Source organism: Erythrobacter sp. R86502 (genome assembly GCF_042466465.1).
In the GTDB taxonomy this organism is placed as follows: domain Bacteria; phylum Pseudomonadota; class Alphaproteobacteria; order Sphingomonadales; family Sphingomonadaceae; genus Erythrobacter.
This window is the reverse complement of the sequence record NZ_JAXHCJ010000001.1, coordinates 230,686-344,778: the sequence shown is the minus strand read 5'-3', so window position 1 is coordinate 344,778 and position 114,093 is coordinate 230,686. Positions and strand designations below refer to the sequence as shown.

The window sequence follows — 114,093 nt, the reverse complement described above, 5'->3', positions numbered from 1 at the left end:
CTGATTTCCACCATCCTCGATTTTGCCGGACGCGAACCGACGCCCGGCAACGAGATGGCGTATATCGTCACCCTGCCCAACATGGCGACGGCCGCCTATTTCCACGGCAAGGCACAGGCATCTTCGGTCGAAGCCATCGCAGAAGAAGCGCGCCGCTTTGCCATCGGGCCTTACGCCGCGGCGCTGCTCAAGGGTCAGGATTTGCCTGCGGATGAACGCGCCAGCGTCCGCCGCGAACTTGCGCGCCTCACCGGTCTTTCCGAAACTTATCTGGAACAGGCCGATCTGCGTGTCACCGATCAGCGGTTCTACAAGGAACTGCTGCGCGATCGCGGCCGGACCATCGGCCGGCTGGATGCGCGCTATACCGGCACCGATTATGACAATGCAGGCGAAACGCCGGACAATGACCCCAGCTTTTACGGGATCGATGCCGGCTACACCGCCGCCATCAACAGCTGGGCGCGCGAGACGCTGGGTTACAGGACTGATCGCGAATATCAGTCAATCGGGCGCGAACCCGGGCGCAACTGGGATTGGAAGCTCGACGGTGGCAGCCGGGGCGCTTACCTGAATGTCGCACCGCTGATTGGTCAGGCGCTGCGTCAGAACAGCCAGCTCAGGGTCTTTGCCGGGCAAGGTTGGTACGATTTTGCCACGCCGTTCTTTGGCGCGGAATATTCGCTCAATCGCACCGGGATCCCGCAGGATCGCATCACATGGAAATATTACGACGCCGGTCACATGATGTATATTCGCGATCAGGACCGAGCGCGCTTGGCTTCAGACCTGCGCGAATTCATTCGCGCCCGATGATGAGGCGGCTGACCTTATGCGCCCTTTTGGCGGCAGTCGGCGCGGTGTCGGGATGCAAGCCGCCGCCAACCGATGCCGCCGTTGCGCGCGTGTCGTTGCTGGCGCCCACCACCGGGCCATCTGCGCCGATGGAATCGCCCGATACGAAAGATGCGATCTGGTCGCAGACGAAGGATCCTTTGCGGCTGGTCTACGGCGTCCCCGGTCAGCCAGTTCTGCTTGCGCTGGCGTGCGCCAACCCCGGCCTGCCTGATGCCAGCCTGCGAATTACCCGCCACGCTCCTGCAGACGATGGCGCCGCAGCGCTCCTGGCGTTGATCGGCAATGGCTGGATCGGCCGCTTCCCGGTCGAAGCAACAGAGATCGACGGGCGCGTATGGTGGGATGGCACCATCCCGGCCGCGACACGCGAATGGAACGCGCTGAAGCCCGAACGCGAAGCCACCGTCACCGTGCCGGGTGCGGGTCTGATCAAACTTAACGCAAGCCCGCTTCCGTTTGCCCTGGTGACGTTGTGCCGGTCTTCTGGCGCGCCAGCTGCACCAGCAAATCAGGCGTAAGAATTTGCGGCAATTGTTTCGGGGCGCTGCTGCCGCCGGGATACCAGAGATATAACGGCACGCCAGCGGCGCCCTGTTCGGTCAGAAACTGGGTGATCGCCGCATCGCGCCGGGTCCAGTCGCCCACCATCGTGATAACGCCCGCATCGGCAAAGGCATCGCGCACCGCCTCACGCTCGATCGCGGTGGCTTCGTTGACCTTGCAGGTGACGCACCAATCAGCGGTGAACCACAGGAACACCGGCTTGCCGCTTGCCCGTGCGGTCTGGAGCGCGGCGGGACTGAAAGCCTGCGGGTTGTGGATGCTCGCCTTGGCGGCGCTGCTCGGTGCCTCGTAAAGCGAAGGCAGCGCAATTGCCGCAAACGCGGCAAACGGCGCAGCGACAAGCCCGAACGCGGGCCACGCCATTTTCCCGCCGCGCTGGAGCCGGCCGACGACGAACAGGCCCAGCAAGACACCCGCGACCAGCAGCAGCGCAACAAGGCCAAAGATCCGGCCGCCAAGTTGCACGGTCAGCCACAACAGCGCCAGCGCAGTCAGCGCCATCGGGATTGCCATGATCCGCCGGAATCGTTCCATCCACGCGCCGGGCCGCGGCAACATCCGCCGAAATGCGGGAACAAAGCCAAGCAGCAGGAACGGCAGCGCCAGCCCCAGTCCCAGCAGCGCAAACAAAAGGAGCGCTTGCGGCACGGGGAGCAATAACGCGGCGCCCAAGGCCGCTGCCATGAAAGGACCGGTGCAAGGCGTCGCGACAAATGCCGCCAGCAACCCGGTGCCAAAGGCTCCCATCCGTTCGCCCCCCATTCTGACCGAAACCGAAGGCAGTTCGAACAATCCAGCAAAGTTTGCGGTAATTGACGCAGCCAACACCAGCAGCGCGACCACCACGCCCGGTTCCTGCAACTGGAACGCCCAGCCCACCTGCTCGCCTGCCGCCCGAAGCGTAAGCAGCAGCGCGCCCAGCGCGACACAGGCCAGCACGACGCCAGCGGTGTAGGCCAGCCCCTCGGCCCGCGCCCTTGCCTCGCTTTCACCAGCGTGGGCGAGGCTGAGCGCCTTCAGGCTCAGGATCGGAAAGACGCAAGGCATGATGTTGAGCAGCAGGCCGCCCGCAAGCGCGCCGAGGATCAGCGTCCACAACGGCGGGATCGGCGCTGACTGCGGCCCTGCGATCAATTCGCCTCCAGTTGGCACCGTGCCGGGTACAGAAACAAAGCGCACGCCCAGCCCGTCGCCGAATGACAGGATGCCAGTCAGCTTCTGCGCGCTGATCGCATCTGCGCCCAGCCCGAACGGGTCGAGCGCAATTTCCGCGACCAGGACGTCATCTACCCGCCGGAAGACCTGCGGCGCAGCATACTTCACCAACCGCGGGGCGCCGACAAAGATGTGGGGATCGGCCAGTCCAACATCGGCAGGCAAAGGTATCGCCACCCGCAAAGTCTGACCTGCAATGGCAAAGCGTGCCCGCGCATCAATCAGCGGCGCGACCTCGGCCCGCCATCTCGCAAAATCGCCGCCTGCCTGCGCGGTCAGCAGCGCATCTTGCGGGACACAGATCTTGTCGGTGCAGGCGAGATATTCGACGGAGCCTGTGATGCGCGGAAGGGTGCTGACATCCGCACCCGCAGGAACCCTGACAGGCACCAGCACCGTGTAAGTGCCCTCGTAGATATGGTTCATCAGGCCGCTGATCAGAAACTGCTGCGGCACCGGGTACAACGCCTCTCCCATCTGCCAACCAGCCGGCAGATCCAGCGACAGCCGCATCCCTTGCCCCGCATCGCCGGGGTTCGACCAGTATCCGTGCCATTCTTCGCTTTTCGGCGTGAAGCGCAGCGCCAGCATCCATTCACCGCCTGCCTGCGGTGCGCTGTCGGCAAACAGCGACACCGCAATATTTTCATCACCATACAGCGCCCTGCGTTCAGGCTGCTGCGCGTGGCCCGGCGCAGCCAGCAGTACACTTGCTATCAGTGCAAGCAGCCATGCAGCGAATTGTCGGATCGGGTGATGGAAGGTTCTTGCACGGGACACAGATTGGCATCTAGGCTTGGCAAGCATTCTTCGCAATCGGAGCGAACCCGTGACCAAGCCTGAAAATGAAACCCGCGACCTTGTGATCCTTGGCGGGGGGCTGGTGGGCATGACGCTGGCGCTGGCGGCGGCAAAGAAAGGCATGTCCAGCCATGTGATCGACCGCGCCGATCCGGCTGAGCTGACCGCCGAAGGTTTCGATGATCGCGCCACCGCGATTTCGACCGCAAGCTGGCACCTGTTCGAAAACATCGGAATCGCAGCGGGCCTCGAAGAATTTGCCTGCGATATCGCGAGCATCGCCGTGACCGATCAGAACAAGCCCGGACGGCTCGATTTCCAGCCCGGCCCCGAAGGCGGTACGCTGGGGCGGATGTTCCCCAACCGTCGTCTGCGTCTGGCGTTGTTCGAAGCGGCCGCCAAGGAACCGCTGATCCACTGGGTCGCCAAGGCACAAGTGACCGAACGCCAACGCAGCCAGCTTGGCGTCGCTGCCGTTCTGGCAGACGGGCGGAAGCTGAAAGGCCGGTTGATGATCGCCGCCGAAGGACGCCAGTCGCCCACGCGTGATGCGGCAGGCATCCCGATTGCGAAATGGGATTACAAGCACCGCGCCATCATCGCCGGCCTCACCCATGAAAAGCCGCACGGCAACGTCGCGTGGGAGATTTTCTATCCCGCCGGACCATTTGCTCTGTTGCCGCTGAACGATGATGCGGACGGAACGCACAGATCCTCGCTGGTGTGGACCGTGTCCGAAGCCGATGGCGCAGGGGTGATGAAGCTGGGCGACCGGGCGTTTCTGGCCGAGGTTGAAAAGCGCATGGGCGGCGTGCTGGGAAAGGTAAAAAGCGTAGGCCACCGGTCAAGCTGGCCGCTGGGCTTCCACCACACCGCGAAGATCACCGGCGAACGCCTCGCGCTGATCGGGGATTCGGCTCACGGCATCCACCCGATTGCAGGTCAGGGTCTGAACCTCGGTCTGCGCGATGTAGGCGCGCTGGTCGAAGTGCTGACCGATGGCGCACGGCTTGGTCTTGATCCGGGCGATCCCGAATTGCTCAAGCGGTATGAGGCGTGGCGCGGGCTGGACAGTTTCATGGTGGCGCTGGCCACGGACGGCCTCACGCGCCTGTTCGGCGTCCCCGGCAAAACGGCCAGTGCTGTGCGCCGCCTGGGCATGGCGGCGGTGCAGCGCACACCGATGCTCAAGGACTTTTTCATGGACGAGGCCCGCGGCGTATCGGGCGATCTGCCCGCGATCCTGCGCGGATAACCCGGGCTCTGCCGCCCGCGCCTTTGGTGCAAGCGGTATTACGGCCTGATCAGCGGGCTTAGCTGTCGCACCGGATTGCCCGCCCCGTCGCGCAATCCGCGCTGGTCGAGCACCGCGGCGGTTTCGATCACTTCCATCGCTTCCATCGCCTTGCGATAGCGTTCGGCATCGGCGATCCAGACATCCGCGTTGGCCGCTCCGGGCATGCCTTTTACCTCGTCGATCGCCGCACGGTAGCGGCCCTGCTCCAGCGCCCAGCGCGCCCGTTCGAGCCGGCGTTGCGGCTGCGGCGATGGGGTGCTTTCACGCCGGAACACGAACAGTTGGCCCAGTTCGCGCTGGAATGCGGCCCATGATGGCCCTTCGCCACTGTTGCGCAGTTGCGGACCCAGCCCTTCAAGCCGCGCCACCAGACTATCCAGCCGGATCGGATTGCGCGAAAATTCGATGATGGTGCTGACGGCGTTGGGCCATTGATCGCCAAATCGCAGGCGCAGCTGGTCCGAAAGGTATCCCAGTTCCGCCCCGCGTTCGACAGCGCGGCGCGTGGCAAACGCAATCAGCAGGCTTTCTGCGCGTGCCGCATTGCCCGCAGCAGCCTGGGCTTGCAGATCAAGCTGGGTCAGCCGCTGTTCGGCAGCCGCGAGCCGTGTATCAAGACCGCCCTGCTGTTCGGCCACACGCTGCACCTCCTGTTTCGCCCTTATGGCTGCCGCAAGCGGAGCCGGACTGGCCGCAGCCAACGTGGGCGCGGCGGCCGGGTCAGCGCCCGCTTCGGCCACCACCTGGGCGCGGGTGCCATTGCTGCGCCCGGGTTGCAGATTGTACCACATCACCCATCCCACCAGCGCACCGCCCGCCAGGAAGGCAGCCAGCGCAGCCAGCATCGTGGCCCGGCCAGAGCTTGGTCTGGGGGCGGCTTCATAAGGCGATGGTCCGGGTTGTGCTGCCATCGAAATCCGTTCTTTGCGACTTTGAAACGTGCCTCGTCCGCGCCCTTATCAGGGCTTTTCGGACGGGGTGGGACGAATGGAGCGCGGGGCGTTGCACAAGTCAAACACCAATTGCAACAGCGTGGCTTCATCGGGCTGCGTGGCAGTATGCACCGCGCCCCAGCCGGTCCCGGCTGCAGCGGCAATCCGCGGGCCGAGCGCGGCCAGCACGATGTTGCGGCGGACCAGACCAAGCCGGTCGCACTCCATGGCGAAATGGCGCGCGGTCGCCGCCGAATGGAGAAGCACAAGCGCCCCGCCCTGCGACAGCGCCGAACGCACAGGATCAAGCGGCAGGAACGCACTGCGATAGGCGATGACTTCGGCAAAGGTCACACCTGCTGGCGGGACAAGCGGGACGTGCTCCTCCCCCGCGATACGCAGCAAATGGCAGGGCGCGGCGATCGTATCGAGCACACCTTGCAAACCGCCGCTTCCGGTCATGGCAATCGTAAAGCCGGCGGAACGCGCCGCAGCCGCGGTTGCTTCGCCCACGGCGTAAACGGGCTTGCCTGCGACACGGGCAATGTTTGGCCCGCCGTGCAGAATGGCATTGGCGCTGCCGATCAACAACCCGTCAATCCCATCAGGTTCGGGACAGTCCCATTCCAGCGCACGGATTTCAGATAGCGGCAGCCCGGTAATCGCCAGACCCATCTCGCCGGCTTTGGCCACAGTGGCCGAAAGCCCGGGTTCCGGACGCAGCGCAATCAGATGCGCTGTCATTTCTCGCCGCGAAAATGCGGTGCGATACCCGGTGTCGCCCGCCCCAGCAGATCGGCGGCCAGCGCCCGCACCGGTGCATGATCGCCCGGTGCAAAGCGTGCAGTGCCTTCAATCCGCTCAGCACCATCAGGGCTGAAAAGCGCGGCACGCATGGCAAGTTCGCCATCCGCAGGCTTGCAGAGCACCGCCACCGGCGAATGGCAGGTGCCGCCCAGTTCGGCGAGCAGCGCCCGTTCCGCTTCCAGTTCGGCGCGTGTGGGCGCATGGTCGATCGCGGCGAGAAGCGCGGTGGTTTGTGCATCATCGGCGCGGCATTCGATGGCGATCACGCCTTGTGCGGCGGCGGGTATCCATGCGCTTTCATCCAGCGGCGCACCCACGGCGCTTTGGTCAAGCCGTTCAAGCCCGGCAGCGGCAAGGAAGGTCACATCGGCTTCGCCCGCCTGCAATTTGCCCAGCCGCGTGGCAACATTGCCGCGGAAGGTCACGACCTTGCAATCGGGCCGCAGGTTCAAAAGCTGCGCGGCGCGCCGCGGCGCACTGGTGCCAACCACCGCGCCTTCGGGGATTTCTGCGATGCTTGCCGCGCCCACAAGACAATCCCGCCGGTCGGCGCGCGGCAGGAAAGCAGGAAAATGGAACGCATCGGGGCGGATCGTCTCGACATCCTTGGCCGAATGCACCGACAGGTCGATCCGGCCTTCGCCCAGCCACTGGTCGAGTTCCTTGGTCCACAAGGCCTTGCCACCAATTTCGGACAAGGGGCGATCCAGAACCTTGTCACCGCTTGCCAGAACAGGGACCAGTTCGACCGCGTCTTCATCCCAACCGTGCGCAGCGCACAGACGGGCGCGGGTTTCAACCGCCTGCGCCATCGCCAGCGGCGAATTGCGGGTGCCGAGGCGCAGCTTGGGCGAGGGGCGCGGAGCCGTTCGTTCAGGTTCAATCATAGCCGTGCTTGCTCTAGCCTTCACAAACACTAGATGGAAGCCGGATGGGATCGGTAACGCACACCTCTGACACAGCACTTGTGCTTGGCATCGAATCGAGCTGCGATGAAACCGCTGTCGCGCTTGTGCGCGGCGATGGCACGATTGTCGCGCAGTCGATCGCCAGCCAGGAAGCCGAACACGCGCCTTATGGCGGCGTTGTGCCCGAAATCGCCGCCCGCGCCCATGCCGAACGGCTCGCTCCGATGATCGCCAAGGTGATGGGCGATGCAAATGTCACGCTGGACGACTGCGATGCGATTGCCGCCACTGCCGGGCCGGGTCTGATTGGCGGCGTGATGGTGGGGCTTGTCAGTGCCAAAGCGCTGGCAATGGCATCGGGCAAACCGCTTTTGGCGATCAATCACCTTGAAGGTCATGCGCTGTCACCCCGGCTGGCCGATGGGTCGCTGGCGTTTCCCTACCTGCTGCTGCTGGTTTCGGGCGGACATTGCCAGATTCTGGCTGTGGAAGGGGTCGGCCACTATCGCCGGCTTGCGACCACGATCGATGATGCGCTGGGCGAAGCCTTCGACAAGACCGCCAAGATCCTCGGTCTTGGCTACCCAGGCGGCTCGGCGGTCGAACGGTTGGCCTTGCAGGGCGACCCCAAAGCGGTGCCCCTGCCCCGCCCGCTGAAAGGATCGCCTGAACCGCATTTCTCCTTCGCGGGTCTGAAAAGCGCAGTGTTGCGGGCGGTGGAGAGCGGGTTGCACGCGCCGCAGGATATCGCCGCCAGTTTTCAGCAGGCCGCAGTCGATTGCCTGATCGACCGGCTCAGCCTCGCGCTGACACGCGCCGGGCCGTTCCCCGCGCTGGTGGTGGCCGGCGGAGTCGCGGCGAACGCGACTGTGCGCGGCGCGCTTGAGGCGTTCGCGGCCCGCCATGCGATGCGCTTTACCGCGCCGCCCATTGCGCTGTGCACCGATAATGCCGCGATGATCGCTTGGGCGGGATGCGAAAGGCTGGCGGCCGAGGGTTGGCGTCGCGGAACCGAATTTGCCGGAGACCCGCTCGATTTTCTGGCACGGCCGCGCTGGCCGCTTGACCCGGATGCTGAAATCGCACGCGGAGCGGGAGTGAAAGCATGACCCAGCTTGAAACAATCGGTGTGGTGGGTGCAGGCGCCTGGGGAACCGCGCTGGCGCAGATGCTCGGTTCGGATGGGCGCGATGTGTTATTGTGGGCGTACGAACCCGAAGTGGTGGCTGCGATCAACGCCGAACACCGCAATCCCCTGTATCTGCCGTCAGCGGTGCTCACCCCGCAGATCCGCGCAACCGGCAATCTTGCCGATCTGGCTGCCGTCAAGACCGTGCTGGTGGTGACACCGGCGCAGGTCCTGGGCCGTGTTCTTTCAGGCCTTGCTTCAGCACCGCGTGATCTGGTGCTGTGTTCCAAGGGGATTGAAGCCGGCACCGGGCGGATGATGTTCGATGTCGCCAGCGAAGCCGCACCGCAAAGCGCCATTGCCGTGCTGTCCGGCCCCACGTTCGCGCATGAAGTCGCCGCCGGCCTGCCTACCGCGGTGACGCTGGCCTGCGGCGGCGGGGCAGCGCAGTGGGACAGGCTTGCGCCCGCGATCGCCCGCCCCACCTTCCGGCCCTATTATTCGGATGACGTGATCGGCGCGGAAATCGGCGGCGCGGTCAAGAACGTGCTCGCGATAGCCTGCGGCGTGGTTGATGGGCTGGGACTGGGTCAGAACGCCCGCGCTGCTCTGATCGCGCGCGGTTTTTCCGAAATGCTGCGCTTTGGGGAAAATCTGGGGGCGCGGGGCGAAACGCTTAGCGGCCTGTGCGGGCTTGGCGATCTGGTGCTGACTTGCTCCAGCACATCCAGCCGCAATTTTTCGCTGGGCAAGGCCTTGGGCGAAGGCGCGTCTGCGGCCAGCCTTATGGCGGATCGCCGCACCGTGGCCGAAGGCGCACATACAGCGCCTGTCCTGGCCGAACTTGCCGCCAAACGCGGCGTGGCCATGCCGATCGTGTCCGGCGTGGATGCCATCTTGCGGGGCGAGGATGCACGCAAGGTGGTTGCTGCGCTGCTCGCCCGGCCGCTGAAGGCTGAACGGGACGTGCCTGCGTGACCGGCGCTGCAACCGGCACCACCAACGGCGCCGCAGACGATGATCTGGCCGCTCTTGCCAAGGGCGGGCGCACCAACACGCTGGGCTTTGTGGTCCGGTTGATTGCGCGCATTCCGTTCCTGATTATCGCAACCCGCCTTTACGGCGCGGAGGCGTTGGGCCGCTTTGCATCGGCACTGGTGCTGATCGAAATTGTCGCGTTGATCTGTTCGCTGGGCGAAAAGCGCGGGCTGGCGCAGCGCCTGTCCGAAGGCGCGGGCGAAAACCGCGGCGCGGAAACCAACCTTGTCTATGACGGCATCCTGCTGGCGCTTGGTTATTCGGGTGTGGCCGCGCTGCTGCTGCTGGCTTTCCCCGACCCGATGTTTCCGAACGGGATGAACAGCCCGTGGGACATCTGGCTGGTAGCCACCATTCCTGCCTTTGCCGTCACCGAGATCTTGCTGGCAGCGCAGGCCTATCGCTTTGACATCGCAACCACGGTGCGCGCACGGGCGGTGGTGGAGCCGTGGACGATCTCGATTGGCGCAGGGGTGTTCTTCTTCATCCCCGCCACCCGCGATGCAGGCCTGGCGCTTGCCTTCATCGCGTCGATCTATGCCGGATTGCTGACCGCGCTGTGGCCTTTCCTGCGCACCTTTGGCCTGCCGCGCGGTTGGAACCCGGCGCCCCGTGCGTTGATTGCCATATCCAGCCGCGCGTTCCCACTGGTGGGGGCCGATGCGATCGAACGCGGCACGCGTTTGCTTGATATTTTCATCCTTGGCCTGTTTGCCCCGCCGCAGACGGTAGGTATCTATTACGCCGCCCAGCAGATCGCATCGCTTCCGCAGAAACTGAAAACCAGTTTCGAGCCGATCCTGTCCCCCGTAATCACCAAGAACCTGCGGATCGGCAATATGGGCGCGATCGCCGCGCAGGTGCGCCAGGTGGGGTTCTGGATCATCGCGGTGCAACTGGGGATTGCGCTGGTGCTGGGCGTGCCGGGAGAAGCGGTGATGGGCCTGTGGGGGCCCGATTATGTCGCCGGAACTGCAGCGCTCGCCTTCTTGCTTGCGGCAGAGGTTGCCGCATCGATGGCGGTCGTTTCCGAAAGCGTGCTGGTGTATATTGCCCGCAAGCGCAATCTGGCGGTATCGGTTGGCGTGATCGTGCTGCAGGCGGCTTTGACCATCGCCTTCATCGAAGCAGCCGACATGTATGGGCTGGGCAAAGGCTTCGAAGCGGCAAGCGCGGCAGGCGCCTTGTTAATCGCGCTTGCCGTTTCCAGCCTTATCAAAGCGATGCTGCTCAAGCACTTGCTCAGGGCGCCCGTATCCAACTGGCGCTGGGCCTTGGTCTATGCAGCCGCGCCCGCTGTGGTTGTGGGCTATGCCTTTACCTGGGTTCCGGAATGGATGGAATTGCTGTTCGGCATACCCGCAATTCTGGCGACCTATGCGCTTGTGATATGGCGGCGCGGGTTTGATGAAGGCGACAAGGTGCTGTTCCGCAAGCAGGTCGCGGCGGAACCTGAAACAGACGCATCACAGGCGTAACTGGCCGGCGCGCATCCGCACCGCACGCAGGCGCCGTTCGTGACATCGCGGAACATTCGATCCTGTCACAGGTTTGAGCAAGACGTTCCGTGGCTGCTAAGGCCCGGGACACGTTGCCATGATTCGTCCCGGAGACCATGACCGCCATGTCGCCTGAAATGACTGCCTATCTGCCGTTCATCCTGCTTGGTCTGGTTGCTCTGGTGTTAGCCGTGTGGCTGATCTCGCGGCTTGGCCGCAAGGCCCGTTTGATCGAGGATGAAAGCACCGCACCTCTTGCACGCGATGTGCTGGAAGATGGCGCGGCCCGTGCGGCGCGCAATCAGGCGCTGATCGATGCGCCGCGTGCCGTCGAAATCATTCAGGGCGATACCTCGGCAGCGGCCAACACGCAGGCTGTGGCTGCATCGCCGCTTGGTACCGATGCCGAAGCCGGGCCCGATCCGATGTCCGCGCCGCCGCCGCCCGCCACCAGCGCACCGGATGATCTTACCCGCATCAAGGGTCTGGGGCCGAAACTTTCATCTCTGCTTGGTGAATTTGGCGTGACCACCTTTGCCCAGATCGCTGCATGGCAGCCGTCGGAAATTGAGCGGATCGACGCCAAGCTCGGCCGGTTTTCGGGTCGCATCGTGCGCGATCAGTGGGTCGAACAGGCAAAATTGCTCGCCGCGGGTGACGAAAACGCATTTGCTGCACAATTCGGCCGAAATGGATAATATCCCGCAAGGATGATGTCTGAACCATGTTACATCTCGCGGTCGGGGGAGTCGACGTGGCGGGAGATGGATGATGGTTTTGCGCATTCTGGTGGCCGAAGACGAATTCATCACCGCCTTTGATCTGTGTGATACGTTCGAGGAAGCCGGATACGAAGTCGAAGGGCCGCACGCTGGCATCTGTTCGGTCATGCTCGCCTGCCAGAAAGAAAAGCCTGATCTGGCGGTGCTCAATATAGAACTTGCCGATGGGCGCGCCTACGAACTTGCGCAAAAGCTGATCGATGAAAACGTGCCGGTGATCCTGCATTCCGAACGGCATCCCGCAAGCGAGATCGCCGCCCGTTTTCCCCGTGCCACTACACTGCCCAAGCCATGCCCACCGGCGCAGATGCTGGATACAGTCAGCCGGGTCATCACCCCGCTCTGAAACCTGCTGGCCCCGCCCCTCTTGCTCTGAATTGCCAAGCCTGCGAAGGCTGTGGGCGGGAAGATACAGAGGAGCACGCCCCCTTGCACGGCACAACCAATGCGCAACCGGAACCGGCGATCACCCGATTTGATTGGGAAGATCCCTTCCACCTTGAAAGCCAGCTGACCGAAGAAGAACGGATGATCCGCGATGCAGCGCACGGCTTTGCCCAGGGCGAGCTGCAGCCGCGTGTGATTGCCGCCTTCCGCGAAGAAATCGATGCGCCCGAACTGTTCCCCTTGATGGGACAGGCGGGGTTGCTCGGCGCGACCATCCCCGAAGAATTCGGCGGCGCAGGCGCGGGCTATGTGGCCTACGGATTGATCGCGCGCGAAATCGAACGGGTGGATTCTGGCTACCGTTCGATGGCCAGCGTGCAGTCCAGCCTGGTGATGCATCCGATCTATGCCTACGGTTCGGATGAACAGCGGCGCAAATATCTGCCCGGTCTGGCCAGCGGCGCACTGATCGGCTGTTTCGGCCTGACAGAGCCTGATGCAGGCAGCGATCCGGCAGGGATGACAACCTGGGCGAAACAGGACGGGGATGATTACGTCCTTTCGGGCAGCAAAACGTGGATTTCCAACGCCCCGTTTGCCGATGTCTTCGTGGTGTGGGCGAAAAGCGAAGCCCACGGCGGCGCGATCCGCGGTTTTGTGCTGGAAAAAGGAATGGCGGGCCTCAGCGCGCCCAAGATCAAGGGCAAGATCAGCTTGCGCGCATCGACCACCGGGATGATCGTGATGGAAGATGTGCGCGTACCGGCATCGGCGCTGCTACCGAATGTCGAAGGGCTGAAGGGCCCGTTCGGTTGCCTCAACCGGGCGCGCTACGGCATCAGCTGGGGCGCGATGGGCGCGGCAGAATTCTGCATGGCTGCCGCGCGGCAATACGGGCTGGACCGGCACCAGTTCGGGCGGCCTCTGGCAGCCACGCAGCTGTTCCAGAAAAAGCTGGCGGACATGATGACCGACATTGCGATGGGCCTTCAGGCATCGCTGCGCGTCGGCCGCCTGATCGACGAAGACCGGTTTGCGCCTGACATGATCTCGATCATCAAACGCAACAATGTCGGCAAGGCGCTCGACATTGCTCGCGCCGCCCGCGATATGCATGGCGGCAACGGCATTTCCGAAGAATATCAGGTGATCCGTCACATGGTGAACCTTGAAACGGTGAACACCTACGAAGGCACGCATGATGTGCACGCGCTGATTTTGGGGCGTGCCATCACCGGAATTGCAGCCTTCTGATGCGGCTTGGAGAAACGCGACTGTCCTACAGTCACGATCGCGGTCATCGTCGCGCCATGGCAGGGCCGGAAACGCAGATGAACGCGGCGGGATATACGGGCATCAAAGGGGGCCCGGTTTTTTGGTCCCTGAACAGTGTCTCATGTGTCTCCTACACGCCTGAGGGGGCAGCGGCATGAAGCTTCACGGCTACTTCCGTTCGTCGACATCATACCGGCTCAGAATCGCGCTGCAGCTGAAGGGATTGGCGTTCGAAAACGTGCCGGTGAACCTTGTCAGCGCGGAACAGAAAGGCGCGGCTTTCACCACGCGCAACCCCTTCGGTTCGGTGCCGATGCTGGAAGCGGACGGCCGCGACCGGGCGCAGTCGATGGCGCTGCTGGAATGGCTGGACGAAGCCTATCGCGCCCAGCCGCTGCTACCCGCCGATCTGGAAGCCCGCTACACGGTGCGCGAACTGGCCTACGCCATCGCGACCGAGATCCACGCGGTCAACAATCTGCCGGTGCTCAAATACCTGAAGGACCCGCTGGGCCATTCGCAGGACGATATCAACGTGTGGTATCGCCACTGGCTGAAACGCACGCTCGATCCGGTTGAGGCGCGGCTGGCGCAGCTGCAAACCGGCGACTTCCTGCACGGCGATGCCCCCGGCCTGTTCGAAGTCGTCCTGATCCCGCAGCTCTACAACGCGCGGCGCTTTGATTACGATCTGAGCGCCAGCCCGCACATGACCCGTATCGAGGCCGCGTGCCTTGCCCTGCCCGCCTTCGCGGCGGCGCATCCCGACAACCAAACCGATTCCCCCGAGAGGAAACCCGCATGAAACTCGCAACACTCGACAATGGCACTCGCGACGGGATGCTGGTGGTGGTCAGCAAGGATCTGACCCGCTGTTCCACCGCCGGATACATCGCGCCGACGCTTCAGGCTGCGCTGGACAACTGGGAACGCGTCGCGCCTGAACTTGAACTGCTTGCCCGCGACGTCGAACATGAAACCGTGCCGTGCGAACGGTTCCATGAACGTCAGGCGCATTCACCCCTGCCGCGTGCGTATCAATGGGCCGATGGCAGCGCCTATATCAATCATGTGGAACTGGTGCGTCAGGCTCGCGGAGCCAAGGTGCCCGACAGCTTCTATCACGATCCGCTGATGTACCAGGGCGGTTCGGACAGCTTCCTGCGCCCGCGTCAGGATATCCCGCTGGGCGATCCAGCATGGGGCTGCGACATGGAAGGCGAAATCGCCTGCATCACCGATGATGTGCCCATGGGCGTTTCGGCCGAGGATGCGGCGGGCCACATCAAGTTGCTGATGCTGGTCAATGACGTCAGCTTGCGCGGGTTGATTCCGGGCGAACTGGAAAAGGGCTTCGGCTTCTTCCAGTCCAAGCCGGCCAGCGCGTTTTCACCGGTCGCGGTCACCCCTGACGAACTGGGCGATGCCTGGGCCAATTGCCTGATCCACCTGCCGCTGATGGTCGATTACAATGGCGCACCGTTCGGCCGCGCCAATGCCGGGCAGGACGCAACCTTCACTCTGGCGCAGCTGGTTGCCCACGCGGCCAAGACCCGCAATCTGGGCGCCGGCACGGTGATCGGCACCGGCACTGTATCGAACAAGGACGCTGATGGCGGCGCGGGCAAGCCTGTGGCCGATGGCGGCGCGGGCTATTCCTGCATTGCCGAAATCCGCATGATCGAAACCATCGCGGATGGCGCGGCCAGGACACCGTTCATGCAGGCGGGTGACTCAGTGCGCATTGAAATGCGCGATGCGGGCAACCATTCGATCTTCGGCGCGATCGAGCAGAAGGTGGTGGCAATCTAGGGGTTGGCAGGCTGCCGTCAGGCCCCACCTAGGCCCTTACCAAAACCGCCCGGACCATACCGCCGCGCGTCTGCTCGAAGGCAGCGTGCGCCGCGCCAGATCAAGGAATTGCCCATGTCCACTTACCCGACGCTCAAATTCTTCATTAATGGCGCCTGGATCGAAGCCGGAGAAGCAGGGGCGATGGATGTGGTTAGTCCTGCCACCGGTGCGGTACTGGGTCAGTGCCCCAAAGCCTCGCCCGCGCAGCTTGATACGGCGCTGAAGGCGGCGGGCGATGCCTTTGCCGGGTGGAGCCAGACTTCGGGGGCGGAACGCTATGCGATCCTGCGCCGTGCGGCCGATCTGCTGCGCGAACGGGCGCCGGCCATCGCCAGCGTCGTCACCGCCGAAATGGGCAAACCGCGGGCGCAGGCGTTGGGAGAAATCACATCTTCCTGCGATGTCGTCGACTTCCTCGGCGAAGAGGCCAAGCGTCGCGGCGGACGGTTGATCCCCACGCGCGGCGCGCAACTGATCGCGCAGATGGTGACGCATGAACCCATCGGCCCTGCGGTGCTGCTTACGCCGTGGAACTTTCCTATCAATCTGCCGGTCAAAAAGATCGCGGGCGCGCTGGCAGCAGGGTGCACCGCGATCCTGAAGCCTGCCGAAAACACGCCGGCCTCGGCGCAATTGCTGGTCGAATGCTTCGTCGATGCAGGCGTGCCCAAAGGCGTGCTGAACCTTGTCTATGGTGATCCCGGCCCGGTGTCCGAACACCTGATCGCCTCCCCCATCACGCGCAAGGTCAGCTTCACCGGATCGACCGTAGTCGGCAAGCACTTGGGCGCGCTGGCAGCCACGCATATGAAACGCTTCACCCCCGAACTGGGGGGGCATGCGCCGGTCATCGTCAGCAAACACGCCGATCTGGACCGTGCGGTGGCGATGTGCGCGGCGACCAAGTTCCGCAATGCCGGGCAGGTCTGCGTATCGCCCACGCGCTTTCTGGTCGATCGCAGCATCTATGACCGCTTCGTTGCCGAATTCGCGGCGCAGGCAGGCGGGCTGAAGGTGGGCGATCCAGGCGTGGACGACAGCGTCGACATGGGGCCGCTGGCGCATGGTCGCCGAATTGCCGCGATGGAGCAGGTCGTCGCCGATGCGGGCGGCAATCGCGGGGAGGTTGTGACCGGCGGTTCAGCCATCGTAGGAAACGGTTTCTTCTTCGAACCCACGGTAATCGCCAATCCCGCGCCTGACAGCCGTTTCATGACCGAAGAACCCTTCGGCCCGATTGCGGGAATCGTGCCTTTCGATGCGATCGAGGATGCGGTCGGGATTGCCAATTCGCTGCGTTATGGCTTGGCCGCTTATGCCTTTTCGGGCGATCTTGATGAAGCGCACTACCTTGGCCGGGCGCTGCGCGCAGGAATGGTGGGCATCAATCAGTTGATCGTGGCCTCTCCCGAAACGCCGTTCGGCGGCATCGGCGACAGCGGATTTGGCTCGGAAGGCGGAGAGGAAGGATACCTTGCCTTCACCGACACGAAACTTGTGATGCTCGCCAAGTCAGGCGGGTGAGGCGGAGTTCACGAAAGCGGGATAATCCCGGCGATTTTTGACAACAGCGACTCGCGCGGCTGCATCGGCTGGATGCGACCGTAACGTGCGCGGCGCGAATGTTCGTCCCGAAGGCAGACCGTGCGGCGCATGGGATCTGGCCCGCTGGACCAGATAGTCGGTTTGGTCATGGATCACGTCCCCGAATCGATCTTCTGTCGTTGCCCTATTCATACCAGCGAATCTGTGGAAAACGTAAAGCAAACTTGGTTAACGCGCTTGACCCAGTAACTCTCCCTAACCGGTTCGTTGTACACCCGCAGCACGAACAGCGGCGAGTGTCGGATAACCGTTAACAGCCATCAGAAGGTCGGCCTCGGCAAGGATCGATCTTAATACCCACGCCGCGCCCTCAGCGCCGCCCAGTGCCAGCCCATAGGTGTATGGCCGTCCCACGCCGACTGCGCGTGCGCCCATCGCCAGCGCCTTGACCGCGTCCGTACCTGATCGCACGCCGCTGTCGAACAGCACGGGCGTGTCGCCCGATGCAGCCACCACGTCGGCGAGCAGATCGATGGTCGCAATGCCGCCATTGGCCTGCCGTCCGCCGTGGTTTGAACAGTATATCGCATCGGCCCCAGTATCGACCGCGCGCCGCGCGTCATCCGGATGGCAAATGCCCTTCAGCACGATCGGCAGTTTGGTCACCGACTTGAACCACGCCATGTCATCCCAGGTCAGCACCTGCCCGAATGTCGCAGCCCAGGTGAAGATCGCCGCCGCAGGGTCCTCCTCGGGCGGTCTTGCGAGCAGCGAACGGAACACAGGGTCGGTGAAGTAGTTCTGAAGAACCTTCCCGCGCAGCTGCGGAAAGTTGGACGCATTAAGATCGCGCGGGCGCCATCCGGTCACCCACGTGTCCAGCGTCACTACCAGTGCTGTGTAGCCTGCGTGCTCGGCCCGGCGGATCAGGCTTGTCGCCAGTTCGCGGTTCTTGGGGGTGTAAAGCTGAAACCATGCCGGCGTCTCGCCGCAGGCCGCTGCCACATCCTCCAGCGGATCATTCGCCAAGGTCGAGGCGCAGAACGGCACCCCCGTCAGAGCCGAGGCGCGCGCGGCGGCCATATCGCCGTGGCGGTCCTGCGACGCTTCGCCGTTCAACCCGATGGGCGCCATGAACAGCGGCGTAGGATAGGTATGGCCGAAAAGTTCAATCGAGAGGTCACGCGCAGAGCAATCGACCATCATCCGCGGAACCATGCCCCAGTGGCGGAACGCAGCGGCGTTCTGGTCCTGCGTGTGTTCATCGCCGCAGCCGCCTGCGACATAATTGGTCAGGCTTGTGCCAAGCGCCTCATGGGCGAGCTTTTCCAGAGTGGCAAAATCAACCGGAAACGTCGGCAAAGTTCCGCTCAGACCCGCGTTGTAAATTTCGTTCTGCATCGCGCCGTAATAGGTCATGGCGGTTCTCTCCCGTGTTTTATCGGGCCAGATCAGACGATCAGCAACACAAGGGCAAGCGCTTTCTAGGCGAAGAAGCGTTGCAAGCGGGGCCTGACCTTGAGAAAGCGCACATAGGCAGCCTCCAGCACCTGCAGAACGATGGGATTGCGCGCAGCAAGGCCGAGCGGTCGAAGCAGCGGTACTGCGCGCCACATCGCGGCAAATGCCGCCGCGCCATCGTGGATGACGCCATCTTCCTCAGCATGAAACCGGGCGAGAAGCTGAGCGCGGTCGACCGGGCAAGAAGGATCTGCGTTCTCGGCTACATCTACAAAATCAATCGCGCCGTTCCGGTCGAGCCGCCGCATCGCTGCAATCTCGCGCTGGCACAGCGGGCAGGCGCCGTCGAACCACACCTTGACTGGTGTGCTCAAGGTGCGATCCACAACCGGATCACATAGGCGACCACGCCAAGCACGGCGACACTGGCGGCCCAGATGGCCACCATCCATGCAAGACGCTGCCACAGGGGCGGTTCGGGTGGCTGTTCGGGCGGAGCCAGCATTAGCTGCGTCCTATCGCTGCGCTACGTACGGACATCAATGATACCCTTCATCCGCCACCTTGCCGCGGAACACCCAGTAAGCCCACACCGTGTAGGCGATAATCAGTGGCATCGTAATCGCTACCCCCACCAGCATGAAGATCTGGCTGCGTTCCGGCGCTGCGGCATCCCAGATACTAATGGCCGGAGGCACCACATTGGGCCAGATCGTCACGCCCAATCCCGACATCCCCAGGAAGAACAGCGCGATCGAAAGCCAGAACGGCTTGGAGGTGCGATCCTTGGCAATCGCACGCAGCATCGAAAGCGCGATGATCGCCGTGATGATCGGCACGGGCGCCACATAGTAGATTTCCGGCGCGGTGAGCCAGTGCGAGGCGTATTCGGCATTTAGCGTGATATTGTACAGGCTCACCGCGCCCATCAGCGCAATCGTGGCCAGCGCGGCGCGCTTGGCAACGTATCGTGCGTGTCGTTGAACGCCGCCGTCAAGCTTCCAGATCAGCCAGGTGCTGCCCAGCAATGCATAGCCCGCGACCGTGCCGACGCCCGTCAGCAGCGTATAGGGCGTCAGCCAGTCCCACCAACTGCCCGCATAGGCGCGACCTTCGACATCGATCCCTTGCAGCAGCGCACCCAGGATCATGCCCTGCGACATTGCGGCCACCAGCGAACCGCCAAAAAAGGCGTTGTCCCAGAAATTCTGATGTGCCGCATCGCGCCAGCGATATTCAAAAGCGACCCCGCGAAAGACAAGCCCCAGCAACATCGCAATGACCAGCGGATAGGTTGCTGGCAGAATCACCGCATAGGCGAGCGGAAACGCCGCAAACAGCCCTCCCCCGCCAAGGACGAGCCAAGTCTCGTTCCCGTCCCAGACCGGCGCAATCGAATTCATTGCCCGGTTGCGACCCTGTCCCACGCGGAAGGTCGGGAACAGGATGCCGATACCAAGGTCGAACCCATCCATCACGACATAGGCGAAGACCGCGAAAGCGATGATGAAGGCCCAGACGACGGTCAGATCCATCAGGCGTCCTCCTCTTCATTCTGGCGCTCGGTCGGGAGCGACTCCTGCTTGCCGGGGTTCTGTGTCGGCCCCGGCGTGATACCAGCGGTACGGATCGGCCCGACATCGCCGCGCTTGACGCCGTACTCGCCAGCATGGGGCGCCTTGCTCATCAACTTGGTGATATACCAAACGCCAACACCGAAGACGGCGAAGTACACCAGCACGAAGGCGAGCAGCGAAACGGCAACCGCAGGTGCATCAAGCGGGCTGGCCGCATCGGCAGTGCGCAGCACACCGTAAATGACATAGGGCTGGCGGCCCACTTCAGTAGTGATCCATCCGGCGAGCACCGCGGCAAAGCCCGATGGTCCCATGAGAACAGCGGCGCGGTGCAGCCAAGGCATATCATACAGCCGCCCGCGTACCCGGCCCCACAGGCTCCACAAGCCGATACCGAGCATAGCAAAGCCGATGCCGACCATCACCCGGAAGCTCCAGAATACCGTGCCAACGGGCGGTTCTTCATCATCCGGAATCGTGTCCAGACCCGCCATGGGCGCGTTCAAATCGTGCTTGAGGATCAGTGACGAAGCCTTTGGAATCTCGATTGCATAACGCACGGTCTTCGCATCGCTGTCAGGGATACCGAACAAGATCAACGGCGCGCCTTCGGGGTGGCTGTCAAAATGCCCTTCCATCGCCATGACCTTGGCAGGTTGATGTTCGAGCGTGTTAAGCCCGTGCATGTCGCCTGCGAAGATTTGCAGCGGCGTAACGATCGCAGCCATCCACATTGCCATGGAAAACATCTTACGCGCGTGGGGGTTGGCGCGGTCCTTCAGCAGATGCCACGCCCCCACCGCGCCCACCACGAAAGCGGTCGTCAGATAGGCTGCCATCACCGTGTGGACCAGACGATAAGGAAAGCTGGGATTGAAAACGATGTCCCACCAACTCGGCCCAGGCAGGAACTGGCCGTTTGCACCCATTTCAAAGCCTGTCGGGGTCTGCATCCAGCTGTTGACGCTCAAGATCCAGAAAGCCGAAACGAAGGTGCCCAGCGCCACCATCAGCGTTGCGGCAAAGTGCAGCTTCTCGCCGACCTTGTTCATTCCGAACAGCATCACGCCAAGGAAGCCGGCCTCAAGGAAGAAGGCTGTCAGCACCTCATACGCCATAAGCGGACCGATAACGGGCCCCGCCTTGTCCGAGAATACCGCCCAATTCGTGCCAAACTGGTAGGACATGACAATGCCAGATACCACACCCATCGCAAAGGCGATGGCGAAGATCTTGAGCCAGTATTTGAAAAGGTCGAGATAGACGCTCTTACCGGTTTTCAGCCACAAGCCTTCCAGCACCGCGAGAAAGCTGGCCAGCCCGATTGAAAATGCCGGGAAGAAAAAATGGAAGCTGACAGTGAACGCGAACTGAATCCGCGCAAGCAGCAAGGCGTCGAGGTTCTCAAGCATGATCAGCAGCTAGTCCCTTGCGCGCAGCCTTCAATTGCAATGGCTGCATGGAATATACGGTTTGCGTCCAAAAGGGTTGCATGAAGGCGCCGCCGGAGGTTTCGGGGCGGCATATGCCAAGGACGAGCGCCCCCGCCATGCGCTGGCACAAAGTCGATAGCCTGCATGTCATTTACACAATGTCCCAAATCATTGGGGGATAGGTAGCGGGAAAGTCGCAAGCGCAAACACCGATCCCTAGGAGCTATGGCCATGATTCGTAGAAGAGTTGTTTCGATAGACGGACCCTCGATCAGCCGTTTATTCCTGAACTGAGCATTCGCCATCACGTACACTTTATATGAATAATCGTAAAGTGTGTATATGATTAGCGGTGCGTCAGTCAAGGTTCGTCACGGCCCCCCGTCCGGCAACGGGTAAAGGACGCCGAAAATCAGAGCTTCGCATTGTAATGAATCAACTGCGCCGAGGACACGAAGCTCGCACGCTTGTCATGCATTTGCGGATGGATGGAAGTTGCGCAAAAAATTGCATGGCGCATGAAACATTGGCTGCTTTCGCCACTTTTCCCTGATGCATCAGCGACTGACCCGCGGTGCCCCCCGAACCTAGCCTCCGCGTGTCGCAAGACCGCGGAGGCATTTTCGACAACGGTTGACTGGCAGCCCCTTTGCCACCCGAAGCCCCCGAAATTTTCCAAACCAGCGCAGGACCCGCAAACAATTCATGGCTTATGTCATAAGCCTTTCAAATCGATCCAAACAAAATGGACATGGCGCTGGAACATTCAATTTCGGATCTAATTACCCATCTCATTCAAGGAGAACTTACATGAACTTCATTATTCTTATCGTCGTGGGCGGAATTCTTGGCTGGCTCGCCAGCATCGTCATGCGCACCAATGCGCAGCAGGGCATTCTGCTCAATGTGGTAGTCGGCATCGTAGGCGCTATTCTCGCAGGCTTCATCATCACCCCGCTGATTGGCGGCGCACCGATCACCGAGGGCGCATTTGACATCCGTTCGCTGTTCGCTTCGTTCATCGGTGCCGTTGTTCTTCTGGCCATCGTGAACCTGTTCCGTCGTGGCAAGGTTCGTTAATCCGATCAAAGATACGATGTGACCGCGGTCTAGAGGCACAGACCGCGATCAGTATCCAAAGGCAGGCCCGTTCGATGAACGGGCCTGTTTTTTGTGTCCGTTTGAGGGATGCCTCCCAAGTCGGTTTCCCACAAAGCGATTGGTAGCCCAGCGGAAACTCCCCCATCCCCGCGCGGATCACCGCGCAGGGGGAATGCGCTTAGTCTTTATTTGCCAGGCATCGCAGCCAGAACGCGGTCGGGGGTCATCGGATAATCGTTCACCCGTGCCCCGCAAGCATTGTAGATGGCATTTGCAATAGCAGCCGCGCCGCCACACATGCCCAGCTCGCCAATGCCCTTGGCTTCGATCAGGCTCGCGATCGGATCGCGTTCTTCAAGAAGGACAACGTCTAGCTTGGGCACATCGCGATGCACAGGCACGTGATATTCGGCGAGGTCGCAATTGATCAAATGTCCGTCACGCGGATCAAACTCCAACGCTTCGGTCAAAGCCGTACCAATGCTCCACGTGATGCCGCCAAGACACTGCGAGCGAGCCGTTCTTTCATTGAGCACGCGGCCGAACCCGAATGCACCGAGCATCCGGTCAACGCGTGTTTCACCCGTATAATGATTAACGCGGACCTCTGCGAAGAACGCGCCGAAACCGGCAGCCGTATGATCGTCCTGCCCTTCGTCGGGCTTGTAATGACCTTCATGCGCGATGTCGGAGCCATCCAGAATATCACTGAGCGTCTGCCCGTCGGCGGTCTTCCCATCGACAATCTGCAAGGCATTTTCGGCCACACCCAAGCGGGATGCGAGATCCTTGCGGATGCTCTGACACGCCAGGTACACGGCAGATCCGATTGATGCAGCGCCCCAGCTTCCGCCCGAGCCCGGACCACGCGGATGGCGTGTGTCGCCCAGATCAACCAAGACGTGCTTGGTATCGACGCCCAGCATTTGCGCCGCAATCTGTGCGAGGATCGTATAAGTACCAGTGCCGATATCGGTCATGTCGGTTTCCACGCGAACAGTTCCGTCGCTGGAAAGTGTCACCTTCGCACGGCTTTCCTGAACGTTGTGGATCCGTGCAGCGCTTGCCACGCCGGTTCCGATCCACCATTCGCCTTCCCGCTTTTGGCGCGGCCGCCGTGTGCCCGCATCCCAACCGAATGCCTTCGCACCTTCCTCAAGGCAGTGTGCCAGCGAATGGCTTGAAAACGGTGCACCGCTTTCGGGATCTTTTTCCGGGATATTTCGGATCCGCAAAGCCACCGGGTCGACGTCCGCCTTTTCCGCGAGCATATCCATCGCCTGTTCCAGCGCGGGCATGCCGACAGCTTCTCCCGGCGCGCGTACCGATCCGGCCGTCATTCGATGAATCCGTGCCAAGTTCAGCAACAGTTTGCGATTTTCACCAGCGTACATGAAATGCGATGATTGCAGAACGGGCTCTGCGAACTCTTCCGCGGGCAAGTTCGAAACCAACGCTTCATGACCGAAGCCGGTCAACTTCCCGGCAGCATCGGCGGCCAGGCGCAGCCGCTGAGTGGTTTCCGACCGACGCATGACTGTCTGGAAAACCTGCTGACGCGACATGACCACGCGGACGGGTCGCCCCAATTCCATCGCCGCCAGCGACGCTGCCACCACATCCTGACTCACGCCCAGCTTCGACCCGAAGCCTCCGCCAACATAGCGCGAGATAAGGCGGATCTTATCTTCCTTCATGGCCAAAGCGTCAGCCAGTTCGGCAATATTGTAGTTGAGCATCTGAAGGGACGCGTAGACGGTCAATTGTTCGCCGTCCCATTGAGCGATCGATGCATGGGGTTCCATCGCAGCCGACGCATGGCCTTTGGTGGTAATGGTAACATCGACCGTGTGGGCCGCGTCGGACATCGCCTTGTCGAGATCGCCCTGGCTTACAGTATCTTCGTCTTGCTCTTCGGTTTTTGCTGTCGCCGGATCAAGCGAAGGGGTGTCGAAGGTTTCATACTCGACCACCAGATTCTTCGCCGCATCGCGCGCTTGTTCAAAGGTTTCGGCAACCACCAGAGCGATGGGTTGGCCCCAGTAACACACGGTCTTGGGGTCCTGAACCGGCGCCTCGTTCGCGGTACCTTGCGCAGCGCGGGTGGTCAGCCGTTTATCATCGATAACCGCGATGACGCCCGGCATGTCCATAACCGAAGACGTATCGATCTTGACGACCTTTCCGCAGGTGATCGTTGCAGTAACGAACACCGCTTCGGCACAGTCGTCAATCTGGTATTCGGCAGCATAGGCAGCGGTGCCTGTCACCTTCGCCAAGCCATCGATCCGGGGTACGGGTGCGCCCAAAACGCCTTGCTTCATATCATCAAGCGCCATCGAATTGGCCGCGTTTGATTTGGTTTCGCCGTTGGTCATGCCGCGTCCTCCACCGCTTGCGCAAGGACCGCATGCAACGTGCGCCGCGCGAGCAGAATCTTGAAATCGTTTTCGCCGTAACCCTGCGCGTCTTTGAGCAGCACATCAGCAGCGCGATCAAACAAGGCCTCGTCAGGCGCTTGGCCCAACAGCACCGCGCTGATATCGGGATCGTACCATGGCTTGTGCGCAAGACCCCCGAAAGCAAGATCGGCGCGGGAAAAAACACCGTCTTCAAATTCGATTATCGCCGCAACGGATACGAGCGCGAACGCATATGAGGAACGTTCACGAACCTTACGGTAATAATGAGAACCGCCCGTGGGAGGCGGAAGAGTCACCGCCGTAATGATGTCACCCGGCTCCAGCACGTTATCACGCCACGGCGTATCACCGGGAAGGCGGTGGAATTCGCGGGCGGGAACAACCCGATCTGTCCCTCTGCTGCTCGTAATCTCGACACTGGCATCAAGCGCGCTCATCGCGACAGCCATATCGCCTGGATAGGTGGCAATGCAGGCATCGCTTGTGCCGAGAATGGCGTGAAGCTTTGCAATGCCGTCAATCGCGCCGCAGCCCGATCCGGGTTCACGCTTGTTGCAGGGCTGATCAATGTTGGTGAAATAGAAACAGCGAGTACGCTGACACAGATTGCCGCCCGTTGTTGCCTTGTTCCGCAGTTGCTGGGTTGCACCTGCAAGAATGGCATGGGCAAGGACGGGGTAGTCCCTGCACACCCTTTCATCCACTGCGGTCGCGGTGTTGGTAACATTGGCGCCTATCCGCAGACCTCCCTCATCGGTTTCCGCGATACCTTCCATGCCAAGCGGGCCGATGTCAGCAAGACGCGCCGGGGTTTCCACCTGCAACTTCATCAGATCAAGCAGATTGGTGCCGCCAGCGATGACCATGGTTGCATCATCAGAAGAAAGTTCGGCCGCGGCCTGGACGGATGATGTCCGGGTATAATCAAACGGCTTCATGGCCACGCTCCTCTGCAACGGCTCGGATCGCAGCCACGATGTTGGCGTAAGCGCCGCAGCGGCACAGATTGCCGCTCATACGTTCACGAATTTCCTCGTCACTGATTTTTATCGTTCCGGTAAGGTCCGGGCTGGCATCACTGGGCCAACCTTGCGCGATCTCATCAAGCATTGCTTGCGCCGAGCAGATCTGACCCGGCGTGCAATATCCGCACTGAAAACCATCATGCGCCATAAAAGCGCGCTGCAGATCGGACGGCTGATCTGGCGTACCGATGCCTTCGATTGTGGTAACGCTATCCCCTGTGTGCATGACGGCAAGGGTAAGGCAGCTGTTGATACGCTGGCCATTCACGATGACGGTGCAAGCGCCGCACTGACCGTGGTCACAGCCTTTTTTTGTGCCAGTAAGACCCAGATCGTGCCGCAAATAATCGAGCAACGAAACTCGGGGATCATCAGGGACGGGATGCGCGGTGCCGTTTACATCTATCGAACCATCCATGATCAATTCCTCAAACCAATGTTATTTTCATCGACCTGCACTATGCCGGAAAGAACCGCCGTAGTCGACCAAATATCTTGTCAATGTCGAGATTGAAGGATCGGACCATATTGCATAGAACTGTAACAATATTGTGGATCCACAGGTCGTGAGCTGCCCTGCCCCCCCCTATCGTTACATTCTTTATTTCAAAGACAGAAGGCCGCGCCCCGATACAACGGAAGCGCGGCCTTCATTACTTGAAAACCGATAATACAATTAAACCAACTCCGCGGGAGACGTCTAACGTGTTTTAATCGATCAAATGTTTTTGCTTACAGTAGCCGAACTCGGCGTCGCGCTCGTCGACGCAATGACCGGGTTTGCAGCCGCCTGCTTGTCGCGATGGCGCTTCAGAAAATATCCGCCCGCACCTACTGCGACCATCGCAGGAAGACTTAGGCGTGAGATGATGAAGGGGATGGCTGTTGCGGCGATAGCACCGGTTGCAGCACCCGCTGCGTTATCGACTTTCGGCGAATTGCCTGCGACCTTTGCGCCAATGACCGCGCCCAGAATATTCTTGATCACGTTTATTCTCCTTTGAATTGAGAATAAGCGGATGAACGTCAGTTTGTTCCAGCTTCCGGTTTCACCGATCTTCAGGTCGTCGCGATATTTCCATCATTCGGCGCAAACGCCTGGCTGCCGTGCGCAACCCTATCGTGGAAGCCAAAAAGATCTACGCCTTCTGACATTTTGATAATGCGCGCAAATGTATCATACGTTCGACGCGAGGCCTTTATCCTAGCCCGGCCCCACCAAGCCGGACAGAACGGATCGTTTTGCCCGAGACGTCGGACAATATTGCCTTATTCGACCTCGCCCATGGCTGACGTCTCACGGCTCACAAGAAGCGCCTGCCACACTGTTGCGACGACGTTGTCCGGATTGAACGGCTTGCTGATGACATAAGCAGGCTCTTCGGTTTCGCCGGTCAGCAGTTTTTCGGGGAAAGCGGTGATGAAAATTACCGGCACATCCTGCGTCTGCAGAATGCGACGAACGGCGTCGAACCCGTTTGATCCATCTGCAAGGTTCACGTCGGCAAGGATCAGTTCGGGGCGAACCTGCTCGGCCGTGGCAACCGCCTCGGTTTCAGTCCGCACGATGGCCGCGACATCATTGCCCATCGAGACCATGAGCGATTTCAAATGAAGCGCAATGATGGCTTCATCTTCGATGATCATCACACGGGCCGACAGCATCGATTCGATAGCACTGCGCGCCTGCGTGACAAAGTCCTGAACCTCTGCCTCGTCCATTTCCAGGATGTAGGCAGCATCATCGATGCTGAATCCTTCGATCGTAGTAAGAAGCAAGGCCTTGCGCAAACGACGCGGCAACGAGCCGACGATGGCGCCCGGAGTGTCGATGGGGCGAAGCGACGAATCGCTCCAGATCTTGTGGAAGACCCGATAGAGTTCGACGCGCACATCAACCTCGTCACGAAATTCTTCCGGCGCCGCAATCAACGCATGCAGTGTTTCACGTACGGCGGAGTCGCCGATGGACTGCGATCCGGTAAGCGTGCGAGCGTAGCGGCGCAGAAACGGCAGCTCATGGGCTACGTCCGATTGAAAGGTCATAAGCGATTCCTTGGAAACACGAGATTGAGGGCTCCCTAGCGAAAGATTCATCATATCGGGAACATTTTTCTTTCGACTCTCTTTGACAGACACATCGCGCATGGACATGGACGTGTCCCATCTTGCCCCACTTTCCCCCGCGCTTGGGGCGCAGCCGCGGAAAAAACGGATAGTTTGATGACAGACGACAAAAGTCGCAAAAGCGAAAAGACCAAGCCACCGGTCGCATTCGACCCTGTTGAGGCCGCGTTACGCCAAATCTTCGATGAGGTCGCCTCGGAAAACGTCCCTCCCGATTTCGCTGATCTTGTGGCACAACTGACCGGCAAGAACGCTGACAAGAAGGCTGATTGATGCAGAAGCATCACGCTAATACGCTATCGGACGACGATATCGAACAGTTCAAAGCACAAATGGTCGCTTTGATTCCATCACTGCGTGCCTTTGCGCGCGGACTTTGTCGTGATGCCGCCCTGGCAGATGACCTTGCCCAAGAAGCCATGATGCGCGCGTGGGCGTCGCAGCACACCTTCATTCCGGGAAGCAATTTTCGTGCGTGGATGTTCATGATCCTGCGCAATCACTATTATTCCGGTTCAAAAAGCAGAGCACGTCAGGCTGTGTGGGATCCGGAAGCTGCCGAACGTATTCTTGTTCAGGATCCCGTGCAGGAAGATGGGATTCATGTGACAGACGTCGAAAAGGCTCTTCAGTTGCTCCCGGAACAGCAGCGCGAGGCGCTGTTGCTCGTGGCTGGCGCCGGGATGAGCTACGAAGAGGCTGCAACGGTTGCCGAATGCAACATCGGTACTTTGAAAAGTCGTCTCAATCGGGGGCGCGCCGCAATCAAGGTCATTGTGGATGGTGTCGATGGCAGCAACGACAGCGCCTCTTCCATGACGGCAAGCCGTTACTGACAGACAGGTGCAGGAGGGTGTCGATCCAAAGGCACTCTCTTTTGCCTCGTTTGACGTGTAGCTGACGGGTCAGGAGGCATGCTGCCGTCGGCCGAGGCACGCATCAGCCGTCCCAGGTATCATGTCTGATTGCAGCGACAATCTACTGCAAATATTGGAAAAAGACTGTGGCGGAGAGGGTGGGATTCGAACCCACGTTACCGTTGCCGGTAAACCGCATTTCGAGTGCGGCGCATTCGACCACTCTGCCACCTCTCCGCGAGGCCCATTGCGCCAATTCGAAGGCCACTGGTCAAGCGGCTGGCGACAAGGAGCGCGCCCGTTAGCCCAAGGTTCGGAGCTTGCCAAGACCTTGGGACCAACAAAATGTGGGCATAGGTCGATCACCTACCGGTGCCCCGCTTGTTTTGCGTCATTATTCGCCCATATTGCCCGTTATGGAACGTGCAGAGTTCTTTTCTAGCCAAGCGGGGCGCACGATTGTCGCACCGCTCCAGATCCGCGCCAACTTTGGTATCGGCGATGTGGTCCGTCACCGCATGTTCGCGTTTCGGGGCGTGGTTTTCGATGTCGACCCGGTTTTCGCCAATTCGGAAGAATGGTACGAATCGATCCCAGAAGACATTCGGCCAAGGCGCGATCAGCCATTCTATCATCTGCTCGCGGAAAACGACGATTCGTCTTATGTCGCCTATGTCAGTCAGGCTAACCTGATTTCTGACGCAGAAGGCGGCCCGGTCGATCACCCAACGGTGCGCCAGCTGTTTGATAGCTTCAAGGATGGACGTTACAGGATGCGAGCTGCGCTTACACACTGATAACGATGTGGCAGTTGGCAATCTGTGAGTCTGCGCCGGATCTCATCAATCGCCAGTAATATCGGTTCTTGTTGAATTGCGGGACCCGCTGCCTGGTCTTAGTCACACCGACGATCTCAAGATCGCGCCGGGCCCTATGACCAGCTCAATTTTTCAGTTTCCACCCGGATCGCAGCAGAGCGTAAACCCCCGCCCCCAACACCAGATTAAGCGCAAGCAGACCGCCGGCGGATGCCACCAACGCGCTGTCCGGCCCAATGTCGCTTGCGCCGAGGAACCCATAGCGAAAACCCGAGATGACATAGAAGAACGGGTTCATCCGGCTGACCCACTGAAACGCAGGATCAAGGTTTTCGATGACGTAAAACGTTCCAGACAGAAGCGAGAGCGGCGCGATGATGAAATTGGTGATCGCAGCGTTATGATCGAACTTTTCGGCCCAGATCGACGTTGCAAGGCCCAGCGTCGCCAACAGCAGGGCGCCCATCAATCCAAACCATACGACAGCCCAGGCGTGTGGGACGTTCAGGCTCACGCCTGGCCATAGCGCAATCGCCAAAGCCACAGCGCAACCTACCAGACCAGCCCTTGTGATCGCCGCTGCAAGGATCCCGCCCATCAGCTCACCCGGCGACAACGGCGGCATCAGCAGATCGATGATCGTCCCTTGCATCTTGCCTGACAGCAGCGAAAAGCTGGAATTGGCAAAGGCGTTCTGCATCATTGCCATCACGATCAGGCCCGGGGCAACAAAACTAGCAAAGGGCACATTAAGAACTTCGCGGCCTTCGCGGCCAAGCGCGACGGTGAAAATCACCAAAAACAGCAGCGTTGTGAAGGCCGGGGCCCAGATGGTCTGCGTCTGCACCTTGAGAAAACGCCGCACCTCCTTCATATAGAGGGCAAGCAGCCCCACGCGATTGATCCCGGTAATTACCGGGACACCGCGCGGAGCGAACCGGATGCTCCCGCCGGTCTTGTCTTCATGAGTTATTTCAGTCACGGGAGCAGCGTCGTGCAATGGGTTTGCTGAATGTGCGCGGTCGGCCATGGCGCAGGTGCCTAGGCTTCATGAACCGCTCTGACAAGCATCAGCGCTCGGTCGCACGCGCCGGACACAGGAACAGGTAGATTTTATGGGCTGGACGGACGAGCGCATCGCAACGCTCAAGAGAATGTGGGAAGGCGGTTCCACCGCCAGCGAGATCGCTGCCGAACTTGGCGGGGTCAGCCGCAATGCCGTTATCGGCAAGGCGCACCGGCTTGGCCTGAAGGCACGCCCGTCCCCGGTAAAGGCGAACGACAAGAAAAAGGCCGCAGCGCCTGCTAAAAAGCCTGTTCCGGCACCTGCTCCGCGTGTTGCAGAACCGCGGGCCGAGCCCGCTGAACGCATCAAGCCCAGCGCACCGGCTGAACGTCCCGCCCCACGTGCTGTTGCGCCCGCTCCGCGCACCGAACCAGCGGCTAGTGATGCCAGCAACGCTGTGCCCTCGCAGCCAATCCCCGGCCCTTCTGGGGATTTGCCCAAAATTGTCTCGGTCGGCCCCGGTGGTTTCCTGCGTCAGGGACCGGGCGATCAACAGGCGCCAATTCCGCCCGCACCGCCGCGCCGACTGGTACCAGCAAAGCCCAGTCCGGACATCGCCGGCAAGACCACGCTGCTCGACCTTTCTGAAAAGGTATGCCGTTGGCCGATGGGTCACCCGGGTGAAGCAGACTTCCACTTCTGCGGTGTTGCGGTCAATCCCGGCTTCCCCTATTGCGTTGAGCATTGTGGCCGTGCCTATCAGGCGCAGCTGCCGCGCGGCGTGCGCCGTCCCCCGCCGCCTCTGCCTTTTGGCGGCCCAAGGGTCCGCTAAGCACAGCCAGCGAACGGCTTTAACACCCAAACTGAACCCCGCCCTGCCTTCGTGGCACAACACAGGCAGGTTCATGGGAGCTTTGACGTGACTGCCAGATCAAGGTTGCAGCTAATTGCAATAGCAGCATTGACGCTGCCGCAGCCAGCGCGCGCCGAATTGCCCGAACCTGTTCGTGCAATGATCGATGCAGCCATCGCCACGGGTGATGAAGGCAAGGTTCGCACAGTCACTGAACTCGCGCGGACGACCAACCCGGCCGAACAGGAAGAAATCGACGCCATCGTCGCTAGATTTGAAACGGCCGTAGCCGCGCGCAAGGCCGTTGAAGCCGAAGCGCGGGAGCGCAAAATCCGTGCTGCGGGCGTTTTCGACAACTGGTCGGGAAGCGGAGAATTTGGAGCCTTCCGGGCCACCGGCAATTCCAGCAACACTGGTATAACGGCTGGCCTGACCGTGGACCGGGAAGGCATCGACTGGCGGCACAAGCTAACCGGCCGGGTTGATTACCAGCGTGCCAATGGCGTTACAACGCGCGAGCAATTTCTGGCTCGTTACGAGCCGAATATAAGTATCTCTGACAATTTTTACGTTTACGCTTTGGCCCAATACGAACGGGACAGGTTCCAGGGTTTATCGGCACGCTACGCGGTGTCTGGCGGGATCGGTTATCAAGCAATTAAAAACGAAAAGGTGCAGCTATCGCTCAAGACGGGTCCGGCCTACCGAATTACGCAATTCATCGGCGGGGGAAGTGATAACCGGATTGCGGGACTGATCGGGCTTGATTTCGACTGGACCATTTCAGAGCGTTTGAAATTGACCCAGGACACCAATGCCGTTGCGGAGACAGGCGGATCAGCAGTGGCCATCATCGATTCGCGCAACACGACCCTGCAACTGATTACGGGCCTTGATGCATCGATCAACAGCAGCCTAACGGCGCGGTTTTCCTACGCTATCGACTACGATAGCAACCCGCCGCCGGGCGCAGTACACACAGACACGTTCAGCCGCGTTACATTGGTGTACGATTTTTAAGCCGCGCACTGCCGGCCAAGTTCAGGCTTTCTGCCCGAACCAGATGATATGATGCGCGCCCTTGTTGTTGGGTCGTGATCGCACCTTCCATTCGACAATATCAAGACCGGTATCGAAAAGCCGCTTGCGGAATGCCGGATCGGGGCCTGCCGACCACACTGCCAGTATGCCGCCCGGCCGCAACGCATCGCGTGCCTTGGCAAGCCCCGTGCGCGAATAGATGCGGTTGTTAGCGTCGCGCACAATCCCGTCGGGGCCGTTGTCGACATCAAGCAAGATAGCATCGAACTTCGCACAGGTGCCATCATTGGCGTCGTCGATCATGGCCGCGACATCGCAGATCTTGAGATCAAGACGTGGATCGGCGAGCCCATCCCCGGTCAACCTTGCCATAGGGCCCTTGGCCCATTCGATGATCGTCTCGGAAATCTCGGCAACGACGATTTGCGCTTTGCCGCCCAGTCGCGTCGCGGCCGCACGGTAGGTAAAACCCATTCCGTATCCGCCAATCAAAATGCGCGGATTGTCCTTCCCAAGCCGATCGATGGTGAGCTGCGCCAGCTGTTCTTCCGAGAACCGCATCCGGGTGCTCATAAGTTCATTGCGGCCCATCACAATCATGAAGTGGCCAGCGTGTTCGAACAGTTCGAGGCATACGCCATCCTCGATTTGCGCCGTGTCGATCAATTCGCGTTTCAGCATTGCAATGCGCCTTTGTCAGCAAAGAGGCCGCCCGGATCGCTCCGAGCGGCCTCAATAGCTTACCTCAAATGAGGCGGTCAGTCCTTGAGGAAGTCAGGAAGGCCTGCAGGGGCGCCACCGCGATCACCACCGCGATCGCCGCCACCGCGACCACCACGATCGCCGCCGCGGCCGCCGCCACCCTTGGGCCCGCGACGATCGCCGCCGCGATCACCACGACCGCCTTCGCGTGGTTCACGCGGTTCGCGTGCCGGGCGGGTGTCTTCCAGCTCTTCGCCGGTTTCCTGATCGACGACGCGCATCGACAGGCGCACTTTGCCGCGCTGGTCGATTTCGAGCACCTTGACCTTCACTTCCATGCCTTCGGAGACGACGTCAGTGGGCTTTTCCACCCGCTCGTTCTTCATTTCCGAAACGTGGACGAGACCGTCCTTGCCGCCCATAAAGTTCACGAACGCGCCGAAATCGACGATGTTCACGACCTTGCCGTTGTAGATCTTGCCGACTTCGGCTTCCTCAACGATGCCGAGAATCCACTTCTTGGCCGCTTCGATCTCTTCGACGTTGCTTGACGAGATCTTGATCACGCCTTCATCGTCGATGTCGACCTTGGCACCGGTTTCAGCAACGATTTCTCGGATCACCTTGCCGCCGGTTCCGATGACTTCACGGATCTTCGACTTGTCGATCTGAATCGTCTCGATGCGCGGCGCGTGCTTCGAAACTTCGGTGCGGGCACCGGTCAGCGCCTTGGCCATTTCGCCAAGGATGTGCATGCGGCCAGCCTTGGCCTGTTCCAGCGCCTTGGCCATGATTTCCTGCGTGATGCCGGCAATCTTGATATCCATCTGCATCGTGGTGATGCCGTTTTCGGTGCCGGCAACCTTGAAGTCCATGTCGCCCAGGTGATCTTCGTCACCCAGAATGTCTGACAGAACGGCAAAGTCATCGCCTTCAAGGATCAGGCCCATCGCGATGCCCGAAACCGGCGACTTCACCGGAACGCCAGCGTCCATCATCGACAGGCAGCCACCGCACACGGTCGCCATCGACGACGAGCCGTTGGACTCGGTGATGTCGCTGAGAACGCGGATCGTGTAGGGGAAGTCTTCCTTGCTCGGCAGCACAGGGTTAAGCGCGCGCCAGGCGAGCTTGCCGTGACCGACTTCGCGGCGCCCCGGCGCGCCGAAGCGGCCCACTTCACCGACCGAATAGGGCGGGAAGTTGTAGTGCAGCATGAAGCTGGTGTAGCTCAGGCCTTCCAACCCGTCGATCATCTGCTCGGAATCCTTGGTGCCGAGCGTGGTGGTGCAAATCGCCTGCGTCTCGCCGCGGGTAAACAGCGACGAACCATGCGTGCGCGGCAGGAAACCAACCATCGCTTCGATCGGGCGAACCTGATCGAGCTTGCGGCCGTCGATGCGCTGACCATCCTTGAGGATCGCCCCGCGAACGATTTCAGCTTCAAGCTTCTTCATCAGCTTGCCTGCGACCATCTGGGTCTGGCCGCCTTCTTCGGCGAACGCAGCCTTGGCCTTGGCCCGGGCTTCGTTCAGTGCGTTGGAACGCGCCGACTTGTCGGTCAGCTTGTAAGCGGCAGCAATATCACCGCCGATTAGATCCTTAAGCTTCGCCTTCATGTCAGCGGTGTTATCGCTAAGGTCGATGTCCCACGGATCCTTGGCAGCCTGTTCCGCCAGCTCGATGATCGCGCCGATCACGGTGCGGATTTCGTTATGCGCAAACATAACCGCGCCCAGCATTTCGTCTTCGGTCAATTCCTTGGCTTCGGATTCAACCATCATCACCGCATCCTGCGTGGCAGCGACTACGAGATCGAGGCGACCATCGGCCAGCGCTTTGTCCTGCTTGGGATTGAGCGTGTATTCTCCATCCACAAAGCCAACGCGCGCCGCAGCGATGGGGCCCATGAAAGGCACGCCGCTGATGGTGAGCGCAGCCGATGCTGCGATCATTGCAACGATGTCCGCTTCCGTTTCGCCATCGAACGACAGAACCTGACAGATTACGTTGATTTCGTTGTAGAAGCCTTCAGGGAATAGCGGGCGGATCGGACGGTCGATCAGGCGGCTGGTCAGCGTTTCCTTTTCGGTCGCGCCGCGTTCACGCTTGAAGAAGCCACCCGGAATGCGTCCGGCGGCCGAGAACTTTTCCTGATAGTGGACGGTGAGCGGGAAGAAATCCTGCCCTTCCTTGACCGACTTTGCGGCGGTCACGGCGCACAGCACCACGGTTTCGCCATAAGTGGCCAAAACGGCGCCATCGGCCTGACGGGCAATGCGCCCGGTTTCCAGAGTGAGGGTCTTGCCGCCCCATTCCAGCGATACGGTTTTCGTGTCGAACATTGATTTTCCTTCTGACCCGCCCAGCCATATTGCCGCGCGGGGCCTCTTGTGCCGGGAAACACCCGTCCCGGTCCGGTGCGAGGCGCTTCGGCCTCAAGGCGGAGCAGACCGAATGTCCGCATGCCCCATATGCAAGAAGGGCGGCCTTTCGAGCCGCCCTTCCCGCTAAACTCTTACTTACGCAGACCCAGCTTCTGGATCAGGGCGTTGTAACGCTCGACGTCCTTCTTCTTGAGATAGGCGAGCAGCGTACGACGCTTGTTCACCATCATGAGAAGGCCACGACGCGAATGGTTGTCCTTGTGGTGATCCTTGAAGTGTTCGGTCAGATTGCGGATGCGCTGCGTGAGGATCGCAACCTGCACTTCGGGGCTGCCGGTGTCCTTGGGATCACGGGCATTGTCAGAAATGATTTCCTGCTTCTTTTCGGCGGTCACCGACATAGTACGTCTCTTTCTTACTCAGCGACATCGGGAAGGTTGAACCCCCGCACGACCGTGGCCGTGCCATCCAAAACTTCCATCAGCGCGACCGGCACAGAGCCCAGTTTTGCCAGATAAAGCCCGGATAATAGGGGCATGTCAGACAGCACCCGGCCCTGTCGGACCGCCTGCGCGCTTGTCTGATCGAGGTGGAGGGCCGGGATGTCGTCCAGCCCTGCCTCTAACGGCAGGAGGAGGTGTTCAAGGCCCCGGCCCTTAGCGGTTTCCTCCAGCAAGTCCAGCGAAATCGCTTGAGTCTGAATGAAAGGGCCGGCCTTTGTGCGCCTGAGATAGGTGACATGGCCGCAAGTGCCAAGCGCATAGGCGATGTCGCGCGCCAGGCTGCGGATGTAGGTGCCTTTGGAGACGTGGGCGACCAGTGTCATCGCCTCCAGTGCCCCCTCAGCGTGTCCCGCGCTGATGGTGAGCGAACGGATGGTGACATGGCGCGCCTTCAGCTCGACCACCTCGCCCGCCCGTGCCAGGTCATAAGCGCGCTGCCCGCCGACCTTCAGCGCGGAATAGGCGGGCGGCACCTGCTCGATCGGTCCGGTGAACAGCGCCAGCACCGCCTCCACATCCGCCAGCGTGGGGCGCACCGCGCTGGTCGCGATCACCGGCCCTTCGGTGTCGAGCGTGTCGGTCTCCGCGCCGAACTGCACGGTGAATTCATAGATCTTGTCGCTGTCCAACATCCGACCTGCAAGCTTCGTCGCCTCGCCCAGCGCAATCGGCAACACGCCCTCAGCCAGCGGATCGAGCGTGCCGCCGTGGCCGACCTTGGTCTTGGCATAGCCGTTCTGGCGCAGCACCCGCTTGACCGCGCTTACACCCTGCGTAGATCCCATGCCCTTCGGTTTGTCGATAACCAGCCAGCCTGATAGTGGCGCGATCATTGCCCCAGCTCTTCAGAAAAGTGCTTGCGGCATAGGGCAACATAGCGGTCATTGCCGCCGATCTCGGTCTGCTGGCCCTGCCGCACGGCGGCGCCGCTTTCATCAACCCGCAGGTTCATCGTAGCCTTGCGTCCGCAATGGCAAACCGCCTTCAGCTCAACCAAGGCGTCACCAATGCCCAGCAAGACCGCCGATCCGGGAAACAGTTCGCCTTGGAAGTCGGTGCGCAATCCGTAGCAAAGTACCGGGATGCCGCTCGTATCCGCGAGCCGTGCAAGCTGCCATACCTGATCGGATGTCAGGAACTGTGCTTCGTCCACCAGAACGCAATCCAAGGGCCGCGCACTATGCGCCGCACTGATGACTGCCCAAAGATCGGTGTCGGGCGCAAACTGGTTCGCTTCGCTTTCAAGCCCGATCCGGCTTCGCACCATACCGACTGAACGGCTGTCGAGCGCTGCGGTCCACAGCATCGTTGTCATCCCGCGCTCACGGTAGTTGAAATCGGCCTGCAACAGATGGGCGCTTTTGCCCGCATTCATGCTGGCATAGTAGAAATAGAGTTTGGCCATTGCGTCAGACTACCTTCTCGCCGTGCGCTGGGCGAGGCAGAGCAACGCCTTTTGCCCGGTAGACGCGTATCGGGATCATCATGGTTACGCCTGCCGCCTCTCTTGGAAAGTTCCTGTTACCGCTGCTTGCCGCCCTGACACCTTCCGGCCTGAGAGCCAATACTGCCGCCACGCCGGAACGCTACACACTTGATACAAAGGCGGGCAATGTTTCGTCCAAGGTGATCTTCCATGGATTGGCGAGCAAACGGCGCGCATTCAAAAGATGCAAGGCGCGGTCACGATCGTGCCGGGCGCGCCCGACAAGGTCGCGATCGATGCAACGGACAGGAAAGACGGTGAATTTTACCGGCACGACGACAATCGATCGCCGCGAATTCGGAATGATGTCGTATCAACTCGTCGTCGGCAGCAGGGTGAGATTACGCTGAAAGCGCGAACATTTCTGCGCTAGACGGTGTCGTCTGGACTGTTCGTATCGTCCTCTTCTTCGTCATCAAGGTCGCGCAACACTTTCGGGTCGCGCAACAGGGCCTCGATCCGATCCGCTTCTGCAAAGCTCTCGTCCTTGCGGAACTTCAACCGCGGCGCGAATTTAAGGCCGAGCCTTTGTGCAACCTCGCGTTGCAAGAAGGCCGTGTTCTGGCGCAATGCGTGGACGACCGCATCTTCACCTGCGCCCATCAACGGTTTGACATAAGCAGTCGCGTTACGCAGGTCCGGTGTCATGCGCACTTCGGTGACAGAAATATGCGCGGCGCGCACGACATCATCGTGCACCTCGCCCCGTGCCAGCAACTCCGACAGGATATGACGCACGCGCTCCCCTACCTTAAGGACGCGGACGGATTGCTGTTCTGCGGTGAAGGGGGCTTTGGCCATGGTTACTCCATCCCCGTCCGTGTCGGCGTGGGGCGCGGGGTTGGCAATGCGGTGGATGAAGACCGTGCATACAGCGTGCCGTCCTCGGCAAGCAATTCGCCTTCGAGAAATACCACGCGCCGTCCGCCCTTCACCACCCGGCCCTTGCCGATGATGGTTGCGCCTGCGGGGATCAGCCGTATGAGGCTCATACTGATTTCCAGATTGAGCGGCGCCATTTCCCCGCCGGTGGCGGCGACATAGGCATATCCCATTACGTCGTCGAGATAGCCCGCAACCAGCCCGCCCTGCACGCCGCCGCGCCAAGTGGTCATTTCACGCGTGACGGTAAACCGCATAGTCGCGGTTTGGGTATTCTCGTCCCACCCTACGAACTCCGAACCGAGCAGCGCCGTGTGGGGCGACTGCTCGGCATCGGCAGGATAGTAAGCTGCTTCGCTCACAGGGTCCGCTCACGCTCCTCGACCGAGAAGACTTCAAGCTGGTCGCCCGGCTTGATGTCGTTGGTGTCTTCAAGCACCACGCCGCATTCCAAACCGGTGCGCACTTCGTCGACATCGTCCTTGAAGCGTCGAAGCGACGCGATCTTGGTGGCCGAAACGATGACATCGGCGCGGGTAAGACGAGCGAACAGTCCCTTGCGGATAACGCCTTCTTCGACCAGCAAACCGGCAGCCTTGTCGCGCTTGCCCGACTTGAACACTTCCTTGACCAGTGCCCGGCCGACCACGTGCTCGATCCGTTCGGGGCCAAGCTCGCCAATCATCTCCTTGGCGATCGCATCGGTGAGGTGATAGATCACATCGTAATACATCATCCGCACGTTATCGCGCTTGAGCAGTTCGCGCGCCTTGGCATTAGGACGGACGTTGAAGCCGATGATCGGCGCCTTGGACCCGCCTGCCAAAACCACATCACTTTCAGTGATCGCGCCGACACCGCCGTTGAGCACGCGAACCTTGATGTCGTCGTTCGACAGGTTGTGCAACGCATTGACGATAGCCTCGACGCTGCCTTGCACGTCGGCCTTCACCACCACCGGGAATTCGATGACGTTGGAGGAGAGCGTGTTGAACATCGTATCGAAATTGGTCGGCGCCAGCGCAGTGCGCTTTTCAGTTGCAAGCTCCTGACGGTACTTCGCAACTTCACGAGCGCGCTGTTCGTTTTCAACCACGGACATGTTGTCACCGGCAGACGGCACGCCGCCAAGACCAAGGACTTCCACGGGCATCGAAGGGCCCGCTTCCTTCAGCTGCTTGCCCTTGTCATCGACGATCGCCCGGACCTTGCCGCTTTGCGTACCAACCACGAAGGTATCGCCGCGCCGCAGCGTTCCGCGTGTGACGAGCACGGTCGCAACCGGCCCGCGGCCCTTGTCGAGCTGCGCTTCGATTACGGTCGCTTCGGCATCGCGGTCAGGGCGGGCTTTCAGTTCGAGCAGTTCGGCCTGAAGCCCGATCGCCTCGATCAGCTTGTCCAGCCCCGCGCCGGTCTTGGCCGAGACCTCGACATCCTGCACATCGCCGCTCATCGCCTCGACCACGACTTCGTGTTCGAGCAGACGTTCGCGGATCTTTTGCGGGTTGAATTCGGGCTTGTCCGACTTGGTGATCGCAACGATCATCGGGACGCCCGCCGCCTTGGTGTGATTGATTGCCTCGATGGTCTGCGGCATCAACCCGTCATCGCCGGCGACGACCAGAATGACGATATCGGTGACGTTGGCACCGCGCATCCGCATTTCGGTGAAGGCCGCGTGACCCGGCGTGTCGAGGAAGGTGATCTTGTCCTTCGCCTTCGTCGTAATCTGATAGGCGCCAATGTGCTGGGTGATACCCCCGGCCTCGCCCTTGACCACATCTGTGCCGCGCAATGCGTCAAGCAAACTGGTCTTGCCGTGATCGACATGGCCCATGATTGTCACCACCGGCGGCCGCGGCTGCTGCGTTTCGATCGGATCTTCATCCGCGCTGTTATCGATGTCCACATCGCTCGCTGACACGCGGGTGATGTTGTGGCCAAATTCTTCGACAAGCAGTTCAGCAGTGTCCTGATCGATGGTCTGGTTGACCGTGACCATCATGCCCAGGTTAAACAGCGCCTTCACCAGATCCGCGCCCTTTTCGGCCATGCGGTTGGCGAGTTCGCTGACGGTAATCGCCTCGGGGACGACCACATCACGGACCTGCTTTTCACGCGGCTTCGACGGGCCGCCCTGACCGCGACGTTCCTTTTCACGCGCACGCTTCAACGCGGCGAGGCTGCGCGCACGGCGGCCTTCGTCCTCGTTCAAAGCACGGGTGACGGTCAACTTGCCCGAACGGCGATTGTCCTTGCCTTCATCGCTGGGTGCGGCGCGCTTGTCGTCCTTCTTCTTGGCCTTGACCTCGACCGGACGCTTGGGTTCGGGACGCTCGACCGGCGTGAACCGGCGCGCAGCCGGAACGGCATCGGCCTTGGCGGCAGGTGCCGGCGCGGCGGGCGCATCGGCAGCAGGAGCATCAGCGGCAGGCGCATCGACGGGCTCCACCGGCGCCGGTTCAACCGGCGCAGCAGCAGCGACAGGTGCGTCAGCCGCTTCATTACGCTCACGTTCGGCTTCTTCCTGCGCACGACGGTTTTCTTCAGCCCGGCGGCGCTCTTCCTCTTCGGCGCGCTGGCGTTCTTCGTCTTCACGCTTGCGCGCTTCCTGCGCCATGCGCAGACGTTCTTCTTCCGCTTCAAGCTGGAGACGCTTCACACGTTCCTGCGGCGTCTCACCGGCAGGCGCAGGACGGGCCGGACGCGGCGGCGGTGCCGCAGGGCGCGGCGTTTCTGCGGCAGGAGCAGGCGCGGGCGCCGGAGTGGGGGCGGGCGGCGGCGGGGGCGGCGGTGCAGCCGCTTCGCCGCCAGGCTTGCCGAGCACACGGCGGCGCTTCACCTCGACCACCACCTTGTTGGTGCGGCCGTGGCTGAAGGTCTGCTTGACCTCGCCCGCATCCACCGAACGCTTAAGGCCCAGAGGTTTGCGGATGCGTTGGTTGTCGTTGTCGTCGCTCATTATCGCTCGTCAGTCCTTCACGTATTCATCAATGGTCGCCGGCCCGCCCGATGGCAGATCAGCGCGGCCGGATGCGTCCCGGCCCGTCTCATTCGTCTCGCTCGTCCCGTCATTCCCGACATAGTGCACCAGCCGGGATACCGCCTGAAGCACGCGGTTCGCCGCGCGCATGTCGCTCGGATGACCGGCGACGCCCAGGTGGACAACATTGTCCCGGCCCAATGCCACAGACAGCGCGGTGCGGTCTAGTGGCAAGACCTGCCCGCGCAATCCCGATCCTTCGGCATCCGTGCCCACTCGCCATGCCTGATCGAGCTTGCGCCGCCCATCATCGCTACTGTCCGAAGCATGAAGCAGAACCGCAATACGGCCACTGCGGGCCTGCTCTTCGATCCGGGCCGAACCCATCACGATATTGCCTGATCGAAGTTCCAAGCCCATCCGATCGCAGGCGTGGCGAACCAAGGCAGCTTCGACCTTTTCCGGTAGATCATCAGGGATTGCCAGAGGCGCGCCCTTGAAGGCGCGCATCAACCCCTTGCGAAGATGGCCTTCGACAAGCGCATTTTCAAGTTCCTGCCGTGTCGCGCCGATCCATGCGCCGCGACCCGGCGCCTTGGCAGCTGCATCGGGCAACACCATGCCATCCGGCGAAATTGCCAGGCGCAACAGATTGTCCCGCGCCGAGCTCGCCCCGGTGAGGATACAGCGCCGCTCGCTCCCGGCAGGTGCCGAAAGCTCAGGCCCATCGATGTCGGACGTCAGGCGCTCATTGGGTGGAGTCCGCATGGGCGGCCTCCTCAGTCGATTCGGAGACGACATCATCCTCAAACCAGTGCGCGCGCGCTGCCATGATGATCTCGTTGCCCTGCTCGTCCGAAAGACCGTATTCGCCCAGCACACCGCCCTTGTCGGTTTCGCGCTGCGGACGACGCTGCGGCGGACCGGCATCGTTATTGCGGCGACGCGGCGCTTCACGCTTTTTGGCGATCAGCTCATCGGTGGCCAAATCGGCCAGATCGTCGAGCGTCTTGATCCCTGCCTTGCCCAGTGTGACGAGCATCGCTTCGGTAAGGTGCGGGATTTCGGCCAAGGCATCTTCAACACCCAATTCGCGACGCTGATCACGATGCCCGGCTTCCTGCCGTTCGAGCGCTTCGAGCGCACGGCTTTGCAGTTCTTCGGCAAGGTCTTCGTCAAACCCTTCGATGCTGGCCAGTTCTGCCAGATCGACATAGGCCACTTCAACGAGCTCGGCAAAACCTTCGGCAACGAGCAGCTGCGAGAGCGTTTCGTCGACGTCCAGCTCTTCTTCGAACATCTTCGAACGCTCGGCAAATTCCTTGGAGCGCTTCTCCGAGGCTTCTTCCTCGGTCATGATGTCGATCTGGTGGCCGGTGAGCTGGCTTGCCAACCGGACGTTCTGACCGCGGCGACCGATCGCCAGCGACAGCTGATCATCGGGCACCACCACTTCGATGCGGCCATCATCCTCGTCGAGAACGACGCGGCTGACCGTGGCGGGCTGGAGCGCGTTGACCACGAAGGTCGCGGTGTCTTCCGACCAAGGGATGATGTCGATCTTTTCGCCCTGCAGTTCCTGCACGACGGCCTGCACGCGGCTGCCCTTCATGCCGACGCAGGCGCCGACCGGGTCGATGCTCGAATCGCGGCTGATCACGCCGATCTTGGCGCGGCTGCCCGGGTCACGGGCGGCGGCCTTGATCTCGATGATGTTGTCGTAGATTTCGGGCACTTCCTGCGCGAACAGCTTCTTCATGAAGTCGGGGTGCGCGCGGCTGAGGAAGATCTGCGGGCCGCGGTTGTTGCGTTCCACCTTGGTGATCAGCGCACGCACACGCTCGCCGGTGCGGGCGGCTTCGCGCGGGATCTGCTGATCGCGGCGGATCACGCCTTCGGCACGGCCAAGGTTGACGATCACGTGGCCGAATTCGACCGACTTGATCACGCCGGTGATGACTTCACCCTGACGATCCTTGAATTCTTCGAACTGCCGCTCACGCTCGGCATCGCGGACCTTCTGGAAGATCACCTGCTTAGCGGACTGCGCGTCGATGCGGCCGAGATCGACCGGCGGCAGCGGATCGACGATGAAATCGCCAACCTTGGCGCCGGGCTGCAGCTTTTCGCCCTGCTTCAGATCGACCTGCTTGAAGTAGTCTTCAACCTCTTCGACCACCTCGACCACACGCCAAAGCGTAAGATCGCCAGTCAGCGGATCGAGCTTGGCACGAATGTCGTTTTCCGCCCCGTAACGGTTACGCGCGGATTTCTGGATCGCTTCTTCCATCGCCTCGATGACGATCGACTTGTCGATCATCTTTTCCGAGGCAACCGCGTTGGCGATTGCGAGAAGTTCTGCCTTGTTGGCGGAAATGGCACTCATCAGTCGTCTGCCTTTTCTTCTTCTTCGATGAGTTCATCGGCGCCGCTGGTATCCAGCGGGCGGGTGGCGGCAATCAACGCGTCGGTCAGGACGAGCTTGGCCGTATGAACTTGCGCCAGTGGCAGGCGTACATCGCCAGCCTTGGCTTCGACAACGAGGATCATACCATCCTCAAGCCCGCCGAGCACGCCCTTGTTGACGCGCTGGCCATTATAATCTTTGTCCATGACGATCCGCACGTCATGCCCTGCCCAGTTGGCGAAATCTTTTTCGCGGGTCAGCGGCCGATCGATCCCCGGTGAGCTGACTTCGAGATGATAGGCCCCTTCGATCAGCACATCGCCCGCCTCTTCAGCAGCATCGATCACATCGGACACCCGGCGCGACAGTGCGGCACACTGATCGATCACAAGCTGACCGGTCTCTGGGTCTTCCGCCATGATCTGCAAGGCCATTCCGCCATCACCCGCTTCCGAAGGCATCATCGCCACGCGCACCAGTTCAAACCCCAAGGCCGTGGCTTCAGGTTCAATCAACTGGGTAAGGCGCGCGATATCAGTCATCGATGCTCCATAAGGGCGTAATGGCGATTCGGTATCACGGAAACGGGTCATGGGGCCGGCCCCGGGAGGCGCCAGCATCCTAACCTTGTCTCGACAATGCCGGGATTGGAGGCTCACTTATGGCGTAAGACCCGATTTGGCAAGAGAGAACCGCAAGCGGTGCCCCTGCACGCCGCGATCAGATATCCCCCATAACCCATCGCCGAACCTGATCCAGCAGCGCGCTGTGTTCGCGTTGCCTGAAGGTTTCGGCGTGCTGCCGCACCGCAAGCACCGCGCCGCGCGGCAAAGGATCATCGAACATGAGCCCGTTCACTCCGCCCCTGTTCCCGGATATCAACCGCACCGCTTCGCCAAATACTTCAAGCTCTGCGACCTTCAGGTAGCCGGTAGCACCGCGCGGCAGCGGGGCGGCCATCGCAATCTGGGCGCCGGTGCTGGAAAGATCGATCAGCACGCAATCATGCGTGCCATCAGTGCTGATGAAGCGTGCCGGGATCGAAAGCCGCAGACGCGCCGCAGTACGTCGGCCGACGGCGGCAAGAGTTTCGGCGGCAGACGGATGCGCAGGCTTGGACATTGTGCCAAGCATCGCCAGTGGGTGTTCAGACCGCCCTAGCGCGGCCCTCCGGCTCTTTACCTAGTCAGTCGGACGCACCATCCGAAGCTGTTTCATCCTGCCCTTCCATCAGCGCGTGCTTGCGGATGCAATGCCGCAACTGGTCATAGGTAAGGCCAAGCGCGCGGGCTGTTTGGCGCTGGTTCCAGCGATGTTTGCCCAGCGCGTGGGCTAGGATGGCGCGTTCGTGCGCGTCCACTGCGCCGCGAAGGTCTTCGATGCTGTCAAAACTGGCCGAAGCCGGGGCTGACGACAAACCGGAGGACGCTGCGATGGACGGACTTGATGCCGACGCTTGCGCCGGATGCCGCCGGTGTTCGGGCGGACGCGGGCGCCACGGACTGTCGAAGGGGTCGAATTGCACATGCGCGATCGCCCGGTCCGGCCCATCCCAGCGATAGACTGCACGTTCGACCACATTGCGCAGCTCGCGCACGTTACCGGGCCAGGCATAGTCTTCCAGCGCATCCATCACATGCGGCGCAAACCCGGGCCACCTTTCCCAATCGAGTTCTGCCGCCATGCGCCGCCCGAAATACTCTGCCAGAACCCCGATATCACCTTCGCGCACGCGTAGCGGGGGCAAGGTAATCACTTCGAAGCTGAGCCGGTCAAGAAGGTCGGCGCGAAAATCGCCCTGCGATGCCAACAGTGGCAGATCATCATTCGTGGCCGCCACAATCCGCACGTCGACCCGTGTCGGGCGCGAGGCGCCGATGCGGGTAATTTCGCCATATTCGACCGCGCGCAGCAACCGCTCCTGCGCGCCCATCGACAATGTGCCAAGTTCATCCAGAAACAACGTGCCGCGATCGGCTTCTTCGAACCGACCGGCGCGGGATTTGGTTGCGCCGGTGAAAGCGCCGGCTTCGTGCCCGAACAACTCGGCTTCGATCAGCGTTTCAGGCAAAGCCGCACAGTTCATTGTAACCAGCGGTTCGTCCCAGCGGCTCGACAGGCGGTGAAGACGTTCGGCGATCAGTTCTTTACCCGTGCCGCGTTCGCCAATGACAAGAACGGGGCGGTTCATCGCGGCGGCCCGACTCGCGCGTTCAACCGCATCGAGAAAGGCCCCTGACTGACCGATGAACTGGCTTTCGAGCTTCACATCCAAACTATAGTGAAAAACACCAATGCTTGGCAATACAGACCAATCGCTGATGTCCCCACCTAGCGGAAAATGCCGGATCTGCGCCATTTCCGAGGTTTGGCACGGGGGTTGCAAAATGATGGGCAAGACCACGAACACCACTTGGGAGGCTCACAATGATCGACCGCAACGCTGCACATGCCGGTTTCTGGCAATCGAAGCTTGGTCACGCCGCAATGGCCAGCATCGCCGCCATGGCGATGATGATCGCGCTGTCCTCGCAGATTCAGCCCGGCGCTGCACACGCCGCCCCGATTGCCCACCCCGCCGCCAACGCGGGCATGATGATCGAGCTCGCTTAAGATGGGCGATCCCCGTGACCCCCTCGGGCCGGAGCGCCCCTCGCAGGATGTCCCCCCTGCCGATGCTGACCGCACCGCACGTCCCACACGCGACGCGTTTGACAGCAATGCTCCGGCCCAACCTTCCCGCCTGCTCAGCGCCGGGCGTCTGTCGCGCCTCGATGAGGAAATCGAGGCCTTGCGCCGCAACCCTGGTGTAGGGCAATCTGGCCGGGCCAGCACCCCGCCGCAGGATGAACGCACGCAGACGCAAGGCCGGGGCAATTCGTTTCTCGATGGAGTAGCCTTCATGGGCATTTTCAGCCGCACTCTCGACATCTTTGCTTCGAACTTCAACGACATGCTCGACAAGGCGGATGATCCGTCGAAGATGATCCGCATGATCATCCTTGAAATGGAGGAAACCCTTGTCGAAGTCCGCGCCAGTGCGGCGCGCACGATTGCCGACCAAAAGGAAATGCACCGCCACTGCGTGAAGCTGGACCGGCTCCAGGCCGACTGGGCGGAAAAGGCGCAGCTCGCACTGTCAAAGGATCGCGAAGACCTTGCGCGCGCGGCTCTTGTTGAAAAGAAGAAGGCGGGCGACATGGCCGATCAGCTCAAAAGCGAGATCGCGGTCCTCGATGATGCGCTGCGCGCCTATGAAGAAGACATCGCCAAGCTGCAGCACCGTCTGCGCGAGGCCCGTAGCCGCCAGACCGCAATTGCAGCGCGTCTTGAAAGCGCGGAAAACCGGGTGAAGCTGCGCACACTGATGAGCACCGAACGCACCGACGAAGCGTTGGCCCGCTTTGACCAGCTCGAACGCCGGGTCGATTACGCAGAAGGCCGCGCCGATGCGCTGCGGATTGCCGAAGATGGCCCTCCCAGCCTGTCGGATGAAATTGCCGCGTTGGCCGGATCGGATGCCATCGATGACGAACTGGCCGCGATGAAAAAGGCGCTTGGCAAAGACGCGCCGGGACAAGGGGAATAAGCCATGGATTTTGGAAGCGAAATCTTCGTAGTTCCGGCGATCTTTATCGGTCTGCCGTGGGTAATCATGCATTACATCACCAAATGGAAAACGGCTGCCACGATCACCACCGATGACGAGGTGCTCCTTGAAGAGCTCTACAACCTCGCCAAGCGGCTCGATGAACGCATGGATACCGTCGAACGGCTGGTCGCCAGCGACGATCCGGAATTCAGCCCCGCCCGCCGCCTGATTGCGGATAACGAAAAGGACAATCAGCAGCTTCGCGAACTCGAAGCACTGATCGCTGAAAAGAAAGGATTGCGCCTGTGAACAGCCCCCGCACCTCGCTTTACCGTGACAAGCACAATGGCAAGATCATGGGCGTTTGCGCCGGGATTGCCGATTACACCGGGATCAATGTCCTGTGGGTGCGCCTGCTGGCCGTGCTGTCGATCTTCATCACTGGCGGGCCTTCGATCATCGCCTATTTCATCGCCGGAATGCTGCTCAACAAGAAGCCGCCCTATCTCTACCGCGACGAAAGCGAACAGAAATACTGGCAGGGCGTGCGTCAGAATCCCAAGCGCACCGCGCGCGAAATCCGGGCAGCCTATCGCGACATCGACCGGCGCCTGGCCGCAGTGGAACACCACTATGTCAGCAGCAACCCCCGCCTGACCGCAGAGATCGAACGGCTGCGCTAAGCCGGAACCACGCAACAGGGAAGTGAAGTTATGGAAGGCTACATGGCGCTGATGATCCCGATTCTGGGCATTCTGCTCGGCTTCTTCGGGGTCTGGACAAACCACAAGGAAAAGGTCGCCAAGTTGCAAACCAAGGCGGTGGCCACCGAAACCGCCGAAAAGGCAGCGCAATATGCCAGTCACATTCAACGGCTGGAGGACCGGGTGCAGGTACTAGAACGCATTGTCACCGACCGTGGCTACGATATCGCCACCCAGATCGAGGCGCTGCGCGATCAGCGCCGAGTAGACGAAAACGGTCCCGGTGTACCGCTTGGCTTGGACAAGAAGGAGCGCGTGTGATGGAAATGGAAAAATCATTCTTCATCGCGGTCATGGCGATCTTCGCCCTGGGTGCCTGGCTGATCAACAACTGGATCCGCGCGAAGCACGGCTATGCGCTGGAAGATTCCTGGGGTCGCAAGGTCGAACCTTCGAACACCGCCGAAGCTGAGCGGCTCAAGGCCGAGAACAAGGCCCTGCACGACAAGCTCGACGCGATGCAGGACCGCATGATCGTGCTGGAAAAGATCGTCACCGATCGCGGCTATTCGCTCGCCGACGAAATCGAGGCGCTGCGCGATAACCGCCGCTTTGATGACACCGGCGGCGTCCCGCTGAACCTCGCCAAGAAGGAGCGCGTGTGATGGAATTTGTCGACTTCCTCCCTTATCTCGGATGGATCATTGCCGGCGCCTTTACCCTGGGCGCAGCGGGCATCGTGACATCGTTCCAGACCACCCGCATGAAGATTAAGAACGGCTACCCCCTCGAAGGCATGTGGGGCCAGTCGCTCAAGCCCGGCTCGGACAAGGAAACCGCGCACCGCGTGACATTGTTGACGCAGGAAAACGCCGAATTGCGCGCTGAGCTTGGCAGCATCAAGGACCGTTTGGTGAATGTCGAACGCATCGTGACTGACGGCGGCTATCAGCTTGGCGCAGAGATTGACGCGCTGCGGGACCGTGCGCTGTCCGGGCTCCGGGACAAGGGTGAAGCCTGATGAGCATGTGGGCCATCGTCTCGCTAGTTCTGTTCGTATTGTACTGGCGCGAACGCCAGCAGCGCGAAGAACTTGCGGACCAGACCCGCGAATTGTCCAAGCGGGTGAAGCATCTCGAAAAGGCCGCGCATCCCGGTGACAGCCGGATCGAGGGTTCGGCCGATGCCATCCGCGAACTCGGCGATCTGCGTGCGCGCGTCCGCGTGCTTGAACGCATCGCCACAGACCAGAACAGCTCGGAAGCGCGCAACGCCGACGCGATTGCCGCCGAGATCGAAAGCCTGCGCGGCGCCATGACCGGGCGCGTTGCATCCAAGGAGGAACAGAGCGAATGATGACGCCCCTTCTCGACCCCTTCGTGATCATGGCCACATCGGGCCTGATCGCGGTCATCGTGATTGCCGCGGCGCTGCTGCGCGGTTGGCAGGGCTGGCTCGACCTGAAGCGGCAGGAGCTTGATCGCTCGGCCGCACGCCCCGCCGCCGATGAAGGCTCCAGCATCGGAACCGCACGGATCGAACTGGCCGATCTGAAGGAACGCATCCGCAAGCTTGAAGCCATCGCCAGCGGCGTCGAACTGTAAACACGCCAGCTTCGGTTGGCTCCATGTCAACTGACGCACTGGTTAAGGGTTGATGGCATCACCGGGCAAATCTCCCCTTCCGTTTCTCATCCAGCCTGCCTAACGCTTTCGGGATGCGCACCCTTTCCGATATCCTTGAAGAGTACGAATTCCTCGAAGGCGACGATCGCTATGGCCTGCTGATTGAACTGGGCCGCGCGCTTGAACCGATGCCGGACGCGCTCAAGACCGATGCGACACTGGTGCGCGGATGTTCAGCAGCGGTGTGGGTCTATCCTGCGGGATCAGAAGTAGGAAAGCTGCATTTCCTTGCCGACAGCAACGCTGCGATCACCAAGGGCATTGTCGCTCTGGTCATCGCCGCGGTGCAGGACCGCCCTGCTGCCGAAGTGGCGCAGATGGACGTCATGGGCGCGCTCGCCCCGTTCGAGCTCAAGAATCAGCTGTCGAGCAACCGCACGCAAGGCGTTCCCAACATGATCGCGCTGGTCAAGGAACACGCTGCCCGTCTGGCGGCGGAATGACCCTGACCTAGAGGTTGCGGCCCACCGCGTCGAACGTCTCACCCCCCGGCGCCCCGACACTGTCGCGCACTACCGCAACGCCGGCTTCCTTCTGCCGCTTCAGTTCCGCCTTCAGCTTGGCCGGATCGCGCGCGAAGACGAAGCCGAAGCTGACCCCGCCTTCCTTGCCGATCGTGGCGTGGTGCAGCTTGTGCGCTTGCACCAGGCGCTTGGCATAACCCTTGCGCGGCACCCACTTCCAATACCGCTGATGCACCAACCCGTCGTGTACCAGCGTGTAGATGACGCCGTAGAGCGTAATTCCCACGGCAAACCACCACAGCCAGTCCCAATAGAGCGCGCCGTAAATGTACATGCCCGCATTGATCGTGCCGAATACGACTGCGAACAGGTCGTTCTTTTCCAAAACGTTATGATGCGGCTCGTGATGGTCGCGGTGCCAGCCCCAGCCCCAGCCGTGCATGATGTACTTATGCGCGACCCACGCGAACAGTTCCATCCCGATCAACGAGGACAGAACGGTCAGGACGATTTCCAGCCAGCTCATGCAGGCACCTTCTTAATCGATGCAATTTGGCCCACCCCGGCCCGGCGCGCCCGCGGCAGCGCCCACCACGGCACGTCGGGGCGGCGATGGTGTTCGAGGTGGTAGCCGAAATGGAAACAGGTGGCGAGGCTGGCCAGTACGCCAAATTCCTCACTACGGGTGTTGTGGCGGTCAGCAAAGCCTGCCGCATCTTCGCCTTCGATATGACGATGCGGGCGGAAGGTGCCAAAGTAGAACAGCTGAAGCGATGACCCCAGCGCGGGCAACCCGTACAGCAACACGATCTGTACCATCGCAATATCCAGAACCAGCCAGTAAAATCCGACCACGGTGTGAACGAACAGCAGCGATCGCCACCCGAAATAGCGTCGGAAAAACGTGGCATACCAATGCCGGAAACTGTCAGGATGATGTTCGTCGAAATCGGGATCGCCTGCGCTACCGGCAAGTTTGTGATGCGCGAAATGCGCATCGCGCAGCTGCCGCCACGCAAACCCGGCATACAGCGCCAGCAACACAGCGCCGATCGCGGCATTGATGCGCGGCTGGCCGGGGACAAGGCTTCCATGCATCGCATCGTGGCATACGATGAACACCCCAACCGACAGCCAGCATTGCACAACCGCCACTGCCAATGCGAGCGGCCAGTTGGTCCAGCTGATCTCGAAGACGAACATGCCCCAGGCGTGGATCGCCAGCCAGCTTCCGGCAATCGCCAGCGCCAGCGCTGCGCCCACGGCGCGCTGATACCCGCGTGCAGGCAGCGCGAAAGAAGGGGCGGGATGCGGGGTCATTGCAAAGGAAATACGCGCTGCACGGGCATGGGGATGCGTATAGGGCCCCGGCGTTCCTGCGCAAATCGGTTTCGCACAGCGCGGATCAACGCACCTCAACCCCTTTCCAGAACGCGATGCGGTCTGCAATGTCAGCGGCAGCGGATTTGGGGTCGGGGTAATACCAGGCTGCATCGGGATTGACCGCGCCATCAACGTTGAGAGCATAGTAGGACGCCGTGCCCTTCCACGGGCAGTTTGTCTGCGTGCCGCTATCGGTCAGATATTCGCCGCGCACGTCGGATCGCGGAAAGTAGTGGTTGCCTTCCACCACCACGGTTGCGTCACTTTCAGCGATCACTGCGCCGTTCCAGATTGCCTTGACCATGCCTCACCTGCCTTTTGCAACGCTGCACCCTGAAGCGGGAGCCGATGGCACCATTGTCCCCGCAATCGCCGCCAACCGCAAGCGCTTCCCAGGCGTGTAGGAGACACATGAGACACTGTCCTGGGAAGGAAAACCTGTCCTCGCGAGGTGCGCGTGGTAAAAGCGACAGGTTTGACGGAACCGGCGCAGATCATGCCAGACAGGTTAGCGTGGCCGGCACGACGTAGGAAATGGCCGTTCTCAAGCATCTTGGTGAAGGTGAGCGCTGGTCCGCCGCAATTTTTGGGCGAAGCCACCCGCACTTAGATCATCAGCGGTCCCGCAATTTGAAGACGGCGTGTTAGTTCCTGCTTTGGCTGGCGCTTGCAGTCATTTGTAATCGGCCAGAATTGACGATTCGGTCAGGGCGTTGTTCGCACCCAAATCATCCAACGATGTACGAACAGGAAAGCGCAGTTCATACGTGAAACGATCATCGTCGAACCGCCTTTTCGATGTTCCGCCCAAGCTCATCGATGCGAAATCTTCAAGGATCTGCGTGCCAAAGCCCACCCTATCCGGAGCGGGTCCGGGTTCGCGGCGACCTTCGCTCCAGCAAAACGTCACCATCGAATCCGTCTCGTAGCGCCAGGTTATATTGAGCTCGCGATCCGGTAGCCCCAGGGCACCATATTTGAGCGAATTGGTCGCAAGTTCATGAAACACCATTGCCAGCGTTTGCGACTGCTGGGCATCAAGCGCGACCTTATCGCCCGAAATGGCAACGTTTTTTCTGTTGTGATCGAGATAAGGTGACAGCGCCAGCTGGAGGGATCCCGTCAAATCCAGCCTTTTGCCCCGTGCATCCAGTCGCATGTTCTCGATCAGATTGCGGATGCGCGGTTCGAACCGTTCCCAAAACGTATCGTGCGCCCCGGCCTGATAGACCATACGGGCCAAGGACGAGCTTATCGTTGCAACATTGAGTGTCCGGTGCTGAAGTTCTCTTAGCAAATATTGTGCTGTTTCTTCAGCCTTCTTGCGTTCGGTAATATCCTGCACGGCGGCCACAGCCGAAATCGCTTTGCCCGATGTGCTTCCCGGTTCACGATACAACTGCTTGCGTGCGTGAACCCAGCGGACCTGACCGTCGGCATCCAGCAAGCGGTGCGTAAATTCGATAATGTCCTGATCGTTGGCGCTGATCAGATCTTCTACGTGCGAAACAATCCGGTCGCGGTCATCGGGGTGAATACATTGATGGAACGCATGACGTGTGATCGGCTCACCCGGTTGCAGGCCGAACAAATGTGCGGCCAATTCATCGGGCGTGACAATATCGGTCGAATAATTGACAACGATGAGACCAATGCGCCCCAGCTTCAAACCGAATGTCTTGTGATCATCCGTCAATCCAAGGGAATCCGGTGCCGCGTCCATTCCATTCAACCCTTAAACGCCGGAGTCCAAGCAGGGGCTGTCACCAAAGCCGCTACTTTTGGTCAATTGACCATAATTTTTGCGCAGATAATACGTAGAGCAAGCCAAAATCTGGTCAAGCAGGCGCCAAGACAAACCGCGCACAGCTAACCTGACGCCAGGTGCGTTTTATTCCGCCTTGGGGAAAAAGAATTCGCGCAGGTGTTCACCGATGCGCGCAGGACGCAGCGTCTGGGCGTCGATACAGCACCATGACGATTGCACTTCGGCCAACACCTCTTCGCCGCGCTTGATCAGCGTGGAATAGAATGCGCGTGCGCCGTTGAACCGTTCAAGCACGGTTTGCGCAATCACGTCGTCTTCAAGGAAGGCGGGCTTGCGATAAGTGATTTCGTGCTTCAACGCGACCCACGCCTTGCTTGCCACGTCTTCAGCCGGAGCGATCCCGCGCCAATGCGCCAGCACCGCGTCCTGAACCCACCCAAGATAGCGGGCATTGTTGACATGCCCCATGAAGTCAATGTCAGCCGCTTCAACCGTAATCGGATGACAAAAGGCTGCGGCGGGAGATTCGGTTGCTAACATACGTGTAAGCTAGCGCAAGATTATGACAAATTCCATCACCTCGTGCAGGTCTGGCGCCGTAATCTTGCAACCGCTTGGCAATCGTGACTAAGGGGCATCACCCCTGCCCTGATGTGATGGACCCCGCGACCATGGCCAGCCGCCCTCGCACGCTTTATGAAAAGATCTGGGATGCGCATATCGTGGAGACCCGCGATGATGGCACGGCGCTGATCTACATAGACCGCCATCTGGTGCACGAAGTGACCAGTCCGCAGGCGTTCGAGGCGCTCAGAGTGGCAGGCCGCCCGGTGCGTCGTCCCGAATTGACGCTCGCGGTGCCCGATCACAATCTGCCCACCACGCCGCGGCTGGATGCCCATGGCGCGCCCCTACCGATTGCCGATCCCGAAAGCGCAGCCCAGCTTGCTGCACTGGCGCGCAATGCCCCGCATTTTGGCATCCGCTACATCCCGGCCACCGCCAAGGAGCAGGGGATCGTTCATGTGGTGGGCCCCGAACAGGGATTTTCGCTGCCCGGCACCACCATTGTCTGCGGCGATTCGCACACCGCGTGTCACGGCGGGTTGGGTGCCCTTGCTTTCGGAATCGGGACGAGCGAGGTCGAACACGTGCTCGCCACGCAAACGCTGCTTCTTCAGCAATCACCCCCAATGGAAGTGCGTGTGCGCGGCGATCTTGGCCCCGGTGTCAGCGCGAAAGACCTGATCCTGCATATCATCGGCCGCATTGGCGCGGCGGGCGGCAGCGGCTATGTGATCGAATATCGTGGACGCGTGTTCGAGCGCATGACGATTGAAGAGCGCCTCACCGTCTGCAACATGAGCATCGAGGCGGGCGCGCGCGCCGGGCTGGTTGCGCCGGACGATGTGACCTTTGCCTATCTGAAGGGCCGCCCTATGGCGCCGCAAGGTGATGATTGGGACGCGGCGGTCGCTTATTGGCGCACGCTCCACACCGATGAAGGGGCAGTCTTCGCCAAGAGCGTGACCATCGATGCCGCCGAAGTCGAACCCAGCGTCACTTGGGGCACCAGTCCCGAAGACGTGGTGCCCATCGGCGGACGTGTGCCGCACCCCGAAGACTTCGCTGACGAAAGCAAGCGTGTCGCCGCGCAAAAAAGCCTCGATTACATGGGCCTTACCCCCGGCACGCCGATGACCGAGGTGCCAATCGAGAACGTTTTTATCGGCAGCTGTACCAACAGCCGTATCGAAGACCTGCGTGCCGCCGCCGCGATCCTGAAAGGCCGCCACAAGGCCGACAATGTGCGCTGGGCCATCGTCGTACCCGGTTCGGGCCTGGTGAAGGCGCAGGCAGAAGATGAGGGCCTCGACCGGATCTTCACCGAAGCGGGCTTCGAATGGCGCGAGCCGGGGTGCTCGGCGTGCCTCGGCATGAACCCCGACAAGGTGCCGCCGGGCGAACGCTGCGCTTCGACCAGCAACCGCAACTTCGTTGGCCGCCAGGGGCCCGGTGCGCGCACGCATCTTGTCTCGCCCGCGATGGCCGCGGCTGCCGCTGTGACCGGGCGGCTGGCCGATGTTCGCGAGCTGGCCTGACCCCGCCCCTTGAAACGCCGACCAGTGAAGCGCATGGAACTGACATGACCGACAAGCCCAAATCTAACACCGCCCGCAACGCCGCGATCGCCGCTGCCGGAGCCATCGGATCGGCCGCAATCGCCGCTGCCCTAATGTATGCCAGCAAGCGCAAGCCGAAGAACGAACCCACGCAGCCCGGCCCCATCCCGTCAGGCGAACCTCCCGAAACCGATTGAGCCCTATACCGATTGAGGACGTTTGCCCGATGCAACCGCTGACCCGCGTCGAAGGCCGCGCCATTCCGCTGGGCCTGAAAAATGTCGACACCGACATCATTATCCCGGCCAAATGGCTCAAGACCATCAGCCGCGAAGGGCTTGGCGCGGGCGCGTTCGAGGTGCTGCGTGCGGAACCGGGCAATGTCTTTGATGATCCCGCCTACAAGGGCGGGCCGATCCTGATCGCGGGGGACAATTACGGCTGCGGATCGAGCCGCGAACACGCCGCGTGGGCGATGCTTGATCTTGGCATCCGCGCGGTCATCGCACCCAGCTTCTCCGACATTCATTCCGGCAACGCCGTAAAGAACGGCATCCTGCCGGTAGTCCTGCCGCAAGAAGCGGTTGACCGGTTGCTGGAGGTGGCACGTGAAGGTCTGGCAATCACCGTCGATCTGGAACAGCAGACCGTTACCACCCCCTATCAGGATCGTTTTACCTTCGAAATCGATCCGTTCCGGCGCCATTGCCTGCTTAACGGGCTCGACGAGGTGGGGCTGACCATGGCGCGGGGTGAGGCCATTGGCGATTTCGAGGCGGCCCGAAGCAACGCACAGCCCTGGCTGATGCGCGGCACCGGCACCTGACACATACCACAAAGGGAGAGGACATCATGAAAGCCATTCGCACCCACGCCACCGGTGGGCCTGAGACGCTGACGCTCGACGAGGTGGAAACCCCCACCCCCGGTGCCGGCGAAGTGCTTGTCGCAGTGAAGGCCTGCGCGATCAACTATCCCGATGGCCTGATTATCCGCGACATGTATCAGTTCAAACCGCAGCGCCCCTTCTCGCCCGGCGGCGAGATTTCGGGCGTGATCGAAGCGCTCGGCGAAGGTGTCGAAGGCTTCGCAGTAGGCGACCGGGTGCTGGCCGGGATCGGCAATGGCGGCCTTGCGGAAAAGATCGCCGTGCCGGCCGATCGGATGTTCAAGGTTCCCGATGGCGTGCCGTTCGAAAAGGCGGCCAGCCTGCTGATGACCTATGGCACCACGATCCATGGATTGAAGGACCGCGGCCACATCAAGGCGGGCGACACCGTGCTGATCCTGGGCGCGGCGGGCGGCGTGGGCTTGTCCGCGATCGAGCTTTCCAAGGCATTCGGCGCGCGCGTGGTTGCCGCTGTCTCATCCGAAGCCAAGGGCGAGGTTGCGCGCAAGGCCGGGGCCGATGACGTCGTCATCTACCCACGCGAAGCGATGGACAAGGATGCCTCCAAGGCGCTTGCCGAAGCGTTCAAGAAGGCCTGCGGGCCCGATGGTGCCAACATCGTCTATGACATTGTCGGCGGCCAATATTCCGAACCGGCCCTGCGCGCCATCGCCTGGGAGGGCCGCTTCCTTGTGGTCGGCTTCCCCGCCGGGATTGCCAAGATGCCCTTGAACCTGACTTTGCTGAAGTCCTGCGACATTTGCGGCGTGTTCTGGGGCGCGTTCACCGCGCGCGAGCCTGAAGCCTTCCATGCGCAGGTAAATGAATTGTTCGACCTGATGAAGGCGGGCAAGATCGATCCGCTGGTTTCCGAAACCTTCCCCCTCGCCCGCGCCGGGGATGCGATCGCCAAGCTTGAAGCACGTGAAGCGGTGGGCAAGCTTGTGGTAACGATGGATTGAAACAGCGCGCACGCGGGCTTCCTGCTTGAAGCCCCGTGCGCGCAGCCCTATCGCGGCATCACATCGTATCGGAAGGGACACGTACAACATGACCGACTTCAAGGACCGCGAACGCGCTGAGGAAGCCAAATTCGCGCTCGACGGCGAAACCGCTTTTCGGATCGCAGCGCGCCGTAACCGCCTGCTGGGTGAATGGGCCGCCGGGTTGATGAACCTGACCCCCGAAGAAGCCGATGCCTACAGCAAGGCTGTGGTGCAGGCCGATTTCGAAGAATCGGGCGATGAAGACGTGGTGCGCAAGCTGCTGGGCGACCTGACCGCCGCGCAGAACGATGTCAGCGAAGCCGACATCCGCGAAAAGCTGGAAGAAATGACGGTCGAAGCCCGTCGCCAGCTGCTGGGCGGGGTCTGAACCATGCCCATGTCCGCCAGCGCGATCGAAGAAGCTATCCTTGCCGCCTTGCCGGGGGCGACGGTTGAACTGAGGGATCTGGCTGGGGATGACGACCATTGGGCCGCCACGGTGACTGCGCCGCAATTTGCCGGGCTCAGCCGGGTGGCACAGCACAAACTGGTCTACGCCGCATTCGGCGGACGCATGGGCGGCGAACTGCACGCCTTGCAAGTGACCACCGTGGTCCCCACGTAATCTCGCAACAACCACCCAAATTATCAGGGGCGCTACGCACCATGTCCGACGCCAATACCCGCATTTCCGATCTCGTCACCAGCAACGATGTTGTGCTGTTCATGAAGGGCACGCCGCTGTTCCCGCAGTGCGGTTTTTCCAGCCGTGCGATCGCAATCCTCGATCACTGCGGCGTCGCGTATGAAAGCGTCGACGTGTTGCAGGACATGGAAATCCGTCAGGGCATCAAGGCCTTTTCGGACTGGCCCACTATCCCGCAACTGTATGTTAAGGGCGAATTTGTCGGTGGCAGCGACATCATGATGGAAATGTTCGAAGCGGGCGAATTGCAGCAGCTGATGGATCAGAGCGGCGTCACCAAGGTCGCTTGATCGCGCACGGCATGAGCGGCTTTTGCTATCGCCAAGCCAAGAAAAACGGCTGCGTCCAAACGCATTGTAGCTGAAAAGAAAAAACGCTCCGCAGGACCAGTGCGGAGCGTTTTTCATTTGGAAGAGGCGCTGCCCGGAGACCAAAAAGGGCGCGCCTCAAATCAAAGACCATTGGGACCGCTGCATACCTAGCACAAGGCGTGCCAAATCTAAAAAATCACGGAAATCCGGGAATTTTTGCCCCGACCCCGTCCGCCTGTCATGCGGCGTTGTAAAGCAGCCCGACACCCCGTCGCACAAATCGGCAAGATCGCGCCTTGGCCCTTGGCAAGCGCCTGCCGCAAGGCCATCCTTCACCGCGATGACCAGCAATCTACCCAGCGATTCCGGCCCCCAGGGCATTCCTGCCGCTACCATCATCATCTTTCGCAACGCCCCCGGTGGCGGCGCGCCTGAGGTGTTGATGACCGTGCGTTCGCGCAACATGACTTTTGCTGGCGGTATGGCGGTGTTTCCGGGCGGCAGGGTCGACCCTGCTGATTACGCTTTGGGAGAAACAGTGGCGGCGCAGACCGGCCTGACACCCGATGAAGCAGCCCATCAGATCGCGGCCGTGCGCGAAACTTTGGAGGAAACCGGGCTGGCGCTGGGGCTTGCGGGCGATATCGATGCAGCACGCGCGGCTGAAGCCCGCACAATGTTGGCACAGACTGGCGCGCTTGCCCCCGTGCTTGACGCCTTTGGCTGGCAGCTCAACCTGGCGCAGATCACGCCGTTCGCACGCTGGTTTCCCAAGAACGAGGCGATCTCGCGGATCTACGACACCCGCTTTTACCTCGCCAATCTGGGCACGGGCGCGGTCGATGTGTCGATCGACCATGCGGAAAACACCCACCTGTTCTGGACCAGCGCGCAAGGCGCGCTCGACGCGGCAGGGCGCGGCGAGATCAAGCTGATCTTCCCCACCCGCCGCAATCTCGAACGCCTTGCCCTGTTCGGCTCATACAAGGAAGCCCGCGCGCAGGCCGAAGCCATCCCGGTGCGCACGATAATGCCGCAGGTGGTGGAGCATGACGGCAAGCCGTGGCTGACGATCCTCGCGGATGCGGGCTACCCGGTGACAGGCGAGTTGCTGGAAACCGTCGCCCGCGGCTGACCTCTGAACATGTCGCACCGAATCGCCGCGTCGGCGCCGTCCTTAATTATGGTATCGCTATCATTTTTTCGTTCGCACTAGCGCAGACGTATTCTGGATTACTTTAAACCACTGTAATCGTGTACTTGACCCCGGTTTATCCGGGTTCCACAGCATCAGCGCCCAGCACTGCGATTGACTTCCCGTTGCAGATTTTCCAACATCAATGTTAGCGTTAGCAAAAGCTGATGGGACGGTGAGCATCACCGCCGAGGGAGAGGGACATGACAGGCCACAAGGCCCACGCACGAGCTTGGCTCGTCGCAGCGCTGCTTGGCGCTGTGAGCATTTCGACAATGGCATCGGCCGAGACGACCTCGTCGCCGCCCGGCGCGCCGGGCACCGCCGACCCGGACATCTGGCCGGCCTACACCTATCCCGTCCCCACCCGTCCCGAGCACGAGGCCCGGATCAGCGATCTGATCACTCGGATGACGGTGGAGGAAAAGATCGGGCAGTTGGTCCAAGCGGACTTGTGCTGCGTGACGCCCGCCGACGTGAAAAAGTACAAGCTCGGCTCGATCCTCGTCGGCGGCAACAGCGGCCCTAACGGTAACGACCTTTCGCCAGCCCCCGATTGGCTGAAGGCGGCAGATGACTTCTACCTGGCCTCGGTCGACCGCAGCGATGGCGGTGCCGGCGTGCCGATCATCTGGGGCACCGACGCGGTCCACGGCCATTCCAACATCATCGGCGCGACGATCTTCCCGCACAATATCGGGCTTGGCGCGATGCGCGATCCGGCGCTGATCGAGAAGATCGGCGCGGTTACCGCCAAGGAAATCCGTGTCACCGGACAGGAGTGGACCTTTGCGCCAACGGTCGCGGTGCCGCAGGACTTCCGTTGGGGCCGCGCCTACGAAGGCTATTCCTCCAACCCCGAACTGGTCGCCTCCTACGTTGGCGCGATGGTGCGCGGGCTGCAGGGGCCGCCCACGGGCGACAACCTGTTGGCCGGGCCTTACGTGATTGCCTCGACCAAACATTTCCTTGCCGATGGCGGCACCGACAAGGGCGTCGATCAGGGCGACAGCTCGATCTCGGAAGAGGCGCTGCGCGACATTCACGGCGTCCCCTATGGCCCCGCGATTGCCGAGGGCGTGTCGACCGTGATGGTCAGCTTTTCAAGCTGGCAGGGCGTCAAGATGACCGGCAACCACTCGCTCGTCACCGGCGTGCTCAAGGACCGGATGGATTTCGGTGGCTTCGTCGTGTCGGACTGGAACGCCCACGGACAGGTCGCGGGCTGCACCAACGAGGTGTGCCCGCAGGCGCTAATGGCGGGCGTCGACATGTACATGGCGCCCGATACCTGGAAGCCGATCTACGAAGACCTGCTGGCCCGGGCCAAGGCCGGCACTGTGCCGATGGCGCGGATCGACGAGGCGGTGGCGCGGATCCTGCGGGTGAAAGCGCGGCTGGGTCTGTTCGACGCCGGCAAGCCATCCGACCGGCCCTTTTCAGGGCAGTATGAATTGCTCGGCGCGCCCGAACACCGCGCGGTGGCGCGCGAAGCGGTGAGGAAGTCGCTGGTGCTGTTGAAGAACCAGGGCGTGCTCCCGCTGGCGCCGGGCAAGCGGCTGCTGGTCGCAGGCGACGGTGCCGACGACATTGCCCGGCAATCGGGCGGATGGACGCTGAGCTGGCAGGGGACGGGTATCGACAACAGCCACTTCCCCGGCGCGACCTCGATCTGGACCGGCTTCAAGCAGGCGGTCGAGGCGGGCGGCGGCAGCGCTGTGCTGTCGCCCGATGGCAGTTACGCCGACAAGCCTGACGCCGCCGTGGTCGTCTTCGGCGAGACGCCCTACGCCGAGTTTCAGGGCGACCGCGCCGCGCTGGTGCTCGATCCCGAACTGACGGCACCGTATGCCACGATGAAGAAGCTTCAGGCCCAAGGCATCCCGGTGATCGCCGTGATGATCACCGGCCGCCCGCTCTACGTGAATCCCGCGCTCAACGCCGCCGATGCCTTCGTGGTCGCATGGCTGCCTGGTAGTGAAGGCGCGGGTGTGGCTGACGTGCTGGTGGGTGATGGACGCGGAAAGCCGCGGCATGACTTCACCGGCACGCTGCCCGCCGATTGGCCGCGCGCGGCGCAGATGGCAGACGGCGTGCTGTTCCCCTATGGCTTCGGGCTCGATTACAGCGCGTCCGCCACACCGTGGACGGCGCTGCCCGAACTCGATGCCAGCGAAGTCGGCGGCGACAGCCGCACATGGTTTGCCGCCGGCAATCCCGCATCGCGCTGGTCGCTGTGGGTGGCGGGCGACGGGCCGGAGCTGGAAACCCGCATCACCACCCAGCCGGCCGAGGCCTTTGGCGGGCGGATGCGGGTTACGGCCGAAAACTACAGAGTGCAGGAAGGCGCGCGGCGCTTTGCCGTCGCGGGCGGGACGACGAGCGTGCAGCTCGGCAATCTCGATCCAGTCGATGTGGCGCGCGAGACCAATGGCGATGTCATGCTGCTGGTGACGATGCGGGTGTGGGACGCGCCCGATGCTGTCCGCATCGGCGCGATCGGGCCGAGCAGCGAAGGCTTTGCCGCCGTTACCCTGCCCGAGACCGAAGACTACGTCCGTTACGGCATACCGCTCAAATGCCTGCGCGATGCCGGCGCGGATGTGGCCCGCCTGACCCGGCCCTTCGTGCTCGAGACGCAGGGCAAGGCCGATTACGCGATCGCTGAAGTCCGGCTGGGCAGCGACGCCGAGCAGGTGTTGCCATGCGGATGAGCCGCTGACGATCGAACGATACGCAGGCCGCAAAGGCCGCACCCAAGGGAGAGACCGATGAAACGCTCAATGCTCGCAGCCCTGCTGCCCGTGGCCGCGATGACGCTGGCGCCGATCAGCGGCGCGCTCGCCGCCCAGCCTGTCGCCGTCACCAAGCCGTTGCCGGTCGGCACCTGCATCAACATGGGCAACACGCTCGAACCCGAGACCGAAGGGGCTTGGGGCGGCGCGGCGGCCAGCAAGGCCGATTTCGCACGGATCAAGGCGGCCGGGTTCAACACGGTGCGCATCCCCGTGCGCTGGCACAACAAGTCGAGCGACAAGGCACCCTACACCGTTGATCCCAAGTGGATGGACCGGGTGCAGCAGATCGTGGACTGGGCACTGGCCGAAGATCTCAACGTCATCCTCAACAGCCACCATTTCGATCCGATCCATGACGATCCCCTGGGCGTCGCGGCATGGCACGGCGGCGTGTGGAAGCAGATCGCGACGCGGTTTGCCGGATATCCCGAAGACACGCTGTGGTTCGAGCTGGAAAACGAACCGCACAAGAACTTCAATCACACCAACCTTCTGGAAACGCTGGCCCCGTCGTTGAAGGAAGTGCGCGCGCTTCACCCCACCCGCGCGGTGATCGTCGGGGGCGAAAACTGGAGCGGGATCAAGTCGCTGGAGACTCTGCCGTTGCCCGAGGACCCGAACATCCATCCCACGTTTCACTATTACGATCCCTTCACTTACACGCATCAGGGCGCGGAATGGACCGCACCCGATATGCCGCCTGTGGGGCGCGCTTTCCCGACCACTGAAGATGCCGCGCAGCTCGCCAAGGATGTCGCCAGTATCCTGAGCTATATTGCGCGAACCGGCAAGACCCCGTTCATGGGCGAAGTCGGCGCATTCGATCGGCATATCCCGCTGGCTGACCGGGTAAAATACCATCGCATGATCACCGACGCTTTCGCTCCGACAGGCATTGGCGTTTGCACCTGGGCCTATGCCAATACCTTCCCCTTCTATGACCAGAAGGAGCGACGGTGGCTTCCCGGCATGCTTGGCGCGCTTGGGCTGAAAGAACAGGACTGAAGCAAAAGGGAGACGCGGATTATGAAGCTCACAACGATGACCCTTGGCGCAGGCGCGGTCCTTCTTGCGCTCTGCGTGCCTGCTTGGGCTGAACTCCCCCCCGAACTTGCCGCCTTCGACGAACAGGTGCCTGGCGATCTTATCAACGATCCCACTCGGATTGACTGGGCAAGTTACGGCACGGGCTACGAATCAAGCGGGCGTCAGGCAGCCGACATCCCCGGCGGCGGCGCCGCACGTGTGTTCGATATCAAGGCGAAGGGCGCCAATGCATATGACGTTGCAGCCAATGTCCCGCTGCTGTCAGAGATCAAATCGGGTGACGAGGTCACGGTTGGCTTTTACGCCCGGGTGGTCAGCACCGAACGCAGCGACGGGAAGGGCGTAATCGGCGTGCGGTTTCAGGAGAATGCCGCGCCCTATGGCGGCTTTGGCGACACCAATGTGCTGATCGGGTCGGACTGGGAATGGCACGAAGTCACCGCCCGCGCCGACAAGCGGATCCGCAAGGCCGATGCCATCGTCGCGCTGCAATTGGCGGGGGCGAAGCAGTCAATCGAGATCGGTCAGGCGATCGTAGTCAAAGGCTCCCCCACCATCGTCGCGAAATCCGCCGTAGCGGCCGCGCCCGCGTCCAGTCTGAAAGACGCTGCCAGTATCGAAATGCCCGATGCGCTGCGCACCGCAGGGCAACTGATCAATGATCCCATTGATCGAAGCTGGGCCAGTGGCGGTATCGGCGGCACGTGGCAAGCAATCGATGTTCCCGAGATCTGGCTACAAAAGGCGACCCGTTTCACCACCCCTCAGGTCGGCGCAAATCGATGGGATCTGACCAGCGCCATCCCGATCCTGCCGGATGTGAAGGAGGGCGATACGCTGATGGTGGCCGTGGTCGCGCGGACCGTGAGCGCCCAGACCGAAGACGGCAAAGGCATGATCTATGCCCGCATCCAGGGCACGATTCCGCCTTACGAAGGTTTCGGTGACAAGGTCTTCAAGATCGGCGATCGTTGGCAGATGGTGAACCTGCCCTTCACCGCCACGCGCGGCTTTGGTGCGGGCGACGCGACCGTGACTCTCCACTTCGCGGGTGCGGCGCAGGAGGTCGAGGTGGGGCCGGTCTACGTCTTCAAGACCAACTAGCCCCATCGCTACCGATCATCCGGGCGACAACGCATAGGGGCCGACCACCAGCCCGGTGAACAATCCCGCATGGACCGAAGCGAGCGGCTCGACATTGATCGGGCCGCCCACCGCTTGCCAAGACGTTTCACCAGCCGAGCGCCACGCCACTGTGGCAGTGCCGCCATCAAATGCGAGCTTCAGCTCAATCGGAGCTTCGGTAGTAAGCGGTGTCTCAGCGATGATCACGCCGCTCGCGTCCTGATCCGGCGCTGTCCGCATCCGCACCACCAGACGCCCGCGCTGTTTACCGGCGGTGAGGAAGTGGGATTCGTCCATGAAGGCGAGCAACCCGGCAAAATCGCCGCCACGTTCGGGCGTGAAGGTCAGATGGGTGGTGAATTCGGCGGAGTGATGCCGCAACCGGCGCCCGGTGAAGGCAGGCTTGCCCAGACTGCCCGCCGCTGCTGGACCAGCAACCATGCGCAGCGCGCCGTCCTGCGCCGTCCACTGCGTGCCCTGACCCGGGGTGCGCAAACCGATCCATTCGTTCGACAACGCACCGTCGAATTCCTCGCGCCAGCGATCCCATTGCGACGCAGCCGAGGCCGGCAGGTTGGGCTTGGGCAGCACCATCGGCACCGCTTCCTGCCGGTCGAGGAAACGCGGCCAGCCATCCTGCCACCGCAACGGCAACAGGAACGTTTCGCGCCCCAGCAAGGTCGATTGGCCGGCAAACGGCCGCGTGGCGAGGAACACGCCCCACCATGTCCCGTCGTCCAATTCAACGATATCGGCATGGCCGGTCGCCTCCACCCGGTCGGGGCGGCCCGCAGGAAGATCGCGCTGGGTCAGGATCGGGTTGAACGGCCCCGGGGTGTAGGGACCGGTGACCGCGCGCGAACGGTAGATCGTCTGCGAATGCTGGTCGGCCGTGCCGCCTTCGGCCGTGAGCAGGTAATACCACTCGCCCACCTTGTAGATGTGCGGCCCTTCGGCCCAGATCGGGTTGGCGGCAGGATCGACCCCGCCATCGACCAGCAAGGTCCGCTCGGGCAGCACGCGCTTGGACGCCAGATCGAACTGCTGCATCCACAAGGCACGGTGGCCTTCGTAACGTGGCTCACCGGGAGGCGCATCGTTGTAGACGATCCAGGCCTTCCCGTCGGTATCGAAGAACAGCGAAGGGTCGATCCCGCCAAAATCGAGCCACATCGGATCGCTCCACGGGCCGGCGGGGTCCTTGGCGGTGATGACGAAATTGCCGCCGCATTCGATGCAGGTGTTCACGATCCAGAACGTGCCATCGTGATGCGTGATCGCCGGTGCAAACAGACCGCGATTGGTCCCCAGCCCGGAGAAATCGAGCTGAGTCGGACGATCGATCGCGTTGCCGATCAATCGCCAGTTGACCAGATCCGTGCTATGCAGGATCGGCAGGCCGGGAAAGAAGCTGAAGGTCGACGTGACGGCGTAGAAATCATCCCCCACCCGCACGATCGACGGGTCGGGGTGGAAGCCCGGGATCACCGGATTTTGGAACTGACCGTCGGGAACAGACGCCGCTTCCCCCGTCGCTTCGTAGGAGAGCCAATCGAAACTCGCGACCACATCGCGCGCCGAAGCCGTCCCGCCCGTACCCGCCAGCACCAGCGCACCTGCTGCCGCCATTATCCTGCCAACCATCGCCATTTCCTCGCTCCCATCCCGTGTTTTGGGGGCTTGCCGCCCCGCGATTGTGTGCTTATGGTAGCGCTATCACAACAGAGGGCAAGAGCCAGTAATGGCCATGAGGATACTTGAAAGTTTGCCGGCGGATTACCGCCAGGGTCATTTCATCGGGCGGGCGCAATCGCCTGACGGTCCGTGCGTCATCACGATAGCAGGCGGGATCCTCTATGATCTGACGCCGGTCGTCAGCACGGTGTCCGGCGCCATCGCGCGGCGCAGCTTTACCGGCGGTACGGCGATCGGGTCTGTCGAAGACGGTCTGCCCGACGGCTGGACGCTGCTCACCCCGATCGATCTCCAGACCATCAAGGCCAGCGGCGTCACCTTCGCCCTGTCCGCGATCGAACGCGTGATCGAGGAGCGCGCCCGCGGCGATGCCTCCGCCGCTGCCGCGATCCGCGGACAGCTCGAAGAGCACATCGGATCAGGCATCCGCTCGGTCGTGCCGGGAAGCGAGGCTGCGGCCCAGCTCAAGGACGCGTTGATCGAAGCGGGGATGTGGTCGCAATATCTCGAAGTCGCGATCGGTCCTGACGCGGAGATCTTCTCCAAGGCGCCAACCCTGTCCGCAGTCGGCACCGGCGCGCCCGTCGGGGTGCGGTCGGATTCGGACTGGAACAACCCTGAACCCGAAGTGGTGCTGGTGTGCGATGCTGCGGGTGAAGTTGTCGGCGCGGCGCTCGGCAATGACGTCAATTTGCGCGATTTCGAAGGCCGCTCGGCACTGCTGCTGTCCAAGGCCAAGGACAACAACGCCAGCTGCGCAATCGGCCCCTTCATCCGCCTGTTCGACGACGATTTCACGATTGACGATGTGCGCAGCGCCGATGTGGAGCTTACCATCGAAGGGCCCGAAGGTTATCGGCTGGAAGGCCGCAACGAGATGGGCCAGATCAGCCGCGATCCGCTCGATCTGGTGGCGCAGTGCCTGTCCGAACATCACTATCCGGACGGGTTCGTGCTGTTCTGCGGAACGCTGTTCGCGCCGACGCAGGATCGCGACACGCCGGGTGCCGGGTTCACGCACAAGGTCGGCGATGTGGTGACGATCCGATCGCGGCGTCTGGGGGCGCTGACCAACACCGTCACAACATCGCGCGATGCACCGGCATGGACGATAGGGATAGCCGCTTTCGTTCGCAATCTGGCGTCACGCGGGCTTATCGACCGCATCTGAGCGGTCCGAGAACACAATTTGACACGGCGCGCCTGTACGGGATCATCGGGCGCGGCAAAGAGGGATGGGGATACATTTTGGACGCGCATTCAAGCAGCGCCGGCGTGCACAACGCGGTCTATCCGAGCCTTATCGGGCGGCGGGTGATTGTCAGCGGTGGTGGTTCTGGCATCGGGGAAGCCATGGTCGAAGCCTTCGCACGCCAGGGTGCCGCCGTGGGCTTTGTCGACATTCAGGAAAGCCCCAGCCAGCAGTTGATCAGCAGGCTGGACGGTGTGGAAAACACGCCGCATTTCCTGCCTTGTGATATCACCGATACCGATGATTATATTTCCAAGATCGATACCCTCACAGGGTTGATCGGCGGGTGTGATGTGCTCATCAACAATGCGGCGAGCGATGATCGTCACCAGTTCGCAGACGTGACCCCGGCCTATTGGGACGAGCGGATGGCGGTGAACCTCAAGCACCAGTTCTTCGCGGCCAAGGCGGTGGCGCCGATGATGCGGGAAGCAGGCGGCGGTTCGATCGTTAACATGGGTTCGATCAGCTGGCATCTGGGCCTTGCAGATCTGGTCATCTACCAGACCGCCAAGGCCGCCATCGAAGGCCTCACCCGTAGCCTGGCGCGCGAACTTGGGCGCGATAACATCCGCGTCAATGCGATCATCCCCGGCAACGTCCAGACGCCGCGCCAGATGAAGTGGTATTCCCCCGAAGGCGAAGCGGAAATCGTTGCCGCGCAGTGCCTCGATGGCCGCATCCAGCCGGCTGACATTGCCGCGATGGCGCTGTTCCTTGCTTCGGACGACGCGCGCTATTGCACCGCGCACAATTACTGGGTGGATGCCGGATGGAGATAGACCTGCCGGTCAGCGCGGTTCTCGCGGCCGACAGCCTGCTCGGCGAAGGCGCCGTGTGGGATGCAGGCCGCGGCATTGTCTGGTTTGTCGATATCAAACGCCGCCGGCTGTGGCATTTCGACCCGGCCAACGGCAGCAACGGCTTTGCCGAGGCCCCCGAGCAGATCGGCTGGGCGCTGCCGGCCGAAGGCGGGTTGCTGCTGTGCGGATTGAAGGACGGGCTCTACACCTTCGCCCCTGAAACCGACGCCTTTACGAAGCTGAGTTCGGTGCCGGGCGAGCCTGCCGGCAACCGCCTCAATGATGCCTGCACCGACCCTTGGGGCCGCGTCTGGTTCGGATCGATGGACGATTCCGAAAGCGGGGCCACCGGGCATTTCTACGTCTTCGATCGCGGGACCATCCGCGCCGCCGGGCCTTCGGGCATTGCGATCACCAACGGCCCTGCGGTCAACGCGGCGGGAACGCGGATCTATTTCACCGATACCCTGGCTTAGACGATCATGGTGGCCGACCTTTCGGCGGACGGCGTCGGCGAAGCGCGCTTGTTCGCCGATACCGGCGCCCTATTCCCCGAAGCCTATCCCGATGGCCCGGTGGTCGATGCCGAGGATCATGTCTGGACCGGGCTCTATCACGGCAGCTGCGTTGCGCGCTATTCGCCCGCCGGCGATCTGGTGGCCACGGTGCCGATCCCGGCGCGCGATGTGACCAAGATGGCGTTTGGCGGGGCAGATTTCAAAACCGCCTATGTCACCACCGCGATCAAGAACATGTCGGGTGAGGACATGGCGCAAAAGCCGCAGGCTGGCAGCCTGTTTGCCTTTCCCGCCCCGGTCGCGGGATTTGCCCAGCCCTTGGTGAAGCTCGCGTGATCCAGGGCGTCTTCAAGCGCCTGCCCATCGTTGCTGCCATGCTGTGGCCGGTCGCCGCAGCATCGAACCCCACGCTCGGCCCGGCCTACGGCGACAATATGGTGCTGCAATCGGGTCAGCCCGTGACGCTGTCTGGCCGCACCGCGCCAAGGATCAAGGTGGAAGCACGGCTGGGCACCGCCGGGGCCAGCGCGGTCAGCGATGCGTCCGGCGCCTTTGCCATCACGCTGCCTGCGCAAGCCGCGACTGCGACGCCGCTCACCCTGACCCTCAGCGATCAAAGCGGAACAACAGCCTATACCAACATCCTCATCGGCAACGTCTTTCTGTGCGGCGGGCAGTCCAACATGGAACTGCCTGTCAGCCGCGCGCTCGATGCCGACACGCAGCTTCGCCGCGCCGCCGATGATGGCATCCGGCTGCTGATGGTACCCAAGGCGACCGCGCCGGTGCCGCAGACCGCGTTTGCCAATGCGGTGGCATGGCGTGCTGCCGCCGCTGACACAGTCGCCGAATTTTCCGCTGCCTGCTTCTACATGGCGAAATCGCTGCGTCGCAAGGACCCTGCGAGACCCGTGGGCCTGATCCATTCCAACTGGGGCGGCAGCGCCGCACGCGCCTGGTTCGATCCGCAAGGTGCCCGCGAACGCGAAGGCGATGCGGCGATGGACCAGCTCGGCCTCTATGCCCGCGATCCCTATGCCGCCACGCAGGCCTTCGCGCCGCAATGGTTCGACTGGTGGCGCAAGGCCGATGGCGGCCGCGAGCCGTGGCGCAATCCCGCCAGTCTCGACTGGAAGCCGATCCCGCAATTCTCGTTCTGGAACCAGTGGACCGGCACCGGGCTCGACACGGATGCGAACGCGAATGTCTGGCTGAAGCAGACCATCACTCTCACCCCCGAACAGGCCAGCGGCGACGGCAGCCTCGCGATCGGGGCGATTGACGACATGGATATGACCTTCGTCAACGGGCATCCGGTCGGGTACACCTTCGGCTGGGGGGTGGAGCGCACCTACCGCGTGCCTGCCAAGCATCTGAAGGCGGGCGTGAACACGATCCTGATCGCCGCCAATAACTCCTGGGATACCGGCGGGTTCTTTGCCGGGCCGGAGCGTTTGCACTTCACCGCCGCCAACGGAGCGCGCGTGCCGCTGGGCGCGGATTGGCAATACGCTCGGTCGCCGGTCGCAGGCGTGCCGCCGCGCGCGCCGTGGGATAGCAACGCTGGCCTTGGCGTGATGCACAATGCGATGATCGCACCGCTCGGCACCATGCGGCTGGCGGGCGTGGCATGGTATCAGGGGGAAACTGATGCCGGCCAGGGTGCCTATGATACCAAACTTGCCGCGCTGTTTGCCGGATGGCGGCGACAGTTCGGGGCGCAGACGCGGATGATGGTGGTGCAACTGGCCGATTTCGGCGCGCGGCGCTCCAGCCCCGCCGAATCCGGTTGGGCGCAGCTTCGCGATGAGCAGCGCCGCGCCGTGGCGGCCGATGCCAATGCGGCGCTCGTCACCGCGATCGACCTAGGCGAGCCGACCGATATTCACCCCGCCAACAAGAACGATCTGGGCAAGCGTCTGGCCGAGGCCTTCAATGGCCGCAGCCTGCCGATGCCCGAACGCGCGGTGCGGGATGCAGGCGCGATCACGGTCAGCTTTACGGGCATCGAAGGCGGATTGCAGGCGCAGGGCGGCACCTATCCGCTGGGCGTCGAATTGTGCGAGGCCGCTGAGGGCACCTGCCGGTTCGCGCTGGCCACGCTCGCAGGCAGCCGCATGGTGATTGCCATTCCCGATGGTATGACGCCGACCCGGGTGCGCTACGCCTGGGCCGATGCGCCGGTGGTCAATCTGGTCGACAGCGGCGCAATGCCGGTCCCGGGCTTTGCGCTGGACATCGCGAACTAGCCTTGCACGGCCGGCTTTGCGCGATCACATCCCGACGATGACAACCATGCCCGAAATCAAGCTGGAACACGGCAATTGGCGCGCACGGGTGCTGCCGCATGGTGGGCTGCTGGGCGCGCTCGATTTTGGCGGCATACCGGTGTTGCGGTCAATGGCAAGCGGCGCGCACTCCGCGCTCGAGGCGGCATGCTTTCCGATGGTGCCGTGGTGCAACCGCATCGCGGATGCCCGCTTCACCTGGGAAGGCGCAATGGTCGCTCTCGCCCGCAATTTCCTGCCCGAGCCTCATGCGATTCACGGGCATGGCTGGCAATCGGACTGGGCGGTAGAGTTCCAGGGGTCGGATACATGCGAACTGGCGCACCGCCACGATGGCGCCGGGCCGGGTTGGCCCTGGGCTTATGAAGCACGCCAGACGATTGCGCTCTCGGACGCGGGCTGCACGATCACCTTGTCAGTCACGAATCTCTCCGGGCGGTTGATGCCCGCAGGTCTCGGTCTCCACCCCTATCTGCGCCGGCGACCCGGTAGCCGCCTGCGGTTTATCGCCGCGCAGGTGGTGGATGTGGGCACCGACATGATCCCGACGGGCGATCTTCTCCCAGCCGACCGGTTCGGGCCCTTCGCAAAAGGGGCTGGCCTGCCCGATGAACTGATCGACCACTGCTTCACCGACTGGGACGGTGTTGCCGGGGTGACCGACGATCTCGGCACCATCGGTTTGCGGGCGCAGGGCGCCACCGGCCTGCACCTCTATGCCCCGGACGATCCGGCGATCCTGTGTCTGGAGCCGGTCAACCACTGTCCCGACGGCGCCAACACCGGCGCAATGACGCTGTGCGCGCCGGGAGAAACCATGCACCTGAGCCTGCGGATCGAAGCCAGCGCCGCTTAAGGCCTTGGCGCGGTTACCCCGGCGGTGGTCTGGGTGACGGGACGCATCAGGCCGTGCTCGTTATAGGTCAGATGCTCCACCGTCACCGCCCGGCGGCCGAGCGCGCCCTGCCGATCCCCGATGGTCAACGCGGCATTGTGGAGGAACAGATACCATTGGCCCTTGAACTCGGCGATGCCCGGATGGATCGTGAAGCTGCCCTCGCCCGATCCGGTCAGCTCGCCGCGATAGGTCCACGGGCCATCAAGTGAAGTGGCGGTGGCATAGGACACGCGCTCGTTTTCGTGATCGCTGCGGTCCAGCGAAGCATAGGTGAGGTAGTAGAGATCGCCGCGCTTGTGCAGCCACGGCCCCTCCTCGAAATGCGGCGGGGTAATCTCGCGGATCGGCCCGTCGATGCTGATCATGTCGGCGCCCATCCGGGCGATGTAGCACTGGCGGTTGCCCCAGGCGATCCAGGTGGTGCCATCATCGTCCGTGAAGACGGTGGGGTCGATGTCCTCCCAGCTGTGCGTGCCCTTGGGGGTCATGTCGTTGCTGATGAGGGCCGAGCCCTTGGCATCGACAAAGGGGCCTTCGGGCCGATCCGCTACGGCGACTCCGATGGCCTTGCCCGGCCTGGTCTGGTCATGCTCGACCGGCGCATACATCCAGAAGCGCCCGTGCTTTTCGATTACCTGCACCGCCCAGGCATCATGCGAGGCCCACGCGAAATCCTTGATCTCCATGACCGGGGGATGCGCCTTCCAGTTGCGCATGTCGGTGGTCGACCAGACGAGCCACTCCTTCATGTTGAACATCTCGCCATCGGCCGCTTCATCGTGACTGGTATAGAGCCACAGCGTATCGCCCACGACCAGCGGGGCCGGGTCGGCGGTGAAGCGGTCGCGGAACAGCGGGTTCGATCCCGGTGCGTCCTCAGCCGCGAGCGGAGTCGCGGCCAGCAGCGCGGCGAGCGGCAAAAGCAGACGCATGATTTTTTCCCGTCCGTCCCCGGTCAGTGATTGTGCCGCGGCAGCTTTCTCGCCGTTCCGCGATATTTGAGCGCAAAGTCCATCACGCCGCCTTCGGCCAACTGCCCGGTCTTCTCGCGGTAGAGTTCCTCCCACGGAGTCTGGCTTTCGGGCACGGGCGGGCAGGTTTCCTCGGCGCGGCGGCGGGCGATTTCCGCCTCGTCGACCAGCGCATCGCAGGTGCGGGTGTTGAGATCGACGCGGATCATGTCTCCGGTGCGCAGCCACGACAACCCGCCGCCGACCGCGCTTTCGGGGCTGACATTGAGGATCGAAGGGCTGTCGCTTGTCCCCGATTGCCGCCCGTCGCCCAGCGTCGGCAGCCACGGTTTCCCTGCGCGGATCATCGCGTCTGGCGGCTGCATGTTGACCACCTCGGCGCTACCGGGCCAGCCGATCACGCCCGATCCGCGGATCACCAGAATGCAATCCTCGTCGATGCCGAGGGAGGGGTCGTTGATACGGTGGTGGTAATCGTCTGACCCGTCGAAGATGATTGCGCGTGCCTCAAACACGCCTTCGGAGCCGGGGCGCGAGAGATAACGCTCGCGGAACGCCGCGCCGATCACCGATGTCTTCATGATGGCGAAATCGAACAGGTTGCCGGTCAGCACCATGAAGCCCGCCTTGTCGATCAGCGGATCATCAAAGGCGCGGATCATCTCGCGGTCGGGGCTTTCCGCCCCAGCGAGATTTTCTGCCATCGTCTGCCCGGTGCAGGTGACGACATCTCCGTGCAGCTTGCCCGCGTTCAGAAGCTCCCACAGGGCGGCCGGCACTCCGCCCGCACGGTGGAAGCGTTCGCCCAAATAGGCACCGGCGGGCTGCATATTGACCAGCAGCGGCAGATCATACCCGTGCGCCTGCCAGATGTCGGTTTCAAGGCTTACACCGGCGTGCGCCGCCATCGCCATGATGTGCGGCTGGGCGTTGGATGACCCGCCGATCACGCTTACGCACGCAATCGCGTTCTCGAAGGCTGCGCGTGTCAGAATGTCGGAGGGTTTGAGGTCTTCGAGCACCATCTCGACGATCCGACGGCCGGTGCGGTAGGCCATCTGCCCGCGCTCGCGATAGGGCGCGGGGATTGCGGCGCACCCCGTCAGCGACAATCCCAACGCCTCGGCGACCGCGTTCATCGTGCTGGCCGTGCCCATCGAATTGCAGTGCCCGGCGCTCGGCGCACTGCTTGTGGCGCGATTGAGGAACTCCTCCTCGTCGATCTCGCCCGCCGCCAGCTTGCGGCGGCTGCGCCAGATCACGGTGCCGGAACCCACCAGCTCGCCTTCATGCCAGCCGTCGAGCATCGGGCCGCCCGACAGGACGATGGCGGGAATATCGACGGTGGAGGCTGCCATGATCTGCGAAGGCGTTGTCTTGTCACACCCCGTCGTCAGCACCACGCCGTCGAGCGGGTAGCCGTTCAGCAGTTCCACCAGCCCCAGATACAACAGATTGCGATCCAGCGCGGCCGTTGGCCGACGGCAGTTCTCGAAGATCGGATGGACCGGAAATTCGATCGGGATGCCGCCTGCATCGCGGATCCCGTCGCGGGTGCGCTTGGCCAGATCGACATGGATGCGGTTGCAGGGGCTGAGGTCGCTGCCGCTTTGTGCGATGCCGATGATCGGCTTGCCGCTTTGCAGCTCTTCGGGTGTCACCCCGTAATTCATGAAGCGTTCGAGATAGAGCGCGGTCATGTCCATGCGTTCACGGTTGTCGAACCAGTCGCGTGAACGCAGGCGGCGGGGTGCAGGTGTATCGGTCATGGGCTCCCGGGGGGTATGTCGAATGATGACGCAAGGCTTGGCCCGGCGTCGGAGTTGCGGCGGATAAGCTGGTAGGCGAGCGTCAATTGTTCGGCCTTGGCGCGGGTGCTGCGCGGCTTCTGCTTGTGCACGCGCGCGATCATCGCGACCGCTTCGGCGGTCATTTCGCGGATCGGCTGGCGGATGGTGGTCAGCTCCGGCCAGATCGAACTGGCAAGCTCGGTATCGTCGAAACCGCACACTGTAATGTCGTTCGGCACATCCAGATGCCGGCGGTGCGCCATCGCGACCGTGGCAGCGGCCATATCGTCGTTCGAGGCGAAGATTGCCGTGGGACGCTGGGCGGCGTTCAACAGCTTTTCGGCGGCGACCATGCCTGACCGATAGGTAAATTGGCCCTGCGCTATCAAGCCATTGTCGATCGCCAGACCGGCCTGCTCCATGGCAGCGCGATAGCCTTCCAGACGCTGGCCGCTCGCCACCTGTTCGGGGTTACCGATGATGAAGCCGATCCGTTCATGTCCAAGACCGATGATGTGCCGGGTCATGTCGTAGGCGGCCTGGTATTCGTCGATCAGCACCGCGCCATGGCTGCCACTGGCCCGGCCCGGCCCCACCGCGACCGCGATGCCACCCGACGTCCGGATCAGATCGAGCACGGTCTGATCGTCGCACAGCGGCGGAGGAAGGATAAAACCTTCGATCCCGCCGTCGAGCAACTTCTTGATCACATTTTGCGCCTCCGCCGTGTTCTCGCACGTTTGCACCACCAGATAGATGTCGCGGCGGCTCGCCTCTTCAAGCGCGCCCATCAGGAATTCGCTGAGATAGGAGGCGGACGGATTGTCGAACAGTAGCGCGATCCGCAGTTGCGATCCCGCCGCTAGCGAACGTGCCGCGCGGTTGGGCACATAGTTCAGCTTGGCAATCGCGCTCAGGACTTTCTGCTTGGTGTCTTCGCGCACATTCTCTTCGCCATTGATGACGCGGCTGACCGTCATCGGCGAACATTGCGCTTCGCGCGCGACATCGGTGATGGTGGGCGCGGCATTGCTGCGCCGGGCGGCACGTTTGCGGCTGGGAGCGGCGGGTTTGGCCATCGAGGTGTTCGCGTTCGTCATGGCTATGGCCATACTGCCATGCCCCGATTGTCAGCAAGCGCGATGATAGGCGCTACCATTGCCTGAATCTGAGGGTTGTTCATTGCCCAGGCGCCTCCGGGAAGGTGCGGGCCTTGTAGGCTTCCAAAGGCTCGGGGATCGGCCGGGCGCCGGACGGCAGTGGCAGGCCGTTGACCGACTGCCAATAGGCCATCGACGCATCGCGCCACCACCGCGCGTCCTTCAGCTCTCTGGCCATGTCGGCGGCGACGGCGGCGTGGCGTTCGGCATCGATGTGATCGCGCAAGGCCTCCCATCCCTGCATGCGTGCCCGCAAATTGATTTCGGCCCAGGCGTATTCGGCGCTCAGGCGCTCCCACAGTGTATCCCCGCCCTTGATACGGCGATCCCAGGGAACGTGATGAAACCACAGCAGATACTTGCTGTCGATGGTCGCCGGATCGGCCCACCGCGCGGCGACACCGGGCGCATATTGCGCGAGCGCGTTTGATCCTGCGGCGGTGCGGTCGAAGCCGATCCCCTGCCTGTCGGCGCGGTGGTAATAGCACGGGTTCCAGTCCGGCCGTTCGAGATCGCACACCCACGGCGCCGGACCATAGTGATGGCCGGTGCCCATCAGGTGCGCGAGGCCCAGGGGAGCCGTATACTGGGCAACGATATCGCGGCTGCCCGCCATCATCGCGGCAATCCGCCGGAGCGGCTCGGGAGCCCGGGTAAAGGTCAGCGCCGTCCATTCGCGCGCGATCGCTTCGCTGGTGAGCGCCGGATTCCACGCGAGCCGCCCGAAGGCATACCAGCTGGCCTGATCGAAATGGGTGCCGGTCCAGTTGCGGTCGCTGCCGGTGTTGGCGACCCCGGCCATGCCCACGGGCGCGACGATGTCGCTCACCGCGCCGCCCCGCCCGGTATCGGCGTTCAGCACCTCTTTCCACATAGGTGCCAGATAGGCGACGCCGATTGCCTGGCCGAGATATTCGCGGGTGATCTGCGCCTCCAGCATCAGGCGCGTCCCGGGCATGGCGCCGAACAGCGGATGGAAGGGCTCGCGCGGTTGGAAATCCAGCGGGCCGTTTTTCACCTGCACGATCACGTTGTCTGCGAACCGACCATCCAGCGGCACGAACTCGTCATAGGCCTGCATCGTGCGATCGGTCGTGTCCTCCGCCTGATAGACGAAGGCGCGCCAGATCACTGTGCCCCGGTCGCCCAGCGCGGCGGCGAGCATGTTGGCCCCGTCGGCATGGCTGCGACCGTAATCCTGCGGTCCGGGCTGCCCTTCGCTGTTTGCCTTGACCAGAAAGCCGCCGAAATCGGGGATGGCGGCAAAAATCTCATCCGCCTTGGCTTGCCACCATGCCTGCACCGCGGGGTCGAGCGGGTCCGCCGTGGCGAGGCCGCCGATGTCCTTGGGCGCACTAAACCGGGCCGACAGGAACACGCGGATGCCATAGGGCCTCCACGCATCGGCCAGCCGCTTGAGCTTCGCGATGTAGCGCGGCTCCAGCATGAAGGCGCGGGCGTTGACGTTGTTCACCGCCACCGCGTTGATGCCAATGCTGGCATTGGCGCGGGCATAATCGATCATCCGGGAATCGAGCTTTTCGGGCAGGTGCCACCAATCAAAGATCGAGCGCCCGGAATAACCGCGCTCCACATGCCCGTCGGGATTGTCCCAATGGTTAAGCATCCTGAGCGGCATCGCGGGGGCTTCATCAAGCGCGAGCGTGGCTGGGTCGGCGCCCTGCCCCAACTCGCGCAGGATCGCATAGCTGGCATAAAGGCAGCCTATCGGCGCGCCTGCCGTGATCCGCACCTGATTGCTGCTGGACGTGACCCGAAAGGCACCGTCGGCTTTCACGCCCCGATGGTCACACTCGAACTGGAACGCGGCAGGCTTGCTGGTGTCAGAAGGCTGTACCTGAGCGCCCCGCAATCGGTCCAGCCCAAGGCGCAGCTCGTCAACAGCCAGAGCCGCCGTCGGATCGGCCGAATCGACTGTGATCGGCCCATCGAATGCGGCAAGCCGCGCCAGTACCTCACCGTCAAGCGGAGCGTGCCGCAGCCAGAGGTCGTAACCGTCCTCCGCACGTGCACTAGCCGCCGCAATGCCCGACACGAGCATCGCCGCGACCATCATCGCAAGCCGGTTGACAAGGCCTCTCCCTCTCATCATGGTAGCGCTACCACACCACGGCGGCCAGTCAAGTTGCTGTGGGAGCAAAACGTGCGCTGCCAATCAAGCAGCCGTGGCAGGAGAGGGACATTTTATGAAAGCGATCAAGCGGGCCGCGCTGGCGGCTGGCGTGTGTCTGGCAGCGTTCGGCATGATTGCCGCACCGGTTGCCCAGGCGCAGCAAGTCACCGTGGAACGGGCAATGAGCGATGCGCCCTACTGGAACGCCGCCCTGCCGACCGAACAACGCGTCGAAGACCTGCTGGCGCGCATGACGCTGGATGAAAAGGTCGCCCAGATCATCACCATCTGGGACAGCAAGGGCCAGATCCAGGGCGAAGGCGACGTGTTCGATCCCGCCAAGGCTGCGGCCAAGTTCCCGCACGGCATCGGCCAGATCGCTCGCCCCTCGGACCGCGCCGGGCCATCATCCCCGCGGGTCGTTCCGCGCCGGAATATCGAAGACAGCATCCAGTACGTCATCGACGCACAGCGCTGGGCCATGGAGAATACCCGGCTCGGCATCCCCGTCCTGTTTCACGAAGAATCGCTCCATGGCCTTGCCGCCAAGGATGCCACCGCTTTTCCGCAGGCCATCGGCCTCGCCAGCACCTGGGATCCCGCGCTCATCCGCGACATTAATGCCCTGATTGCTGACGAGACCATCGCGCGCGGCGTTCACTCGGTCCTCTCCCCCGTGGTGGATGTCGCGCGCGATCCCCGCTGGGGCCGGATCGAGGAGACCTTCGGCGAAGACCCCTATCTGGTGGGCGAAATGGGTGTGGCTTCGGTCGAAGGGCTGATGGGCACCGGCACCACCCGCAAGCTGGCGCCGGGCAAGGTGATGGCGACGCTCAAGCACATGACCGGCCACGGCCAGCCCGAAAGCGGCACCAATGTCGGCCCCGCCCAGATCAGCGAGCGCACGTTGCGCGAAATGTTCTTCCCGCCGTTCGAACAGGTGGTCAAGCGCACCAAGATCGACGCGGTGATGGCAAGCTATAACGAGATCGACGGGATCCCGAGCCATGCCAACAAGTGGCTGCTGGAAGACGTGTTGCGCGGTGAGTGGGGTTATCGCGGCGCGGTGGTGTCGGATTACTACGCAATCGAGGACATGGCGCGCCTCCACCATATCGCGCCCGACAATGCCCGCGCGGGCGAAATCGCGCTGCTGGCCGGCGTCGATGTCGATCTGCCCGAAGGTGCGGGTTTCAAGGACCTGGCGACCAGCGTGCGCGAAGGCCGTGTGCCGCAAGCCGCCATCGACAACGCGGTACGCCGGTTGCTGACCACCAAGTTCAACGCCGGACTGTTTGACAACCCCTGGCCCGATCTGGCCAAGGCGCAGACGTCGAACGGGGCGGAAGGCGTCGCGCTGGCGCGCAAGGCGGCCGAAAAGTCGCTGGTTCTGCTCAAGAACAACGGCGCGCTGCCGCTGGCGATCCCTGCCTCGGGCGGCAAAAAGCCCACCATCGCGGTGATCGGCCCCAACGCCGATGTCGCGCGGCTGGGCGGCTATTACGGTGAGCCCCGCGCGAGCGTCACCCCGCTGCAAGGCATTCGCGCCGCCGTCGGTGACCGCGCCAACATCGTCCACTCCATGGGCGTCGAGATCGTCAAGGGCGACAGCGACTGGTGGGATGACCCGGTGGAGCTGGGCGACCGCGACGAAAACCTGCGCCGCATCGCCGAGGCAGTGGAGGTCGCCAAGGACGCCGACACCATCGTGCTGTTCATCGGCGATACCGAAAAGACCAGCCGCGAAGGCTGGGCCGCAGGGCATCTGGGCGACCGCACCAGCCTCGATCTGGTGGGCGAGCAGAACGAATTGTTCACCGCACTGAAGGCGCTCGGCAAGCCGGTGGTCGCGGTGCTGATCAACGGCCGACCGCCCAGCTACACGACGATCGCGGCCGAGGCCGATGCGATCCTCGAAACCTGGTACGCGGGCGAACAGCAGGGCACGGCGATCGCCGATGCGCTGCTGGGCAACGTCAACCCCGGCGGCAAGTTGCCGGTGTCGGTGGCGCGCAATGTCGGCCAGCTGCCGATGTTCTACAACCACAAGCCGAGCGCCCGGCGCGGCTATCTGTTCGACGAGGTGACGCCGCTTTATCCGTTCGGCTACGGCCTGAGCTACACCACCTTCACGCTCGGTGCGCCGCAGCTTTCCTCGGCCAGCATCAAGGCCGGGCAAGGCGTGACGGTGTCGGTGCCCGTCACCAACACCGGCAAGCGCGCCGGTGACGAGGTTGTGCAGGTCTATCTGCGCGACGAGGTCAGCTCGGTCACGCGGCCGGTCAAGGAATTGGTCGGCTTCAGCCGCGTGACGCTCCAGCCGGGCGAGACCCGCAACGTGACGATCACCATCGAACCGCGTGCTTTCATGATGTGGAACACCGCGATGGAGCAGGTGATCGAACCGGGCGCCTTCACGATCATGACCGGGGCGAATTTGGCGGAGGTGCAGAGCGTAACGCTGACGGTGACGCAATGAGCGTGACCCGTCGGCATGCGCTGCGCCTGCTGGGAAGCGGCAGCCTTGCCGTGCTGGCGGTCACGATGGCGCCTGCGGCGTTCGCGCAAGGGGCGGCGGTCTACAAGGACGCTGCTGCCCCCATCCCCTTGCGCGTCGCCGACCTGATGGCGCGCATGACGCTGGAAGAGAAGGTCGCGCAGATCCGCACGGCGTGGGCGGCCAAGGCGGACATGATCGACGGGCTGGCGTTTGACGCGAGCAAGGCCAGCGCAGCCTTCCCCGACGGGATCGGCCATGTCACCCGTCCCAGCGACAAGCGCGGTGTGCCGGGTATCACCGGCGCGGCCGGGGGCACCGCGGCACGCTGGCGCACGCCTGCCGAGACGGTCGCCTTCATCAACGCGCTGCAACGCTGGGCGGTCGAGGACACGCGGCTCGGCATCCCCGTGCTGCTGCATGAGGAATCGCTTCACGGCTACATGGCGACCGAAGCAACGATGTTTCCGCAGGCGATTGCGCTGGCGGGATCGTTCGACCTCGACCTGATGCGCCGCGTGCAGTCGGTGATCGCCCGCGAAACCCGCGCCCGCGGGGTGCCGCTAGTGCTGTCTCCGGTGGTCGATATCGTCCGCGACCCGCGCTGGGGCCGGATCGAGGAAACCTGGGGCGAAGACCCCTACCTCGTCGCAGAAATGGGCGTTGCCGCCGTGGAAGGCCTGCAAGGTCCGGGCAAGTTCGAGCGGTTGGCCGATGGCAAGGTCTTCGCCACGCTCAAGCACATGACCGGTCACGGTCAGCCCGAAAGCGGCAACAACGTCGCCCCGGCGCAGCTGTCTGAGCGCGAACTGCGCGAGAACTTCTTCCCGCCCTTCCGTGAAGTCGTGCGCCGCACGTCGGTAGGCGCGGTGATGCCGAGCTATAACGAGATCGACGGGGTGCCGTCGCACGGCAACGCCTGGCTGCTGGGTGATGTCCTGCGCGGCGAATGGGGCTTCGATGGCATCATCGCCAGCGATTACGGCGGGGTGCACGAACTCGCCACGCTGCACCATGTCGCGCACGATCTGGAAGACGCGGCGCATCAGGCGCTCAAGGCCGGCGTCGACAGCGAACTGCCCGAGGGGCAGGCCTTCGCCGCCCTCAACAAGGCTGTTCGCGCGGGCCGCATCCCGCAGACGCTGATCGACACCGCCTGCGCCCGGATGCTGGCGTTCAAGTTCCGCTGTGGACTGTTCGAAAACCCCTATGGCAATGCCGCGCTGGCCGAGCGCCTCACAGGCAACGCCGAAGCCCGCGCGCTGGCGCTGGAAGCGGCGCGCAAGGGCGTGTGCCTGCTCACCAACAAGGGCGCGTTGCCGCTTGATCGCCAGAAGATGGGCCGGGTGGCGGTGATCGGACCGAACCATGCCATCGCGCGTCTGGGCGGCTATTCCAGCGTTCCCAAGCAGACCATCAGCCTGATCGAAGGGTTGCGCATGGTGGCGCCGGAGGCCGACTTCGTGACCGCGCAAGGCGTGTTCATTACCACCAGCGAGGATCGCTCGGCCGACGAAGTGACGCTCGCCGACCGCGCCGAGAACCTGCGCCTCATCGATAAGGCTGTAGAGGTTGCCAAGACCGCGGACACCATCATCCTCGCGATCGGCGACACCGAGCAGACCAGCCGTGAAGGCTTTGCCAAAAACCACCTCGGCGACCGCACAGGCATCGACATCCTCGGCGAACAGAACGCGCTGGTCGATGCGCTCGCCGCCTTGGGCAAGCCGCTGATCGTCACCGCTTACAATGGCCGACCGCCCAGTTGGCCCAATGTCGTCGCCAAGGCCGATGCCGTGCTCGAATGCTGGTATCCCGGTCAGGAAGGCGGCCAAGCCGTTGCCGAGGCGCTGCTGGGCGACGTCAATCCCGGCGCCAAGCTGCCTGTCAGCGTAGTGCGCAATGCGGGCCAGATCCCGCTGTTCTACAACCACAAGCCCAGCGCGCGGCGCGGCTATCTGTTCGACGACAAAAGCCCGCTGTTCGCGTTCGGCCACGGGCTTAGCTACACCAGCTTCGAGATATCCGCCCCGCGCACGGCCAAGCGCCGGTTCGCCCGCACCGAAGATGTAACCGCGCAGATCACGGTGACCAACACCGGGAAACGCGCAGGCGACGAGGTGGTGCAGCTTTACATCACGCGCACGGATCTTGCCGTCAGCCGTCCCGTCCTCGAACTCAAGGGCTTTCATCGGGTGACGCTCCAGCCGGGCGAAAGCCGGGTGCTGACCTTCACCATTCCCGTCCGCCAACTGGCGATCTGGGACGAAAATCTTGCCGAAACCAACCCGCCCGGCCCCGTGCGACTGTGGGCGGGGAACAGCGCGGCCAATCTGACCCCGCTCGACGTGGAGATCATCTGACATGGACACATCCTTTCCCTTTTCGCGCCGCGCCGCGCTCACCGGACTGGCGGCCCTGCCGCTGGTCGGCTGCGCCGGCGGTATCGCCAGCGGCACGGCCGCCCCTGCCGCCACGCCCCCGCCAGCATCCGGCCCTGCCGGCAGTGCGCAGCCGAGCCTGCACGCCATCGCTGCGCGCAAGGGCCGCAAGTTCGGCAGCGCCATCGCGTCCAATCCCGGCAACCCCAATGGCGGCTCGATCCAGAACCCGGCCTACACCGCGATCGTCAAGGCGGAATGTGGCCTCGTCGTCCCGGAAAACGAGATGAAGTGGCAGGCGGTTCGCCCCTCGCCCACCGCCTACAATTTTGACCGGATGGACGAGATCGTGCGCTGGGCACAGGAAAACGCCCTGCCCGTGCGGGGCCACACCCTGCTGTGGCACCGCCCGCAATGGTTTCCGGAATGGCTCAACACCTATGATTACGGCGCCAACCCGGTGCGCGAAGCCGAGCGGTTGCTGACCGAACATATCCGCACCGTCACCCAGCGCTATAAGGGCATCATCACCAGCTACGATGTGGTCAACGAAGCGATCGACCACGATCGCAACGCGCCCATCGAAACCAGCATGAGCCGCGCGATGGGCAGCCCGGAAGCCGTGCTCGACCTCGCCTTCCACACCGCGCGCGCCGAACTGCCGGACGCGCAGCTGGTCTACAACGACTACATGAGCTGGGAACCGCAGCACCTGAAGCACTGCGCCGATGTGCTGCGGCTGCTCGAAGGGCTGAAGAAGCGCGGCACCCCGGTCGATGCGCTGGGCATCCAGTCGCATATCGAGATGTTCGCGATCGATCCTGCCACCGGCGTCGGCCCCTATGCCGAGCGCGAATGGCGCCGCTTCCTCGATGAGGTCACCGGCATGGGATACCGCCTGCTGATCACCGAGTTCGACGTGAAGGACACCGCGCTCCCCGCCGACACCGCCCGCCGCGACGAGAAGGTCGCCGATTTCACGCGGCGCTATTTCGAAGTGATGCTCGATTACGACGCGCACCTCGACGATGTGCTCGCCTGGGGGATGGTTGACAAGTTCAACTGGTTGCAGGGGTTCGATCCAGCCAAACGCAGCGACGGACTGGAGGTGCGCGGCACCCCTTACGATTCCCAATACCGCGCCAAACCGATGCGCAGTGCGCTTGCCAATGTCATGGCTGCTGCCGGCTGATCTCCTCGCCGGCGGCGCCCCCCTGAAGGCCCGGGTTGATCGCCCGGGCCTCTTTTTTGTCCGTTGTCACGGCTAGGCTTGGTGCGGAATGCAACGAAAAAGGGCCCCACGGTACATACCATGGGGCCCTTTCCTTGAGGATTGCTAGTCAATCAGCTCCGTCAGAAATTGCCTCTGAGGATGAAGGAGAAGCGACGGTCGTTCATGAAGAACGAACGCGGCGCCAGCACACTCGGATCGCCGGTGTAGGCCTGTGTCGTACGGGTCACTTCGTTGAGCAGGTTCACGCCCTGCACACCCACGCGGACGTTCTTGTTCAGGTTGAAGAAGATCGACCCGTCAAGCTGCCCGGTCGATTCATTGAAGATCGAATAGAACGGGAAGATCACGTCAGCCGGCGTCAGCAGGAAGCGCGAACGCCAGTTGTAGGCGGCCCGAACCGAGATCGGTCCCTTTTCGTAGAACACCGTCGCGTTGACGTTGTGCTTGGACAGCTGTTCCAACGGCAGGTTCCCCGGCGGGACCGTGGACTGGTCCACCGGCTCACCTGTATTGAGGAAGCTGTTGGGCAGGCCCTCGCTCTCGATATAGGTGTAGTTGGCCGCAACCCCCAGACCATCGAGCGGTTTGGGCAGGAAGTCGTAGGTCTGCTGGTAAGCCAGCTCGAAGCCCTTGATCTTGCCGCTTTCGTCGAAGTTCGCCGGACCGCGCACCAGCACATCTTTGGTGATGCCATTGCTGGTGATCTGGCGATTGCTGACGCTCTGGAAGAAGAAGTCCTTGATGTCCTTGTAGAAGGCGTTGAACGTCAAGGAGCCGACCGTATCGAAGTACCATTCCACGCTGGCATCGAACTGCCATGCCGTGGCCGGACGCAGGAAGGGGTTGCCTGCCGTCGCCGTCAATTCGCCGCTCTGCCCCAGACCAATGGTCAGGAAATTGCGGATATTGGCGTTGTCGGGCCGGGTCAGCACCTTTGAGGCTGCAAACCGGACGATCACGTCATCTGTAACCCCAAGCTTGAGGTTCATGCTCGGCAGCCAGAAATCGTAGTCCGTGTCGGCAACATTGCGACCGCTGCTGTCAACCGTACCGCTACCGGAGAAGGTCTGGAGTTCAGCATAGCCTTGCGGGCCCAAGTTGCACACGCCGCCTGGACGGGAAGGAACGGTGCCGGGAGGCGCGCCGGCAGGCACGCCAACCGCGCAGCGCACATCGAACGGGTCGAGGATATTCAGCGCCTGCTGGCTCGGAATACCCAGGAACCCTTCCGACCTGACCTTGGTGTTCACGTAACGCACGCCGACATTGCCGGACATCCGCATCGATCCAAACACGTTATCGCTGCCGAATTCGAGTTGCAGATAGGCCGCCGCATCCTGCTGCGTCAGCGGCTGGATATCTTCACGCAGGTAAGGCGTTCCGGCGATGGCATTCTGGCGTCCGGACAGCGGCACCCACGTCGGTGCGCTCCCCAGGGTCCGCGAAATATCCTGGATGGACTGGAAGTCGGCAATCGCGCCCTGGTAATCCCCGATCAGATCGCCCGCGTAATAGAACCCGCCCGGAGGGCCAGCAGCCTGACCACGGAAGAAGTTCGGGAATTCGTAACGCTCGGACAGTTCGGCAGGCGTGTCGGCAAAGTTGGTCGGGCGCGAACCGGACCATACTTCGCTCAGCATCCCCCAGTTGTAGGTGGTGTAACGCACCGTCTGTTCGCGATCCTGATAGCGCGCTCCGAACTTGGCGCGGCGCAGGAAGACATCGTCATCAAATTCATAGGCGAGGTCCGCCTGGAAGGCATATTGTTCGCCCTCGCTATCCTCGATGTGATCCATGGCGGCGCGCCAGAACTGGAAGCGCGGATCGTTGAAATATTGCTCTTCGGTCGCTCCGGCCAGAGCCTCACCCGGCGTCGACCAGTTGTAACCGAGGAACTGCGGCTTGCGCGCAATCACCTCGGGCAAGTCACCCGAAATGTCGAGCTCCTGGTCGGCGAACAGCGAACCGAACACGCTGAAATCGAGGTTTTCCTTGCGCGACGTCGCATATTGCGCGTCCAGCTCGATCGTCAGGCGATCGGTCAGCTCGGTGCGCATGTTTAGCGAGTAATCCTGGTTCAGGACTTCATCGATGGTCTGGCGCCGTGCCAGCGACTGCTGCTGACCGCCGATCGGAACGAACGGAGTCAGCGCCGGATCACCGCGCCAGCCATTGTTGGTGTTGACGATGTAGCCCGACTGGAAAAGACCGCCTTCATCGTACACGTAATCGGTGAAACCGCCGACAGGGCACTGGGCGCGCGACGTGGGATCGCCGGGCGTGCCATCGGGATTGATCCGCGTCGGGCCGTCTGCGTTCTGCAAGCAACCGATTGGGTAGGTGGTATATTCCGACTGATCGGGCGCGGTTTCGTAGGTGTATTCGCCCGAACGGTTGGTCGAGTCCGAACGGATGTATTCGGCCGTGATGACAGTCCGTCCGTCGATCGATTCAAACTGCGCGGAAGCTGCAAAGCCCAGACGTTCGCGGTCATATTCCTGCGTGCGGAACTGGCCGCCAACCGGAGCGACGCGCGAGTCCGCATAGTCGGCAAAGCCATCCGCCCCCGGCGTTCCTGCGAAACCGCACAAGGCGCCCGCACCCGGCAAGGTCGACGTATCGGTATTACCCGGCAAGGGGTTGCGACAGACCTGCACGCCTTCGGCGTTGGCAGCATTCACCAGCGCGCCGTCGCGGGTCTGATAGTTGGTGACCTGCAGGCCGTCAGCACGGCTTTTGATCTCGGAATAGGAACCGCTGAGCAGCAGGCCGAACCGGCCCTTGTCCGTATCCCAGGTGTTGCTGATCAGACCCGAGAATGTCGGCGTCCATTCCTTGCGGAAATCGCCATAGTTGCCCTCGGCACCGAAAGCGATCTTCAGGCCGTTGTTATCGAACGGCTTGCGGGTGTTGAGGTTGACCGTGCCCGCCAGACCACCTTCGATGGTTTCGGCGGTCGCGTTCTTGGTGATGACAACCGAACCGAGCAGTTCCGCCGGAACGTCCGCAAAGTTCAGCGCCTGTCCGCCAACGCCCGCGGCAAAAGCCGAGCGGCCATTGAATTCCGAACGCACGAAGTTGAGCCCGCGCACAACCACGCCGGAACCTTCGACCGAGAAACGGTCGGGATCGTTCGATCCGGCGAAACGGTTGATGGCTACACCCGGAACACGCTGGAGCGCTTCAGTGACCGACCGGTCGGGAAGCGCACCAATATCTTGGGCAGTAATGGCATCAACCACGGTATCAGCGTCGCGCTTAATATTTTGCGCATTGGCGAGTGACTGGCGCAAGCCACTGACGACGATTTCGTTAACCGGCTCATCAACTGTCGCTGTGTCTTCGACTTCAGGTTCTGGCACAGGCTGGTCCTGGGCATAGGCAACGCTTGAACCAATCGAGGTGCTGACGACCAGTGCGGAAGCCCCTGCGCGCAGTGCGCTCTTGAACCATGAATCACGACGACCCACCCGAACGCCATGATGCTGCATCGAAATGCGCATTAGATCCTCCCCATGTTAGCGCTATCATTTATTGTTAGATAGCTTGCTCTCTTGTGGGATGATGGCTTATCGAGGGCTGAAACGCTTTACAATAGGTCTTCGCGTTTTTGCACGGATACTGTGGCAATTTGCCAACATCCCATGCGGAAGATAAGACGGGGGCAGGATGGCCGGGAGAAATGGTATCGGTAACGCGGATCGCCTCGCACAGGTCGTGATTGTCGGAGGTGGCACCGCTGGCTGGATGGCTGCGGCTGCGCTGTCACGCTTCTTTGACGATGGCCGCCGTACGATCACCCTGATCGAATCCGACGCCATCGGCACCGTCGGCGTTGGGGAAGCGACGATCCCGGCCATTCGTAGCTTCAACGCCATGCTCGACATTCCGGAAGCTGACTTTCTGCGTGAAACACGCGGAACTTACAAGCTGGGCATCGAATTCGTGAACTGGGGGCGTCGGGGTGACCGGTATTTCCATCCATTTGGAACCTACGGTCAGGATCTTCACGGAATTCCCTTCCACCAATTGTGGCTGCGCGAATATGCTCGTTCCGGTGCAGGCGCTGGGACCATCAACGAGTATTCGATGAGCGCAGCAGCCGCAGGGCTCGGGCGGTTTGCCCGCCCTGCATCTGCCGCCCAATCAGTCGTTAAAGAACTTGGATATGCTTACCATTTCGATGCCGGGCTGTATGCCGCATATCTGCGCCGCATGGCTGAACGGCAAGGCGTGCGCCGGATCGAAGGCCAAATTACACGCGTAAATCGCAACGCGCAAACCGGCGATGTCGACAGTGTGATACTAGACAACGGTACGGTAATTTCAGGCGATCTTTTCATCGATTGCTCCGGCTTTCGCGGGCTTTTGATCGAAGAATCGCTCGACACGGGGTATGAGGACTGGAGCCATTGGCTACCGATGGACCGCGCGCTGGCCGTGCCGAGTCGTAGCCCCGGTCCGCCTGATCCTTTCACCCGGGCCACTGCTCACAGTGCTGGATGGCAATGGCGCATTCCGTTGCAGCACCGCACAGGCAACGGCCACGTCTATTCCAGTGCTTTCATGGCCGATGATAAAGCCGGCGAGATTCTGCTTGCTCATCTTGAAACCGCCCCCTTTGCTGAACCGCGTGGGTTACGGTTCCAAACGGGGATGCGGCGCAAGGCATGGAACCACAATGTCGTCGCCATCGGGCTATCATCTGGCTTTATCGAACCGCTTGAATCGACGTCGATTCACCTGATCCAGAATGGAATTGCACGGCTTTTTGCATTGTTTCCCGACCTGCCGATCAGATCGATTGAACGCGATGAATACAATCGTGGAATGCGCGATCTTTTTGAGGATGTTCGCGATTTCGTCATTCTTCATTACAAGGCCACACAGCGCGATGATTCAGAATTTTGGCGTTATATTTAAAATATGACGATCCCTGACAGCCTTTCGCGTAAGATGGCACTCTGGGCATATCGCGGTCGGGTGTTCCGCGAAAATGCCGAATTGTTTGCTGCTCCGAGCTGGGTCGCGGTGATGCTGGGACAAAATATCTGGCCTCAGGCACACGATCCCATCGCTGATACGCTCGACGAAACCCGGGTTGCGTCCGCCATGGCGCAAATGCGAAACACCTACGCTGATGTGGCCAGCAAGCTCCCCACGCATGATGATTTTCTGAGGCGATCAGGCAGTTGGCACGAAATATCCGCAGTGCAGGCGGCGGCATCATGAATTCGCCTCCACCTGTCACCAAGATAGTGATTGTCGGTGGTGGTACCGCCGGATGGATGACTGCTGCAGCACTGATGAGAGTGCTGGGTGCCCTTCCCGGTATGTCTGTCACGCTGATTGAGAGCGACGCGATCGGCACAGTCGGCGTAGGCGAAGCGACGATACCGCAAATAATTGGATTTAACCGTCTGCTTGGCCTTGAAGAGGCTGACTTCATGCGGGAAACTCGGGCGACATACAAACTGGGTATCGAATTCGTCGATTGGTTACGGCCCGGGCATGCCTACGTGCATCCGTTCGGTAGCTTTGGCATCGATATGTTTGGGATTGAATTCCAGCATTTCTGGCTTCGCGGGCAACAATTGGGTGACACTTCCAAAATCGATGAATATTCGATTGCTGCAATGGCCGGGAAAGCGGGACGATTTGCATGGCCCCGTCCCGACAATCCCAAATCGCCGTTATCCAAGCTGTCGTATGCCTTTCAGTTTGACGCTGGGCGTTATTCCCAGTTCCTGCGGCGCTATGCCGAGTCTGCAGGCGCCGCGCGGGTCGAAGGGCGGATTACCACCGTAAATCAAAACGGCGAAAACGGGTTTGTAACCGGCGTAACCCTGGAAGACGGGCGCGACGTCGAAGGCGAGTTATTTATCGATTGTTCGGGCTTCCGATCTTTGTTGCTGGGTCAGACACTGCAGGTACCGTTTACGGACTGGAGCAAATGGCTGCCATGCGATTCTGCGGTTGCTGTCCCATGCACGCTGGGCGGGCGTATGGAACCGCTCACCCGTTCCACAGCGCGTATCGCCGGATGGCAATGGCGCATTCCGCTTCAGCACCGGATTGGCAATGGACACGTCTTCTCGTCGTCCCATATTGATCGCACCGCTGCCACAGATCTGCTGCTGGCAAACCTGGATGGTAAGCCTTTAGCTGATCCCAATCAGATCGCTTTCAAGGCAGGGCATCGGGTACGGATTTGGGATCGCAATGTGGTCGCATTGGGTTTGGCAGCAGGCTTTCTGGAACCGCTGGAATCCACTTCAATCCACATGGTACAGTCCGGCATTGCGCGATTGCTGGCGCTGTTTCCCGACAGTGGATTTAGTGCGGTGGAGCGCGACCGGTTCAACCACGAAACCTTGCGCGAATACCGGGATATCCGTGACTTCCTGATTTTGCACTACCGCGCCAGCGAGAGAGATGATTCGGAATTCTGGCGCTATTGTCGCAACCTTCCGCCACCCGATGGCCTGGCTGAAAAGCTTGAATTGTTCGGTTCGTCAGGGCGGATCATCCGCGAGAACAATGAACTGTTTACCGAAGATAGCTGGTTGTCGGTGATGCTGAATCAAGGTGTCAAACCCCAGTCGTATCACCCGGCGGCGCGGATGCTGGATGAGGCGGAAACCCGCAAGCGGCTGGAGCATATTCGCGGCGTGATCGCGCAAGCCGTTACGCAGTTGCCGAGACAAACTGACTTTCTGCGGTCCATTGGCGGCGCAATTGCTGTCGAAGAATACCTAACGGCATGACCTTAGTCCCGCCCCCTGCACCGATGGCTGAGATTTCAGGGCCCATCGATCTCGAAGAATTTTCAGCGCTGCGTGCTGCCGTTCGGCCCGTGGTACTCCGCAAACAGGTCGCTGACTGGCCTTCTGTCGTCGCCGCTAATGCCGGTGATGCAGAAATTGCAGCCTACCTTAATCGCGAATCAGCTGCCCGACCGGTCGGCGCAATTGCCGCTGCGCCGAGTGAAAATGGGCGGTTCTTCTACACCCCCGATTTGACCCGTTTGAATTTTGTTCGCGGCAGTGGAAGGTTGGACACCTTCCTTGATGATTTGCTCAGCGCGGCGGCCATGGCAGATCCTCCTGCTATGGCGGTGCAGTCAGAGGATATTGTCAGCCTTCTGCCTTACTTTGCGCGTGATAACCGGCTGTCGCTGTTGCCCGAAGTGGCCCCGCGCATCTGGATCGGTAACCGCATTCGCGTCGGCGTGCACTACGATGCCAAGGAAAACGTCGCCTGTTGCGTTGCTGGGCGACGGCGGTTCACGCTGTACCCGCCCGAGCAGATCACTGGCCTCTATCCCGGCCCGTTCGAGCTGACCCCGGCGGGCATCCCGGTCAGCATGGTCGATCCGATGGCGCCCGATCTCAACCGCTATCCCCGATTTGCAGAAGCCGCCAAGCATGCTGAATTTGCGACATTGGAACCAGGAGACGCTATCTATATTCCTTATGGCTGGTGGCACGGGGTCGAGTCGCTCGATCCGATAAGTATTTTGGTCAATTATTGGTGGACACCTGGGCAACCCGACGGAATCGGAAGCCCTTACGATGGGCTGCTTTCAGCGCTACTCGCATTCCGGCACCTACCCGAAGATCAGCGACGGGTATGGCGCGGTATTTTGGACTACTACATCTTTTCTGGCGATCCCGCTTCCCACTTGCCGGAACACGCCAAGGGGATTCTAGGGCCTGCTTCGCCAGAACGTTTCGCCCGAATGCGGGGCGTTATCCGGCAGGCGCTCGGCTAGCATTCACCGCTCGAGCGAGCCATTCCCCGTACGGTGGAGCATAGGATAGCGCAGCGTGTGCTGCCGATGCAAATTCAGCGCGTGCGCGTGTTTCCGCGGTGATGTCTGGGATGCGGGCGGCAGGTGGCAGGCCCGGGTTCCATCCAAGTGACACCAGCAACGCAAATTGCTCCTGTCCCAACAATGGCATCTCTTCGCGGAACGGTATCCGGCCGCGGCGCACAAATTGATCGATAACCGAGTCCACCCGCTGCGGAAGCACCCGTGATCCGAACACACGTTGCGCTTCGGCCGATGCGAAATGCAAAGCGACCACTTCTTTTACACCGTCCATCATCAAGCCGGAACGACGGTTGTATTCAGCGCGTTCCAGGGGCGAGATGTTACGGCCCGGCAGCATTTCCAACAGCAGCGCCAATTGACGATGCGCAAGGTCGATATGCAAGGGGCCCAGTGGCTCAAAGCGTGCGGCAGCGTCACCCAGCGCAATGATGTTGCCCACCCAGGGGGTCACCGCACGCCCAGGTGTCAGGGCAATTTTTCCAGCCACCGGCGTGCGCAGCAGCATGTCCGCCTCGCCCTGTGCCAGTTGGACGCATGATCCGATGGACATGTGAAGACCGTCGCGCCCCGCAATTTCCGTAATCCACCCAGTCGCTGTCAGTGTAACGCGGTCTTCCAGCGAAATGACGGGCGCTGATGGTTGGGCCAGATATATATGGCGCGTCGGGAGGTCAGCGGACCAATCCACAAAAGCGAAGTCGGGATGTGCGGCGAGCAATGTGGCTTGCGGTCCACTGCAATCGATGAACAGGTCCGCGGCGATGATACCTTGGCCTACAAGACCAACAGCCGCGATGGTATCACCATCCCCCGGCTCGATTCGATCAAAGCTACCTTGCACATAGGTAATACCTAGGGCGCTGGCGTGTTCGATTAGCAATGCACGATAGGCAGAAGTGTGCCAGCGCAACGCATAGTCGACAGACGCAAGCGGCGTCTGCATGCCTGATGGCGGCGGGACAAATCGGCCAGCGTCCGCCAGCACCTGAGCGACGCTTGTATGCGCGGACGGCTTGTCGCCCGGCGGGTGCTGCTGTCTCCAATCGCGAGCGAAGGCGGTCTTTAGTACGGGATCCAATACGTCGCCATATGGCATTACGCCTGACTGCCCCGCCGCGCCCCATCCAGCGTAACGCGTGACAAGGCGGTAGGACCCGCCCGCTTTGGTGACGATATCTGCTTCTTCAATGCCCAAGCGGTCGTGCAGTTTGTTGGTGAAAGGCATGGATGTTGGCGATGTATCGGCAAATGCCGCGGGGCTCGCAGGAGTGCCAACCACCACGACCTCGCACCCCGGCAGAGCGCGGCGGACGGCGATGGCAGCGAGCACCCCAATCGGCCCGCCGCCCACCACAACGACCCGGCGCAGCGGTTCGCGTGGCTGGCTCATGCTGGCTCTGCGAGCCGGGCAGCCTCGCGCAACAGATAGTCGCGGTGGCCAGGCATGGTTGCGACTTCGCCGGTAATTGCCATCCGCAACCGCTCAGTGGCGCGGGCGAGCGCTTCTGGGGCAATCAAGGCGGTACGCGGATCGTGGACTTCAGGCAGCATCCCCTGCCCGACATAAACCGCGATCCAACTGGCATCGTAAAACAGGCCGTCCGAGTATTTCTCGATCCGCGCGGCCTTGCGCCACAGCTCCAACTTGTCAGCCAGGCTATCGGGCACCTGCATTGTGCGCACATGATTCCAGAATTCGGAATCGTCGCGCGTGGTGGCGTTGTAATGCAGGATCAGGAAGTCCCTGACCCGGTCGTATTCCATGTCGACCAGACGATTGAATTCCGCCCGGTCCCGCGGGTCGACCCGTGCGCCGTCTGTCGGGAACAGCTCGATCAGATAGGTGATCGCCATCTGTGCAAGATAGATCGACGTGGATTCGAGCGGCTCCAGAAATCCGCTCGCCAGCCCGACACCGATGACATTGTGGCTCCACGATTGCGAGCGCCGACCGGGCCGGAACTTGAGAATGCGCGGATCGGCCAGCGGCGTGCCTTCGGCGCTTGCGCGGATCGCATCGCAGGCCTGTTCTTCCGAGATGTGCGCGCTGGAAAAGACGTAGCCGTTGCCCATCCGGTGCTGGAGCGGGATCTGCCAGCGCCACCCGGCGGGCATGGCGGTGGCGGTGGTATAAGGACGCAGGTCGTCTGTCGCGTGCGTGCAGGGCATCGCCGCGGCGCGGTCGCACGGGAGCCAGTGGGTCCAGTCCTCCCAAGGCACGCCCAGTTCCTGCCCCAGCAGGATCGAACGGAAGCCCGAGCAATCGATGAACAGATCGCCTTCGATCCGCCGCCCGTCTGCGAGGATCAGCGCGATGACATCGCCGCTCTCCCCGTCGCGTTCCACCGTGACGACCCGGCCTTCGTGCCGTGTGATCCCGATGCCGAGGCCGAATTCGCGCATGAAGGGGCCGAACAGCGTCGCATCGAACTGGTAGGCATAGCCATAGGTTGAGCCCAGACTGTCGTCCTGCGATGGCGGGCGGAAGCGATTGGCCTTGGCCGCTGTCACCGCCAGCGAATAATCGCCCAGATCGCGGGCCTTGCCGTGCCGTGCCAGCTCCAGCCAATAGTGGTGGAACCCGACGCCGCCGACCTCCTCACCGAACGATCCGAAAGGGTGGATGTAGCTTTCACCGATCCGCCCAAAATCGCGGAAATCGATCCCCAGCTTGAAGGTCGCATGAGTGGCCTTCATGAACGCCGCCTCGTCGATCCCGAGCTTTTCGACAAAGCCGCGAATATGCGGCAACGTCGCCTCGCCGACACCGACGATGCCGATCTCCTCGCTTTCGACCAGTTGCACGCTGGCAAGGCCGGGGAGCAGTTTGGCGATCCCCGCCGCGGTCATCCAGCCGGCCGTGCCGCCGCCAAGGACGACGACACGGACGGGCTCGGGTGCATTCTCGCTCATGGCTTCCTCGCTATCATGGCGCGGATCAGCCGACCATCTCCTCGAGTTCCTTGCCCTTGGTCTCGACGATGAACCGCTGGACGAGAAAGAAGCTGATGACCGCGCACACGGCATAGAAGCTGTAGCTTGCGGCAAGACCGATCCCGGCTGCCATCAGGGGGAAGGATTGAGCAATCAGATAGTTGGCAAACCACTGGAAGAAGCCCGCCACCGCCAGCGCCGACCCGCGGATCTGGTTGGGGAACATCTCGGCCAGCATCACCCACATCACCGGCCCCCAACTGACGTTGAAGAAGATGACATAGAGGTTCGCTGCAACCACTGCGACCGTCCCGAGGCTGGCGGACAGCACGAGGTTGCCGGCAGCATCGAGCCCGCCCTGATTGAACACGAACACCATCACGAACAGGCTTACCGCCATCCCCGCCGAACCGATCAGCAGCAGCGGCTTGCGGCCCACCTTGTCGATCACTGCGATGGTGACGAAACAGGCCGCAATCGACACTGCGCCCGATACGATGTTGATCAGGAGCGAATCGCTTTCGGTAAAGCCTGCCAGCTGCCACAGCGTCGCGCCGTAATAGAAGATTACGTTGATCCCGACGAGCTGCTGGAACACTGCCAGCATGATCCCAACCCAGACGATCGGCCGCATCCCCAGAAAGCTCTTGGTGCCGGCCGGCGCCAGCACGTCGGCAAGCCGGGGCTTGTGATCTTCCGAGAAACTGGCGCGAATTTCGGCTAGCTTGGCGGTCGCTTCGGTCGGGCCAAACAGGCGTTGAAGGACCGTCAGTGCTTCGTCATGGCGGCCCTTGCCGATCAGGTAGCGCGGGCTCTCAGGGATGAAGAACAATGCGGCAAGGAAGATCGCCGCAGGCACGGCCTGCATCAGATACATCCAGCGCCATGCCTGGATACCTCCCCAGAACGCGCCGGTTGAATCCCCCGCAGCAGCCGCGAGTGCGTAGTTCACCAGGAACGCCAGCGTCAGGCCGGTGATGATCATGATCTGCTGCACCGTGGTCATCCGACCGCGAATATTCGCAGGCGCGACTTCGGCGATGTAGGCGGGCGACAACACGCTTGCCGCCCCCACCGCCATGCCGCCAGCGATTCGCGCCATCACGAAGAACGTGTGATCGGGAGTAATACCCTGAATGAGCGCACCGATCAGGAACAGCACTGCGGCGATCCGCATCACATTGCGGCGGCCCATCTGGTCTGCCAGCGTGCCGGCAAAGAATGCGCCGATGAAACAACCGATGAGCAGCGAGCCGACCGTAAAGCCCAGCCCCCCTTCGCTCAATCCGAATGCCAGTTTCAGCCCCGGCTGCGTGCCGTTGACCGCGCCGCTGTCGTACCCGAACAGCAAGCCTCCGATGGTCGCCACCGCCACGATTGCCGATATCAGCACCATGTTGGCGCCTTCGCGCTGTATCTCCAAGATCCCTCTCCCCCGGGTTTGCGTGTTGCAACCCATGTCGTTTATGGTAGCGCTACCTTTCACGTAATGCAGGCGATGGCAAGTCGCGTTTTATTCACAATTCGGTTTCGGGCTTTTGAGAGGAATAGGCATGTTGACGGGCAACAATCTGATCGCGGGCGAATGGCGCGGCGGGGCGACGACCTTTACCGCAGTGACGGCGGCGGGCGGCGAATCGCTCACCCCGCCCTTTGCTGAAGCAAGCGCGGCAGACATTGCCGATGCCTGCGCCGCAGCGGCTGCGGCACAGCCGACCTTCGCCAGTCTTCCGCTGTCGGAACGCGCCGCCTTCTTGCGGCTGATGGCGGACAAGATCGACGCGCTTGGCGATACCCTCACGCAGCGCGCCATGGCTGAAAGCGGCCTGCCCGAAGCCCGCCTGAACGGTGAGCGCGGCCGCACCGTGGGTCAGCTGCGCCTGTTTGCCGACGAGATCGAGAACGGCGGCTGGCAGGGGCTGCGCATCGATCATGCCATGCCCGACCGCACCCCGCCCAAGCCCGACCTCAGGATGCGCATGGTGCCGCTTGGCCCTGTCGCAGTGTTCGGCGCGAGCAACTTTCCGCTCGCCTTCTCGGTCGCGGGCGGGGACACGGCCTCGGCGCTGGCGGCCGGTTGCTGCGTCGTGGTCAAAGGCCACCCCGCCCATCCCGGCACGTCGGAACTAGTGGCCGGCGCGATCCTCGCGGCGATCCGCGAGGCGGGTGTTCCCGACGGTGTGTTCTCGCAGCTTAACGGCACCGGATACGAGCTGGGCGAAGCGCTGGTGAAGGACCCGCGGATCACCGCCGTCGGCTTCACCGGCTCGCGCGCCGGGGGGCTTGCGCTGGTCGGCCACGCCGCAGCGCGCCCTGTCCCGATCCCGGTCTATGCCGAGATGAGCAGCGTCAATCCGGTCGTGCTGATGCCGCACCGGATGGCGGAAGCCGCCGAAGCGCTCGCTGCCGCCTATGCCGGATCGCTTTCGCTGGGCGCAGGGCAGTTCTGCACCAATCCCGGAATAATCCTGGCAGTGGAAGGCGAAGCGACAACGCGCTTCATCGCTGCAGTCGGTGAAGCGCTCGCCGCGATCCCAGCGCAGACGATGCTGACGGCCGGCATCCAGAGCGCCTATGCCAAGGGCATCGAAGCCATCGCCGCGCATGGCGCCACGCTGGTGGGCACCGGCGCGCAAGGTGCAGGCGCCTGCGGACAGGCGCATGTCTTCACCGTCAGCGGCGCCGACTTCCGCGTTACCCCAATGCTGGGCGAAGAGGTCTTCGGACCGAGTTCGATCATCGTCACCTGTTCCGATCTTTCCGAGGTTGCCGCGATCCTCGAACGCATGGAGGGCCAGTTGACCGCGACGGTTCACATGGCCGCCGCAGACCATGCTGGTGCGCGCGAACTGCTTCCGATTCTGGAAACCCGGGCTGGGCGAATTATCGCAAATGCTTGGCCGACAGGTGTGGAGGTAACTCACGCAATGGTTCACGGGGGACCATTCCCCGCCACTTCAGACGGCCGCAGCACATCGGTAGGCACTCTGGCAATCGGTCGCTTTTTGCGGCCAGTCAGCTATCAAGATATTCCTGCCGCGTTGCTGCCGAAAGCTTTGCTCGATGGGCAAAGCGCAGTGCTTCGCCGAATTGATGGTAAATTCCAAGTCTAGGAGGCAGAGATGACGATAGGAAATGGGCTAACCCGGCGGAGGCTGATCGAAATGGGTAGCACTGCGGCAGTGGCAAGCGTGATGGTTTCGGGCTCCGTAGCGCTGGGCCAGCAGCGCAGCCCGGTGGCGATCGGTCAACCTATGCCGAATGGCACCGAACTTCCTGCGTCCCCTCCAGCTCCTGGCAGGCCTGACAGCGTTGGCTTCGCCATCATCGGTCTCGGCGATTATGCGCTCAAGCAGATCATGCCGCGCGTCGAGCAAGCCAAGCGAGCGCATATCTCAGCACTGGTATCCGGCAATCCTGAAAAACTGCGGCAAGTTGGCGAGGCATACGGAGTTCCCCCTGAATCTCGCTACTCCTACGACCGGTTTGCCGAGATTGCTGGCAACCGCGCGGTGGAAGCGGTGTACATCGTACTTCCAACTGGACTGCACGCCGAATGGGCAGAACGGGCCTTTGCCGCTGGCAAGCATGTCATGAGCGAAAAGCCCATGGCGCTTTCGAGCGCTGAATGTGATCGCATGATCGCTGCCGGCCGCCGCGCCAATCGTAAGCTGATGATCGCGTATCGCTGCCATTTTGAACCCTATAACCGCAAGGCTATGGAGTTGATGTCGCAGAGTGCCGTTGGCGATCTCCGGCTGATCCGCACCGAACATTCCTATCGTATGGGACCGACATCGCCATCCGATAACTGGCGCGTTAATCGGGCGCTGGCGGGTGGCGGGCCGCTGGAAGATTACGGGATCTATGGGCTTCAGGCCGCCCTTTACCTATCGGGCGAGATGCCGGATCGGATCAGCGCTTCGACTTTCAGACCGGTCGATGATCCACGATTTACTGAAATTTATGCACACGTGGCGGCGCAGTTGCACTTTCCTTCCGGCGCAAGCGCGCAAATCGTTACTTCGTACGATTCCGCCGGACTAAATATGGTTGAGACACGAGGAACCACGGGTTCGCTACTGATGCGCCCGGCAACAAATTATGACGGCCTGACTCTGACAGTGAACAAAGGCCAAGATGAAAAAGCCTACGACCCGGGTGATCCAACAGTGCAGTTCGCTCGTCAACTCGATCATTTGGCCGGGGCGATCCGCGATAACACGCCCATACTGACGCCAGGTGAAATGGGATTGCGTGACTTGCGCCTTATAGAAGCGATCTACGCCTCAGCGGCAAGCGGTCACGCTATTGGGTTGAACCCGAATGGTACGATAGCAGGGTAAAAATGGCGCGCCCGGCAGGACTCGAACCTGCTGCCTCAAGATTAGAAGTCTCGCGCTCTATCCAGATGAGCTACGGGCGCGCAGCCGCAAGCCCAATAGCGCGCTTTGCCGCGTAGGCAAATCACGCTAATTCGGCTTATGATGGAAAACTCTGCTCACGACGATCCGGCGTCTGCGTTTGATCGCAAACGTGACGACCGAATTGTCGCCACCAGCCGTGCGCCTGTGACATTTCGTCACTACGATCTGGTAATGGCTGCGTTCGTCGCGATCTTGTTGCTGTCAAACATCATCGGGGCGGCCAAGCTGACCTTTGTTGCTGTGCCGTTCTGGCCTGAAGGCTGGTGGCCCGCGGCGGATGGCACCTTTATTTACGGCGCGGGCATCCTGTTTTTCCCGCTGGGATATGTGATCGGCGATGTCCTGACCGAAATATACGGCTTTGCCAAAGCGCGGCGAGTCATCTGGGTTGGCACGGCCGCCATGCTGTTTCTGGCGTTCATGTCCTTCGTCGTGACCGCCCTTCCCCCGTTTGCCGGTTGGGAATGTGCCGGATCGGGCACGCTGACAATGCGGGACGCCACGTCAACGGCACCGGGAAACATCTGCCAGCAGACCTATGAAAGCGTGTTTGGCAGCACATGGCGCATCGTGGTCGCATCGATCACTGCGTTCTGGGCGGGTGAGTTCGTCAATTCCTTTGTCATGGCCAAGATGAAGGTCTGGACGAAAGGCCGTGCCTTATGGACGCGCACGATCGGATCAACGTTTGTAGGGCAAGGGGTGGACAGCCTGATCTTCTATCCCGTAGCCTTTTACGGGATCTGGACAACCGAGGCAGTGCTTACCGTGATGGTGACCAATTGGGCGTTGAAGGTCGTATGGGAAGCGGTGCTGACCCCTGTGACCTATGTGGTAGTACGCAAGCTGAAGGCGGCCGAGGGTGTCGATCTTTACGATATCGACACCGACTTTTCACCTTTTACAAAGTCTCGTCAGGCCGAGAACGGCTAAAGCGCGCTTTCCGCCACAACATCGACGCGCCACCCCATCCCCAGCCTGCCAGCGAGCAGCTTCATATCCTTTTCCGTCGGCAGGCCAAACAGGTCCGCGTGGCTTTCCGCCAGGCGCAGCACCAGTGTCCCATCGTCGACCACCAATCGGCTCGATTCCAGCGAACGGGCCGATTGTCCGCCCAGCCGCCGTGCAAGCCGAAGCGCGAGCCCCCATCGTACTGCTTCCTCAAGCGCCGCATCCTCTGCCAGCGCACGCAGTTCAGAGGGGTGGCTCAATTGATTGCCATTGGCAGCGATTGCAGCCGCCAGCATGGCGCGCCCTTTTCCATCGATCCCCACCCAACGTTTGTGCAGTGCCCAATTGATCGCTTGGGGCAGACGAATGTTCGGCTCAATCTGCATGGCCGCCAACGCGAGCATGGTCGCAGCCAGCCGCAACCGTTCACTTCCATGTTCACGCGCAGGCGCCGCATCAAGCGTCCAGGCGGCCATGCGCGTTGCCAGCGTGAGCGACGATCCGCGTTGATTGGCAAACACCCCTACGCCTGCCAGTAGCGGGTCTTGCGCCTTAGAATGCGCGGGCAAGCGATCATACAGCAAACCTTCGCGCAGGCCCCAGGATGAAAACACAACACGTTGCGGGGCGACTTGTGTCAGCAATGACTGAAGCAGCACTGCTGCATCAGGAAGTTTTTCCGCTCGCATCGATGAAATCCGATCGCGGCCCTTCAGCGCGTCGCTTTCGCTTGCTGCCACTTGCCCGGCGAGTTCCATGGCTGCGCCAGCCTCAATTGCAAAGCCATGCGGATCGCTGAGGGGATAGTCGCATACTTCCATGGCAAGCACCGCCATCGCGCGCCACGTACCCCCAACCAAATACAATGTGCCATGATCCGAGGCTGGCGTAGCGGTCAGATCCCACCCTCCTTTTCGGATTACCTTGTCGAGATTTTTCCGCATTTCTGCACGGTTCGCTTCGGATCTTCTGCCTGGGGGCCGATGATCGGCCAGGCGCAAGGTGCCAAGGGGAAGCGTGGTAGCGCTGCTGGTCTGGCCGTCCCACACCCGCACCAGTTCCAGACTTCCGCCGCCAAGATCCGCGACCATGCCGCGCGCGTCCGGAAAGGCGCCGATCACACCATGCGCGCTCAGCAAGGCTTCTTCCTCGCCCGAAATGACCCGCGGTTCGAGCCCGGCTGCGCGCAGGGCTTCAACGAATTCGGGGCCATTGGCAGCATCGCGCACCGCGGCGGTCGCCACGGTTTCGACATCCTTTATGCCCAAGTCACCAAGAAGCAGCGCGAAACGTTTGAGCCCGCGCATTGCGAGCGCCATCGCTTCGTCCGCAAGCCTCCCCGTCGAAGCGATCTCCCGTCCTAGTTTCGCCGTCACCTTTTCGTTCAGCAGCACGATAGGCGCGCGCGTTGAGCCGCCATAGACCACGAGCCGCACGGTGTTCGAACCGATGTCAATGATCGCACGCTCGGCCGAGCTACTGGTCCATGCGCTGTCGCCGGTTTCCCGCCTCCGTCCCCGGATCATCGTACTGCTCCCCGTCGCAGACTAAGTTTGGGCACCGCCCCGGCCTCCAATGCTCCGCCGCGCCCGGACAAGGAAGGGTTCGTCATGAAATAGCGGTGACAGTTGAATGATTTGGCCCCGTCCTGCGCTGTGATGCGGGAATAGCTTCCGTCAGGGTGCAACCACCAGCTTTGTTCGGTATCGAGCATGTTGGCGAGCAGCACCTGCTGGAGCACCTGATCGTGCACGGTTCGGTTGAGGATCGGGATCAAGGATTCGACCCGGCGATCAAGATTGCGGCTCATCATGTCTGCCGAAGAAATGAACACCGCAGTATGGGCGCTGGGCATGCCATGACCGTTGGCGAAGGCATAGATGCGGCTGTGTTCCAGAAAGCGGCCAATAATCGATTTGACCCGGATATTCTCGGAATACCCGATGATGCCGGGACGAAGGGAACAGATACCGCGCACGACCAGTTCGATCTGCACACCTGCATTGCTGGCGGCATACAGCCGGTCAATCACGCCCTCATCGGTCAGCTGGTTGCACTTGAACCAGATCGCAGCCGGCTTGCCGGCTTGCGCATTGGCAATTTCAATATCGATGCGCCGGTAGATTTCCTCCCGCAGATCGATTGGGGCGATGTGGATGCGCTCCAGCGCGTGCGGCTCGACATATCCGGTGACGAAATTGAACATCTTGGCCGCATCGCGCGCCAGCTTGGGATCGGCGGTGAAGAAGCTGAGATCGGTATAAATCTTGGCCGTGACCGGATGGTAATTACCAGTGCCGAAGTGGCAGTAGGATTTGAAACCGTCCCCCTCGCGCCGCACCACCATTGCGACCTTGGCGTGCGTTTTCCAGTCGGTGAAGCCATAAATCACCTGCACGCCCGCACGTTCCAGCTTGCTGGCCCATTTGAGGTTCTGTTCCTCATCGAAACGGGCCTTCAGCTCGACCACGGCGGTCACGGACTTGCCGGCTTCGGCGGCTTCGATCAGCGCCCCCACCACCGCGCTTTGCGATCCGGCACGGTAGAGCGTCTGCTTAATCGCGACCACGTCAGGATCTGCCGCGGCTTGACGGATGAAATCCACCACCACTTCGAAGCTTTCGTAAGGGTGGTGGATAATGATGTCCTTTTCACGGATCGCGGAAAAAGCATCCCCGTCATGTTCGCGAATACGCTCGGGAAAACGCGGGGAATAGGCGTCGAATTTCAGATCAGGTCGGTCTTCGCGGACGATTTCAGCAAGGCCATCAATCCCGATCATGCCATCGGTCTTGATCAGAGCCGCTTCATTGATCCCAAGCTGGTCAAGCAACAGAGCTTCGGCGGCGGGATCGAAATCCTCTTCGATTTCGAGCTGGATCACTTGCCCCCGGCGGCGGCGCTGGATCGCGCTGCGGAAGGTGCGGACGAGATCTTCGGCCTCTTCCTCGATCTCGATATCGCTGTCGCGCAGCACCCGGAACAACCCGTCACCCTGAATGGTGAAGCCGGGAAACAGCGCCTCGGCGTAACGCTGGATCAGCCGTGCAATCGAGATGTAAAGGACGCTGCCATTGCCCGACACCGCATCGGGCACGCGCACGAAACGCGGCAGGGCGCTGGGGATCAGCACCATTTCGATCAGCTGGTCGCCGCCCGCGTTACGCGTCAATGTAAACAGCAGGCCCATCCCTTCGTTTTGGACAAAGGGGAACGGGTGTGCCGGATCAAGCGCCTGGGGCGTAATGATCGGCAGGATTTCGTTGAGGAAATAGGTCTTCAGCCACTTGTGCGCCGCCGCGCTGACACGCTGTTCATCCGCGATGTGAATATCGGACCGGGCCAGGCCTTCCTGCACCGAACGCCAGATCGTCTGCTGGATGGCGCTGAGTTCGACCAGCTTTTCGCGGATCGCCGCCAACTGCTGCATCGGGCTGCGTCCGTCGATCGACGGGGTTTCAAGGCCACGTTGCACCTGCCCAACCAACCCGGCTACGCGGATCATCATGAATTCATCGAGATTGCTGCCTGAAATTGACAGGAATCTCAGCCTTTCCAGCAAGGGGTACTGATCGTTGCAGGCTTCCGCCAGCACGCGCTGATTGAATTGAAGCCACGACAATTCACGGTTGAAATAAGGGGACTCGTCATGAGCAAGTTCGGCCATTTGCATGTGGGCCGCGCCTGCGGTTTGATCCGCGCTGCCTGTCGGTGACGTGCTCATCGCTATCCTGTTCTGCCTTGCGCCGCTTGGGGTCACGGCGCTTGACCAGCGCATGTGTTCGCTCGGCTCTGCGGTGTAAATCAGGATGATGCGCTTGTCACATCAATGTCAGGCTCCGGCGTTCACAGCAAGTCGCGGCTTTGGGCAATCTGCGTGATGCCGCGCTTGCCATTCGCATCGCGGCCAAGTTGCACGAGGACATCAATCACCGATGCGGCATAGGCGATGGTGTCGCTGCGGGTCAGCCCAATTCCGGTCTGCATCACCATGAGCGAAAGCTGTTCTAGCGCACCGCGCAAGCTGTTCGCGTGGATCGTTGAAAAGCTGCCCGGGTGCCCGGTATTGATTGCGCGAAGGAAGCTGACACTTTCTGCACCGCGCAATTCACCCAGCACGATGCGGTCGGGACGCAAACGCAACGCGGCCTGCAGCAGTTCGTTGGCTGTGACCTTGGCTTCGCCCAGTTCACCCTTGACCGCGACCAGCCCCACTGCATTGTCGCCGGGGAATTTCAGTTCAGGCGTGTCTTCGACCATCACCACGCGTTCGCCGCGCGGGATTTCACCCAGCATGGCGTTCAGAAACGTGGTCTTGCCCGTGCTGGTGCCGCCAGAAATAAGGATCGTCTTGCGCGCACGGATCGCGGCCCGCAAAAATGCAATGGGCTCCTTTTGCGGGTCTGGCAGATCATATTGCATCTCGCCCGCCAAAGGTCCGGTGTCGTAAGCGTCCAGCGGAAGATCAAGCCGGCGGTGACGACGGATCGCCATGACCCAGTGGCGACGGGCGGCGGGCGGGCCGCAGAACTGCACACGCGCACCATCGGGCAGCGTCGCGCCCAGAAGCGGGTGTTCGCGGTTGATACCCTGATGGCTGACCCGCGCGACCTGTTCGGCCAGACGCTGTACCAGCCGATCGTCAATCTCGGGCGTGACGATGCGCTGCATCCCCGGGCTGGCCGCATCTTCGATCCACACTTCGCCCGGACCGTTGACCATGATTTCCGTCACTGTGTCACGGTCAAGCCAGCGGCGGAATGGGGCGAGATAGGCGTCCAGATAGACGCTGCGCTCCGACGAAAGCGGCACGGCGCTATCGGCCTCTCCTGCAGCAAGTCGGTGGATGTCCGCGCTCATGTCTTCAGCTGGCTACGGTGGTGAAATCAAGATCGCGTGCGGTGTACACCCGGATGGGCTCTCCAGCGCGGACCCGGATCGTGGGGCTAATCTGTCCCTGCGATTGGACTGCCGAATTGGCCGCGCCCTGGGCTCCGCCGGCAACAATGACGCCGCCGACACCGCCGGTCGCCAGCGCACCCAACCCGCCGACCACGGAGAGAAGCAAACCCGATCCGAAACGTTTGAAGAAGTGGCTGTTGACCTGTCCTTCAAGCCCGGTGGTCCCGTCAAATCCGATCGCAGGCGAAGCCAGATTGACCGACACGCCATCAGGACGGATCAGCCGCGTCCAGACCACATAGGCCCGGCGCTGGCCTTGCTCCACACCCGCCTGATACTGGCCGATGAGCCGCGATGAGCGTGGGACAAGCACGCGTTTCCCATCAAAGCTGCGCACATCCTGACTTACCACTGCACGGACATAACCCGGCACATCGGTGTTGATCGCGGTTTCGAGGATCGCGGGGATCAGGGTGCCTTCGGTGACAGTGGTCGAAGGGTTCGTCATCGCCCGCGCCTGCGCCGGGCCGCCGCCAACCCCGCCAATGCGTCCGGCAAAAGCAGCCGCGCCGCCGCTTCCGGCAACATCGCCAGCTGCATCGGCCGAAGGCGTGCCAAGCGGAGCTTCTGCAAGGCGCGAACCTGCGGCGGAACGGCTGGCATCAAACACCAGTTGCGGGCTACCGTAAGGGTTGACCGACACGCCCGGGCTGACTGCCGGGCTGTTGGCAAAGACCGGCATGGGTGCCGGATCGACTTGCGGTGTCACAGCCACGGCGCCGGGTTGCACCGCAGGATCCATCACCGGCTGCACAGTACCGGGAGCAGCGGCCTGCGGCGGCGCAACAGCGGGATTGCCGATGCCTTGCGGTTCAGGTGTGCCGGGCGTGCTCATTGCCCAGAATGTCAGCGCGCCGACCAGACCGATAAAGGCAACGCCAGCAAAAAGCTGCAATCCATCGCTCTTGGCCTTGCGGTCGGTAACGGCAGGAAATGCCGCACGGCTGGCAAGATCGATGATTTCGGCGCTTTCCTGCTCACGTGGATCGCCGCTGATGCCCTCGCCCATTTTCGGCGGCACGCGATTGGCCAGACGCATCAGATGCTCTCCTTGGCGAAGTGAAACGGGGTCGGCACGGCTTATGACCCTTTCTTGCGCGGCGCAGACAGGCCAGCGCTGCGGGCTGATGGTGTCATCGGCCCAGTGTTGGTAAGCGTGGCGGTATTGCGCCCGGAACGCAGAATGATTTGCGGTGGCACGCTATCAAGGATCAGCGTTTCGCCGCGAACGGTGTAATTGACCGGGCCTTCTTCACCCTTGATGTTCGTTACGAGAATTGCCGGGATCGCCACGCCTTGCGGCCAGGTAAGAAAGACAGCTTCACCATTGTCATAGGCGCGAGACGGCAGCAATTCGCGTGAGCCCGCACTTTCCCACGCAAAGTTCATGCTGGCTGGATCGGATACGGCATAAGGATCGGCAGCGGACGCTACCTCGACCGGATCCGCTAGCGCGCGTGCGGCCTGAGCCTCCGCCTCCGCAAGTGCGGCCAGACGTGCTTCCTCTGCCGCTTTTTCCAGCTCGGGATAGCGGAACTGCATCACATAAAGCGCGGAATTGCGCGGGCTAGCCACCAGATCGAACAGGTAGGTCCGCTTGTCGGTGACCACCGTCATGTTGGTGCGAGCGTTCACTTCCAGTGGTTTGATGAAAAGGATTGTTTGCGCCTTGTTTGGCTGCACCTGCCACGCCGCAGAATCGCCGATCGCGACGTTTTCGATCATCTCGTCGGGCGCAAACTTGATCGTGGTCTGAACCTTCACCTTGCCATCGATCCGAACGACAGCGTTTTCGTTGTAGACGAGCGTTTGCAGGCGATAATCCTGCGCTTGGACAGGCACAGCAATCGTCAGGGCGAGGCTTGCGAGAAGCAAGGCGCGGGTCATTGATAGGTCTCCGAAGGGGGTGACGCCTTGGTAGGGCGCGCAGGCTTGGCCGACGAGGCCGAGCGGAAACGGTTGCCGATGCCGCGGGTACGCGACGTGGCGGGATTAAGCGGAGCGGCCTGTCCGCTGCTACCGCCGGTCGCATAGACGCGGGTTTCGCGTGAGACGCTGCTTGCCGGTCCGGTGTCGTTTGCAGCAATTGCCGGCTGCAAAGTGGCGATATCCACGCGGTGTGCTGCGGCGCCAGGGGTTGTGGGCGCGATATTGGTGTTTCGCGGCGCCATGCCGAGCGGCTGCGGGGCCGCCACTGTCCGCGGGCTATCGGATCTTTGATCGCGTTCCTTGTCAGGAACCAGCCCAAACACCTGCCATCCGGCGACCATGCTCGACGCCACCTTAAGCGACAGCAACATCAGCGCCATATGCACTGCGCCGATCACGAAAAAGGCCATCGCTGCCTGTTGGTCGATCTGACCCGGCACCGCTACGAGCGCCGCGAGTACCGGGACGGCCATTTCCAGCATGATCGACCCGCCGAGCACTGCAAACAGCGGGGCGAGCGCCATCATTGTCAACCCCTTGAGCCAACCCGTGAACAGACCGCGTGTCCCTTCGAACAGCGCCAGCACCACAAAGATCGGCCCCACCGCCAACAGCAGCGCCAGCGCGATGCGTGCGGTGACCAGCAAGCCCACAGTGCCCAGCAGCAACAACATTGCGCCCATCCACATCATACCGGATGGCGAAAATGCGCTGATATCTTTCGTTTCGCCGCTCGCTTTCTGGATCGCAAGAAAGACGACATCAAGTTTCTGCGCGAAGACCGCTGTTGCGCTTTCGCCCTGTGTCCCGGTCAATATGCCTGCAATCTGATCCGGGCCGCCGATGAATATGTTGTAGAATATCGTTGAAAACGCAACAAAACTGGTCGCGAACGTGAGAATCAGGCCGAGCGTCATCATCCGCGGCAACAAGGCGCGGACCCCAAGATTGGATCGGCCAAGCATCAGCGAAATGCCGAAGAATCCGACATACAGGCCCAGCAGCAACGTCAGCGCGAAAGCCAGCTGCCCGTCGGCGCCAAATAGGCGATTGAATGCCTGTTCGCTGACGGTGCTGGCTATGCAGTCAACGGCGGTCAGCGCCGAAGCCACCCCGGTGCCCATCGCCTGTGCCGCCATGTCACATGCGGTTGTCATTCTGCTGCCTGCCACATCGCTTCGTCGTCGGCGGCGACACCGCCAACCCCGGTGTCGGGCCACGCCTTTCCGGTCAAGGCAGGGAACCAGGCCGAAGGCGAATCACCCACCGCTTCTCGCAGCAGATCAAGCCGCCGCACCGCACTTTCACGGCCGGACAGGATCGTGAGAACCTCAGGCGATCCCGAAAGGTCAAGCCGCACCACGACGCTGGCGTCTGGCTGCCGGACAAGGAAACACCGGCTGTGCGCCGGGAGTGAACGGATCAATGCGAATTCATGATCTGTCAGGCCGAAGCCATCGCAGTAATCTTCCGGCCGGGCGCGGCTGTTGGGCATGAACACCATCGTCGCCGTCTGTTCGACCAGCGCGGTGGAAATACGGCTGTCGAGCGCATCGCGCGCCGACTGCGTGGCAAACCCGACAAGTGCGTTGCGTTTACGCAGCGTCTTCAGCCAGTCGCGGATGCGCGCGGCGAAGACCTCGTCATCCAGCGCCTTCCAGCCTTCATCGATCAGGATCATGGTCGGCTGCCCGTCCAGCCGCTCGTCGATGCGGTGGAACAGATACATCATCGTCGGCGTACGCAGCCGCGGGTTTTCTAGCAGCGCGGTCATGTCGAAGCCGAGCACGCGCTCCGACAGGTCAAGCCGGTCGCGGTCATTGTCAAACAACCAAGCATGCTCGCCGCCGTCACCCGATGGCGAACCGATCCACGCCGCGAGCCGGTCGGCCAGATCGCCCGGTTGCGGCCGGCGCGCCCCGGCCAGAAGTTCCTTGAAGTGGCGCAGCCGCCTGAGCGAAGGATCATTGGCGTAGGTCGCATCGACCGCAGCGCTGATGATCGAAAACTCTTCGGGCCCTTCGGCTTTCAGCAGAACCGCCAGCCATTCCCGCAAGAAAGCGCGGTTGGCGGGGCTATCGGGCAGGCTTAGCGGGTTGAACCCGGTCGGATCGCCCGGGGCGATGCGGCTATAGCGTCCGCCGATCCCGCGAATAAATAGCTCTGCGCCGCGATCCTTGTCGAACAGGATGGTTCGCGGTTTGAACTTTTGCGCCTGCGCGGCAAGGAAGTTCATCACCACGGTCTTGCCCGAACCCGACGGCCCGATGACCGAGAAATTGCCAAGGTCGCCGTGATGGAAGTTGAAGAAGAACGGCGTGGCGCTGGTGGTTTCCAGCAGCGTTACCGCATCGCCCCAGTGATTGCCGCCCGCCTGCCCCAGCGCAAAGCCGTGGAAAGACCCGAAACCTGCCATATTGGCCGAGGATATGAGCGCACGGCGCACGATGTATTCCTCGTTCCCCGGGAACTGCGCCCAGAATGCCGGTTCAAGGTTCGTGTCCTCGCGCACAGCTATCGCACCAGTATCCGCCAGCGCGGCGGCACAGGACGCCATTGCGTCATCCAATGCGGGCAAAGTCCGCTCGCGCACCAGAACAGTCAGATGGTGATCGCCAAAGCCAACCGCGCCATTGCCCAACGCGTCGCGCGCGGCGAGCATTTCGTTGCGTTCGGCCGCAGCTTCCTCGTCCACGGAACGTGAACGGCGCAGCGCAAGATCGATGCGTTCCTTGGCCGTGGTGCGTTCGTTGGGGGCGTAGCTTTCTGTGACGACCATCTCGAACGGCAGGCGCAGCAGATTGTCGAGCAGTCCGGGCGATGTTGCCTCGGGGTAATCTTTCAAACCGAGAATGGCGGCAAAGTCTGGCGCAGCCGATCCGCGCAGTTCCATTGCATCCAGACCGAAGCTTGCGCGGCGGTAAGGCAGCATGTGACCGATATCGGTTTCGGGCGATGGGCGGCGCACCGGACGCATCTCACCATTGAACAGCGCCGACAGCAGTTCGAGCATTTCCGAATTGGTGCCGCCCTGATCTGAACCCGGCGATTGGTAATCCCCAAGCACCGCAGCGCCATAATTCTGCAAACTGGCGACAAGGCCCGTTATGGCCGCCTTGAGACTGCGGATATCTTTGGGATCGGCCTCAGGCTCTTCCTGACGACGACTTTTCGAAAAGAATTTAGCTGTGCGTTCGGGCAGTCCCGTCTTGCCGCGTGCAGGACGGCGGATCAGCGTGACGAACTGATCGTTGATGAACAAGGATCCGCCCGCCAACCGCTGTTTCCAACGCGCATCGATGTGGCGCGACAAGGCATCGGGAAATTCGGCGTCGAGCTCGACTTCGACCCGGCGGCGAATCACATGGTGATACATCACGAAACGCGCATCGAGCGTGCTGCGCAGCATCACTTCGCGTGTGGCAGCATGGGCATTCAACGCGTCCGAATCCTCAGTTTCGAACAAAAGCCCTGGCACCTGGATCGTGCTCATCACGCTGCCGTCTCGCAGCAGCACAGTATTGTCATCGACCAGCCGCGCATACGGCAGGCGGTCGCCGACGCGGGCTTCCTTGGCGCTCCATGCGGCGGCGCCGATCCACTTTACCATGACGAGGCGTCCTTACGGGGCATAGGAATTGCATCCCCAGCGCTTGAAATTGGGCACACGTGGGCATTTGCTGACCTTGGTGATCCACAGGTCAAACACTCGTGGCTCGCGCAAGCTGGCAAAATAGCCGATGACGTGCATCACCACGGGCACCGGCAAGATCCACCAGCTTTTGAGGATGAGGAACGCGATCGTCGTCACCATCAGGTTGATGATGAAAAAATTCATCGTCACGCCCGCAAACATCTGCGGACGGGTGAGCGCGCGGTGGACCGGGTTGCGGACAAGCTCGCTCATTTTCGCTCTACCCTGCAGCCGACTGGATACCGGCAACGATCGTTGTCGCGCCAAACAGGATAAATACGCCGACAATCACGGTCGCACCGAAGCGCCAGTTCATTCGGCCGGTCAGCATCATGAAGCCGATGGCAGCTACCGCCATGACAGCAACCGTCGTCGCCACCGTGCCCAGCAGCGTGCCTTGCAGCCATAGCAAGGCATTGTTGATGGGACCGGAACCGGCCGGATCTGCGCTTTGCGCAAAGGCCGCAGCAGGCATCATGGCGAAAGCCAGCGTTGCGGAAAAACGGGCAAGAAGGCGGAAAAGCGACGTCATCGTGATACTCGTGTTCCTTGGGTTCAGGGCGAACTAGCGCCAATGATCCTGATATCAATACGCTGGCGGACGGGAATGGTTTGCCAGCCTCGCCATGATAGCAGCGACGTATTGCCGCGTTTCGCGAATGTTGGGTATGCCGCCGGCACGCTCAACCCGGCCCGGCCCGGCATTATATGCTGCAAGCGCTTTTTCGAGGTCGCCATCGAACCGGTCGAGCTGTTCACGCAGATACCGCGCACCGCCTTCAAGGTTCTGGAACGGATCGCGCGAGTCCACGCCGAGATAACGCGCAGTCCCCGGCATCAGCTGCGCAAGGCCCTGCGCCCCCACCGGGGAAACGGCGTTTTCTTTCCAGCGACTTTCCTGCCAGACCAACGCTTCGATCAAGCTGGGCGAAAGATCGAACCGTTCGGCCAATTCCAGCAGCTTGGCATGGTAGCGGACCGGGATACCGGCCGCATGTCGTGCAGGATCAGCGATAATGTGATCGGCTACCGAAGGGCCATTGGCCAGATCGGTGTCCGATGAGAGCAAGGGCGCTGAAAATGCCGCAGGATCGGCGAGCACAGGGGCACCAGCCATCGGCCCCGCCACCCAGCGCGCACCATCTGCACCCAGTTCCAATACGTCTGCCCTCGCATCGGCTGCCAGCCCGAACGCAACGGTAACAATCATGACGCGGCAAGCCGCGGCGAGAATCATGTCTCGGCCCTCCAGAATGTCCCCCTTTGTCTACCCTAAATGACAAGCGGGTGACAGTCCTGCGAATGCGCCACTTAGCGGCCACGGATCGGACGCATAAACGGGCGAGCTGCATCCGACAGCCCGCCCGCCCCTTATCCGTGTGCGACCTGATCGCCGCAATACGGTCAATCGCGGAGAGTCAGCTGCTCGGTGCGGGCGACCGGCACGTTGAATTCACCGCGATCGAGCATTTTCAGCGCCTTGCGCGCGAGGCGACGTGAGTCAGTGACCGTACCGTCAGCCGTATCGAGTTCGACCACGTCGTCGCAGGCTAGCGCCGCTTCAAACGCGGCGCGGGCCTGCGGCTCATCGCCTGCTTGGGCATAGGCGATACCGAGATTGATTAGCACCGCGGCATCCTGCGGATCTGCGGCATTGGCCTTCTGCAGAGTCGCAAGCGCCTGTTCAGCGCGGCCGGCGGCAAGCGGTCGCACAGCAAGATCGGTCGCATCGAGTTGGGCGGCGGGTGCGCCTGCCATCGGGGTCGCAGCAAACAGCGCGATTGCAAAAGCGGTAACGGACATCGGCATGGCTCCTCTTTCGATGATGTCGATAATGACTCACTTCCCACGTCGATGCAACAAAACTGCAACATTGTAATTTTAATGTAATCTACCCGCATATCTGGCTGTAATTAGGACATTTTAATAAGACACCTACGTCACATTACAAAAAAATATATATCAGTCATATTTGTCATATTTGTCTTTCTTCGGTCATAATGTCTCGAATGACACAAGACTGTCATGATGCAAGAATTCTGACATGCCCGCCACCTAGCGAGCCCCCAGCGCTTCATTCCAACGCGCATAAATCGATTCTCGGCTCAATAGGGGACCGCTCGCTGTGAAAAATTTCCAACGCACTCTAATCATGGGTTGCAGCCTGTTCGCTTTGGCTGGTTGTGGCGCTGATGAAATCGTCTCGCCCGGCACCAGCGGCGACATCATCATCAACAACCCGGCCCCCGTGCCAACCGCTTCCCCGACCACCGCGCCCACGCAGGCGCTGGTGACACCGGCCGCAGGATGCCCGACAATCGCTTCGACTGGCGGTCTGGTCGACGAAGGCCTGACCCAAGCGACCCCGACTGGCACCTATCGCGTCTGCGCCCTGCCCGCACGCTTCACCAGCAGCGACACGCTGCCTTACATCCGTGGCCTGCTTTACCGCATCAACGGCCGCGTCGAAGTTGGCTCGGATCGTGGTTTCTCCAGCACCGGAACCACCGTGACGCTTACGGTTCAGCCGGGCGTGATCCTTTACGGTCAGCAAGACAGCTATCTGTTGGTCAACCGCGGCAACGCAATTCAGTCGAACGGCACCGCCGATCGTCCGATCATCTGGACCAGCCGCGACAACGTGCTTGGTCTCAACGACGACAACAACCAGCAGCAATGGGGCGGCGTCGTTCTTCTTGGCCGCGCACCGGTTTCGGATTGTTCGACTGGCGTGTTCAACACTGCTGCCAACCCCACCGCCAACGCCACCTGCGAAGGTCGCCTGGAAGGCGCTGCCGTTGCAACCCCCTTTGGCGGTTCGAACGCAGCCGACAGCTCGGGTTCGTTCCGGTTCAACCAGATCCGTTTCTCGGGCTTCGAACTGGCGCCGAACAACGAACTTCAGTCGCTGACCACCGGCGGCGCAGGTTCGGGTACGGTGATCGAGAACCTCGTCTCCTTCAACAGCTCGGATGACGGCGTTGAATTCTTCGGCGGCG

The 114,093-nt window shown here is 61.8% G+C and carries 106 protein-coding genes, 2 tRNA genes and 2 pseudogenes (2 of these 110 cut by a window edge); 54 read left to right on the top strand and 56 right to left on the bottom strand.

The features are described 5' to 3' along the window. Together SJY33_RS01615 and SJY33_RS01610 are read left to right on the top strand one after the other, a co-directional pair. Positions 1–816, top strand: partial view of a S10 family peptidase gene (locus SJY33_RS01615; RefSeq protein WP_379920764.1) — the 3' portion only. Its footprint begins 693 nt before the window's first position; the window shows 816 of its 1,509 coding nt (coding positions 694–1,509); its start codon lies off the left edge, out of view; it ends in the stop codon at positions 814–816. A gap of 44 nt (positions 817–860) precedes the next feature. Then, a complete protein-coding gene (locus tag SJY33_RS01610) occupies positions 861–1,376 on the top strand; it encodes a hypothetical protein (RefSeq protein WP_379920763.1) in 516 nt (171 codons plus the stop codon). On the opposite strand, the gene SJY33_RS01605 is transcribed toward SJY33_RS01610, so the two are convergent. After that, positions 1,294–3,417 carry a protein-disulfide reductase DsbD family protein gene (locus SJY33_RS01605; protein WP_379920762.1) on the bottom strand — a complete coding sequence of 708 codons (2,124 nt, stop codon included), beginning with the start codon at positions 3,415–3,417 and terminating at the stop codon, positions 1,294–1,296. The two genes, SJY33_RS01610 and SJY33_RS01605, sit on opposite strands and share 83 nt — an antisense overlap. Positions 3,418–3,466: 49 nt before the next feature. On the opposite strand from SJY33_RS01605, the gene SJY33_RS01600 reads away from it, so the two are divergent. Further along, on the top strand, positions 3,467–4,693 hold the full coding sequence (locus tag SJY33_RS01600; protein WP_379920761.1) for a UbiH/UbiF/VisC/COQ6 family ubiquinone biosynthesis hydroxylase: 1,227 nt from the start codon (positions 3,467–3,469) through the stop codon (positions 4,691–4,693). Between the two features lie 38 nt (positions 4,694–4,731). Here SJY33_RS01600 and SJY33_RS01595 read toward each other — a convergent pair whose 3' ends face one another. From SJY33_RS01595 to hemC, 3 genes are read right to left on the bottom strand one after another with little or no spacing between them, the layout of a single operon-like run. Continuing rightward, entirely contained in the window at positions 4,732–5,646 is a 915-nt protein-coding gene (locus SJY33_RS01595) for a hypothetical protein (protein WP_379920760.1), read from the bottom strand. 48 nt (positions 5,647–5,694) lie between these two features. Further along, on the bottom strand, positions 5,695–6,411 hold the full coding sequence (locus SJY33_RS01590; protein WP_379920759.1) for a uroporphyrinogen-III synthase: 717 nt from the start codon (positions 6,409–6,411) through the stop codon (positions 5,695–5,697). Next, positions 6,408–7,361 carry a hydroxymethylbilane synthase gene (gene hemC / locus SJY33_RS01585; protein ID WP_379920758.1) on the bottom strand — a complete coding sequence of 318 codons (954 nt, stop codon included), beginning with the start codon at positions 7,359–7,361 and terminating at the stop codon, positions 6,408–6,410. The genes SJY33_RS01590 and hemC overlap by 4 nt, the downstream gene beginning before the upstream one ends. Positions 7,362–7,405: 44 nt before the next feature. Here hemC and tsaD point away from each other — a divergent pair, with 44 nt between their 5' ends. The 9 genes from tsaD (at position 7,406) to SJY33_RS01540 (ending at position 16,870) form a co-directional block, all read left to right on the top strand. Beyond that, positions 7,406–8,491 carry a tRNA (adenosine(37)-N6)-threonylcarbamoyltransferase complex transferase subunit TsaD gene (tsaD, locus tag SJY33_RS01580; protein WP_379920757.1) on the top strand — a complete coding sequence of 362 codons (1,086 nt, stop codon included), beginning with the start codon at positions 7,406–7,408 and terminating at the stop codon, positions 8,489–8,491. Further along, complete coding sequence (locus SJY33_RS01575) at positions 8,488–9,489, top strand: NAD(P)H-dependent glycerol-3-phosphate dehydrogenase (RefSeq protein WP_379920756.1); 1,002 nt, start codon at positions 8,488–8,490, stop codon at positions 9,487–9,489. The genes tsaD and SJY33_RS01575 overlap by 4 nt, the downstream gene beginning before the upstream one ends. Further along, complete coding sequence (locus SJY33_RS01570; RefSeq protein WP_379920755.1) at positions 9,486–11,027, top strand: lipopolysaccharide biosynthesis protein; 1,542 nt, start codon at positions 9,486–9,488, stop codon at positions 11,025–11,027. Before SJY33_RS01575 ends, SJY33_RS01570 begins: the two co-directional genes overlap by 4 nt. 137 nt (positions 11,028–11,164) lie before the next feature. After that, entirely contained in the window at positions 11,165–11,746 is a 582-nt protein-coding gene (locus tag SJY33_RS01565) for a hypothetical protein (protein WP_379920754.1), read from the top strand. Positions 11,747–11,816: 70 nt separating this feature from the next. Further along, a complete protein-coding gene (locus tag SJY33_RS01560) occupies positions 11,817–12,176 on the top strand; it encodes a response regulator (protein ID WP_379920753.1) in 360 nt (119 codons plus the stop codon). An 83-nt stretch (positions 12,177–12,259) separates the two neighbouring features. Continuing rightward, on the top strand, positions 12,260–13,471 hold the full coding sequence (locus SJY33_RS01555; protein ID WP_379920752.1) for an acyl-CoA dehydrogenase: 1,212 nt from the start codon (positions 12,260–12,262) through the stop codon (positions 13,469–13,471). A gap of 175 nt (positions 13,472–13,646) precedes the next feature. Continuing rightward, positions 13,647–14,297 carry a maleylacetoacetate isomerase gene (gene maiA / locus SJY33_RS01550; protein WP_379920751.1) on the top strand — a complete coding sequence of 217 codons (651 nt, stop codon included), beginning with the start codon at positions 13,647–13,649 and terminating at the stop codon, positions 14,295–14,297. Next, on the top strand, positions 14,294–15,304 hold the full coding sequence (locus SJY33_RS01545) for a fumarylacetoacetate hydrolase family protein (protein WP_379920749.1): 1,011 nt from the start codon (positions 14,294–14,296) through the stop codon (positions 15,302–15,304). Before maiA ends, SJY33_RS01545 begins: the two co-directional genes overlap by 4 nt. 114 nt (positions 15,305–15,418) lie before the next feature. Then, on the top strand, positions 15,419–16,870 hold the full coding sequence (locus tag SJY33_RS01540) for an NAD-dependent succinate-semialdehyde dehydrogenase (RefSeq protein WP_379920748.1): 1,452 nt from the start codon (positions 15,419–15,421) through the stop codon (positions 16,868–16,870). A gap of 8 nt (positions 16,871–16,878) precedes the next feature. Here SJY33_RS01540 and SJY33_RS01535 read toward each other — a convergent pair whose 3' ends face one another. The 6 genes from SJY33_RS01535 to SJY33_RS01510 all read right to left on the bottom strand — a co-directional run bounded on the left by SJY33_RS01535 (position 16,879) and on the right by SJY33_RS01510 (position 21,341). Next, positions 16,879–17,040 (bottom strand): hypothetical protein, encoded by a 162-nt coding sequence (locus SJY33_RS01535; RefSeq protein ID WP_379920747.1) that lies wholly within the window; start codon positions 17,038–17,040, stop codon positions 16,879–16,881. Between the two features lie 106 nt (positions 17,041–17,146). After that, the gene (locus tag SJY33_RS01530; RefSeq protein WP_379920746.1) at positions 17,147–18,310 is read right to left on the bottom strand and encodes an alpha-hydroxy-acid oxidizing protein; all 1,164 of its coding nucleotides are present in this window, start codon (positions 18,308–18,310) and stop codon (positions 17,147–17,149) included. 65 nt (positions 18,311–18,375) lie between these two features. Then, a complete protein-coding gene (locus SJY33_RS01525; RefSeq protein ID WP_379920745.1) occupies positions 18,376–18,726 on the bottom strand; it encodes a DUF393 domain-containing protein in 351 nt (116 codons plus the stop codon). Then, positions 18,723–18,857 carry a DUF2474 domain-containing protein gene (locus SJY33_RS01520; protein WP_379920744.1) on the bottom strand — a complete coding sequence of 45 codons (135 nt, stop codon included), beginning with the start codon at positions 18,855–18,857 and terminating at the stop codon, positions 18,723–18,725. Before SJY33_RS01520 ends, SJY33_RS01525 begins: the two co-directional genes overlap by 4 nt. Before the next feature lie 34 nt (positions 18,858–18,891). After that, positions 18,892–19,887, bottom strand: a complete 996-nt coding sequence (gene cydB, locus SJY33_RS01515) for a cytochrome d ubiquinol oxidase subunit II (RefSeq protein WP_379920743.1) — start codon at positions 19,885–19,887, stop codon at positions 18,892–18,894. Continuing rightward, positions 19,887–21,341, bottom strand: a complete 1,455-nt coding sequence (locus SJY33_RS01510; protein WP_379920742.1) for a cytochrome ubiquinol oxidase subunit I — start codon at positions 21,339–21,341, stop codon at positions 19,887–19,889. The genes cydB and SJY33_RS01510 overlap by 1 nt, the downstream gene beginning before the upstream one ends. Before the next feature lie 831 nt (positions 21,342–22,172). Between SJY33_RS01510 and SJY33_RS01505 the strand changes: the two genes are divergently transcribed. Further along, positions 22,173–22,442 carry a GlsB/YeaQ/YmgE family stress response membrane protein gene (locus SJY33_RS01505; protein ID WP_379920741.1) on the top strand — a complete coding sequence of 90 codons (270 nt, stop codon included), beginning with the start codon at positions 22,173–22,175 and terminating at the stop codon, positions 22,440–22,442. Between the two features lie 206 nt (positions 22,443–22,648). Here the strand turns inward: SJY33_RS01505 and SJY33_RS01500 are convergent, their stop codons facing one another. The 5 genes from SJY33_RS01500 to SJY33_RS01480 all read right to left on the bottom strand — a co-directional run bounded on the left by SJY33_RS01500 (position 22,649) and on the right by SJY33_RS01480 (position 28,065). After that, entirely contained in the window at positions 22,649–24,841 is a 2,193-nt protein-coding gene (locus SJY33_RS01500; RefSeq protein ID WP_379920739.1) for a xanthine dehydrogenase family protein molybdopterin-binding subunit, read from the bottom strand. After that, a complete protein-coding gene (locus SJY33_RS01495) occupies positions 24,838–25,824 on the bottom strand; it encodes an FAD binding domain-containing protein (RefSeq protein ID WP_379920738.1) in 987 nt (328 codons plus the stop codon). Before SJY33_RS01495 ends, SJY33_RS01500 begins: the two co-directional genes overlap by 4 nt. Next, positions 25,811–26,329, bottom strand: coding sequence for a 2Fe-2S iron-sulfur cluster-binding protein (locus SJY33_RS01490; protein ID WP_379920737.1), 519 nt, complete (start codon positions 26,327–26,329; stop codon positions 25,811–25,813). Before SJY33_RS01490 ends, SJY33_RS01495 begins: the two co-directional genes overlap by 14 nt. A gap of 300 nt (positions 26,330–26,629) precedes the next feature. Beyond that, on the bottom strand, positions 26,630–26,899 hold the full coding sequence (locus SJY33_RS01485) for a hypothetical protein (protein WP_379920736.1): 270 nt from the start codon (positions 26,897–26,899) through the stop codon (positions 26,630–26,632). A 281-nt stretch (positions 26,900–27,180) separates the two neighbouring features. Then, positions 27,181–28,065 carry a response regulator gene (locus SJY33_RS01480; RefSeq protein WP_379920734.1) on the bottom strand — a complete coding sequence of 295 codons (885 nt, stop codon included), beginning with the start codon at positions 28,063–28,065 and terminating at the stop codon, positions 27,181–27,183. 69 nt (positions 28,066–28,134) lie between these two features. On the opposite strand from SJY33_RS01480, the gene SJY33_RS01475 reads away from it, so the two are divergent. Together SJY33_RS01475 and SJY33_RS01470 are read left to right on the top strand one after the other, a co-directional pair. Then, on the top strand, positions 28,135–28,311 hold the full coding sequence (locus SJY33_RS01475) for a NepR family anti-sigma factor (RefSeq protein ID WP_379920733.1): 177 nt from the start codon (positions 28,135–28,137) through the stop codon (positions 28,309–28,311). Continuing rightward, positions 28,311–28,874, top strand: coding sequence for a sigma-70 family RNA polymerase sigma factor (locus tag SJY33_RS01470; RefSeq protein WP_379920732.1), 564 nt, complete (start codon positions 28,311–28,313; stop codon positions 28,872–28,874). Before SJY33_RS01475 ends, SJY33_RS01470 begins: the two co-directional genes overlap by 1 nt. Positions 28,875–29,042: 168 nt before the next feature. Here SJY33_RS01470 and SJY33_RS01465 read toward each other — a convergent pair. Then, positions 29,043–29,132 (bottom strand) — tRNA-Ser (locus SJY33_RS01465). A gap of 179 nt (positions 29,133–29,311) precedes the next feature. On the opposite strand from SJY33_RS01465, the gene hspQ reads away from it, so the two are divergent. Further along, positions 29,312–29,692 (top strand): heat shock protein HspQ, encoded by a 381-nt coding sequence (hspQ, locus tag SJY33_RS01460; RefSeq protein WP_379920731.1) that lies wholly within the window; start codon positions 29,312–29,314, stop codon positions 29,690–29,692. 145 nt (positions 29,693–29,837) lie between these two features. On the opposite strand, the gene SJY33_RS01455 is transcribed toward hspQ, so the two are convergent. Beyond that, complete coding sequence (locus SJY33_RS01455; RefSeq protein ID WP_379920729.1) at positions 29,838–30,743, bottom strand: ABC transporter permease; 906 nt, start codon at positions 30,741–30,743, stop codon at positions 29,838–29,840. Between the two features lie 85 nt (positions 30,744–30,828). On the opposite strand from SJY33_RS01455, the gene SJY33_RS01450 reads away from it, so the two are divergent. Both SJY33_RS01450 and SJY33_RS01445 read left to right on the top strand, forming a co-directional pair. Beyond that, a complete protein-coding gene (locus SJY33_RS01450; protein WP_379920728.1) occupies positions 30,829–31,551 on the top strand; it encodes a GcrA family cell cycle regulator in 723 nt (240 codons plus the stop codon). Positions 31,552–31,638: 87 nt separating this feature from the next. Further along, positions 31,639–32,592, top strand: a complete 954-nt coding sequence (locus SJY33_RS01445) for a YdiY family protein (RefSeq protein WP_379920727.1) — start codon at positions 31,639–31,641, stop codon at positions 32,590–32,592. A gap of 21 nt (positions 32,593–32,613) precedes the next feature. Here the strand turns inward: SJY33_RS01445 and SJY33_RS01440 are convergent, their stop codons facing one another. From SJY33_RS01440 to pspF, 13 genes are all read right to left on the bottom strand, one after another. Next, complete coding sequence (locus SJY33_RS01440; protein ID WP_379920726.1) at positions 32,614–33,294, bottom strand: spermidine synthase; 681 nt, start codon at positions 33,292–33,294, stop codon at positions 32,614–32,616. A 77-nt stretch (positions 33,295–33,371) separates the two neighbouring features. Continuing rightward, complete coding sequence (gene pnp, locus SJY33_RS01435; RefSeq protein WP_379920725.1) at positions 33,372–35,660, bottom strand: polyribonucleotide nucleotidyltransferase; 2,289 nt, start codon at positions 35,658–35,660, stop codon at positions 33,372–33,374. A gap of 173 nt (positions 35,661–35,833) precedes the next feature. Continuing rightward, positions 35,834–36,103: a 30S ribosomal protein S15 gene (gene rpsO, locus SJY33_RS01430; RefSeq protein ID WP_068348827.1), complete on the bottom strand. Its 270-nt coding sequence runs from the start codon at positions 36,101–36,103 to the stop codon at positions 35,834–35,836. 14 nt (positions 36,104–36,117) lie between these two features. Further along, complete coding sequence (truB, locus tag SJY33_RS01425; protein WP_379920724.1) at positions 36,118–37,038, bottom strand: tRNA pseudouridine(55) synthase TruB; 921 nt, start codon at positions 37,036–37,038, stop codon at positions 36,118–36,120. Continuing rightward, positions 37,035–37,610, bottom strand: coding sequence for a thymidine kinase (locus SJY33_RS01420; protein ID WP_379920723.1), 576 nt, complete (start codon positions 37,608–37,610; stop codon positions 37,035–37,037). The genes truB and SJY33_RS01420 overlap by 4 nt, the downstream gene beginning before the upstream one ends. Before the next feature lie 450 nt (positions 37,611–38,060). Further along, positions 38,061–38,492 carry a 30S ribosome-binding factor RbfA gene (gene rbfA / locus SJY33_RS01415; RefSeq protein WP_379920722.1) on the bottom strand — a complete coding sequence of 144 codons (432 nt, stop codon included), beginning with the start codon at positions 38,490–38,492 and terminating at the stop codon, positions 38,061–38,063. Positions 38,493–38,494: 2 nt separating this feature from the next. After that, entirely contained in the window at positions 38,495–38,935 is a 441-nt protein-coding gene (locus SJY33_RS01410) for a PaaI family thioesterase (RefSeq protein WP_379920721.1), read from the bottom strand. Beyond that, positions 38,932–41,535, bottom strand: coding sequence for a translation initiation factor IF-2 (gene infB, locus SJY33_RS01405; RefSeq protein ID WP_379920719.1), 2,604 nt, complete (start codon positions 41,533–41,535; stop codon positions 38,932–38,934). The genes SJY33_RS01410 and infB overlap by 4 nt, the downstream gene beginning before the upstream one ends. A gap of 9 nt (positions 41,536–41,544) precedes the next feature. Continuing rightward, positions 41,545–42,324 carry a DUF448 domain-containing protein gene (locus tag SJY33_RS01400; protein WP_379920717.1) on the bottom strand — a complete coding sequence of 260 codons (780 nt, stop codon included), beginning with the start codon at positions 42,322–42,324 and terminating at the stop codon, positions 41,545–41,547. Beyond that, on the bottom strand, positions 42,305–43,945 hold the full coding sequence (gene nusA / locus SJY33_RS01395; RefSeq protein ID WP_379923496.1) for a transcription termination factor NusA: 1,641 nt from the start codon (positions 43,943–43,945) through the stop codon (positions 42,305–42,307). Before nusA ends, SJY33_RS01400 begins: the two co-directional genes overlap by 20 nt. Beyond that, positions 43,942–44,505 (bottom strand): ribosome maturation protein RimP, encoded by a 564-nt coding sequence (rimP, locus tag SJY33_RS01390; protein ID WP_379920716.1) that lies wholly within the window; start codon positions 44,503–44,505, stop codon positions 43,942–43,944. Before rimP ends, nusA begins: the two co-directional genes overlap by 4 nt. 178 nt (positions 44,506–44,683) lie before the next feature. Beyond that, entirely contained in the window at positions 44,684–45,085 is a 402-nt protein-coding gene (locus tag SJY33_RS01385) for a PilZ domain-containing protein (RefSeq protein ID WP_379920715.1), read from the bottom strand. A 64-nt stretch (positions 45,086–45,149) separates the two neighbouring features. Then, entirely contained in the window at positions 45,150–46,232 is a 1,083-nt protein-coding gene (gene pspF / locus SJY33_RS01380) for a phage shock protein operon transcriptional activator (protein ID WP_379920714.1), read from the bottom strand. 158 nt (positions 46,233–46,390) lie between these two features. On the opposite strand from pspF, the gene SJY33_RS01375 reads away from it, so the two are divergent. The 10 genes from SJY33_RS01375 (at position 46,391) to SJY33_RS01330 (ending at position 50,387) form a co-directional block, all read left to right on the top strand. Then, a complete protein-coding gene (locus tag SJY33_RS01375) occupies positions 46,391–46,576 on the top strand; it encodes a hypothetical protein (RefSeq protein ID WP_379920713.1) in 186 nt (61 codons plus the stop codon). 1 nt (position 46,577) lies between these two features. Further along, positions 46,578–47,552: a phage shock protein PspA gene (gene pspA, locus SJY33_RS01370; RefSeq protein ID WP_379920712.1), complete on the top strand. Its 975-nt coding sequence runs from the start codon at positions 46,578–46,580 to the stop codon at positions 47,550–47,552. 3 nt (positions 47,553–47,555) lie between these two features. After that, positions 47,556–47,864, top strand: a complete 309-nt coding sequence (gene pspB, locus SJY33_RS01365) for an envelope stress response membrane protein PspB (protein WP_379920711.1) — start codon at positions 47,556–47,558, stop codon at positions 47,862–47,864. Beyond that, the gene (gene pspC, locus SJY33_RS01360) at positions 47,861–48,238 is read left to right on the top strand and encodes an envelope stress response membrane protein PspC (protein ID WP_379920710.1); all 378 of its coding nucleotides are present in this window, start codon (positions 47,861–47,863) and stop codon (positions 48,236–48,238) included. Before pspB ends, pspC begins: the two co-directional genes overlap by 4 nt. Positions 48,239–48,268: 30 nt before the next feature. Next, positions 48,269–48,580, top strand: a complete 312-nt coding sequence (locus SJY33_RS01355; RefSeq protein ID WP_379920709.1) for a hypothetical protein — start codon at positions 48,269–48,271, stop codon at positions 48,578–48,580. Then, a complete protein-coding gene (locus tag SJY33_RS01350) occupies positions 48,580–48,924 on the top strand; it encodes a hypothetical protein (protein WP_379920708.1) in 345 nt (114 codons plus the stop codon). Before SJY33_RS01355 ends, SJY33_RS01350 begins: the two co-directional genes overlap by 1 nt. Then, on the top strand, positions 48,924–49,280 hold the full coding sequence (locus SJY33_RS01345) for a hypothetical protein (RefSeq protein WP_379920707.1): 357 nt from the start codon (positions 48,924–48,926) through the stop codon (positions 49,278–49,280). The genes SJY33_RS01350 and SJY33_RS01345 overlap by 1 nt, the downstream gene beginning before the upstream one ends. After that, positions 49,280–49,615, top strand: a complete 336-nt coding sequence (locus tag SJY33_RS01340) for a hypothetical protein (protein ID WP_379920706.1) — start codon at positions 49,280–49,282, stop codon at positions 49,613–49,615. The genes SJY33_RS01345 and SJY33_RS01340 overlap by 1 nt, the downstream gene beginning before the upstream one ends. Continuing rightward, on the top strand, positions 49,612–49,863 hold the full coding sequence (locus tag SJY33_RS01335; RefSeq protein WP_379920705.1) for a hypothetical protein: 252 nt from the start codon (positions 49,612–49,614) through the stop codon (positions 49,861–49,863). The genes SJY33_RS01340 and SJY33_RS01335 overlap by 4 nt, the downstream gene beginning before the upstream one ends. 113 nt (positions 49,864–49,976) lie before the next feature. Beyond that, on the top strand, positions 49,977–50,387 hold the full coding sequence (locus SJY33_RS01330; protein ID WP_379920704.1) for a SufE family protein: 411 nt from the start codon (positions 49,977–49,979) through the stop codon (positions 50,385–50,387). 7 nt (positions 50,388–50,394) lie between these two features. Here SJY33_RS01330 and SJY33_RS01325 read toward each other — a convergent pair whose 3' ends face one another. The 5 genes from SJY33_RS01325 to SJY33_RS01305 form a co-directional block, all read right to left on the bottom strand. Continuing rightward, a complete protein-coding gene (locus SJY33_RS01325) occupies positions 50,395–50,934 on the bottom strand; it encodes a sterol desaturase family protein (protein ID WP_379920703.1) in 540 nt (179 codons plus the stop codon). Beyond that, a complete protein-coding gene (locus SJY33_RS01320) occupies positions 50,931–51,728 on the bottom strand; it encodes a fatty acid desaturase (RefSeq protein WP_379920701.1) in 798 nt (265 codons plus the stop codon). The genes SJY33_RS01325 and SJY33_RS01320 overlap by 4 nt, the downstream gene beginning before the upstream one ends. Positions 51,729–51,813: 85 nt before the next feature. Further along, positions 51,814–52,095 (bottom strand): DUF427 domain-containing protein, encoded by a 282-nt coding sequence (locus tag SJY33_RS01315; RefSeq protein ID WP_379920700.1) that lies wholly within the window; start codon positions 52,093–52,095, stop codon positions 51,814–51,816. Positions 52,096–52,464: 369 nt separating this feature from the next. Further along, the gene (locus SJY33_RS01310) at positions 52,465–53,514 is read right to left on the bottom strand and encodes a sensor histidine kinase (RefSeq protein WP_379920698.1); all 1,050 of its coding nucleotides are present in this window, start codon (positions 53,512–53,514) and stop codon (positions 52,465–52,467) included. Positions 53,515–53,682: 168 nt separating this feature from the next. Beyond that, positions 53,683–54,099, bottom strand: a complete 417-nt coding sequence (locus SJY33_RS01305; RefSeq protein WP_379920697.1) for an acyl-CoA thioesterase — start codon at positions 54,097–54,099, stop codon at positions 53,683–53,685. Between the two features lie 131 nt (positions 54,100–54,230). Between SJY33_RS01305 and leuC the strand changes: the two genes are divergently transcribed. The 11 genes from leuC to SJY33_RS01250 all read left to right on the top strand — a co-directional run bounded on the left by leuC (position 54,231) and on the right by SJY33_RS01250 (position 64,718). Then, on the top strand, positions 54,231–55,661 hold the full coding sequence (gene leuC, locus SJY33_RS01300) for a 3-isopropylmalate dehydratase large subunit (RefSeq protein ID WP_379920696.1): 1,431 nt from the start codon (positions 54,231–54,233) through the stop codon (positions 55,659–55,661). 44 nt (positions 55,662–55,705) lie between these two features. Further along, the gene (locus SJY33_RS01295) at positions 55,706–55,879 is read left to right on the top strand and encodes an isopropylmalate isomerase (protein WP_379920694.1); all 174 of its coding nucleotides are present in this window, start codon (positions 55,706–55,708) and stop codon (positions 55,877–55,879) included. A 29-nt stretch (positions 55,880–55,908) separates the two neighbouring features. Next, positions 55,909–56,508, top strand: a complete 600-nt coding sequence (gene leuD, locus SJY33_RS01290) for a 3-isopropylmalate dehydratase small subunit (RefSeq protein WP_379920693.1) — start codon at positions 55,909–55,911, stop codon at positions 56,506–56,508. Between the two features lie 26 nt (positions 56,509–56,534). Then, complete coding sequence (locus SJY33_RS01285) at positions 56,535–57,533, top strand: NADPH:quinone oxidoreductase family protein (RefSeq protein WP_379920692.1); 999 nt, start codon at positions 56,535–56,537, stop codon at positions 57,531–57,533. Between the two features lie 88 nt (positions 57,534–57,621). After that, positions 57,622–57,945 (top strand): DUF1476 domain-containing protein, encoded by a 324-nt coding sequence (locus SJY33_RS01280; protein ID WP_379920691.1) that lies wholly within the window; start codon positions 57,622–57,624, stop codon positions 57,943–57,945. A gap of 3 nt (positions 57,946–57,948) precedes the next feature. Continuing rightward, positions 57,949–58,182: a BolA/IbaG family iron-sulfur metabolism protein gene (locus SJY33_RS01275; RefSeq protein ID WP_379920690.1), complete on the top strand. Its 234-nt coding sequence runs from the start codon at positions 57,949–57,951 to the stop codon at positions 58,180–58,182. A 41-nt stretch (positions 58,183–58,223) separates the two neighbouring features. Next, positions 58,224–58,553, top strand: a complete 330-nt coding sequence (grxD, locus tag SJY33_RS01270; RefSeq protein WP_379920689.1) for a Grx4 family monothiol glutaredoxin — start codon at positions 58,224–58,226, stop codon at positions 58,551–58,553. A gap of 361 nt (positions 58,554–58,914) precedes the next feature. Then, positions 58,915–59,709: an NUDIX domain-containing protein gene (locus SJY33_RS01265; protein ID WP_379920688.1), complete on the top strand. Its 795-nt coding sequence runs from the start codon at positions 58,915–58,917 to the stop codon at positions 59,707–59,709. A 263-nt stretch (positions 59,710–59,972) separates the two neighbouring features. After that, positions 59,973–62,483, top strand: coding sequence for a glycoside hydrolase family 3 N-terminal domain-containing protein (locus SJY33_RS01260; RefSeq protein WP_379920687.1), 2,511 nt, complete (start codon positions 59,973–59,975; stop codon positions 62,481–62,483). Between the two features lie 57 nt (positions 62,484–62,540). Continuing rightward, complete coding sequence (locus tag SJY33_RS01255) at positions 62,541–63,572, top strand: glycoside hydrolase family 5 protein (RefSeq protein WP_379920686.1); 1,032 nt, start codon at positions 62,541–62,543, stop codon at positions 63,570–63,572. Positions 63,573–63,593: 21 nt separating this feature from the next. Beyond that, positions 63,594–64,718, top strand: a complete 1,125-nt coding sequence (locus tag SJY33_RS01250; protein ID WP_379920685.1) for a hypothetical protein — start codon at positions 63,594–63,596, stop codon at positions 64,716–64,718. A 15-nt stretch (positions 64,719–64,733) separates the two neighbouring features. Here SJY33_RS01250 and SJY33_RS01245 read toward each other — a convergent pair whose 3' ends face one another. Then, positions 64,734–66,383 carry a glycoside hydrolase family 43 protein gene (locus SJY33_RS01245; RefSeq protein ID WP_379920684.1) on the bottom strand — a complete coding sequence of 550 codons (1,650 nt, stop codon included), beginning with the start codon at positions 66,381–66,383 and terminating at the stop codon, positions 64,734–64,736. Between the two features lie 103 nt (positions 66,384–66,486). Here SJY33_RS01245 and SJY33_RS01240 point away from each other — a divergent pair, with 103 nt between their 5' ends. From SJY33_RS01240 to SJY33_RS01220, 5 genes and pseudogenes are all read left to right on the top strand, one after another. Beyond that, positions 66,487–67,605: a fumarylacetoacetate hydrolase family protein gene (locus SJY33_RS01240; RefSeq protein WP_379923495.1), complete on the top strand. Its 1,119-nt coding sequence runs from the start codon at positions 66,487–66,489 to the stop codon at positions 67,603–67,605. 104 nt (positions 67,606–67,709) lie between these two features. Next, on the top strand, positions 67,710–68,468 hold the full coding sequence (locus SJY33_RS01235; RefSeq protein WP_379920683.1) for an SDR family NAD(P)-dependent oxidoreductase: 759 nt from the start codon (positions 67,710–67,712) through the stop codon (positions 68,466–68,468). Beyond that, a pseudogene (locus tag SJY33_RS01230) lies at positions 68,459–69,343 on the top strand (SMP-30/gluconolactonase/LRE family protein). Before SJY33_RS01235 ends, SJY33_RS01230 begins: the two are co-directional and overlap by 10 nt. Further along, on the top strand, positions 69,340–71,256 hold the full coding sequence (locus tag SJY33_RS01225; protein WP_379920682.1) for a sialate O-acetylesterase: 1,917 nt from the start codon (positions 69,340–69,342) through the stop codon (positions 71,254–71,256). The pseudogene SJY33_RS01230 and the gene SJY33_RS01225 overlap by 4 nt, the downstream one beginning before the upstream one ends. A gap of 46 nt (positions 71,257–71,302) precedes the next feature. Beyond that, positions 71,303–72,151 (top strand): aldose 1-epimerase, encoded by an 849-nt coding sequence (locus tag SJY33_RS01220; protein ID WP_379920681.1) that lies wholly within the window; start codon positions 71,303–71,305, stop codon positions 72,149–72,151. On the opposite strand, the gene SJY33_RS01215 is transcribed toward SJY33_RS01220, so the two are convergent. From SJY33_RS01215 to SJY33_RS01200, 4 genes are all read right to left on the bottom strand, one after another. Further along, positions 72,148–73,125: a glycoside hydrolase family 43 protein gene (locus tag SJY33_RS01215; protein WP_379920680.1), complete on the bottom strand. Its 978-nt coding sequence runs from the start codon at positions 73,123–73,125 to the stop codon at positions 72,148–72,150. The two genes, SJY33_RS01220 and SJY33_RS01215, sit on opposite strands and share 4 nt — an antisense overlap. Before the next feature lie 23 nt (positions 73,126–73,148). Next, positions 73,149–74,933 carry an IlvD/Edd family dehydratase gene (locus tag SJY33_RS01210; RefSeq protein ID WP_379920679.1) on the bottom strand — a complete coding sequence of 595 codons (1,785 nt, stop codon included), beginning with the start codon at positions 74,931–74,933 and terminating at the stop codon, positions 73,149–73,151. Beyond that, a complete protein-coding gene (locus tag SJY33_RS01205) occupies positions 74,930–76,054 on the bottom strand; it encodes a LacI family DNA-binding transcriptional regulator (RefSeq protein ID WP_379920678.1) in 1,125 nt (374 codons plus the stop codon). Before SJY33_RS01205 ends, SJY33_RS01210 begins: the two co-directional genes overlap by 4 nt. A gap of 79 nt (positions 76,055–76,133) precedes the next feature. Then, complete coding sequence (locus tag SJY33_RS01200; protein ID WP_379920677.1) at positions 76,134–78,227, bottom strand: alpha-glucuronidase; 2,094 nt, start codon at positions 78,225–78,227, stop codon at positions 76,134–76,136. Positions 78,228–78,321: 94 nt separating this feature from the next. On the opposite strand from SJY33_RS01200, the gene SJY33_RS01195 reads away from it, so the two are divergent. From SJY33_RS01195 to SJY33_RS01185, 3 genes are read left to right on the top strand one after another with little or no spacing between them, the layout of a single operon-like run. After that, a complete protein-coding gene (locus tag SJY33_RS01195; protein WP_379920676.1) occupies positions 78,322–80,727 on the top strand; it encodes a glycoside hydrolase family 3 N-terminal domain-containing protein in 2,406 nt (801 codons plus the stop codon). After that, positions 80,724–83,108: a glycoside hydrolase family 3 N-terminal domain-containing protein gene (locus SJY33_RS01190; RefSeq protein ID WP_379920675.1), complete on the top strand. Its 2,385-nt coding sequence runs from the start codon at positions 80,724–80,726 to the stop codon at positions 83,106–83,108. The genes SJY33_RS01195 and SJY33_RS01190 overlap by 4 nt, the downstream gene beginning before the upstream one ends. Position 83,109: 1 nt before the next feature. Further along, positions 83,110–84,318: an endo-1,4-beta-xylanase gene (locus tag SJY33_RS01185; RefSeq protein ID WP_379920674.1), complete on the top strand. Its 1,209-nt coding sequence runs from the start codon at positions 83,110–83,112 to the stop codon at positions 84,316–84,318. A 161-nt stretch (positions 84,319–84,479) separates the two neighbouring features. On the opposite strand, the gene SJY33_RS01180 is transcribed toward SJY33_RS01185, so the two are convergent. Further along, on the bottom strand, positions 84,480–87,863 hold the full coding sequence (locus SJY33_RS01180) for a TonB-dependent receptor (RefSeq protein ID WP_379920673.1): 3,384 nt from the start codon (positions 87,861–87,863) through the stop codon (positions 84,480–84,482). 166 nt (positions 87,864–88,029) lie between these two features. Between SJY33_RS01180 and SJY33_RS01175 the strand changes: the two are divergent. The 3 genes and pseudogenes from SJY33_RS01175 to SJY33_RS01165 all read left to right on the top strand — a co-directional run bounded on the left by SJY33_RS01175 (position 88,030) and on the right by SJY33_RS01165 (position 92,134). After that, a pseudogene (locus SJY33_RS01175) lies at positions 88,030–89,592 on the top strand (tryptophan halogenase family protein). After that, complete coding sequence (locus SJY33_RS01170) at positions 89,589–91,127, top strand: tryptophan halogenase family protein (protein WP_379920672.1); 1,539 nt, start codon at positions 89,589–89,591, stop codon at positions 91,125–91,127. The pseudogene SJY33_RS01175 and the gene SJY33_RS01170 overlap by 4 nt, the downstream one beginning before the upstream one ends. Next, a complete protein-coding gene (locus tag SJY33_RS01165; protein WP_379920671.1) occupies positions 91,124–92,134 on the top strand; it encodes a cupin-like domain-containing protein in 1,011 nt (336 codons plus the stop codon). The genes SJY33_RS01170 and SJY33_RS01165 overlap by 4 nt, the downstream gene beginning before the upstream one ends. On the opposite strand, the gene SJY33_RS01160 is transcribed toward SJY33_RS01165, so the two are convergent. Genes SJY33_RS01160 through SJY33_RS01150 form a run of 3 tightly spaced genes read right to left on the bottom strand, consistent with a single transcriptional unit; the run spans position 92,112 to position 96,557 of the window. Next, positions 92,112–93,587 (bottom strand): tryptophan 7-halogenase, encoded by a 1,476-nt coding sequence (locus SJY33_RS01160; protein WP_379920670.1) that lies wholly within the window; start codon positions 93,585–93,587, stop codon positions 92,112–92,114. The two genes, SJY33_RS01165 and SJY33_RS01160, sit on opposite strands and share 23 nt — an antisense overlap. Beyond that, positions 93,584–95,110 (bottom strand): tryptophan halogenase family protein, encoded by a 1,527-nt coding sequence (locus tag SJY33_RS01155; protein WP_379920669.1) that lies wholly within the window; start codon positions 95,108–95,110, stop codon positions 93,584–93,586. Before SJY33_RS01155 ends, SJY33_RS01160 begins: the two co-directional genes overlap by 4 nt. A 25-nt stretch (positions 95,111–95,135) precedes the next feature. Further along, complete coding sequence (locus tag SJY33_RS01150; protein WP_379923494.1) at positions 95,136–96,557, bottom strand: sugar porter family MFS transporter; 1,422 nt, start codon at positions 96,555–96,557, stop codon at positions 95,136–95,138. 127 nt (positions 96,558–96,684) lie between these two features. On the opposite strand from SJY33_RS01150, the gene SJY33_RS01145 reads away from it, so the two are divergent. Both SJY33_RS01145 and SJY33_RS01140 read left to right on the top strand, forming a co-directional pair. After that, positions 96,685–98,244 (top strand): aldehyde dehydrogenase (NADP(+)), encoded by a 1,560-nt coding sequence (locus SJY33_RS01145; RefSeq protein WP_379920668.1) that lies wholly within the window; start codon positions 96,685–96,687, stop codon positions 98,242–98,244. 51 nt (positions 98,245–98,295) lie between these two features. Further along, positions 98,296–99,477, top strand: coding sequence for a Gfo/Idh/MocA family protein (locus SJY33_RS01140; RefSeq protein ID WP_379920667.1), 1,182 nt, complete (start codon positions 98,296–98,298; stop codon positions 99,475–99,477). Positions 99,478–99,480: 3 nt separating this feature from the next. On the opposite strand, the gene SJY33_RS01135 is transcribed toward SJY33_RS01140, so the two are convergent. Further along, positions 99,481–99,557 (bottom strand) — tRNA-Arg (locus tag SJY33_RS01135). Between the two features lie 61 nt (positions 99,558–99,618). Here SJY33_RS01135 and SJY33_RS01130 point away from each other — a divergent pair. Continuing rightward, on the top strand, positions 99,619–100,491 hold the full coding sequence (locus SJY33_RS01130) for a queuosine precursor transporter (protein WP_379923493.1): 873 nt from the start codon (positions 99,619–99,621) through the stop codon (positions 100,489–100,491). Here SJY33_RS01130 and SJY33_RS01125 read toward each other — a convergent pair. From SJY33_RS01125 to SJY33_RS01075, 11 genes are all read right to left on the bottom strand, one after another. Then, on the bottom strand, positions 100,488–102,035 hold the full coding sequence (locus SJY33_RS01125; protein WP_379920666.1) for a Ppx/GppA family phosphatase: 1,548 nt from the start codon (positions 102,033–102,035) through the stop codon (positions 100,488–100,490). The two genes, SJY33_RS01130 and SJY33_RS01125, sit on opposite strands and share 4 nt — an antisense overlap. After that, on the bottom strand, positions 102,032–104,233 hold the full coding sequence (locus SJY33_RS01120) for an RNA degradosome polyphosphate kinase (RefSeq protein ID WP_379920665.1): 2,202 nt from the start codon (positions 104,231–104,233) through the stop codon (positions 102,032–102,034). The genes SJY33_RS01125 and SJY33_RS01120 overlap by 4 nt, the downstream gene beginning before the upstream one ends. Before the next feature lie 122 nt (positions 104,234–104,355). Continuing rightward, entirely contained in the window at positions 104,356–105,369 is a 1,014-nt protein-coding gene (virB11, locus tag SJY33_RS01115) for a P-type DNA transfer ATPase VirB11 (RefSeq protein WP_379920664.1), read from the bottom strand. Between the two features lie 4 nt (positions 105,370–105,373). After that, on the bottom strand, positions 105,374–106,510 hold the full coding sequence (locus SJY33_RS01110) for a TrbI/VirB10 family protein (protein ID WP_379920663.1): 1,137 nt from the start codon (positions 106,508–106,510) through the stop codon (positions 105,374–105,376). 41 nt (positions 106,511–106,551) lie between these two features. Next, on the bottom strand, positions 106,552–107,358 hold the full coding sequence (locus tag SJY33_RS01105; RefSeq protein ID WP_379920662.1) for a TrbG/VirB9 family P-type conjugative transfer protein: 807 nt from the start codon (positions 107,356–107,358) through the stop codon (positions 106,552–106,554). Next, positions 107,355–108,557 (bottom strand): type IV secretion system protein, encoded by a 1,203-nt coding sequence (locus SJY33_RS01100; protein WP_379920660.1) that lies wholly within the window; start codon positions 108,555–108,557, stop codon positions 107,355–107,357. Before SJY33_RS01100 ends, SJY33_RS01105 begins: the two co-directional genes overlap by 4 nt. Further along, positions 108,554–111,010, bottom strand: a complete 2,457-nt coding sequence (locus SJY33_RS01095; protein WP_379920658.1) for a VirB4 family type IV secretion/conjugal transfer ATPase — start codon at positions 111,008–111,010, stop codon at positions 108,554–108,556. Before SJY33_RS01095 ends, SJY33_RS01100 begins: the two co-directional genes overlap by 4 nt. 12 nt (positions 111,011–111,022) lie before the next feature. Next, positions 111,023–111,307, bottom strand: a complete 285-nt coding sequence (locus SJY33_RS01090; RefSeq protein ID WP_379920656.1) for a type IV secretion system protein VirB3 — start codon at positions 111,305–111,307, stop codon at positions 111,023–111,025. A 7-nt stretch (positions 111,308–111,314) separates the two neighbouring features. After that, complete coding sequence (locus SJY33_RS01085; RefSeq protein WP_379920655.1) at positions 111,315–111,626, bottom strand: TrbC/VirB2 family protein; 312 nt, start codon at positions 111,624–111,626, stop codon at positions 111,315–111,317. A 54-nt stretch (positions 111,627–111,680) separates the two neighbouring features. Continuing rightward, positions 111,681–112,331, bottom strand: a complete 651-nt coding sequence (locus SJY33_RS01080; protein WP_379920654.1) for a lytic transglycosylase domain-containing protein — start codon at positions 112,329–112,331, stop codon at positions 111,681–111,683. A 167-nt stretch (positions 112,332–112,498) separates the two neighbouring features. Continuing rightward, positions 112,499–112,903, bottom strand: coding sequence for a tetratricopeptide repeat protein (locus tag SJY33_RS01075; RefSeq protein ID WP_379920653.1), 405 nt, complete (start codon positions 112,901–112,903; stop codon positions 112,499–112,501). A gap of 343 nt (positions 112,904–113,246) precedes the next feature. Between SJY33_RS01075 and SJY33_RS01070 the strand changes: the two genes are divergently transcribed. Next, positions 113,247–114,093, top strand: partial view of a hypothetical protein gene (locus tag SJY33_RS01070; protein ID WP_379920652.1) — the 5' portion only. Its footprint extends 695 nt past the window's final position; 847 of the gene's 1,542 nt are visible here — the first part of the coding sequence; its start codon is at positions 113,247–113,249; the stop codon falls past the right edge of the window.

Coding starts and splice junctions, on each gene's coding strand:
- SJY33_RS01160 (WP_379920670.1), bottom strand. CDS start 93,587: ATGAGCCAGCCACGCGAACCGCTGCGCCGGGTCGTTGTGGTGGGCGGC.
- SJY33_RS01295 (WP_379920694.1), top strand. CDS start 55,706: ATGACCGACAAGCCCAAATCTAACACCGCCCGCAACGCCGCGATCGCC.
- SJY33_RS01350 (WP_379920708.1), top strand. CDS start 48,580: ATGGAAATGGAAAAATCATTCTTCATCGCGGTCATGGCGATCTTCGCC.
- SJY33_RS01125 (WP_379920666.1), bottom strand. CDS start 102,035: ATGATCCGGGGACGGAGGCGGGAAACCGGCGACAGCGCATGGACCAGT.
- SJY33_RS01130 (WP_379923493.1), top strand. CDS start 99,619: ATGGAAAACTCTGCTCACGACGATCCGGCGTCTGCGTTTGATCGCAAA.
- SJY33_RS01195 (WP_379920676.1), top strand. CDS start 78,322: ATGAAAGCGATCAAGCGGGCCGCGCTGGCGGCTGGCGTGTGTCTGGCA.
- SJY33_RS01520 (WP_379920744.1), bottom strand. CDS start 18,857: ATGCTGGCTCCGCCCGAACAGCCACCCGAACCGCCCCTGTGGCAGCGT.
- tsaD (WP_379920757.1), top strand. CDS start 7,406: ATGGGATCGGTAACGCACACCTCTGACACAGCACTTGTGCTTGGCATC.
- SJY33_RS01420 (WP_379920723.1), bottom strand. CDS start 37,610: ATGGCCAAACTCTATTTCTACTATGCCAGCATGAATGCGGGCAAAAGC.
- SJY33_RS01170 (WP_379920672.1), top strand. CDS start 89,589: ATGAATTCGCCTCCACCTGTCACCAAGATAGTGATTGTCGGTGGTGGT.
- SJY33_RS01340 (WP_379920706.1), top strand. CDS start 49,280: ATGAGCATGTGGGCCATCGTCTCGCTAGTTCTGTTCGTATTGTACTGG.
- SJY33_RS01085 (WP_379920655.1), bottom strand. CDS start 111,626: ATGACGTCGCTTTTCCGCCTTCTTGCCCGTTTTTCCGCAACGCTGGCT.
- leuD (WP_379920693.1), top strand. CDS start 55,909: ATGCAACCGCTGACCCGCGTCGAAGGCCGCGCCATTCCGCTGGGCCTG.
- truB (WP_379920724.1), bottom strand. CDS start 37,038: ATGATCGCGCCACTATCAGGCTGGCTGGTTATCGACAAACCGAAGGGC.
- hemC (WP_379920758.1), bottom strand. CDS start 7,361: ATGATTGAACCTGAACGAACGGCTCCGCGCCCCTCGCCCAAGCTGCGC.
- SJY33_RS01510 (WP_379920742.1), bottom strand. CDS start 21,341: ATGCTTGAGAACCTCGACGCCTTGCTGCTTGCGCGGATTCAGTTCGCG.
- SJY33_RS01075 (WP_379920653.1), bottom strand. CDS start 112,903: ATGCCGATGTCCGTTACCGCTTTTGCAATCGCGCTGTTTGCTGCGACC.
- SJY33_RS01590 (WP_379920759.1), bottom strand. CDS start 6,411: ATGACAGCGCATCTGATTGCGCTGCGTCCGGAACCCGGGCTTTCGGCC.
- SJY33_RS01145 (WP_379920668.1), top strand. CDS start 96,685: ATGTTGACGGGCAACAATCTGATCGCGGGCGAATGGCGCGGCGGGGCG.
- SJY33_RS01185 (WP_379920674.1), top strand. CDS start 83,110: ATGGACACATCCTTTCCCTTTTCGCGCCGCGCCGCGCTCACCGGACTG.
- SJY33_RS01325 (WP_379920703.1), bottom strand. CDS start 50,934: ATGAGCTGGCTGGAAATCGTCCTGACCGTTCTGTCCTCGTTGATCGGG.
- SJY33_RS01440 (WP_379920726.1), bottom strand. CDS start 33,294: ATGCTGAAACGCGAATTGATCGACACGGCGCAAATCGAGGATGGCGTA.
- SJY33_RS01240 (WP_379923495.1), top strand. CDS start 66,487: ATGAGGATACTTGAAAGTTTGCCGGCGGATTACCGCCAGGGTCATTTC.
- SJY33_RS01595 (WP_379920760.1), bottom strand. CDS start 5,646: ATGGCAGCACAACCCGGACCATCGCCTTATGAAGCCGCCCCCAGACCA.
- pspA (WP_379920712.1), top strand. CDS start 46,578: ATGGGCGATCCCCGTGACCCCCTCGGGCCGGAGCGCCCCTCGCAGGAT.
- rpsO (WP_068348827.1), bottom strand. CDS start 36,103: ATGTCGGTGACCGCCGAAAAGAAGCAGGAAATCATTTCTGACAATGCC.
- SJY33_RS01575 (WP_379920756.1), top strand. CDS start 8,488: ATGACCCAGCTTGAAACAATCGGTGTGGTGGGTGCAGGCGCCTGGGGA.
- rbfA (WP_379920722.1), bottom strand. CDS start 38,492: ATGGCCAAAGCCCCCTTCACCGCAGAACAGCAATCCGTCCGCGTCCTT.
- SJY33_RS01495 (WP_379920738.1), bottom strand. CDS start 25,824: ATGAAGCCGTTTGATTATACCCGGACATCATCCGTCCAGGCCGCGGCC.
- SJY33_RS01280 (WP_379920691.1), top strand. CDS start 57,622: ATGACCGACTTCAAGGACCGCGAACGCGCTGAGGAAGCCAAATTCGCG.
- SJY33_RS01535 (WP_379920747.1), bottom strand. CDS start 17,040: ATGACCAAACCGACTATCTGGTCCAGCGGGCCAGATCCCATGCGCCGC.
- SJY33_RS01455 (WP_379920729.1), bottom strand. CDS start 30,743: ATGGCCGACCGCGCACATTCAGCAAACCCATTGCACGACGCTGCTCCC.
- SJY33_RS01400 (WP_379920717.1), bottom strand. CDS start 42,324: ATGCGGACTCCACCCAATGAGCGCCTGACGTCCGACATCGATGGGCCT.
- SJY33_RS01565 (WP_379920754.1), top strand. CDS start 11,165: ATGACCGCCATGTCGCCTGAAATGACTGCCTATCTGCCGTTCATCCTG.
- SJY33_RS01500 (WP_379920739.1), bottom strand. CDS start 24,841: ATGACCAACGGCGAAACCAAATCAAACGCGGCCAATTCGATGGCGCTT.
- grxD (WP_379920689.1), top strand. CDS start 58,224: ATGTCCGACGCCAATACCCGCATTTCCGATCTCGTCACCAGCAACGAT.
- maiA (WP_379920751.1), top strand. CDS start 13,647: ATGAAGCTTCACGGCTACTTCCGTTCGTCGACATCATACCGGCTCAGA.
- SJY33_RS01480 (WP_379920734.1), bottom strand. CDS start 28,065: ATGTCCATGCGCGATGTGTCTGTCAAAGAGAGTCGAAAGAAAAATGTT.
- SJY33_RS01180 (WP_379920673.1), bottom strand. CDS start 87,863: ATGCGCATTTCGATGCAGCATCATGGCGTTCGGGTGGGTCGTCGTGAT.
- SJY33_RS01080 (WP_379920654.1), bottom strand. CDS start 112,331: ATGATTCTCGCCGCGGCTTGCCGCGTCATGATTGTTACCGTTGCGTTC.
- SJY33_RS01315 (WP_379920700.1), bottom strand. CDS start 52,095: ATGGTCAAGGCAATCTGGAACGGCGCAGTGATCGCTGAAAGTGACGCA.
- SJY33_RS01265 (WP_379920688.1), top strand. CDS start 58,915: ATGACCAGCAATCTACCCAGCGATTCCGGCCCCCAGGGCATTCCTGCC.
- SJY33_RS01255 (WP_379920686.1), top strand. CDS start 62,541: ATGAAACGCTCAATGCTCGCAGCCCTGCTGCCCGTGGCCGCGATGACG.
- SJY33_RS01310 (WP_379920698.1), bottom strand. CDS start 53,514: ATGGACGCGGCACCGGATTCCCTTGGATTGACGGATGATCACAAGACA.
- SJY33_RS01355 (WP_379920709.1), top strand. CDS start 48,269: ATGGAAGGCTACATGGCGCTGATGATCCCGATTCTGGGCATTCTGCTC.
- SJY33_RS01450 (WP_379920728.1), top strand. CDS start 30,829: ATGGGCTGGACGGACGAGCGCATCGCAACGCTCAAGAGAATGTGGGAA.
- SJY33_RS01385 (WP_379920715.1), bottom strand. CDS start 45,085: ATGTCCAAGCCTGCGCATCCGTCTGCCGCCGAAACTCTTGCCGCCGTC.
- cydB (WP_379920743.1), bottom strand. CDS start 19,887: ATGGATCTGACCGTCGTCTGGGCCTTCATCATCGCTTTCGCGGTCTTC.
- SJY33_RS01530 (WP_379920746.1), bottom strand. CDS start 18,310: ATGACCTATTACGGCGCGATGCAGAACGAAATTTACAACGCGGGTCTG.
- rimP (WP_379920716.1), bottom strand. CDS start 44,505: ATGACTGATATCGCGCGCCTTACCCAGTTGATTGAACCTGAAGCCACG.
- SJY33_RS01095 (WP_379920658.1), bottom strand. CDS start 111,010: ATGGTAAAGTGGATCGGCGCCGCCGCATGGAGCGCCAAGGAAGCCCGC.
- leuC (WP_379920696.1), top strand. CDS start 54,231: ATGGCCAGCCGCCCTCGCACGCTTTATGAAAAGATCTGGGATGCGCAT.
- SJY33_RS01090 (WP_379920656.1), bottom strand. CDS start 111,307: ATGAGCGAGCTTGTCCGCAACCCGGTCCACCGCGCGCTCACCCGTCCG.
- SJY33_RS01470 (WP_379920732.1), top strand. CDS start 28,311: ATGCAGAAGCATCACGCTAATACGCTATCGGACGACGATATCGAACAG.
- SJY33_RS01275 (WP_379920690.1), top strand. CDS start 57,949: ATGCCCATGTCCGCCAGCGCGATCGAAGAAGCTATCCTTGCCGCCTTG.
- SJY33_RS01505 (WP_379920741.1), top strand. CDS start 22,173: ATGAACTTCATTATTCTTATCGTCGTGGGCGGAATTCTTGGCTGGCTC.
- SJY33_RS01110 (WP_379920663.1), bottom strand. CDS start 106,510: ATGCGTCTGGCCAATCGCGTGCCGCCGAAAATGGGCGAGGGCATCAGC.
- SJY33_RS01155 (WP_379920669.1), bottom strand. CDS start 95,110: ATGAGCGAGAATGCACCCGAGCCCGTCCGTGTCGTCGTCCTTGGCGGC.
- SJY33_RS01285 (WP_379920692.1), top strand. CDS start 56,535: ATGAAAGCCATTCGCACCCACGCCACCGGTGGGCCTGAGACGCTGACG.
- SJY33_RS01560 (WP_379920753.1), top strand. CDS start 11,817: ATGATGGTTTTGCGCATTCTGGTGGCCGAAGACGAATTCATCACCGCC.
- SJY33_RS01245 (WP_379920684.1), bottom strand. CDS start 66,383: ATGGTTGGCAGGATAATGGCGGCAGCAGGTGCGCTGGTGCTGGCGGGT.
- SJY33_RS01220 (WP_379920681.1), top strand. CDS start 71,303: ATGCCCGAAATCAAGCTGGAACACGGCAATTGGCGCGCACGGGTGCTG.
- SJY33_RS01320 (WP_379920701.1), bottom strand. CDS start 51,728: ATGACCCCGCATCCCGCCCCTTCTTTCGCGCTGCCTGCACGCGGGTAT.
- SJY33_RS01105 (WP_379920662.1), bottom strand. CDS start 107,358: ATGACCCGCGCCTTGCTTCTCGCAAGCCTCGCCCTGACGATTGCTGTG.
- SJY33_RS01140 (WP_379920667.1), top strand. CDS start 98,296: ATGGGTAGCACTGCGGCAGTGGCAAGCGTGATGGTTTCGGGCTCCGTA.
- infB (WP_379920719.1), bottom strand. CDS start 41,535: ATGAGCGACGACAACGACAACCAACGCATCCGCAAACCTCTGGGCCTT.
- SJY33_RS01215 (WP_379920680.1), bottom strand. CDS start 73,125: ATGCGTCTGCTTTTGCCGCTCGCCGCGCTGCTGGCCGCGACTCCGCTC.
- SJY33_RS01475 (WP_379920733.1), top strand. CDS start 28,135: ATGACAGACGACAAAAGTCGCAAAAGCGAAAAGACCAAGCCACCGGTC.
- SJY33_RS01345 (WP_379920707.1), top strand. CDS start 48,924: ATGGAATTTGTCGACTTCCTCCCTTATCTCGGATGGATCATTGCCGGC.
- SJY33_RS01165 (WP_379920671.1), top strand. CDS start 91,124: ATGACCTTAGTCCCGCCCCCTGCACCGATGGCTGAGATTTCAGGGCCC.
- pnp (WP_379920725.1), bottom strand. CDS start 35,660: ATGTTCGACACGAAAACCGTATCGCTGGAATGGGGCGGCAAGACCCTC.
- SJY33_RS01200 (WP_379920677.1), bottom strand. CDS start 78,227: ATGATGAGAGGGAGAGGCCTTGTCAACCGGCTTGCGATGATGGTCGCG.
- SJY33_RS01490 (WP_379920737.1), bottom strand. CDS start 26,329: ATGGATGGTTCGATAGATGTAAACGGCACCGCGCATCCCGTCCCTGAT.
- SJY33_RS01540 (WP_379920748.1), top strand. CDS start 15,419: ATGTCCACTTACCCGACGCTCAAATTCTTCATTAATGGCGCCTGGATC.
- SJY33_RS01190 (WP_379920675.1), top strand. CDS start 80,724: ATGAGCGTGACCCGTCGGCATGCGCTGCGCCTGCTGGGAAGCGGCAGC.
- SJY33_RS01120 (WP_379920665.1), bottom strand. CDS start 104,233: ATGAGCACGTCACCGACAGGCAGCGCGGATCAAACCGCAGGCGCGGCC.
- pspB (WP_379920711.1), top strand. CDS start 47,556: ATGGATTTTGGAAGCGAAATCTTCGTAGTTCCGGCGATCTTTATCGGT.
- SJY33_RS01375 (WP_379920713.1), top strand. CDS start 46,391: ATGATCGACCGCAACGCTGCACATGCCGGTTTCTGGCAATCGAAGCTT.
- SJY33_RS01330 (WP_379920704.1), top strand. CDS start 49,977: ATGCGCACCCTTTCCGATATCCTTGAAGAGTACGAATTCCTCGAAGGC.
- hspQ (WP_379920731.1), top strand. CDS start 29,312: ATGGAACGTGCAGAGTTCTTTTCTAGCCAAGCGGGGCGCACGATTGTC.
- SJY33_RS01250 (WP_379920685.1), top strand. CDS start 63,594: ATGAAGCTCACAACGATGACCCTTGGCGCAGGCGCGGTCCTTCTTGCG.
- virB11 (WP_379920664.1), bottom strand. CDS start 105,369: ATGAGCGCGGACATCCACCGACTTGCTGCAGGAGAGGCCGATAGCGCC.
- SJY33_RS01210 (WP_379920679.1), bottom strand. CDS start 74,933: ATGACCGATACACCTGCACCCCGCCGCCTGCGTTCACGCGACTGGTTC.
- SJY33_RS01205 (WP_379920678.1), bottom strand. CDS start 76,054: ATGACGAACGCGAACACCTCGATGGCCAAACCCGCCGCTCCCAGCCGC.
- SJY33_RS01545 (WP_379920749.1), top strand. CDS start 14,294: ATGAAACTCGCAACACTCGACAATGGCACTCGCGACGGGATGCTGGTG.
- SJY33_RS01100 (WP_379920660.1), bottom strand. CDS start 108,557: ATGACAACCGCATGTGACATGGCGGCACAGGCGATGGGCACCGGGGTG.
- SJY33_RS01260 (WP_379920687.1), top strand. CDS start 59,973: ATGACAGGCCACAAGGCCCACGCACGAGCTTGGCTCGTCGCAGCGCTG.
- SJY33_RS01305 (WP_379920697.1), bottom strand. CDS start 54,099: ATGTTAGCAACCGAATCTCCCGCCGCAGCCTTTTGTCATCCGATTACG.
- SJY33_RS01335 (WP_379920705.1), top strand. CDS start 49,612: ATGATGACGCCCCTTCTCGACCCCTTCGTGATCATGGCCACATCGGGC.